Genomic DNA, 104,069 nt, shown 5'->3' with positions numbered 1-104,069 from the left:
GGTGTAGCTCAGTTGGTTAGAGTGCCGGCCTGTCACGCCGGAGGTCGCGGGTTCGAGCCCCGTCACTCGCGCCATTCAAAAAACGAAAATCAAGGAAATGCGCGGGTGTAGCTCAGTTGGTTAGAGTGCCGGCCTGTCACGCCGGAGGTCGCGGGTTCGAGCCCCGTCACTCGCGCCATTCCTCGCTTGGTCATATCCCCAGAGAATCCCCATCCCGCATCTGTCTTCCAGCCATCCGGGCGATCCTCGTCCGGAACATCGATGGCTGCGGGCGGTTGGATCTCCGGACAGCAACGGAGAATCGATCGACCATGGCAGACCGAGACAGTAAATCCACGACCACCGGCGGATCGCTCGACGTGAAGGACGCAGGGCTGGAGCGAATCGGCTCGGACCGAGACCTGAAGCAGGGCGAAGCCGAGGGCAAGGGTCTGGAGCAGCAGCCCGGCGAAGCGCAGACGCCCAGCGACAAACAGGCTCGCTAGTTCCCACGCACAATGCCTTCGAAGGGTCCGGGCGGCGTAGCGTTCGCCGCCGCCGCCCGCGCCGATGCCGGATCGCTACTCGGAGCCTCGCTCGGACGCCTTGATTTCTTCGTCCACCTGCCGCTTCAGCGCCTGCCGCGCGTCCTGCTGGTCCCTGTCGGCTCCCTGGTCTGATCCTCCGCCGGCGCCGAGCTTGCGGCGGACCGCCTCTACCTGCGCGTCGTCTACCGGCATCGTCGTACCGCTGTCGTCCGGCAGGCCTTCTGCCGATTGCCCGATCGAGGCGTCGCGCGAGCGATCGTTGGCGCCGGTGCTGATTTTCTCCTGGCTGGTCATGTGACTTCCTCCTTGTTGCCGCCGCCCAACCGCCAACACAGCCGATTGTGCCAATGCCGCCATCCAGTAGGTGCGTTTCGCGTGAGCTTCCGCTAAAAGATCTGCAGCCGGTCTGTACGCTGGATGTCGTTGCGAGGCCCGCAACGGCTTCTTATCTCCGCTGAGTGCGGGGCGCCGTGCCTGGGCAAGGTTTTCTTGGCGGGGCGCTGACAGGCTTCGCATCGGTCGCGCACCCAGGTCTTCATCACCGGATGCGGTGCGCGTTTCGACGCAGCGGCGGGTTCCAGGGCCGGTCTCTGTGTCTACGTGGCAAGTGTCGCGGTCTGTGTCATTTTGGTGCGGGAGCAGGCTCTGAAAATGTCTTGCGCCCGGGTCACGCCTGCGCTAGTCACGGCTTGTTGCAATGCACGTTCGCTTGCCGCGCATTCGCTTTTGTGCCGCCCGGCACCGCTTGGCAAGCAGGGATCGAATACCATGACAGAACTTCTCAGTTCCTATGTCCCGATCGCGATTTTCATAGGCATTTCCCTCGTGATCGGCTTGGCGCTTCTGATCGCGCCGTTCGCTGTGGCCTACAAGTCGCCGGATCCGGAGAAACTGTCCGCCTATGAGTGCGGCTTCAACGCCTTCGACGATGCGCGTATGAAGTTCGACATTCGCTTTTACCTGGTGTCGATCCTGTTCATCATTTTCGACCTCGAGGTCGCCTTCCTGTTCCCCTGGGCCGTGTCGTTCGGGGAGATCGGCTGGTTCGGCTTCTGGTCCATGATGGTCTTCCTCGGCGTGCTGACCATCGGCTTTATCTATGAATGGAAGAAAGGAGCGCTGGAATGGGAGTAGCAGATCGCACTACGACCCTGGTCGCGCCGCAGTCCAAGGGGATCATCGATCCCGCCACCGGCAAGCCGATCGGCAGCGACGACGCGTTCTTCGGCGAGATCAACAACGAACTCGCCGACAAGGGCTTTCTCGTCACCTCGACCGACGAACTGATCAACTGGGCCCGTACCGGCTCGCTGATGTGGATGACCTTCGGTCTCGCATGCTGCGCCGTCGAGATGATGCAGCTGTCGATGCCGCGTTACGACGTCGAGCGTTTCGGCTTCGCGCCACGCGCCTCGCCGCGCCAGTCCGACGTGATGATCGTCGCCGGCACGCTGACCAACAAGATGGCGCCGGCGCTGCGCAAGGTCTATGACCAGATGCCGGAGCCGCGTTACGTCATCTCCATGGGGTCCTGTGCCAACGGCGGTGGCTATTACCACTATTCCTACTCGGTGGTGCGTGGCTGCGACCGCGTCGTGCCGGTGGACATCTATGTGCCGGGCTGTCCCCCCACGGCAGAAGCACTGCTTTACGGCGTGCTTCTGCTGCAGAAGAAGATCCGTCGCACCGGAACGATCGAGCGCTAAAGGGCAAGGACAGAGTGATGAGTGAAGCCCTGAACGAATTCGCTTCCTACCTGGCCGAAGTGCGGCCGGGTCTGGTCGAATCCGCCACCATCTCCTTCGGCGAACTGACGCTGAAGGTCGAAGCCGACAAGCTGATCCAGCTGCTGACCTTCCTGCGCGACGATGCGGAGGCGGGCTTCATCAACTTCGTCGATATCTGCGGCGTCGACTGGCCGCAGCGCGAGCGTCGCTTCGACGTCGTCTACCACCTCCTGTCGCCGCGCCAGAACATGCGCGTGCGGATCAAGGTCGAGGTCGCCGAAGACGAAGCCGTGCCGTCCGCCTGCGCCGTCTATCCGGGCGCCGACTGGTTCGAGCGCGAAGCCTGGGATCTCTACGGCATCCTGTTCACCGGCCATCCGGATCTGCGCCGCATCCTCACCGACTACGGTTTCGAGGGGCATCCGCTGCGCAAGGATTTCCCGCTGACTGGTTTCGTCGAAGTTCGCTATGACGACAGCGCCAAGCGCGTCGTCTACGAGCCCGTCGAACTTCGCCAGGAATTCCGCAGCTTCGATTTCTTGAGCCCCTGGGAAGGCACCGACTATGTGCTGCCGGGTGACGAGAAGGCCAAGCAGCCGTAAGGCAGTAGGCAGTAGGCAGTAGGCAGTAGCAACAAGGAGCAGTCAGACGACGATCAACTCTTACCGGGACCTGAAGGTGTGGCAACGCGCGATGGATCTTGCGGTGGAGAGTTACGAGCTCTCACGTGACCTTCCTGCGAACGAAACCTACGGGCTTGGTTCGCAGATCAAGCGGGCGGCGGTCTCTGTGCCGGCGAATATTGCGGAAGGTTACGGACGACATTCGACAGGTGCATATGTGCAGCATTTGAAGATAGCTCAAGGCTCTCTGAACGAGTTGGAAACGCATTTGCTCCTGAGCGTACGGCTCGCCCTGATGTTGGAACGACGGGTGGTCAAGTCGATATCGCTAAGCGACGAAGTCGGGAAAATGCTGTGGTCGCTGATCCGCAGTTTGCAGGATGAACGGAATGGTCGCACGAGTGAATAAATGCCCTAATGGCTACTGCCTGATGGCTGTTGCCTCGATGCGCGGAGCGCTAAGATGACAGAACACAACGTCCGCAACTTCAACATCAATTTCGGACCCCAGCATCCGGCCGCGCATGGCGTGCTGCGTCTGGTTCTGGAACTGGACGGCGAAATCGTCGAGCGCGTCGATCCGCATATCGGCCTCCTTCACCGGGGTACCGAAAAGCTGATTGAAGCCAAGACCTATCTTCAGGCGCTGCCCTATTTCGACCGGCTGGATTACGTCGCGCCGATGAACCAGGAGCACGCCTACTGTCTGGCGATCGAAAAGCTGCTCGGCATCGGCGTGCCGATCCGCGGTCAGCTGATCCGCGTCCTCTATTCCGAAATCAGCCGCATCCTGTCGCATCTGCTCAACGTCACGACGCAGGCGATGGACGTCGGCGCGCTGACGCCGCCGCTCTGGGGCTTCGAGGAGCGCGAGAAGCTGATGGTGTTTTATGAGCGCGCCTCGGGCTCGCGCATGCACGCCGCCTATTTCCGTCCCGGCGGCGTCCATCAGGATCTGCCGGTCGAGCTGGTCGAGGATATCGGCAAGTGGTGCGACGCCTTCCCGAAGGCGCTCGACGACATCGATGAGTTGATCACCGACAACCGCATCTTCAAGCAGCGCAATGTCGATATCGGCGTGGTGAAGCTCGAAGACGCCTGGGCCTGGGGCTTCTCCGGCGTCATGGTTCGCGGCTCCGGCGCCAAGTGGGACCTGCGCAAGTCGCAGCCCTACGAGTGCTATGCGGACCTCGATTTCGACATCGCCATCGGCAAGAACGGCGACTGCTACGACCGCTACCTGATCCGTATGATCGAAATGCGCGAATCGGTGAAGATCATGAAGCAGTGCGTCAACCGCCTGCTGTCTGACGCCAAGACCGGCCCGATCTCGTCGGTCGACGGCAAGGTGGTGCCGCCGAAGCGCGGCGAGATGAAGCGGTCGATGGAAGCGCTGATCCACCACTTCAAGCTCTACACCGAAGGCTTCCACGTGCCGGAAGGCGAGGTCTACGCGGCAGTCGAAGCGCCGAAGGGCGAATTCGGCGTCTATCTCGTCGCCGACGGCACCAACAAGCCGTATCGCTGCAAGATCCGCGCTCCGGGCTATGCACATCTGCAGGCGATGGACTTCATCTGCCGCGGCCACCAGCTCGCCGACGTGTCGGCGGTGCTCGGCTCGCTCGACATCGTGTTCGGAGAGGTTGACCGCTGATGCGTCGTCTCGTCCTCAGCGCTGGCCTTGTCGCCGCCGCTCTGCCTGCCGTCGCGCAGTCGCAGACCGGTCCGGTCGACACGGCGTCGCGCGGCGGGGCGGATGCCACCATGGCGGAACTTCTCTCCCGGGAGTATGAAATCAAGTCTGCCGTGCCCAATGGATCGAAGCTGATTGTCTTCATGCAGAAGGGCACGTCGGGCTATGCCTGCGAATTCGTCAATGTCGCGAAGACGCGTTGTGCATCGATCAATTGATAAGGCGTGAGAAAGAATGTCCGTTCGTCGACTAGCCGAAGATCAAGTCCAGCCGGCAGCCTTTGCCTTCTCCACCGACAATGCGGTGTGGGCTGAGGCGACGATCCGCAAATATCCCGAGGGTCGCCAGCAGTCGGCGGTTATCCCGCTGCTGATGCGCGCCCAGGAACAGGACGGCTGGGTTACCCGTGCGGCGATCGAGTTCGTCGCCCAGAAGCTCGACATGCCGTTCATCCGCGTGCTCGAAGTGGCGACCTTCTACACCCAGTTCCAGCTGAAGCCGATCGGCACGCGCGCCCATATCCAGGTCTGCGGCACCACGCCGTGCATGCTGCGCGGCTCGGAAGCGCTGATGGATGTCTGCCGCCGCAAGATCCACCACGATCCGCTGGTCCAGAACGCATCTGGCACGCTGTCCTGGGAAGAAGTCGAATGTCAGGGCGCCTGCGTCAACGCGCCGATGGTGATGATCTTCAAGGATGCCTATGAAGACCTGACGCCGGAGCGTCTGGAAGAAATTATCGACGCGTTCGAGGCAGGCAACGGCGCCGACGTCAGAACCGGCCCGCAGATCGATCGCAACACTTCGGCGCCGGAAGGCGCGCCGGTGACGCTGACCGAAGAGATCAGGCCCGTCCGCACCAACCTCGACGCCCAGCCGGAAGCGCCGGATGCAGCCGTCAGTGTGCCGCCGGCCGATGCGGGCCGTCCCAAGGATACCGCGCCGGAAACCGATGCGTCGCTGAAGACGCCGGCAACCGCTCCGGCCGCCGCCGAGCAGAACGTCAAGGCTGCCGAAGCCCAGCCGCTGTCCGGCACCAAGGCGTCCGATCCGGATCCGAAGACCGTCGGCAGCACTGCCGAAGGCGCACCGGCCGAAGGCAGCGAGATCGCCGGGACGGCAAAGCCGAAGAGAACGCGCAAGAAGACGACGTCCGAAACCGGCGAGTGATCCCGGTCTGGACCGTGCCCGGTCTCGGGCGCCCGATGAATTCGAAGAGCCGGCCCGTTGAGGGCGGCGGACTGGTGGAATAGATCATGTTGAAAGATCAGGATCGCATCTTTACCAACATCTACGGCCTCAAGGACAAGTCGCTGAAGGGCGCGATGAGCCGTGGCCACTGGGATGGCACGAAGCAGATCATCGAGAAGGGTCGTGACTGGATCATCAACGAGATGAAGGCCTCCGGTCTTCGTGGTCGTGGTGGCGCCGGCTTCCCGACCGGTCTCAAGTGGTCGTTCATGCCGAAGGAATCCGACGGCCGTCCGCACTACCTCGTCGTCAATGCCGACGAATCCGAGCCGGGTACCTGCAAGGACCGCGATATCATGCGCCACGATCCGCATACGCTGATCGAGGGCTGCGTCATCGCCGGCTTCGCAATGGGCGCCCACACCGCCTACATCTACGTGCGCGGCGAATACATGCGCGAGCGTGAAGCGCTGCAGGCGGCGATCGACGAGTGCTACGATGCCGGTCTTCTCGGCGGCAACAACAAGTGCGGCTGGGATTTCGACATCTACGTCCACCACGGCGCCGGCGCCTACATCTGCGGCGAAGAGACAGCGCTGCTCGAAAGCCTTGAGGGCAAGAAGGGCCAGCCGCGCCTGAAGCCGCCGTTCCCGGCCAATATGGGTCTCTACGGCTGCCCGACGACCGTCAACAACGTCGAATCGATTGCCGTTGCGCCGACCATCCTGCGCCGCGGCGGCGCCTGGTTCTCGTCGATCGGCCGCGCCAACAATGTCGGCACCAAGCTGTTCATGGTCTCCGGCCACGTCAACAAGCCGTGCACCTTCGAGGAAGCCATGGGCCTGTCGTTCCGCGAGTTGATCGACCGCCACTGCGGTGGTATTCGCGGCGGCTGGGACAATCTCCTGGCAGTCATCCCGGGTGGCGCATCCTGTCCGGTCGTCAAGGGCGAGGACATGGCGGATGCGATCATGGACTTCGACGGCATGCGCGAGGTGAAGTCCTCGTTCGGCACCGGCGGCATGATCGTCATGGACAAGTCGACGGACATCATCAAGGCGATCTGGCGTATCGCGGCCTTCTTCAAGCATGAGAGCTGCGGTCAGTGCACGCCTTGCCGCGAAGGCACCGGCTGGATGATGCGCGTCGTCGAGCGTATGGTGAGGGGCAACGCGCAGAAGCGCGAGATCGACATGCTGTTCCAGGTGACGAAGCAGATCGAAGGGCACACCATCTGCGCTCTGGGCGATGCGGCCGCATGGCCGATCCAGGGCCTGATCCGCAACTTCCGCCCGGAAATCGAAAAGCGCATCGATCAGTACACGGCGAATGCCACCCGCGAAGGCGCGGTGCTGGAGGCAGCGGAGTAAGGCGAATGACCGGCGACGGCGACCAGGGCAAGGATCCGAAAGCGGCTGAAAAGCCATCGCTCGGCTTCACCTTGCCCTTCGCCGACAGTGCGCCGGTCAATCCGATGGAGATGATGGCGGCGGCGACCGCGGCCGGCATGGCCGTGACGGCGCAGTTCGCCAATCTGTTCTTCGGCATGATGCAGGCGGCGATGGAAGCCACTGGCGCCAGGCCGGAAGCCGGTTCGCCGAAGCCGGAAGCGGCCGAGGAGCCCGCGCCGTCCGACGCTCCGGCGTCTCCGGCAGCGCCCGCGCCAAGTGCCGTCGCGAAGGCGAAGCCGGTCAAGGCCAGGTCGGTCGCGGCGAAGCCTGGCAAGCGGCTCGCCGAGCCGAAGACGGCGGCGGTGGCCGAAAAGGCCGGCGAGAAGCGCAAGCCCCGCCGGTCGTCAAAGGCGGCTGACGACCTGAAGAAGATCTCGGGCATCGGCCCGAAGCTGGAAAGCCTGCTGAACGGCATGGACGTCCGGCTCTACCGGGACATCGCGGCCTGGTCGGACAAGGACGTGGAGCATTTCGACCGTGAGCTGGGGCTCGATGGCCGCATTGCGAAAGACAATTGGATCGCGCAGGCAAAGGCACTGCTGCGGTGACGGAATGTGTCGCCAAACCCTCCGCAAGAGGGCAGGGGACTGGAAACAGGACGTAAGTGACGATGGTAAAGCTCAAGGTTGACGGTAAAGAGATCGAGGTTCCGGATCACTTCACGCTGTTGCAGGCGTGTGAGGAAGCCGGCGCCGAAGTGCCGCGCTTCTGTTTCCATGAACGCCTCTCGGTGGCCGGAAACTGCCGCATGTGTCTGATCGAGGTGAAGGGTGGACCGCCGAAGCCGGCTGCCTCCTGCGCCATGGGTGTCCGCGACGTGCGCGGCGGCCCGAATGGTGAGCTGCCGGAAATCTTCACCAACACGCCGATGGTCAAGAAGGCCCGCGAAGGCGTGATGGAATTCCTGCTGATCAACCATCCGCTGGATTGCCCGATCTGCGACCAGGGCGGCGAATGCGACCTGCAGGACCAGGCGATGGCCTTCGGCATGGACGCCTCGCGCTACACCGAGAACAAGCGTGCCGTCGAAGACAAGTATATCGGCCCGCTGGTGAAGACGGTGATGAACCGCTGCATCCACTGCACGCGCTGCGTCCGCTTCACCACGGAAGTCGGCGGCATTTCCGAGCTCGGTCTGATCGGTCGCGGCGAGGATGCCGAGATCACCACCTATCTCGAACACGCCATGACATCCGAGCTGCAGGGCAATGTCATCGACCTCTGCCCCGTCGGTGCGCTCACCTCGCGTCCGTTCGCCTTCACCGCCCGTCCGTGGGAACTCGGTAAGACCGAATCGATCGACGTTATGGATGCCGTCGGCTCGGCGATCCGCGTCGATACCCGTGGCCGCGAAGTCATGCGCATCATGCCGCGCGTCAACGAGCAGGTGAACGAAGAGTGGATCTCCGACAAGACCCGCTTCATCTGGGATGGCCTGAAGAGCCAGCGTCTCGACCGGCCTTACGTGCGCCGTGACGGCCGCCTGCAGCCGGCCACCTGGGCGGAAGCCTTCTCGGCCATCAAGACCGCCGTTGCCTCGACGACCGGCGCCCGCGTCGGCGCCATCGCGGGCGACCTTGCGTCGGTCGAGGAGATGTACGCGCTGAAGGAACTGCTCGGTTCGCTCGGCTCGGAAAACATGGACTGCCGCCAGGACGGTGCCAAGCTCGATCCGTCGCTCGGTCGCGCCAGCTACATCTTCAACCCGACGATCCAGGGTATCGAGGACGCCGACGCGCTGCTGCTCATCGGCGCCAACCCGCGCTTCGAAGCCTCGGTGCTCAACGCCCGCATCCGCAAGCGCTGGCGGCGCGGCAACTTCCCGATCGGCGTGATCGGCGAAGCCGGCGACCTGCGCTACCAGTACAGCTATCTCGGTGCTGGCCCGGAGACGCTGAACGACCTGGTCGGCGGTTCGCATGCCTTCGTCGACACATTGCGCAACGCCAAGAACCCGATGATCATCGTCGGCTCCGGCGCGCTGACCCGCGATGACGGCGATAGCGTCGTTGCCGCAGCCGCCTCGCTGGCGCAGACCGTCGGTGCCATCACCGAGGGCTGGAACGGCTTTGGCGTCCTGCACACAGCCGCATCGCGTGTCGGTGGTCTGGATGTGGGCTTCGTACCGGGTCCGAACGGCGCCAATGCTGCCACCATGCTGCGCTCGATGGACGTGCTGTTCCTGCTCGGCGCCGACGAGATGGAGTTTGCCTCCAAGCACGCACGCTTCACCGTCTACATCGGCAGCCACGGCGATGCCGGGGCGCACCAGGCCGACGTCATCCTGCCAGGCGCCGCCTACACGGAAAAGTCGGGCACCTGGGTCAACCTCGAAGGCCGCGTCCAGATGGGCAACCGTGCCGGTTTCGCACCGGGCGAAGCCCGCGAGGAATGGGCGATCATCCGCGCGCTCTCCGACGTGCTCGGCAAGAAGCTGCCCTATGATTCGCTGTCGCAGCTGCGCCAGAGGCTCTATGCGGCCCATCCGCACTTCAAGGCGCTGGACGAAATCGCTCAAGGCACCGCAGACCAGATTGCAACGCTCTCGAAAAAACCGGTGAGCTTGACCAAGTCCGTGTTTGCGTCGCCGATCAAAGACTTCTATCTGACGAACCCGATCGCACGTGCTTCGGCCGTGATGGCCGAGTGTTCGGCACTGGCCCGCAACAACTTCAAGGCTGCGGCAGAGTAAAGGCTCAGACACATGGACAGCTTCTTCTCGACCTATCTCTGGCCGGCGATCGTCATGATCGGACAGTCCCTGTTGCTGCTCGTCTGCCTGCTGGTCTTCATCGCCTACATCCTGCTCGCCGACCGCAAGATCTGGGCAGCCGTCCAGCTGCGCCGCGGTCCGAACGTCGTCGGTCCCTTCGGCCTGTTCCAGTCGTTCGCCGACCTTTTGAAGTTCGTCTTTAAGGAGCCGATCATCCCGGCCGGCGCCAACAAGGGCGTCTTCCTGCTGGCACCGCTTGTTTCCGTGACCTTGGCGCTCGCCACGTGGGCGGTCATTCCGCTCAACCAGAACTGGGTGATCGCCAACATCAATGTCGGCATCCTCTACGTCTTCGCCATCTCGTCGCTGGAAGTCTACGGCGTCATCATGTCGGGCTGGGCGTCGAACTCGAAATATCCGTTCCTCGGTGCGCTGCGCTCGGCGGCACAGATGGTCTCCTACGAAGTCTCGATCGGTTTCGTCATTGTCACCGTCCTCCTGTGCGTCGGATCGCTGAACCTCACGGACATCGTCAATGCCCAGACGACGGGTATCGGCACGGCCGTCGGCCTGCCGGCCTCGTTCCTCGACTGGCACTGGCTGGTGCTGTTCCCGATGTTCATCATCTTCTTCATTTCGGGTCTGGCCGAAACCAACCGTCCGCCCTTCGACCTTCCGGAAGCCGAATCGGAACTCGTCGCCGGTTATATGGTCGAGTACTCGTCCGCCCCGTACATGATGCTGATGCTTGGCGAATACGCCGCCATCCTGCTCATCTGCTCGCTGACGACGATCCTCTTCCTTGGCGGCTGGCTTCCTCCGGTCGACATCTGGATCCTCAACTGGGTCCCGGGCATCATCTGGTTCATCCTGAAGGCCGGTTTCGTCTTCTTCATGTTCGCCATGGTGAAAGCCTTCGTTCCGCGCTACCGCTATGACCAACTCATGCGTCTCGGCTGGAAGGTGTTCCTGCCGCTGTCGCTCGCCATGGTCATCATCACTGCATTCGTCATCAAGCTGACGGCCGGCGCCTGATCTGGCGCCGCCGCGCGGCTTAACTGGAGAATAACAATGGCAAGTCTGGCACAATCGGTCAGTTCGCTGTTTTTGAAGGAGTTCGTTTCGGCGTTCTTCCTGTCGATGCGCTACTTCTTCAAGCAGAAGGCGACCATCAACTACCCGTTCGAGAAGGGCCCGGTCTCGCCGCGCTTCCGTGGCGAGCATGCGCTGCGCCGCTATCCGAACGGCGAGGAACGCTGCATTGCCTGCAAGTTGTGCGAGGCGATCTGTCCGGCCCAGGCCATCACCATCGAGGCTGGTCCGCGCCGCAATGACGGCACGCGGCGCACGGTGCGTTACGATATCGACATGGTGAAGTGCATCTATTGCGGCTTCTGCCAGGAAGCCTGCCCGGTCGATGCGATCGTCGAGGGACCGAACTTCGAATTCTCCACCGAGACCCGCGAAGAACTGTACTTCGACAAGCAGCGGCTGCTCGACAACGGCGACCGGTGGGAGCGCGAGATCGCGCGCAACATCGCGCAGGACTCGCCGTACCGCTGATGAATGGAACTGCCGGCGCCCGCGCGGGTGCCGGATCTCGGATCAAGTATATGCCTGGCCGGTGAACGACCGCCAGGTTTTGACGGTGAGGGTTCTCGACAAGCCTCGCCGGGGAAGACGAAAAGGCACCACCATGGGTTTGCAGGCTGTTTTCTTCTATTTGTTCGCCTTCGTCGCGGTGGCGTCGGCGTTCATGGTCATCTCGGCCAGGAACCCGGTGCATTCCGTGCTCTTCCTGATCCTGGTGTTCTTCAACGCTGCGGGCCTGTTCCTGCTGACCGGCGCCGAATTCCTGGCGATGATCCTGCTCGTCGTCTACATCGGCGCGGTGGCGGTCCTCTTCCTCTTCGTCGTCATGATGCTCGACATCGACTTCGGCCAGCTGCGCTCCGGCTTCCTCCAATATGCGCCGGTTGGCGCGCTGGTCGGGCTGATCCTTGCGGCTGAACTGATCGTCGTCGTCGGCGGTGCGGTGCTGACGCCGGAAGCTGCCCAGTCGATCACCATGCCGATCCCGTCGCCTGCCGACCGCACCAACACCGCGGCCCTCGGCGACGTGCTCTATACGAACTACGTCTACTTCTTCCAGGTGGCCGGCCTCGTGCTTCTCGTGGCGATGGTCGGCGCGATCGTGCTGACGCTGCGTCACCGGGAGAACATCAAGCGCCAGGATATCTCCAAGCAGGTCGCCCGGACGCCGGCAACGGCCGTCGAAGTGGTCAAGGTCAAGCCGGGCCAGGGTCTCTGAGCGCGCGATCAAGGAACAGCGAAAATGGAAATCGGACTTTCTCACTACCTGACCGTCAGCGCCGTCCTCTTTACGCTCGGCATCTTCGGCATCTTTCTCAACCGGAAGAACGTCATCATCATTCTGATGTCGGTGGAGCTCATCCTGCTCTCGGTCAACCTCAACATGGTGGCGTTCTCGTCCTTCCTGAATGACATCGTCGGCCAGGTCTTCGCGCTGTTCATCCTCACCGTCGCGGCGGCGGAAGCGGCGATCGGTCTGGCAATTCTCGTGGTCTTCTACCGCAACCGCGGCTCCATCGCGGTCGAAGACATCAATATGATGAAGGGCTGATCAGGTCATGATCTACAAGGCTATCGTCTTTCTCCCCCTGATCGGCTTCCTGGTCGCCGGCCTGTTCGGCCGTTCGATCGGCGCCAAGGCATCGGAATACATCACCACCGGTCTGATGATCATCGCCGCCGTGCTGTCCTGGATCGTCTTCTTCAACGTCGCGCTCGCTCACGGCGAGGGACACGAAGTGATCAAGGTGCCGGTGCTGCGCTGGATCCAGTCCGGCGGCCTCGACTTCGAGTGGGCCTTCCGCATCGATACGCTGACGGCGGTGATGTTCGTCGTCGTCAACTCGGTGTCGACGCTCGTCCATCTCTACTCGATCGGCTACATGCACCACGATCCGCATCGGCCGCGCTTCTTCGCCTACCTGTCGCTGTTCACCTTCGCCATGCTGATGCTGGTGACCTCCGACAACCTGGCGCAGATGTTCTTCGGCTGGGAAGGCGTCGGTCTCGCGTCCTACCTGCTGATCGGCTTCTGGTTCAAGAAGCCGTCGGCCTCGGCTGCCGCGATGAAGGCCTTCATCGTCAACCGCGTCGGCGACTTCGGCTTTGTGCTCGGCATCTCCGGCGTCTTCGTGCTGTTCGGCTCGATCAACTTCGAGACCATCTTCGCCACCGCGCCGACCTATCTGCCGGCCGAAGGTGCAGCCGATGCCGGCCAGGCCGTCATCAACCTGTTCGGCATGCAGCTCGACAAGGCGCATGCGCTGACCGGTGTCTGCCTGCTGCTGTTCATGGGTGCCATGGGCAAGTCGGCGCAGTTCCTGCTGCACACCTGGCTTCCGGACGCCATGGAAGGCCCGACCCCGGTCTCGGCGCTCATCCATGCCGCAACCATGGTCACCGCCGGCGTCTTCCTCGTCGCCCGCATGTCGCCGATTTTCGAACTGTCGCCGGATGCGCTGACGGTCGTCACCATCATCGGTGCGATCACCGCCTTCTTCGCCGCGACTGTCGGTCTGGTGCAGAACGACATCAAGCGCGTCATCGCCTATTCGACCTGTTCGCAGCTCGGCTACATGTTCGTGGCGCTCGGCGTCGGTGCCTATGGTGCTGCCGTGTTCCACCTGTTCACCCACGCCTTCTTCAAGGCGCTGCTGTTCTTGGGCGCCGGCTCGGTGATCCACGCCGTCGACGGCGAACAGGACATGCGCTACATGGGCGGCCTCAGGAAGCACATCCCCTACACGTTCTGGGCAATGACCATCGGCACGCTGGCGCTGACCGGCGTCGGCATTCCGGGTACGATGTTCGGTTTTGCCGGCTTCTTCTCCAAGGACGTCATCATCGAATCGGCCTTCGCCTCGCACTCGGCAGTCGGCAGCTTCGCGTTCACGCTGCTGGTCATCGCGGCGCTGTTCACCAGCTTCTACTCCTGGCGCCTGGCGTTCCTCACCTTCTTCGGCAAGCCGCGCGCCTCGTCGGACGTGATGCACCACGTGCATGAATCGCCGCTGGTCATGCTGCTGCCGCTCGCTTTCCTCGCGCTCGGTGCGGTGTTTGCAGGCGTCGTCTTCGAGGGCCACTTCTTCGGCCACGAGTACAACGAGTTCTGGAAGGGTGCTTTGTTCACGCTGCCGGAAAACGAGATCCTGGAGGAGTTCCACCACGTCCCGCTGTGGGTCAAGTGGAGCCCGTTCATCGCCATGGCGCTCGGTTTCGTCACTGCCTGGTACATGTACATCAAGTCGCCCTCGACACCGAAGCGGCTGGCCGATAGCCACCGGGTGCTCTACCAGTTCCTCTTGAACAAGTGGTACTTCGACGAGCTCTACGACTTCCTCTTCGTCCGCTCCGCCAAGGCGCTTGGCCGCTTCCTCTGGAAAAAGGGTGACGTCGCCGTCATCGATGCCTACGGCCCGAACGGCATTGCCGCCCGCGTCGCAGACATTACCCGCGGTGTCGTGCGCCTGCAGTCCGGCTACCTTTATCACTATGCGTTCGCGATGCTGATCGGCATCGCCGCCCTCGTCACCTGGATGATGCTCGGGAGTTCCTTCTGATGACCGATTGGCCCATTCTTTCCACGGTCACCTTCCTGCCGCTGGTCGGTGTTGTGCTCCTCCTGCTGACGCGCGAGGACGGCCCCTTCGGCCGCCGCAACATCCTCAACGTCTCGCTGCTGACGACCGTCTTCACCTTCATCGTCTCGCTGTTCGTCTGGATCGGCTTCGACAATTCGAATCCGGGCTTCCAGATGGTCGAGAAGCACAGCTGGCTCGGCACCGGGATCTCCTATCATCTCGGCGTCGACGGCATCTCGATGCTGTTCGTCATCCTCACCACCTTCCTCATGCCGTTCTGCGTGCTGGCAAGCTGGGAGTCCGTACAGAAGCGCCTGAAGGAATACATGATCGCCTTCCTGCTTCTGGAAGTGGTCATGACCGGCGTCTTCGTGTCGCTCGACATCGTTCTCTTCTACGTGTTCTTCGAGGCGACCCTGATCCCGATGTTCATCATCATCGGCGTCTGGGGCGGCAAGGATCGCGTCTACGCATCCTACAAGTTCTTCCTCTACACGCTGCTCGGCTCGGTTCTGACGATGCTCGCCATCATGGCGATGTACTGGCAGGCCGGCACGACCGACATGGTCGAGCTCTTGAAGTTCGGCTTCCCGGCCGGCATGCAGACATGGCTGTGGCTGGCCTGCTTTGCCGCCTTCGCCGTCAAGATGCCGATGTGGCCAGTGCATACCTGGCTGCCTGATGCCCACGTGCAGGCGCCGACGGCTGGCTCGGTGATCCTGGCCGGCGTCATGCTGAAGCTCGGCGGCTACGGTTTCATCCGCTTCTCGCTCGCCATGTTCCCGCTGGCATCGGATTACTTCGCGCCCTTCGTCTTCACGCTGTCCGTGCTGGCCATCATCTACACCTCGCTGGTGGCAATGATGCAGGAGGACATCAAGAAACTGATCGCCTACTCCTCGGTCGCCCACATGGGTTACGTGACGATGGGCATCTTTGCCGCCAACCAGCAGGGCGTGCAGGGCGCGATCTTCCAGATGCTGTCGCACGGCATCGTCTCCGGCGCGCTGTTCCTCTGCGTCGGCGTCATCTACGATCGCCTGCACACCCGCGAGATCGCCGCCTATGGCGGCCTCGTCAACAACATGCCGAAGTATGCCGTTGCCTTCATGGTCTTCACCATGGCCAATGTCGGCCTGCCGGGCACCTCCGGCTTCGTCGGCGAGTTCCTGACGATCATCGGTATCTTCCGCGTCAACACCTGGGTGGCACTGTTTGCCGCCACCGGCGTCATCCTCTCGGCCTCCTATGCGCTGTGGCTCTACCGCCGCGTTCTCTTCGGTGCGCTGGAGAAGGAAAGCCTCAAGGGTCTGCTCGACCTCACGACCCGCGAGAAGATCATTCTCTACCCGCTGGTGGTGCTGACGATCTTCTTCGGCGTCTATCCGGCTCCGGTCTTCGATGCGACCGCCGCCTCGGTTGACCTGCTGATCAACAACTACTCCGCTGCCCTGCAGGCTGCGCAGAAACTTGCACTCGTAGTGCACTGAACGGGACACGACTGGACATGACTGCTGAAATCCTCCTCGCGAGCCTGCAGATCTCGACGCCCGAGCTGATCCTTGCGATCGGCGCGCTGGCGCTCCTGATGATCGGCGTCTTCTCGGGTGACCGGTCGGCTCCGACGGTCACCGGTCTGGCCGTGGCGATCATGATCGCCGCCGGTCTCTGGCTCGTTCTCGTTCCGACCGCAGGCGAAGCCTGGGGCGGCGCCTTCATCCTCGATCCGTTCTCGCGCTTCATGAAGGTGATTGCGCTGATCGGCTCGATCACCGCTCTGGTGATGACGGTCGGCAATGCCCGCTCCGAGCAGCTCGATCGTTTCGAGTTCCCGGTCCTGCTGGTGCTGGCAACGCTCGGCATGATGCTGCTGATCTCGGCCAACGACCTGATCGCCCTCTACCTCGGCCTCGAGCTGATGTCGCTGGCGCTCTACGTCGTCGCCGCCATCAACCGCGACAGCCTGCGTTCGACCGAAGCCGGCCTGAAATACTTCGTGCTGGGCGCCCTGTCGTCGGGCATGCTGCTCTACGGCATGTCGCTGGTCTACGGCTTCACCGGCAACACCGGCCTCGACAACATTGCAGCCGTGCTGACGGCGGAAACCCGCTCGCTCGGTGTCGTTTTCGGCCTGGTCTTCATCCTCGCCGGTCTGGCGTTCAAGATCTCGGCGGTTCCGTTCCACATGTGGACGCCGGACGTCTACGAAGGCGCGCCGACCCCGGTCACGGCCTTCTTCGCTGCCGGTCCCAAGGTTGCCGCCATGGCGATCTTCGTCCGCGTTGTCACCGAAGCCTTCATGCCGGTGTTCGCTGACTGGCAGCAGGTCGTCGTGTTCATCGCCATCGCCTCGATGCTGCTCGGATCGTTCGCAGCCATCGGCCAGAAGAACATCAAGCGCCTGATGGCCTATTCGTCGATCGGTCACATGGGCTACGCGCTGGTCGGTCTTGCCGCCGGCTCGGAAACCGGTGTCTCCGGTGTCGCGCTCTACATGCTGATCTACATGGTCATGACGCTCGGCACCTTCGCCTGCATCATGTCGATGCGCCGCAAGGACGGCACCTCGGTGGAGAACGTCGAGGATCTCGCCGGTCTCGCATCGACCAAGCCGTTCATGGCGCTTGTGATGACGGCGCTGATGTTCTCGTTGGCCGGCATTCCGCCGCTCGCAGGCTTCTTCGCCAAGTACTTCGTGTTCGTCGCGGCGATCGAAGCCAAGCTCTATGCGCTGGCGATCATCGGTGTGCTGTCCTCCGTCGTCGGCGCCTACTATTACCTGCGCGTCATCAAGCTGATGTGGTTCGACGAAGCCCGCGGCGAGTTCGGCCGCACCTCCGGCGAACTGCGGCTGGTGTTCGGCGCGTCGGGCCTGTTCGTTACGGCCTATGTGCTGTTCGGCGGTCCGCTCGGCACCGCTGCAACGGCAGCGGCGAAGGCCTTCTTCTGATGCGACTGGGGCGAGGGGGGCGCTACTCCCTCGATGCCTTCCGCCACGAGGCGCTGGGCGAGGTGACCTCCACCAACACGGAATGCCTGGCGCGCGTCAGGCAGGGTGACCCGGGCAATCTCTGGGTCACCGGCGACCGCCAGACGGCCGGCCGTGGGCGGCGCGGCCGCGCCTGGACCTCGGAGCCGGGCAACCTCTACGCTTCCCTTCTGTTGATCGATCCGGCTCCGGCCGAGCTTCTGGGCTCGCTGCCTCTCGCGGTGTCGCTTGCCGTTCACGGCGCGATCCGTTCGGTCCTACCGCCGGCTGCCGAGCCGCTGGAGATCAAGTGGCCGAATGACGTGCTGATCGGCCGCAAGAAGACCTGCGGCATCCTGCTGGAATCGGAGGGTTTGCCGGACCTCCGCCGGGCAGTGGTGATCGGCATCGGCATCAACATCCGCCATCGTCCGGACGATGCGCCCTACGGGGTCACCTCGCTCGAGGAGCAGGGCTGCAACATCTCGGCGCATGAATTGTTCTCCCATCTTTACCGGGAGATGGCCGAGATCCTTGATCTTTGGGACGAGGGCCGTGCGGTGGCCGAGATCACCCGCCGCTGGCGCCAGGTCGCCTGCGGGATCGGCCAGCCGATCCGCGTCAATCTACCCGATCGCTCGATCGACGGCCGATTTGCCGGTATCGATGATCGGGGACTTCTGCTACTCGATACCGGACACGGCACGCAAGCGATCGCCGCCGGCGATGTCTTCTATCTTTGAAAGTGAAATGAGTACGTGATGGCCAAACAGGACGAACTGGTATTTCTGCCGCTGGGTGGAGTGGGTGAGATCGGCATGAATCTCGCTCTCTACGGCTATGGCCCGGCTGCAGAGCGCCAGTGGATCATGGTCGATTGCGGCGTGACCTTCCCGGGACCGGATCTGCCGGGCGCCGATCTGGTGCTGCCGGATATCCGCTTTCTCGCCAAGCAGCGGGACCGGTTGAAGGGCATCATCATCACCCATGCCCACGAGGATCACTACGGTGCGCTGAATGACCTGTGGCCGGGTCTGAACGTGCCGGTCTATGCCTCGCCCTTCACCGCCGGCATGCTGGAAGCCAAGCGCGCATACGAAGGCAGCCGGGCACAGATCCCGATCACCATCTTCAAGGCCGGCGACCGCATCAATGTCGGTCCGTTCGAGATCGAGGCAGTCGGCGTCAACCACTCGATCCCCGAGCCGATGTCGCTGGTCATCCGCACGCCGCTCGGCAATGTCGTCCATACCGGTGACTGGAAGATCGATGCCGATCCGTCGCTCGGACCGCTGACCGACGAGCAGCGCTTCCGCGCCGTCGGCGAGGAAGGCGTGCTGGCGATGATGTGCGACAGCACCAACGCCATGCGTGACGGCGTCTCGCCTTCGGAGCAGGAAGTTTCGGAAGGCCTGCGCAAGATCATCAGTCAGGCCGAAGGCCGCGTTGCGGTCACCACCTTCTCGTCGAATGTCGGGCGCATCCGCTCGATTGCCAAGGCGGCGGAAGCTGCCGGTCGCGAAGTCCTGCTGCTCGGCTCGTCGCTGAAGCGCGTCGTCAACGTCGCCCGCGATCTCGGTATCATGGAGGGCGTGCAGCCGTTCATCGCAGAGGACGAATACGGTTACATCCCGCGCGACAAGGTCGTCGTCATCCTCACCGGTAGCCAGGGCGAATCGCGCGCAGCGCTTGCCAAGCTGTCGCGCGACGAGATGCGCCACGTTGCTCTGACCGCCGGCGATACGGTGGTCTTCTCCTCGCGTGCCATTCCCGGCAACGAGAAGGGCATCCTCGAGATCATGAACGGCCTCATCGAGCAGGGCGTCAAGATCGTCACCGATGCGCAGGCTCTGGTGCATGTCTCCGGCCATCCGCGCCGCAACGAACTGCTGCAGATGTATGAGTGGGTGCGTCCCCAGGTGCTGGTTCCGGTGCATGGCGAGGCGGCCCATCTGATGGCGCAGGCCGAGCTTGCCCGCGGCGCTGGCATCAAGACCGTGCCGAAGGTCCGCAACGGCAACATCCTGCGCCTGGCGCCGGGTGACGTCCAGGTCATCGGCGATGCGCCGCACGGTCGCATCTTCAAGGATGGCAGGCTGATCGGCGATCTCGACGAGATGGGCATCTCCGATCGTCGCAAGCTCGCCTTTGTCGGGCATGTGGCGGTCAGCATCCTGCTCGACAGCCGCTATGATTTCCTCGCCGACCCGGACGTCGTGCCGTTCGGCCTGCCGGACTATGACGACGAGGGTGAAGACATGGCCGACACGCTCTATGATGCAGTATTGGGGGCGGTCGAAAGCATTCCGCGCGGTCGTCGCAAGGATCTGGGCGCGCTGCAGGAATCGGTTCGTCGCGCCGTTCGGTCCACGGCCAACGCCACCTGGGGCAAGAAGCCGATCGTCACGGTGTTCGTCAGCAAGGTGTGATGAGGCAGAGTTGAGGACGGATCCGGAGGTTTTGGATCGGTCCTTTTCGCCAATATCCTCTGGCGGCACCGGGCAGCTTTCGTGTCGAGCGAGGAGACAGGCATGCTCGGACGCATCAACCACATTGCCATCGCCGTGCCTGATCTCGGCGCGGCCACCGCCGCCTATCGGGATATTCTCGGCGCGCGCGTCTCGCAGGCGCAGGCACTGCCGGAGCACGGCGTGACTGTCGTCTTCGTCGAACTGCAAAACGCCAAGGTGGAGCTGCTCTCGCCCCTCGGCGATGCTTCTCCCATCGCCGCCTTCCTGGACAAAAACCCGTCCGGCGGCATGCATCACATCTGCTACGAGGTGGAGGATATCCTGGCCGCCCGGGACCAGTTGAAGCATGCCGGCGCGCGCGTGCTGGGCGATGGCGAACCGAAGATCGGCGCGCACGGCAAGCCTGTGCTGTTCCTGCACCCCAAGGACTTCTTCGGCACGCTGATCGAACTTGAGCAAGTCTGACGCCAAGCGTAGTGGGCTTCGGTGGTCGCGAGGGGTCGGCAACGCTGGAGCATCTGCGAGAACTGTGGCTTGACGGCAGGAGAGGCGGCGTCCAAGTGTCGCATATGGTGGCGCGGGCGCGGAAGCAGCGCTAGAGTGGCGCGGTCATCAGGGAGATCTTCCGTTGCAGTTTCTGTCGGGCTTTGCCGTCTACTTCGTCATCTGGTGGATAACGCTGTTTGCCATCCTGCCGATCGGCCTGCGCACGCAGGATGACGAGGAAGAGGTCCTGCTCGGAACGGTAGCGAGCGCTCCCGCGCGGTTCCGCGGCCTGCGCGTCGTCCTGTTGACGACGCTTGCCTCGGCGGCGATCTTCGGCGTCTGGCACGCTGCATCGAGCTGGTACGGCTTCAGCCTCAGCAACCTGCCACGCATCGTCCCTGATTTCGGCCGGACCTGATCACCCCACGGCGACCACGCGGGTGTCTACCTGCGGCGGGAAGATCTTGTGAAGCCCGGAGACACGGCGTGACGCTGAAGACGGCGCGCACAGGCTACCATCGCGGCGCCATTACGCGCCTGGGAAGCCCCGAAAATCTGATTGAGTGACGGGTTTGCGGGGAAGCCCAAAAAAAAACAAGGCATTGAAGCCTTGTTTCAAGTGTCGCGTGATCCTTAACCGTTGCCGGGGCTGCGAGTGAACGCGCCTTAGATCTGATCCTCCCAAGACTTGAACGCGAATGGCAGAAATTTGTTCTTCCTGCCTCTTTTGTGGGCCAAACCTAGCCCAGACTTTGGGCTTTGTCACCCTAAATTTTGGCAGTTTTGCTACACTCCGCAAAAATTTCCCTGAGCGGCCTTCGAAACTGTCATCTGTCATATGGATGGCGCATTTGTGGTGTCCGTCCTCCTGCCGGTCCGCCGGAAGTGATCGGTCGCCCCTTTAGCGACAGGTTCATCGGCTCGCCGCTGCGGGTTCCCATGCGCTTCCGAAACGGCTATGTACCCACGCATATCAGCCATTCGGATGCCGATTCCCAGACCAGGTGACACGGCTCTCAAACACGGAAAACGCGATGCGTCTGTCCCGCTATTTCATGCCGATCCTGAAGGAGAATCCCAAGGAAGCGGAAATCGTCTCCCACCGTCTGATGCTGCGCGCCGGCATGATCCGGCAGCAGAGCCAGGGGATCTATTCCTGGCTGCCGCTCGGCAAGCGCGTGCTCGACAAGGTGAACGCCATCGTCCGTGAGGAGCAGAACCGCGCCGGCGCCGTCGAGCTTCTGATGCCGACCCTGCAGTCGGCCGAGCTGTGGCAGGAAAGCGGTCGCTACGAGGCCTATGGCAAGGAGATGCTGCGCATCAAGGACCGCCAGGAGCGGCCAATGCTGTATGGTCCGACCAACGAGGAGATGATCACCGACATCTTCCGGTCGTCGGTGAAGTCCTACAAGAACCTGCCCCTCAATCTCTACCATATCCAGCTGAAGTTCCGCGACGAGATCCGCCCGCGCTTCGGCACCATGCGCTCGCGGGAATTCCTGATGAAGGATGCCTATTCCTTCGACCTGACGAAGGAAGGCGCCATCCATTCCTACAACAAGATGTTCGTAGCCTACCTGCGCACCTTCGCGCGGCTGGGCGTGCGGGCGATCCCGATGCGCGCCGATACCGGCCCGATCGGCGGCAATCACAGCCACGAATTCATCATCCTCGCCGATACCGGCGAATCGGAAGTGTTTTCGCACAGGAGCTTCATCGAGTTCGACATCCCCGGCGAAGACACGGATTTCGATGACGTTGCCGGCCTGCAGGCGGTCTTCGACAAGTGGACGTCGGTCTACGCCGCCACCTCCGAGATGCACGACGAAGCCGCGTTCGACGCCATTCCGTCGGCCGATCGCCTTTCGGCGCGCGGCATCGAGGTTGGCCACATCTTCTACTTCGGCACCAAATATTCCGAGCCGATGGGCGCCAAGGTGCAGGGACCGGACGGCAAGGAGCACCTTGTCCACATGGGATCCTACGGCATCGGCCCGACACGCCTTGTTCCCGCCATCATCGAAGCCTCGCATGACGAGAACGGAATCATCTGGCCGGCCTCGGTTGCGCCCTTCGATGCGATGGTCATCACCATGAAGGCCGGCGACGAAGCCTGCGACCGCGTTTGCGACAGCCTCTATGCCGGCCTCGTCAAGGCAGGCATGGACGTCCTCTACGACGACACTGACGATCGCGCCGGTACCAAGTTCGCAACCGCCGACCTGATTGGCGTGCCGGTGCAGCTGATCGTCGGTCCGCGCTCGGCAGCGACGGGCGAGGTCGAGGTCAAGGATCGCAAGACCGGCGCCCGCGAGACGATGACCGTCGAAGCGGCATTGAACCGTCTGACCGCCTGACCCGCGAAGACGGTTCGGCGAGGCGTAAGCACAGGAGACGAGATGGCCAAGAGCGTGACGGAAACGGCAGACCAGACACCCGGCACGGTTCCAGCCGCCGGTGCCTTCTCGGCGTTCGAACGCATGGTCGCCTGGCGCTACCTGCGCTCGCGCCGCAAGGAGACCTTCATCTCCGTCATCGCCGGCTTCTCGTTCGTCGGCATCATGCTAGGCGTTGCCACACTCATCATCGTCATGGCGGTGATGAACGGTTTCCGCACGGAGCTGATCTCGCGCATCCTCGGCATCAACGGCCACATGATCGTCCAGCCGGTCGACCAACCGCTGACCGATTACGCACAGCTTGCCCAGAAGTTCTCGGCCGTGCCCGGCGTCACCATGGCGCTGCCGCTGGTCGAGGGCCAGACGCTCGCTTCGGGCAAGCAGGGTGCCGGATCCGGCGCCCTGGTGCGCGGCATCCGCACCGAGGACATCGAGAAGCTGAAGGAAGTCTCCGGCAACATCCGTTCCGGCGATCTGACTGGCTTTGCCACCGGCGACGGCGTGCTGGTCGGCTCCAGGCTTGCCGCCTCGCTCGGCATCGGCGCCGGCGATCAGATCACGCTCGTCTCGCCGGAAGGCGACGTCACGCCGATGGGCGTCACGCCGCGGGTGAAATCCTACCGCGTCTCGGGCGTCTTCGAGATCGGCATGTCGGAATACGACGCGTCGATCATTTACATGCCGCTCGCGGAATCGCAGATCTACTTCAACGCCGATGGCCTTGTGCAGTCGATCGAGCTGTTCCTCTCTGATCCGGATGCCATCGACGAGATGCGGCCGAAGATCGAGGAAGCCGCCGGCCGGCAGATCTTCATCAGTGACTGGCGCCAGCGCAACCAGACCTTCTTCTCCGCCTTGCAGGTGGAGCGCAACGTGATGTTCATGATCCTGACGCTGATCGTGCTCGTCGCAGCACTCAACATCATCTCCGGCCTCATCATGCTGGTGAAGGACAAGGGCAGCGACATCGCCATCCTGCGCACCATGGGCGCTTCGTCGCGCGCCATCATGCGGATATTCTTCATGACGGGGGCGGCGATCGGCATCTTTGGCACCGTCGCCGGCGTTCTGCTCGGCGTCGTCGTCTGCCTCAACATCGAATCCATCCGGCAGTTCTTCTCCTGGGTTTCGGGCACCATCCTGTTTGATCCCGAACTCTACTTCCTCAGCCAGCTGCCGGCCGAGATGAGCGTCGGCGAAACGGTATCGGTGGTGCTCATGGCGCTGACGCTTTCCTTCATTGCGACCATTTTCCCCGCCTGGCGGGCCTCCCGGCTCGATCCGGTGCAGGCGCTGCGTTACGAATAGGATCCCTTGTCGCCAATGCCCCGCAAAACCGTTCTGAAGCTCGCCGGCGTCGATCGCATCTACGGCCAGGGCGATACGACGCTCGCCATCCTGAAGGGTGCCGATTTCGAGCTGCATGCCGGCGAGATCGTCGCACTGGTGGCGCCGTCGGGCACCGGCAAGTCGACGCTCCTGCATCTGGCGGGCCTGCTCGAACACCCGGATGCCGGCGAGATCTTCATCAACGGCGAAAGCTGCGGCAACCTGCCGGATGACCGGCGCACCGCCATCCGCCGCGGCGATATCGGCTTCGTCTACCAGTTCCACCACCTGCTGCCGGAATTCACGGCGCTAGAAAACATCATGATGCCGCAGCTGATCGGCGGCCTGCCGAAGAAGGAAGCGGCTGAGCGTGCCGCCCAGCTCCTCGACTACATGCGCATCGGCCACCGCGCCGAACACCGCCCGGCCGAATTGTCGGGCGGCGAGCAGCAGCGCGTCGCGATCGCCCGTGCGGTGGCCAATGCGCCCCTGGTGCTTCTCGCCGACGAGCCGACGGGCAATCTCGATCCGGAAACCGCTTCTTACGTCTTCGAGGCACTGGAGGCGCTGGTGCGCCAGTCGGGTCTGGCGGCGCTGATCGCCACCCACAACCACGAACTCGCCGGCCGAATGGACCGCCGCGTCACCATCGAAGGCGGCCGCATCGTCGATTTCTGACGGTTTATCCGGCTGCCTGGCACTGCGGAGCGGGTGCGGGTCGTTTCAGCCGGCCCCGTTCTTCATCTTTTTGAACCGGAGCTTACCAGCTGCCGGAAAGGGTGTTGCCGATCAGCGGCACGCTGCGCATTGCACCGGCATCGTCGCTGACCGACAGCGATGCCTGCATCTGCTTCGGAGACTTGCGAAACCACTGACTGGCGATCGAGGCGAGGTCGCCGGTGAGGCCGTGCCTCTGCCAGTCGGCGAACCGCCGTGCCATGGCCTCCGGTTCCGACTGGTAGAAGAAGTCGCCCGACTGGCCGAGTGCGTTGATCGACGGCGCCATCGCCGAGAGCGGCCGCTGGAACATCCGCGCCGCGACAGACACCGTCTTCACGCTCTGCGGGAAAGCCGGCGCCATGAAATCGATCGCAAAGCCGTCGGCCTCCACCCAGCAGTGAAAGTTATCTCCGGCTCCGGTCACGTAACCGTCCTCGCGGTGGTCGGCAAACAGCATCACGGCGCCATCCAGATTGTAGGCGGCAAGCCCGCCCTTGGGCACGGCCTGCAGCTTGAAGTGATGCTTGAGGATGAATGCACCGAAGCTGGCAAAATACATAGACGCAGTGGCCGGATCGGCATTCTGCGCGACGAGCAGGCTGTTGATGACCTTGTAGATCCGGTGATAGTCGCTCTGCTTGATCAACATTGGTGTTCGCCTGCGCTGCTGATGGTTTTCGGCTTTCAGTAGGCAAGGCGGCCGGCGATGTAAACGCCAAGGCTGGCCTCGGTCGCCCGTCGCGTCCGGCGGCAAGGATACTGCGAGCCTTGGGCACACCGGTTGTATGGCATGCCACTCCCACTGGCCTCCAACTCACACTCCGTCATCCTCGGCCTGTCCCCAGGATCCGCAACCGCAGTTCGGGGACAGTCCAACGTCGTCATGGCAAAGATCGGCGGCGTCGAAGATAGTGCGAACCAACAGCAGATCCTCGGAAAAGCTGGAGGATGACGGCCGACGTGCCCGGTCGATTACCGCCCGTTAAGCAAAGTTGTTCCGCCTTCGTTCTTGCTCTTGACGCCGGTACAAAAAGAGAACAAAATGCAAACATTACGGAACAGGAGATTGATCATGACTGACCTCATCCGCGATGTTGCAGCCTTCGCCTCGATCATGACATTCGTCGCCAGCATCGGCATTCTCGTCCTCGCCTTCTGAAGCCTCAACCGCTCCTCCTGATCAGCCGACCCCGGCGGCGGCATGGCGCATCGACGCGACATGGTTTTCGGTTGATCGTCGAAGCTTCAGCTGGACTTCAAGGCGCTGCCGCCGGACAATGCGCCGATTCAGCAAGGCACGGCGGCGACATGGCAGATACGATCGATATGAAGCGGGTGGACACGCAGGCGCAAACGACGCCGCAGTTCGTCCATCTGCGGGTGCACTCGGCCTTTTCGCTCCTCGAGGGCGCCCTGCCGCTGAAGAAGATTCTCGCCAAGGCAACCGCCGACGCACAGCCGGCGATCGCCATTACCGACACGAACAACCTCTTCGTCGCGCTGGAGTTTTCGGAAAAGGCGGTCGGCGAGGGAATACAACCGATCATCGGCTGCCAGATGGCAATCGACATGCAGGACCAGGGCGATGAAAAGCGCGGCGGCAATGGCGGTCTCGCAAAGCTTCCCTCGCTGGTGCTGCTGGCCGCAAACCCGGTCGGCTACGAGCGGCTCGTGGATCTCGTCAGCCGGGCCTATCTCGGCGGCGAGGGCAGCCACATGGCGGTGCACATTGCCTTGTCGTGGCTGGAGGAGGAGGGCGCCGATGGCATCATCGCGCTCACCGGTTTCGCCTCCGGGCCGATCGATCCGCTGTTGAAGGAAGGTCACCGGGCGCAGGCAGAACAGCGGCTGGTGAGGCTGAAGCGGATCTTCGGCGATCGCCTCTATGTCGAGCTGCAGCGCCAGAACGGCTATGACCGCCGCCACGAGCGCAAGCTGATCGAGCTTGCCTATGCACATGATCTGCCAATCGTCGCCACCAACGAGGCCTTCTTCCCGTCGAAGTCCGATTACGACGCCCATGATGCGCTGATGGCGGTCGCCCACAACGCCATCGTTTCCGATGACAGCCGCTTCCGTCTGACGCCCGATCACTACCTGAAGAGCCGCGAGGAGATGGCACGGCTGTTTGCCGACTTGCCGGAGGCGCTCGAAAACACCGTCGAGATCGCCCGGCGCTGCTCCTTCGTCCTGAAGACCCGCAAGCCGATCCTGCCGCGCTTCACTGGTGCAACCGACGACGCGGAAGAGGCGGAACGGGCAGAATCGGCCGAATTGCGGCGGCAGTCGGTCGACGGGCTCGAGGCGCGGCTGGAAGCGCTCGGAATGGCCAGCGGCTATACGGTCGAGGATTATCGCGAGCGGCTGGATTTCGAGCTGTCGGTCATCGAGCGGATGAAGTTCCCGGGCTACTTCCTCATCGTTGCCGACTTCATCAAATGGGCAAAGCAGCACGACATCCCGGTCGGTCCCGGGCGCGGTTCGGGTGCCGGTTCGCTGGTCGCCTATGCGCTGACCATCACCGACGTCGACCCGCTGCGCTTCTCGCTTCTGTTCGAGCGCTTCCTCAACCCGGAACGCGTCTCGATGCCCGACTTCGACATCGACTTCTGCCAGGATCGCCGCGAGGAGGTGATCCGCTACGTGCAGCAGAAATACGGTCGCGAACAGGTGGCACAGATCATCACCTTCGGTTCGCTGCAGGCGCGCGCCGCGCTGCGCGACGTCGGCCGGGTGCTGGAAATGCCCTACGGCCAGGTCGACAAGATCTGCAAGCTGGTGCCCAACAATCCCGCCAACCCGACGCCGCTGTCGAAGGCGATCGAGGAGGAGCCGAAGCTTCAGGAAGAGGCCGACCGGGAGCCGGTCGTCGCGCGGCTTCTCGATATCGCCCAGAAGATCGAGGGCCTTTACCGGCATGCCTCGACGCATGCGGCCGGCATCGTGATCGGCGATCGGCCGCTCTCAAAGCTGGTGCCGATGTACCGCGATCCGCGCTCCGACATGCCCGTCACCCAATTCAACATGAAGTGGGTAGAGCAGGCCGGCCTGGTCAAATTCGACTTCCTCGGACTGAAGACGCTGACGGTGTTGAAGACGGCGGTGGATTTCGTCGCCAAGCGCGGCATCCATGTGGATCTCGCCAAGATTCCGCTCGACGACCAGAAAACCTACGAGATGCTGTCGCGCGGCGAAACGGTCGGCGTCTTCCAGGTGGAAAGTGCGGGCATGCGCAAAGCGCTCATCGGCATGCGGCCCGACTGCATCGAGGACATCATCGCGCTGGTTGCCCTCTATCGCCCGGGCCCGATGGAAAACATCCCCACCTACAACGCCCGCAAGCACGGCGAGGAGGAGATTGAATCCGTCCATCCGACTATCGACTACCTGTTGAAGGAGACGCAGGGCGTCATCGTCTACCAGGAGCAGGTGATGCAGATCGCCCAGGTCCTGTCCGGCTATTCGCTTGGCGAAGCCGATCTTCTGCGCCGCGCCATGGGCAAGAAGATCAAGGCTGAGATGGACCAGCAGAGCGAGCGCTTCATCGATGGCGCCGTGAAGAACGGCGTCTCCAAGCCGCAGGCGAAGAACATTTTCGAACTGCTCGCCAAATTCGCCAATTATGGCTTCAACAAGTCCCACGCGGCCGCCTACGCCATCGTCTCCTACCAGACGGCCTATATGAAGGCGCATTACCCGGTCGAGTTCCTCGCCGCGTCGATGACCTACGATATGGCCAACACCGAAAAGCTGAACGATTTCCGCCAGGATGCCGGGCGGCTCGGGATCAAGGTCGTACCGCCGTCGATCCAGACTTCGTTCCGCATGTTCGAGACGGGCGACAACTGCATCTACTATTCGCTGGCGGCTCTGAAAGGGGTCGGCGAGTCGGCGGTCGAGCACATCGTTGCGGTGCGTGGCGAGCAGCCCTTCGCAAGCCTTGAGGATTTCTGCCTGCGTATCGACCCGAAGCAGGTCAACCGGCGGGTGCTCGAAAGCCTGATCAATGCCGGCGCTTTCGACGGGTTCGGTCGCAACCGGGCGGAACTGATCGGCGGGCTGGACCGCATCATCGGCTATGCGCAGCGCGCCGCCGAAGGCAAGACCAGCGGCCAGAGCGACATGTTCGGCTCCTCGTCGGCCGCCGGACCTGAAAAGCTCATCCTGCCGGCCTTCGATCCGTGGATGGCCTCCGACATGCTGATGCGCGAATACCAGGTGCTCGGCTTCTACCTCTCGGCCCATCCGCTCGACACCTACAAGGACGTGCTCGCCAAGATGCGGGTGCAGAATTTTGCCGAGTTCTCGGCAGCCGTGAAAGCCGGCGCCAATGCCGGGCGTCTTGCCGGCACCGTCACCGGCAAGCAGGAGCGCAAGACGCGCACCGGCAACAAGATGGGCATCGTGATGTTTTCCGATGCCACCGGCCAGTTCGAGGCGGTGCTGTTTTCCGAGGCGCTGAACCAGTACCGCGACCTGCTGGAACCCGGCAAGTCGCTGGTCATCACCGTGCAGGCGGACGAGCGGCCGGAAGGCATCGGCCTGCGCATCCAGACCGTCCAGTCGCTGGAGGAGAAATCGGTGCAGATGCAGAAGGCGCTGCGCGTCTTCGTCCGCGATTCCGGGCCGATGCGCACGGTCGCCAAGCATCTGAACGCCCGCGGTGACGGGCTTGTCTCGTTCGTCGTCATCAAGGATGACGGCCGGCGGGAGATCGAGGTGGAGCTGACGGAGAAGTACCGCATTTCGCCGGAAATCGCCGCCGCCCTACGCGCGGCGCCCGGCGTGCTGGACGTGGAACTGGTCTAGCCAGATCTGGCGCGACGCGGGGGTTCTCGGATCGTGAATTCCGCGTTCCCTCAAACACTTGCGGCGGGCGCCGGAATCAAGATGCCAGACCGCTGACAAAGGACATCAAGCCGCGGCAGCTTACTTGGTGGCGAAGGATTTGCCTTCTCCACCAGCGGCTTGGCGGAGCGATCGGAATCAAATCCTGAGGGGCATGAGCGGCAAGGTGGATGTCAGCCTTTGGCGCCGCCGTGGGTGACGGTGATGAAGTCGGTTCCCTTGCCGGTCTCGCTCTCGGTGCCGGCATCGGTGATCGTCAGCGAGCTGCCGGTGGAGATCATTGCCGAGATCCGCCGACGCAGGTCGTCGGACATCGAGATCCGGTCTAGGACGCCCTTGAGGCTACTCTCGCCTGCAGTCTCACCGGATGTGATGCCGAGGCGCCGGGCGGTTGCGGCCGGCAGAGCGTTGGCAAGCGTCAGCCCCTGCCAGCTGGCCTTGCCGCGGCCGCGATCGATGGCGGTCAGGCTAAAAAAATGCGTGCCGAGCGCGATCTCCGGCCGGGCAATGTCGACAGGCTCGGAGATCAGCGGCGTAAACCCCTGGCGCACCATCAGCTGGCCCTTCGGCGGCGTTGGGCGGTCGGCGCTCGCATAGATCGCCTTGAGGAAGGCGGCGCTCAGAATGCCGCCCCTGGGCGACAGATCCTTCCACCGCTTGAACGCCTCGACGGCGCTGCGGGTCGCCGATCCGGCAACGCCGTCCCGCGTGCCGGCGTCGAAGCCGAGCCCGGTCAGCAGCGCCTGTACGTCGGCAATCGTCTCCCGGTCGGTCCGGCGGGTGATGAGGATGCGCAGCGGTTCCGGCTCGTCGGCGCGCGCCTCGTCGCTGTCGCTCAAGATGTTCAGCGGCGCCCGCGGCATGTTCATCGCCACTTCGATCTGTTCGATGGAGCTGTGCGCGGAGGAGGGGCGAAGCGGCACGTCGGACAGCAGGTCGCCGGCCGGGCGCTGCGCCGGCGGCGAGAACAGGAGCGGATGGTCGATGGCAACGGGTGCGACGGCCGCATCGCTGATGATCACGTGAACGCCGGGGCCGGTCATCTGGTACAGCGATTTTGCGAATGCGGCAGGCAAGCGCACGCAGCCGTGAGAGGCCGGATAGTTCGGCACGCTGTTGGATTCGTGCAGCGCAATGCCCGACCAGGTCAGCCGCTGCATGTAGGGCATCGGCGCATCTGAGTAGATGTTGGACCTGTGGAACTTGCGCTTCTCCAGCACCGAGAAGATGCCGGTCGGAGTCTCGTGGCCTTGCTTGCCGGTCGAAACCTTGGAGGTCGCAACCACCCTGCCGCCGTCATAGACGGAAAGCGACTGGCTGTCCTTCGACACGATGATCTGCAGGCTGCGCGGATCGTCGGCTGCGGCAACCGAAGTCGCGCAGCTTGCGACGAGGGCAGCCAGGATTGCGGCGCGCTTCAACATGGGGACCTCTTACGCAGAACCAAGGTCCGAAGGATACGCCTCGAAATTTAAGGAAGGTTTAGACGCCGGGCGAACGGCTCTCGCACGCTGTGGAAAAGCGGATCACGGTTGCTTGATGCGCCGCCCGGTGCCGAACGTGTAGCCGGTCTCCACGGCGCCGGTGCCGAACTTGTGGCGCAACCGGTCCATCGCGGCTTCCGCCGCCGCCCGTCGGCTCGCCTGGGCATCGACGAGATCCGGCGGATCGGCCCGGGCCATGTCGGTGAGATCGGTGACGCCGATGCCGATCAGCCGGAACCGCGTGCCGTCGGTCTCCCGCTCCAGGAGGCTCAGACCGGTACGAAAGATGCGGTCGGCAAGCAGCGTTGGGTCTTCCAGCCGCCGGTTGCGGGTACGGCTCTTGAAGTCGCTGGTCTTCAGCTTCAGAACGACGGTCTGACCGGCGATCCCCTGTTTCTTCAGCCGCGCGGACACCTTCTCGGAAAGCCTGCGCAGAATCGGCACCAGTTCCTCGTGGCGGGAGATGTCGTCGAAGAAGGTGGTCTCGGCCGAGACGCTCTTTGCCGCATCGTTCAGATGCACCACGCGCTCGTCGATGCCGCGCGACAGGCGGAAGAGGCGCTGTCCCATGCTGCCGTAGCGGCGCATCAGGTCGCCTTCCTCCATTCGCTGCAATTGGCCGATCGTGCGGATGCCATCCGCCTCCAGCGTCGCGGCAAAGGCCTTGCCGACGCCCCAGATAGTGGTAACGGGGCGCGGCGCCAGGAACTCGAGCGCTTCCGCCTCGCCGATTACCGAGAAGCCGCGCGGCTTCTGCAGGTCGGACGCCACCTTGGCGAGAAACTTGCAGTAGGAGAGGCCGACAGAGATGCTGATGCCGATCTCGCTCTCCACCCGACGGGCAAGTCTGGCGAGAATTCGGGCCGGAGGATCCTGATGCAGGCGTTCGGTGCCCGAGAGGTCGAGGAAGGCTTCGTCAATGGACAGTGGCTGGACGAGCGGCGTCAGCTCCTGGAAAAGCGTGCGGATCTGACGCCCGACGGTCACGTATTTTTCCATGTTGGGGCTGATGACGACAGCGTCGGGACAGGCCTCCAGCGCCTTGAACATCGGCATCGCCGAACGCACGCCGCTGATGCGGGCGATGTAGCAGGCTGTCGAGACGACGCCGCGCTTGCCCCCGCCGATGATCACTGGTCTGTCGGCAAGTTCAGGATTGTCACGCTTCTCGACGGAGGCATAGAAGGCGTCGCAGTCGATATGGGCAATGGCAAGGTCGTAGAGCGAGGGATGGTAGACGAGGCGGGGACTGCCGCACTTGGTGCAACGTCGCCGGCCCTCCGCCTGCCCGGTCAGGCAGTCGCGACAGAAGCCCGGATCGGTTGCGAAGGAGCGGGTCATCTCGGGAACAAAGGTTGAACGATCCCGACCATAGGCCGGATGTTTCGGCGCGGCAAGCGCTCCGAACCGATGGCCGGCAGATTGACGGCCGGATCAGGCGGTGTTGGCGAAATGTCGACGCAGGGCCGTCAGGGCCGCTTGCCAGTCCTTCACCTGAACCACGTGCGGAGCGGGTTTCGGCGCATGACGGTGCATTTCGGATGCCGGCATCAGATGCACGAGCAGGCATTCCGGAACGCTGTCGGCGACGGACACGTGGTTGTGCGCCATGTCGTCGATGAAGGCGAGTGGCAGCGGGCGGTTGCCGTGCATCTGGCTGACGACCGGCCCCTTCGCACTTTCGGTCGCCAGCAGCGGGAACGGCAGGCCGAGCCTGTCGAGCAGGCGGCGGCGCATCTCGGTATAGCGCGGCGGCATGGCGGTCAGGAACACCACATCGGCCTCGGCACCGATCTCCGTCAGTGCCGACACGGCGTCGCCGAAGGGTGTCTGCCAGGTCTCCTGGGCGGCAAAGAAGTCGAGGATCAACTGGCTGACGGCAGCGTCGGCCAGCGGCATCTCGTCGGCAGCCGAGACGATGTTGCCGTGCAGCCTGTAGGATCGCGGCACCAGCCGGTGCCCGAGGCTGCCGAGAAACCCCTGGAACGGCGTCAGGAATTCCAGCACCACGTCATCGACGTCACAGACCGCCAGGGGCCGGTCGCTCAGCCGCAAGTGTTCGAGGTCGACGATCTCGCCCATCAGTATTGGCCCGAATCCAGCCCCGGGCCGGAGAAATGCTGCCAGGCGCTGACCACGGCCTCCGGTTTCCAGTCGCTCGCCTCGCAGAAGGCAAGCAACGTCGGCTCGTGGGCCATGACGAAATCGATCATGCCGGCCAGAAAACCGGGATCGTCCATGGCGGCGCGCATCTGCCCCGGCTGGACGCCCGACAGCGTCAGGAATCGGCTGAGCATCTCCGGCTCGTTCGCCAGCCACTGAAGAATGGCGCCGGCCGTCTCTTCGGGCGAGGGGAGGCGCTGCGATTTGCCGGTGTCAGGACGCATGAACGAACAAGTTACCTTTTCTTCAACCAAATGACTTTAGTCTACCGTTTCCAATGATGGAATCGGCCGCCCGCGAGCTTATATCTCGACAAGCTGCTTGTAAGGCTGGATTTAAGGATACGCAAATGCCCAAGCGGGTGATGATTGTCGAAGACAACGAGCTCAACATGAAGCTCTTCCGCGATCTGATCGAAGCTTCGGGCTATACCACCATCCAGACCCGCAATGGCATGGAAGCGCTGGACCTTGCCCGCAAGTATCGCCCCGACCTGATCCTCATGGATATCCAGTTGCCGGAAGTGTCCGGGCTGGAAGTGACGAAGTGGCTGAAAGAGGATGACGAACTGCATGTCATCCCGGTCGTCGCCGTTACCGCGTTTGCCATGAAAGGTGACGAGGAACGCATCCGGCAGGGCGGCTGCGAGGCCTATGTCTCAAAGCCCATCTCGGTGCCCAAGTTTCTCGAAACCATCAAGACCTATCTCGGCGATGCCTGAGGGAGCGTGACGGATGACTGCGCGGATCCTCGTCGTCGATGATATCCCGGCCAATGTGAAGCTGCTCGAAGCGCGTCTTCTGGCGGAGTATTTCGACGTTCTGACGGCCGAAGACGGATTCAAGGCGCTCGAGATCGTCGCCAAGACGCCTGTCGACATCATCCTGCTCGACGTGATGATGCCGGGCATGGACGGTTTCGAAGTCTGCGAACGGCTGAAGGGCAATCCCGCGACCTCGCATATCCCGGTGGTCATGGTGACGGCGCTCGATCAGCCCGCCGATCGGGTTCGCGGCCTGAAGGCCGGTGCCGACGACTTCCTGACCAAGCCGGTCAACGACCTGCAGCTGATCTCCCGCGTCAAGAGCCTGGTGCGCCTGAAGACGCTCAGCGACGAATTGCGCATCCGCGCCGAGACCGCCCTGCAGATTGGCATCGACGACGTGACCAAGCTTGATCATCTGGACGCGCCGGGGCAGGTGCTGCTTGTAGACGGGCGGGCAAGCTCGCAGGAGCGGATCATCAAGGCACTGAAGCCGGTGGCCGAAGTCACCGCGATGTCGGATCCGCAGGCGGCCGTCTTCGAGGCGGCGGAGAACCCGTTCGACCTCGTGATCGTCAACGGCAGTGGCGATGACTACGACCCGCTGCGCCTGTGCTCGCAGCTGCGCATGCTTGAACGGACCCGTTTCCTGCCGCTGCTGCTGGTGACGGAACTCGGCGAAGAGGACGTCATCATTCGGGCGCTGGACCTCGGCGTCAACGACTACATCGTCCGGCCGCTCGATCCGAACGAGCTGGTGGCCCGCACGCTGACCCAGATGAAGCGCAAGCGCTACAACGACCTGCTGCGCACCAGTGTCCGCCAGTCGATCGAACTGGCGGTCACCGACGGCCTGACGGGCCTTCACAACCGGCGCTACCTCGACAACCATCTGAAGACGCTGTTCAACCGGGCGGCCGCCCGTGGCCGTCCGCTGTCCGTCTGCATCACCGATATCGACCGGTTCAAGCTGGTGAACGACACCTACGGTCACGATGTCGGCGACGAGGTGCTGAAGGAGTTCGCCCGCCGCATCCGCTCGACCGTGCGGGGCGCGGATCTCGCCTGCCGATACGGCGGTGAGGAGTTCGTCGTTGTCATGCCTGACACCGATGCGGATGCAGCAGCGGCCATCGCTGAGCGCTTGCGCGGAATGATCGAATCCATCTCCTTCGAGCTTAATGCCGGTACGGTCAATCTGAAGGTTACTGCGTCTCTCGGGCTGGCAACCAACGTAACCGGCATCGAAACGCCGGAGCAGTTGCTCAAGCAGGCAGACCGCGCACTTTATGAGGCCAAAGGCAGCGGCCGTAATCGTGTTGTCGCAGCAGCGGCGTAATATCGACCTGAAGCAAACACTCGGAACCTGTCTACAGCCTTGTATGGAAGGCAGGAAGAAAAGCCTGTCAGCCTGCCGGCACCGCACGAAGTGTTGATAACCGATGCTTGAACTTTGCAGCAACCGTCCCGTTTTTAACCATGTTGCATGAGATTTGCGCAGCCCGTTAAGAATAGGTTGATTTTTCTGCCGATCTACGCGAGTTTACTACAGCGGAATAAGTTCCTCAGGGAACAGTCATACCCCATGATGCTCAGGTCCGCCGCATCTCCTGGGTCGTGGGGTTGGCTGGCCGGCATGCATATCACGCGGTTCCTCGTGCCGCTTTGCATGTCGGCCGGCCCCCGCCATCACCGATCTCCCGACTTTGAAATAATCGAGACAGGACCTTCGAGGCGTCCAGCACCGGCCGGGGAGGGATTGGCCTGTCATGTCCCGTGACCTGGGGCAGACGCAACCTCATCCGATAGCAGGACCGGAAACGCAAAAGGCGCGGGACCTTGCGGTACCGCGCCATTTTGAATGGGATCGACGATCAGAGTTACTTGATCTTCGTTTCCTTGAAGTCGACGTGCTTCTTAGCGATCGGGTCGTACTTGGTCTTCGTCATCTTGTCCGTCATCGTACGGCTGTTCTTCGTCGTGACGTAAAAGAAACCAGTATCGGCCGTCGACAGCAGCTTGATCTTGATGGTCGTAGCTTTCGCCATGGTCTTCCTGCCTCTAATAAAAATCGGGCCGCGGATGCCTGAGCGCAATCCACGGCGAAATCTGGCGCGAAACTACAAATCGCGCCCGGAAAGTCAAGTCCGTTCTCGGCGGAAAAGCCCGCGGAAGAGGGATATCAGCACATAAAGGGCGAAGAAGCCTGCCAATGCCCAGGCAAACCCGTCATTGCCCGAGACATCGATGGATACGCCGATCGCCTGCGGACCGGCAACCGTGCCCACTGCGTAGCAGAAGACGAAGGCGGCATTGGCGGCGGCGAGATCCGAGCCGGTGAGTCGCGATCCGAGATGCGCAAGGCCGACCGTGTACAGGCCGGACACACAGCCACCCCAGACGAGCAGGAGGCCGGCCATGAGCCACCAGTTGCCGATGAGCGACGGCAGCGCGAGTGCTCCCACCAGGCCAGCCAGAGCCATCAGGAACAGCATCGGGCGGCGATCCTTGAGGCGGTCGGATATCATTCCGAACGGGATCTGGAAGACCATGTTGCCGATGCCCATTACCGTCAGCAGCAAAGCCGCATCCGATTCCGTCAGGCCGGAGCGATTGGCATAGATCGGGAACAGCGACAGGCCGCCGGCTTCAACGGCGCCGAATACGAACACCGCGGCCGTGGCGGTCGGCACGAGGAGGACGTAGCGCAGGAAATGCTGCTGCGGCCGGTCGCTCAGCACCGGGCTCTCGTTGCGCGCGATGTAGATGGGGATGAAGGCGACGAGGATTGCCGCAGCCCCGATCAGGAAGGGCAGGATGCCTTCGCTGCCGATCGCCGAAAACAGCAACGGTCCGATCGCGAAGCCGATGGCAAGCACGGTCGCGTAGATCCCAAGCACCAGCCCGCGCCTTCGGGGGGGCGCCGCTTCATTGATCCAGAATTCCGACAGGATGAACAGCGTCGTCACGGCGCCATGGAAGGCGACCCGCAGCGGGAACCACATCCAGAAGTCGGCGGCATAGTAGAAGCCGAGCGCGCTGATGGCGGAGATGACCACCGCCCACAGCATGGTCCTCGCAACGCCGAACTCATGGGCGAGCTTGGTGGTGACGGGAGCCGCCGCCATCGCCGCGATGCCGGCCATCGCCGAGTTGAGGCCGATCAGCGTCGACGAGATGCCGCGCTTCTCCAGGATGATGCTGAGCAGCGGCAGCCCGAGACCGATGGCGATGCCGACGGCACTGATGGCGGAGATTGCAGCCACCAGCGACGGCCAGTGGATTTCTTCCCGGTGGCCGCTATCGCTGCCCGCCGTATTGGCCATCTGCCGTTCCTTAGAAAGTGCATCCATCGTTACAGCCGACTGCGCAAGAATTGACCGTCGCGGTTCGTATAAACCACCAATGGGCTTCCAAACGGCAAAGCACCGTCCAACTCAAGTGAAATTTTCAAGTCACCGGCTACGGCGCTGACAATGGCTGGCATTTTGACGGACTCCAGGTCGTTGATGTCGACCCAGCGGAGCTCGTTCAATTCCTCGCTCTCCCGCAACAGGCCGGGATCGATGCGAGCTTCGTCGATGAATGTGGCGAAGAACCGGTTGTCGAAGCGCCGAATGGCGCCGGGTGGCGTGACGGCGCGGGCGACATACCTCAGGCTGGAGAGATCCGGCGCCCAGCCGCGCGGCGTCTGACAGCCGTTCAGCCGGCCACCGGTTTCCTCTTCGAGCTCGCGAGCAGCCGCAAGCGCAAGCGCCCTTGCGCCGCCAGACGTCATCCTTGGCGCGCCGCTCAGCATCAGCTTGTCGATGACCTCGGGCCGCAGGTCTTCTTGAAAGGGCAGCGCGTGGTCGCGAGGATCCCGCCGCCCGCCCGGGAAGACGAACAGGTCAGGCATGAAGGCGTGCCCGCTGCCGCGTTTGCCGACGAGGAGGCGTGGGGTGCCAGCCCGACGATCGATCAGGATGATCGATGCCGAGGCGCGTGGCCTCAGCGAGTGCCGCGGACGCTCCGCGTTATCCTGCTCCCCAGCGTTGCCGGCGGCCGCCAGGCCGTCGCCGGGGCTCATTCCAGCGGGCCGCCGCGACCAGGATCGAAACTCTCGTCCTGCTTGCCGAAGCCGTGCATCCGCAGGGCCCATTGCAGGCTGATCACGGCGCCCTTGACCGGCTGCATCGACAGGAGCGCCATGGCGATGGTGATCGGCGTCCAGATCGCCAGATGGACCCACATCGACAGCGGCCAGATCATGTCGGTCATCATGAAGCCGCTGACCGTCACATGGCCGATGACGAAGATGACGAGGTAGGGCGGCAGGTCGTCGGCGCGGTGGTGGTGGATGTCCTCGCCGCAGACGGCGCAGGCATCGACAGGCTTCAGGAAGCCGCGGAAAAGCCGGCCGCTGCCGCAGTTCGGACATTTGCAGCGAAAGCCACGGAGTATCGAGCGGCCAAGCGGTCGCTCGGGCCGACCGGCGTCACCGTAGTGCAGACCGTCCACCGGCTCATGCGCATGATCGCTTGCGGCTGTCATCGTCGAAAATCTCCTACCGCCCGCGGCGGGGCGGTCGCGTACCTGGTTTGTGCGTCGTCCGGCGTTCCCGTCGTCCCGCCTTGTGGAAGGACCGCGTCGCTGGCGACATCTTGCGCCCTTCGCTCAGCATCTCGAAGCGCAGCGCGCCTGCAAGCGGGATGGCCTCGACAAGCTTCACGTCGACCGAGTCACCGATCTGGTAGCCGAGGCTGGTCCGCTCGCCGACCAGCGCCTGACGGCTCTCGTCGTAGTGGAAGTAATCCGTTCCGAGCGTAGATATGGGCACGAAGCCGTCGGCGCCATAGGTGGGCAGCGCGACAAAAAGTCCCGACTTGGTGACCCCTGAAATGCGTCCCTCGAACTGCTGGCCGACCCGCTCTGCCAGATGGTGGGCGATCAACCGGTTGATGGTATCGCGCTCGGCCGCCATCGCACGGCGTTCGAAGGTCGAGATTTCCGCCGCGATATCCTCGAGCTGCGCCTCTTCCTCCGGCGTGATGGCGCCTTCCCCGAGCGCCAGCGAACCGACGAGCGCGCGGTGCACGATCAGGTCGGCATAGCGGCGAATCGGCGAGGTGAAATGCGCGTATTTCATCAGGTTGAGGCCGAAGTGACCAATATTGTCCGGGCTGTAGACGGCCTGGCTCTGAGAGCGCAGCACCATCTCGTTGACCATCACCTGATGTGCCGTGTTCTCAGCCTTGGCGAGGATGCCGTTGAACGAGTTGGCGCGCATTTCGCCGCCCTTGGCCATCGGAATGCCGAGCGACGCCAGAAACTCGCGCAGCGTCTCCTGCTTGGCGAGCGACGGCGCATCATGAATGCGGTAGACCAGCGGCTGCTTCTTCTTCTCCAGCGTCTCGGCAGCGCAGACGTTGGCCTGGATCATCATCTCCTCGATCAGCTTGTGGGCATCGAGCCGCTCGGGAATGACGACGCTGTCGACGGTGCCATCTTCCTTCAGCTTGATCTTGCGCTCCGGCATATCCAGCTCCAGCGGCTGGCGCCGGTCGCGGCCGCGTTTCATCACACCATAGGCATGCCACAGCGGCTTCAGGATAGGTTCGAGCAGCGGCCCGCTCTTGTCGTCGGGCTTGCCGTCGATCGCCGCCTGCGCCTGCTGATACGAGAGCTTCGCGGCACTCTTCATCATCACGCGATGGAAGGTGTGGCTCGCCTTGCGGCCTTCCTTGGAGAACACCATGCGCACGGCAAGCGCCGGACGGTCTTCGCCTTCCCGCAGGGAGCAGAGATCGTTGGAGATCCGCTCGGGCAGCATCGGCACCACGCGGTCCGGGAAATAGACGGAATTGCCGCGCTTCAGCGCTTCGCGGTCGAGCGGCGAGCCGGTGCGCACGTACCAGGAGACGTCGGCGATGGCGACGGTGACGATAACGCCATCGGGATTGTCTGGGCTCGGGTCGAGCTCGGCATAGACGGCGTCGTCATGATCCTTGGCGTCGGCCGGATCGATGGTCACCAGCGGCACATTGCGCCAGTCTTCGCGCTTCGACAGGCTGGCAGGCTTGGCGGCATCCGCCTCATTGAGAACCGCCTGCGGGAAGATGTGCGGAATGCCGTGCGAGTAGATGGCGATCATCGAGATCGCCTTTTCCGTGGCGACGGAGCCGACGACGGTCAGCACCTTGGCGCGGGTCAGGCCAAACCGGTCTCCGCGCAGCACGTCGGCTTCGATCAGGTCGCCGTCCTTGGCATCGCCGAGGTCAGCGGCGGAAATCTGCATTTCCTCGCCGCGGCGATCGATCGGCATCAGCCGTGCACCACCCTCCGGCATCATGCGGATGACGCCCAATGCAGCGTTGCGGTGCTTGTCGATGACCTTGACGACGCGCGCCGTATAGGCGGGGCCGGCGCGATCCTTGCTGGGGAAGATCTTTGCCAGGACGCGGTCGCCGAGACCGGCGGTCGGCGTCTTGCCCTTGCCGCGATCGCCGGAGGACTGGCGGATGAGCACGGCCGGCGCGACCCCTGCGTCCTCCAGCCATTCCGCCGGCCGGGCGATGAGGTCGCCGTCCTTGTCGCGGGTGGTGATGTCGAGCACCGTCATTGGCGGCAGGGCACCGCGTCGCGTCAGCGACTTGCGGCCCTTCTGCAGCAATCCTTCCGCTTCGAGATCCCGCAGCACGTCCTTCAGCTCTACCCGGGCGTCGCCCTTCAGGCCGAACGCCTTCGCGATTTCCCGCTTGGACGCACGATCAGGGTTGTCGGAAATGAACTCGAGAAGGATTTCGCGAGGCGGGACGACGCCATGCACGATCGCCGGACGGTCCGTCTGTGCCGGTTTCCCGGCACGCACCGATAGAGTTGGGCCGCCGGCCTTGATACGCTTGCCTTCCCGCGGTTCTCTCGTCACGTGCCTGTCTTCTTCGCCTTCGGTGCCGCCTTGGCCGTGGGCTTGGCGGCGGTTTTCGTCTTAGCCGCGCTTTTTGTCGCGGCTGCCTTGGTTGCGGTCTTGGCGGCGCCGGTTGCAGCCTTCGCGGGTGCCTTCTTTGCCTTGGTCTTCGCCGCCGGCATCTTGCCCGCCTTCTCGGCGATGAGCGCCAGGGCATCCTCGGCCGTCACCGACTGCGGATCCTTGCCCTTCGGCAGCGTGGCATTGACCTTGCCCCAGTTGACGTAAGGCCCGTACTTGCCTTCGCGCACGACGATCGGACCGCCGTCAGGATGGTCACCGAGTTCCTTCAAGGCAACCGCCGCGTTTCGGCCGCGTCCGGGACCCTTGCTCTGCTTGTCGGCAAGCACCGTCACCGCCCGGTTGAGGCCGATGGAAAAGACGTCCTCGATACTTTCGAGATTGGCATAGGTTCCATCGTGCAGCACGAACGGTCCGTAACGTCCGAGGCCTGCGGAGATCATCTTGCCGCTTTCGGGATGCTTGCCGATGTCGCGCGGCAGACCGATCAGGGCGAGCGCCTTCTCGTGGTCGATATCCTCCGGCTTCCAGCCCTTCGGCAGTGACGAGCGCTTGGCTTCCTTGCCGTCGCCACGCTGGATGTAGGGGCCGAAGCGTCCCGAGCGAAGGGTCAGTTCCTCGCCCGTGTGCGGGTCTGCGCCGAGCGCCTTGGGCTCAGAGAGCGCCGAAGCTTCAGCTTCTGATCCGTCCGACGACAGCTGGCGCGTGAAGTTGCACTCCGGGTAGTTGGAGCAGCCGACGAAGGCGCCGTACTTGCCGAGCTTCAGCGACAGGTTGCCGGTGCCGCAGACCTGGCAGATCCGCGGATCGCTTCCGTCGTCGCGCTTCGGGAAGACCAGCGGTGCCAGCGCCTCGTTCAGTGCATCCAGCACATTGGTGACGCGCAGTTCCTTCGTCTCGTCGATCTGGCCGAAGAAATCCTTCCAGAAATCGCGCAGCACCTGCTTCCAGTCGAGTTCGCCGGCAGAGATCTTGTCGAGCTTTTCCTCAAGGTCGGCCGTGAAGTCATATTCGACATACTTGGTGAAGAAGCTTTCGAGAAACGCCGTCACCAGCCGGCCTTTTGCCTGTGGCGTGAGCTTGCGCTTGTCGATCGTCACATATTCGCGGTCGCTCAGCGTCTTCAGCGTCGCGGCATAGGTGGAGGGACGGCCGATGCCGAGCTCTTCCATCTTCTTGATCAGCGACGCTTCCGAATAGCGCGGCGGCGGTTCGGTGAAATGCTGGCTGGAGTTCACCTTGCTCTTGGCAAGCTTTTCCCGCGCGTTGATCTCCGGCAGGCGACCATCCTCGTCATCCTCCGCGGCCTCGCCTTCTTCCCGCTGGTCTACATAGGCGGCGAGGAAGCCGTCGAAACGGACGACGGAGCCGACGGCGCGCAGACCGGCACGCTCCGTGCCGTTGGATGCCTCGATATCGACCGTTGTGCGTTCCATCTCCGCCGATGCCATCTGGCTGGCGATGCCGCGCTTCCAGATTAGTTCATACAGGCGCAGCTGGTCGCCTTCGAGGAAGCGTCGCACCTGGTCGGGCGAGCGATTGAAGTCGGTCGGACGGATGGCTTCGTGAGCTTCCTGGGCGTTCTTGGCCTTGGTCGAATAGAAGCGCGGCTTCTCCGGGCAGTAGCGGGCGCCGAACTGCTCGCCGATTGCGACGCGGGCAGCATCGATGGCTTCCGGCGCCATCTGCACACCGTCGGTACGCATATAGGTAATGAGACCGACGGTCTCGCCGCCGAGCTCGATGCCTTCATAGAGCTTCTGCGCCACCTGCATGGTGCGCGAGGCGGAGAAGCCGAGATTGGAGGAAGCCGCCTGCTGCAGCGTCGAGGTCGTGAAAGGCGGGCCGGGATTGCGCTTGACCGGCTTGGCCTCGACGGTCTCGACCGTGTAGCTCGCGCCTTCGAGAAGCGCCTTCAGCCGTCCGGCATCCTCGCCGTTCTTCACGCCGCGTGCCTGAAGCCGCTTTCCGTCGGCTGCAACCAGCCGGGCTTCGAACTCGTCGCCGCGCGGCGTCTTCAGAAGCGCCGAGAGGTTCCAGTATTCCTCGGCAACGAAGCGCTCGATCTCGGACTCGCGGTCGCAGACGAGGCGCAGAGCCACCGACTGCACGCGGCCGGCGGAACGGGCACCCGGCAGCTTGCGCCACAGGACCGGCGACAGGTTGAAGCCGACGAGGTAATCCAGCGCCCGGCGGGCGAGATAGGCGTCGACCAGCGGCGTATCGATGTCACGCGGATTGGCCATGGCATCGAGCACGGCCTTCTTGGTGATCGCATTGAAGACGACGCGCTTGACCGGCTTGTCGCCGATGACCTTCTTCTTCTTCAGGAGGTCCAGCACATGCCAGGAGATCGCTTCACCCTCGCGATCCGGGTCGGTTGCCAGGAACAGGCCGTCGGAATTCTTCACCGCATCGGCGATGTCCTTCATCCGCTTGGCCGACGCGGTATCGACCTCCCACGTCATTTCGAAGTCCTGGTCGGGCAGTACCGAGCCGTCCTTGGCAGGCAGGTCCCGGACGTGACCAAAGGAGGCGAGAACCTTGTAGCCAGGGCCAAGATACTTGTTAATGGTCTTGGCCTTGGCCGGAGATTCGACGACGACAACGTTCATATTGGTTCTCTGGGGCGTGCGAGAGGCTTCAGGCTCAGGTGCCTGTGCTCAAAATCTGACCTCTCGACATGGATGGGCTTTCGCTCGCGGTCAAGAGGTAACGCCCATTTTTAGCCAGGCACCACCTGATGCAACCAAAAGCAGTAATCGCGTTAGTTGCAATCTGGGATAAATAGTGCCAGGTTGAGATGACGGCGATGAACTGCGCCTTTAGCGCGAGTTTCAGTTGGGGCGGATGGTGGCAATGGGCACTCAGCGGGGCGAAACCGGATCTGTCGGCGACACGGCGGCAAACATTGCCTACATCCTGCAGATGCTTGGCCAACTGCGCCAGGTCGCGTTTCAGGAGCGCGCCGACATGCTCTGCTACCTGATCGAGATGGCCTATGTGGAGGCCGGCGACCTGCAGGCGGGTCGCCGCAGTCTGTCAATCGATCATCGAGAGCGACACTAGGCCGCCCGGATGCCGGTGCAGCCGACCGGCGAGATCCAGCTCCAGAAGCACAAGATAGACCGTCGAAGCGGGTAGTTCGGTATGCCGGATGACATCGTCGATCTCGACAGGGGTCGGTCCGAGCGCATCGAGGATGCGGGTGCGGGCGCTCTGTTCCGGCGGCAGCATCGAGAAGGGCGGCCGGTCGTCGCCGGGTTCCTCGATCACCGGCGGACCGTGCGCATCGAGCTCCGAGATCGGCGCCAGCGCCTCGATGACGTCGGCGGACCCGGTGGTGACGATCGCGCCCTGCTTCAGCAGTCCGTTCGTGCCATGGCAGCGCGGATCGAGCGGTGAGCCGGGAACGGCGAAGACGAGACGACCGAAATCCGCCGCCATGCGCGCGGTGATCAGCGAGCCGGACCGGTCGGCGGCTTCCACAACGACAACGCCGAGCGAGATCCCGGCGATCAGTCGGTTGCGGCGGGGGAAATCTCTAGCCCGCGGCTCCCAGCCGAGTGGCATCTCGCTGACCGCCAATCCAGATCCATCGGTGATCTGCCGCAGCAAGTCGATGTTCTCGGGCGGGTAGGGCTGGTCGAGCCCGCCGGCCAGCACGGCGATCGTTCCGGTGTCGAGACTGGCGCGGTGGGCTGCCGTGTCGATGCCGCGCGCCAGGCCGGAGGTCACGACATAGCCTGCCTGTCCGCAGTCTCGTGCCATCATCGCTGCGAACTTGGCGCCGCTGATCGACGCATTGCGGGAGCCGACCACGCCGACCGATGGGTGTTGAGAGATGGAGAAGTCGCCTTTCATCGCCAGCAGCGGCGGTGCACCATCGGTCTGGCGGAGCGCAGGCGGGTAGTCGTCCTCACCGATGCCGACGAGCCGGGCGCCGAGCCGGTCAGCCAGACCAAGTTCCCGTTCGGCATCCTCGACGGACGCGACGCGAATGGCGCGGGCAGCACCCCCACGCCGCGACAGTTCCGGAAGAGCTGCTATCGCCGCTTCGGCTGAACCGAAGTGGTTGATGAGGTCGCGAAAGGTCGAGGGTCCGACATTGTCGCTCCGGATCAGGCGGAGCCAGGCGATCCTCTGTTTGTCCGTCAGCGCAATCCCCTTCCGCCGTGCGCCGCCGGAGGACATGCAGCCTTATCCCTTCTGGCCGATCCTGGTTTCCGTGCCGTTGATCAACCGCTCGATGTTCGCTTTGTGCTTCCAGTAGGTGATGACGGTCATCACCGCCATGATGACTGCAATTTTATGGTCGCCTACGATCCACAATGCAACCGGAATTACCAGCGTCGCCACGAGCGCGGATAGGGATGAGTAGCGGCTGAGCTTGGCAATCGACAGCCAGACAAAGGCAAACACGAGCACCATCGCCGGCGCCACGCCAAGCAGGGTGCCGATATAGGTTGCGACGCCCTTGCCGCCCTTGAAGCCGATCCACACCGGAAACAGGTGGCCGATGAATGCGGCAAAGCCGGCAAGGATCGCCGCATCCGGCCCCCAAAGCGCGCCGGCGAGAAGTGCTGCGGCTGTCGCCTTGAAGGCATCGAGCAGCAGCGTCGCCGCCGCCAGTTTCTTGTTGCCGGTGCGAAGGACGTTGGTCGCTCCGATATTGCCCGAGCCGATCGACCGGACGTCGCCCAACCCGGCCGCCCTGGTCAGGATGAGGCCGAACGGAATGGAGCCGAGCAGGTAACCGAGTGCGAGCGCTGCAAGCGCGATGGGAAGCGTGATCTGCCAGTCGAAGAGTTCGCTCATCTCAGTCGTTCCTCAAAGGTTGTGGACGAGACGCCCCGACACATAGGTCGAGACCGCGCGGCCGCTGAAACGGGCATCTTCGAATGGCGTGTTCTTCGAGCGCGAGACGATCGTATCCTCGGAGACAAGCCAGGGTTCATCAAGGTCGATGAGCGTGATGTCGGCATTGGCGCCGGGCGCCAGCGTGCCGGCGTCGAGTCCGAAGATCTGTGCCGGACGGGTCGACATGGCATGGATCAGCCGCATCAGCGGCACGCGGTCGGCGTGGTGCAGGCGAAGGGCGGCGGCCAGCATGGTTTCGAGGCCGATCGCGCCGTCGGCGGCATCCGCGAACGGCAGGCGCTTGGTGTCGACGTCCTGCGGATCATGCGAAGAGACGATGATGTCGATCGTGCCGGCAGCCAGCGCATCCACCATTGCCTGCCGGTCATCCTCGGTGCGCAGCGGCGGCGACAGCTTGAAGAAGCTGCGATATTCGCCGATGTCATTCTCGTTGAGCGACAGGTGATTGATCGAGACGGCGCAGGTTGCCTTGGCGCCGCGCGATCGGGCGAGCCGCACGGCTTCAGCGGATTCCGGTACCGAGATCTTTGCCGCATGATAGTCCGCGCCGGTCAGGCCGGCGATGCGCAGGTCGCGCTCGAGCGGGATCAGTTCGGCTTCGCGCGGCGCGCCCGACAGTCCGAGCCAGCTGGCGAACAGTCCTTCATTCATCACGCCGTTGACGCCGAGATAGGGATCGCGCGCCTCGAGCGACACGACGGCGCCGAATTCGCGGGCATAGGTCATTGCCCGGCGCAGCATCTGGGTGTCGGCAAGGCAATGACGACCATTGGTAAAGGCGACCGCTCCGGCTGCGGCCAGCATGCCGATCTCCGTCATCTCGGTGCCTTCGAGGCCACGCGTCAGGGCCGCGGCCGGGTAGACGTTGACGACTGCCTTGTCGCGCGCCTTGTTGCGGACGTATTCGATGAGCGCGATATCATCCAGAACCGGATTGGTATCCGGCATCATGATGAAGCTGGTCACACCGCCGGCTGCCGCTGCCAGGCTGGCGGATTCGATTGTCTCACGGTGCTCCGCACCGGGCTCCCCGACATAGACGCGGGCATCGACGAGGCCGGGGACGGCCACCAGTCCACGGCAATCCCGGATCGTCGCGCCGTCGGGCGCGCCCTGGTTCTGAGCATCGCGGCCTGCGGCAAGGATGCGGCCGTCTTCGCCAACGACGATGGTGCCGGTTTCGTCAAGGCTACGCGACGGGTCGAGGATGCGGACATTGTTCAAGACGAGCGGCTTGCTCATGCGCCGTATTCCTCTGTTCTCGGACCCTGGTTCTGCGAGACCAGCAGCGTCTCCATCACCGCCATGCGCACGGCGACACCCATTTCCACCTGGCTTTCGATGACGCTCTGCGGTCCGTCGGCAACCTCTGAGGCGATTTCCACGCCGCGGTTCATCGGCCCCGGATGCATGACGAGCGCGTCATCCTTGGCCGCCTTCAGCTTTTCGGCGTCCAGCCCGTAGAAGTGGAAATACTCGCGCACTGATGGGACGAAGGAGCCGGACATGCGCTCGCGCTGCAGGCGCAGCATCATCACGACATCGGCGTCCTTCAGACCTTCTTCCATGGAATGGAAGACTTCGACGCCCATCTGCGCAATGCCGGCGGGCAGCAGGGTCGATGGCGCCACGACCCGCACCCGCGCGCCCATGGCGTTCAGCAGGAGGATGTTGGAGCGGGCGACCCGCGAGTGCAGCACGTCGCCGCAGATGGCGACGATGATGCGCGACAGCTTGCCCTTGGCGCGGCGGATTGTGAGTGCGTCGAGCAGCGCCTGCGTCGGATGCTCGTGCTGTCCGTCGCCGGCATTGACCACGGAGCAGGCGACCTTCTGCGCCAGTAGCGCGGCGGCACCGGCGCTCGAATGCCGAACCACAAGCACGTCCGGGCGCATGGCGTTCAGCGTCATTGCGGTGTCGATGAGCGTTTCGCCCTTCTTGACCGACGAGTTGCCGACCGACATGTTCATGACGTCGGCACCGAGGCGCTTGCCCGCCAGTTCGAAAGAGGATTGGGTTCGGGTGGAGGCTTCGAAAAACAGATTGATCTGGGTCAGACCGCGCAGCGTCGAGGTTTTCTTTTCTCTCTGCCGGCTGATCTTGACCGCCTCGTCGGCCTTGTCGAGAAGGATCGTGATGTCCTGCTCGGTCAGGCCCTTGATCCCGAGGAGATGGCGGTGGGGAAACAAGGCCACGTAGACGTCCTCCGCTGATGTCACGCGGTCTATAAAGACAGGCGGGCCAGGGGGCAAGCGGATGCATCCGTTGAGAAACTGAGATCCCCATGCATTTTCCAGAGATATCGATTAGAAACGCTCCATGAATCAGATCACGCGGACCGATGACACCTTCAACGAGCTGAACCAGCCCAGCCTCTGGTCCGGCATCAATGCCTATCGAACCGATCCTCTGATGGTGGATCTGACCGCCGGCCTTCATCGGTCTGTCCGAGAGGAGTTCGACGCACTGGGCCGCTACGTGACCTCTCCGGAAGCGCAGGAACTGGCGCGGATGGCAAACGAGAGCCCGCCCAAGCTGAAGACCCACGGTCAGCGCGGCGAACGGCTGGATACGGTTGAATTCCATCCTGCCTGGCACGCGCTGATGCGCCGGTCGATGGCCAGCGGCCTCCACTCGTCCATCTGGGAAAATGCGCCCGAATCCCGCAACGCCCAGCACCGTGCCCGGGCGGCACGCTTCTATCTTTCCGCCCAGCTGGAATGCGGCCACCTTTGCCCGCTGACGATGACCAGCGCCTCGGTTGCGGCAATGATGGCTTCACCGCGCGTCCACAAGGAGTGGGTGCCACGGATCCTGTCGCGCAAGTACGACAGCGCCAATCGCCCTGCCTTGCAGAAGAGCGCCATCACCATCGGCATGGGCATGACGGAAAAGCAGGGCGGCACGGATGTGCGGGCGAACCGTTCCACCGCCGAACGGGTAGGAGAGGGCGTCTACCGGCTGTCCGGCCACAAGTGGTTCATGTCCGCACCGATGAGCGACGCCTTCATCATGCTGGCCCAGGCGAACGAGGGGATCGGCTGCTTCCTGGTGCCGCGGCTGCTGGAGGACGGGACCGCCAACGGGCTGCAGTTCCAGCGGCTGAAGGACAAGCTCGGCAACCGCTCGAACGCCTCGGCGGAAGTCGAGTTCGCCGATGCTTTCGGTTACCTGCTGGGCGATGCCGGTGCCGGCGTTCGCACCATTCTCGACATGGTGACGCTGACGCGCCTCGACTGCGCGCTCGCCTCGGCCGGCATCATGCGGGCCTCGCTGGCCGAAGCCGTGCATCATTGCCGCGGCCGCAGCGTGTTCGGCAAGAACCTCATCGACCAGCCGCTGATGACCCGCGTGCTCGCCGACATGGCGCTCGACGTGGCTGCGGCGACGGCGCTGTCCTATCGTCTGGCGGAAGCCTTCGACAAGGCGGGAAGCAATCCCTCTGATGCAGCCTATGCAAGGGTGATGACGCCGGTCATCAAATACTGGGTGTGCAAGATCGCCCCGGCACTGATCTACGAGGCGATGGAGTGCCTGGGTGGCAATGGCTACGTCGAGGAGCGGCCGCTCGCCCGACACTACCGCGAGGCGCCGGTCAACGCCATCTGGGAAGGCTCCGGCAACGTCATGGCGCTAGACGTGCTGCGTGTCCTCAGCCGCGGTCGCGACCTGTTCGATTCGGTGCTTTCGGCACTCGAGCGCGATCTCGGACCGAGCGGCCGCAAGACCACCGACGTACTGCGTGCCGCCATGGCGCTTGCCGAGCGGGACGAGGGGGCGGCAAGGCTTCTGGTCGAGCAGCTGGCGCTCGCTGCGGGCGCTGCCGAGCTCTTCCGGCTGGGTGCTGGCAAGATCGCCGACGCGTTTCTGGAGACACGTCTCGCCGGCGGCTGGCGGACGACCTACGGCATGCTCGATTCGCGCTTCGATGCCGCTTACGTGGTCGATCTCCTCTACCCGGCCGCTACCTGAAACGACTCGAAATGCCGGTGGATCAAGGGTTCTCCACACGCGAACGTGCGCGCGTTAACCATGTCTCCGGCTTTGCGTTGCGCTTTATGCCTCAAGCTCTAGGTTGCTCGTTTACCACCTGTTAACCAACAAAGAGCGTGCCAGTCCGTGGGCGGAAACCGTTTCCTCAGTTATGCATTGCTGCTTGTGTTGCTGGTATTCTTCGCGGTGTTGCCCCTCGATATCGCGTTCCCGGCCACGGTTCTGAGCATGATGGCTCTGGTCCGTTGGAGTGTGCTGCCGGCCGAAGAGACGGCCATGAATGGAGGAGCCGCATGAAGTGGTTTCTGATCCTCTGGGCGGGTCCCGTGCTGCTGCTCGGCAGTTGGTACTGGCTCTCCTACAACGACATCAGCTTCGGCTTTTTCATGCTGACACGGCAGACGCATGATCTCGTCTTCGAGATCTATGGCGGCATCCTTGGGGTCGAACCGGAAATCCTGCCGCCGCTGGTGGCACGCGCCGTCGCCTTCGACAGCCTGATCGTGATGTCGATCGTCGCCTTCCGCAAGCGTCGGCAGATCATCGCCTGGTGGAGCGGCCGCTACGGGGTGTCCGCTCCCGTTGCCAGGGAAGAAAGCCTGTCGAGCGCGCCCTGAAGGATGAAGCTGGCGGCAGCCGAATCGATTCGCTCGGCGCGCTTGGCGCGCGACACGTCCATCTCCAGCAGCGCCCGCTGCGCTGCCACAGTCGAAAGCCGCTCGTCCCAGAAGACGAAGGGAATGTCGGTTCGCTCGGCCATTGTCCGAACAAAGGCACGGGTTGACTGGACGCGGGGGCCGGAGGAGCCGTCCATGTTGATCGGTAGGCCGATGACGAAGGCGGCAACCTTCTCCCTGGCGGCGAAAGCCAGAAGAACCTCGGCATCCTTGGCGAATTTCACCCGCTTGATCACCGGCCGCGGCGAAGCAAAGCGGCGGCCGAGGTCCGACATCGCAAGACCGATCGTCTTGGTGCCGAGATCGAGACCGGCGATCGCCTGGCTGGGCAGAAGCAGGCCGGCCAGTTCCTCGATTGTCGCAACCGCCATTCTCAACAGCCTCCTACCGGCGAAATTCGTCGCCGTTACTTACTTTTATCCGAACGACGCCTATGTGCTTACGCAACTTCAATCTGCCCGGACCGCTTGACGCGGCCTGCCAGAGGAAGCACATCCGCTTGCCATTTCACCTGCTCGGCGCGCGCCTGAGCCATCACATCATCCCTCAACGAAAACAAGGAGATTTTCCGTGAAGATCACTTGGCTTGGCCACTCCGCATTCAGGATCGAGACCGCAGATGCGAAGATCCTCATCGATCCCTTCTTCTCCGGCAATCCGTCGTTTGCCGACCAGGACCGCAAGGCGGTGGCCGACGGCATTACCCACATCTTGCTGACGCACGGCCACGGCGACCATGTTGGCGACACGATCACGCTGGCGCAGGAAACCGGTGCCGTGGTGCTTGCCAATGCCGACCTCGCTGCCTGGCTTGGCTCCAAGGGCGTCAACCGGCTGGAAATGGGCAATACCGGCGGTACGATCAGCTTCGGCAGCTTCACCGCCACCTTCACCCAGGCGCAGCATTCCTCGGCGCAGATCACCGAGGATGGCGTGTCGCACGCGCTCGGCAACGCCAACGGCCTGATGCTGCACTTCGACGGCGAACCTTCGCTGCTGCACATGGGCGACACCGACATCTTTACCGACATGGGCCTGATCAACGAACTGCACCAGCCGGATATCGGCATCGTGCCGATCGGCGACCGGTTCACCATGGGCGGCGCGGTTGCCGCCGTCGCCTGCCAGCGGTTCTTCGATTTCAAGCACGCGATCCCGTGCCACTACGGCTCGTTCCCGGTCGTCGACCAGACGCCGGACAAGTTCGTCAAGGGCATGGAAGGCCTGAAGACCCACGTCGAGGCGCCGAAGGTGGGCACGACGCTGACGTTCTGATCCGCCCCGCTCCAACCTTCTCCGTCGGCAGCAGGAACCATCCACTGCCGGCGGATGTGCTGGGCAATTCCGTTGCAGCGGCCAAACCCGTTGCGAAGGGCGGGCATGGTCAGTATAGCGAGAGAGAATTTCCATTCCGGAGAGAGAGCATGTCCGTCGACCTAGCCACCGTGAAGCGTGTTGCACGCTTGTCCCGCATTGCCGTAACCGAAGAGGAAGCGCAGCGTATGATGGGCGAATTGAACGGTATCCTCGGCTTCGTCGAGCAGCTCTCGGAAGTCGATGTTTCCGGCGTAGAGCCAATGACCTCCGTCACGCCCATGCAGATGCGTAAGCGGCAGGACGTGGTGACCGACGGCGACAAGGCAGACGACATCGTCGCCAACGCGCCGGGTACCGACCAGAACTTCTTCCTCGTGCCGAAGGTCGTCGAGTAAGCGCTGCACGCTTCTCCGACCTGCCACGCCTTTAGACGAGCTCAAAGATCATGACCGAACTGACCAGCCTGACCATTGCCGAAGCCCGCGACAAGCTGAAGTCGCGCGAGATCACCGCCACCGAACTGACGGAAAGCTACCTGTCGGCCATCGACGCCGCCAACGGCGCACTGAACACCTATGTGGCAGTGACCGGTGACCGCGCGCGCGACATGGCCAAGGCCTCCGACGCGCGTCTTGCCGACGGCAAGGCCGGAGCCCTGGAAGGCATCCCGCTCGGCGTCAAGGACCTGTTCGCCACCCGCGACGTGCATACCCAGGCCTGCAGCCACATCCTCGACGGCTTCACCCCGAAGTACGAATCGACGGTTACCCAGAACCTCTGGGACGCTGGCGCCGTGATGCTCGGCAAGCTGAACATGGACGAATTCGCCATGGGCTCGTCCAACGAAAGCTCCTATTACGGACCGGCGGTCAACCCGTGGAAGGCCGAGGGTTCTGACGAGAAGCTCGTACCCGGTGGCTCCTCTGGCGGTTCGGCGGCAGCCGTTGCCGCGCGCCTCTGCGCCGGTGCCACGGCCACCGATACCGGTGGCTCGATCCGCCAGCCGGCCGCCTTCACCGGCACCGTCGGCATCAAGCCGACCTATGGACGCTGCTCGCGCTGGGGCATTGTCGCCTACGCGTCGTCGCTCGATCAGGCAGGCCCGATCGCCCGCGACGTACGCGATGCCGCCATCCTCCTGAAGTCGATGGCAAGCGTCGATGCCAAGGACACAACGTCCGTCGACCTGCCGGTGCCGGATTACGAAGCCTCGCTCGGGCAGTCGCTGAAGGGCATGCGCATCGGCATTCCGAAGGAATACCGCATCGACGGCATGCCGGAAGAAATCGAGACGTTGTGGGCCGATGGCATCGCCTGGCTGAAGGATGCCGGTGCCGAGATCGTCGACATCTCGCTGCCGCATACGAAGTACGCGCTGCCGGCCTACTACATCGTCGCCCCGGCGGAAGCCTCGTCGAACCTTGCCCGCTATGACGGCGTCCGCTACGGACTGCGCGTCGATGGCAAGGACATCGTCGACATGTACGAGAAGACCCGTGCGAACGGCTTCGGCAAGGAAGTCCAGCGGCGCATCATGGTCGGCACCTATGTTCTCTCCGCCGGCTATTACGATGCCTATTATCTGAAGGCGCAGAAGGTTCGCACGCTGATCAAGCGCGACTTCGAGGATGCCTTCCACGCCGGCGTCGATGCGATCCTCGCGCCGATCACGCCATCTTCGGCATTTGCCATCGGCGACAAGGAACTGGCGGCCGATCCGGTCAAGATGTACCTGCAGGACGTCTTCACCATCACCGTCAACATGGCCGGTCTTCCCGGTCTGTCGGTGCCGGCCGGTCTCGACAGCAAGGGTCTGCCGCTCGGCCTCCAACTGATCGGCAAGCCGTTCGAAGAGGAAACGCTGTTCAAGACCGCGCATGTCATCGAACAGGCAGCCGGCAAGTTCACCCCCAAGGCTTGGTGGTAGCAGCCTCATTCACATCTCCGGCGGCCACTGGAAGGCGGTCGCTGGATGTCGTGATCAGGACGGCTGATGCCACACTACTTAGGTCTCAACGTCTTCTGGCGGATATTTCTTCCGCTGATGGACGACTGTCAGGACATCAAGTTCCGTCGCTGAAGCCAATCGGTAGACGATGGTGTAGGAGAGGCCCGGCACAGCGAACTCGCGCGTTTCCTCCACCATCCCCTCCCGTCCGAGAAGTGGAAAGCTCGCAAGCGTTTCCGTGATTTGTCGGATGCGTGAAAGGATCCGGTCTGCGGCTCTTTCGTCGGTCAGCCCAATGTAGCGGTGGATGGATTCCAGGTCTGCTAAAGCCTGTGGCGTGAACTTAACGTTCAAATCCAAACCGCTCCCACACCTCGGATGCAGGAATCATTGTTCCGCGCTCATCCGACTGCCGGAGGGCTCTCAGTATCTTGGCTTTCTTCCACGCTAGATAGTCGCCATCAGCCTGCGAGGCTTCTGCGGGGTCTGCCTTGTCCACCGACTGCATGTTGCTTTCTAGCTTTGACATGGCTGTACTGTAGTGCGTTTCGTATCTCCAGTGAAGTCCCCTCCGCGACGGTCCGGCGTACCGGGTCCCCTGACAAAATCTTGATCCACCGCCTAGCGTCGAAGTTCCACTTGGAAAACCGGCATCCCGGTGGTTCAATCGCACATCCAATTCCGGGGCGCTCATGCCGACCATCCGCAATGCTCGCGAAGGCGAGGCTGACCTGTTGACCGAGATCGGCCTGCGCGCCTGGGCGCAGGCGATGGGGCCGATCGGCGGCAGCGAGGATCTGCGCGTCAACGCCTTGGACGCGTTTTCCTATTTTACCCGTTACTCGTGGGTCACCATCACCGTCATCGAGGAGAATGGCGTCGCCGCCGGCTGGGCTGCCCGCGAGGGTCTCGATGAGACGGTCACCGATTTCTGGATCGACCCCAGCTTCCAGCGGCGTGGATTGGGCACTACGCTGTTGCGGGAAATCGAACGGCAGATCCTCGATCAGGGTCTGGATATTGTCAGGCTGCAGACGCACGCACAGAATTCCGACGCCGTCTCCTTCTTCGAAAAGAACGGCTATGCGATCAACTGGCTGTCGATCTCCTATTCGCCGAAACTCGATCAGGACGTTCAGTCGGTCGGGCTCTCCCGTTGGCTTGTCGCGGTGCCAGGCGGTGACTACGGCCGCGAGTTCTGACCGGCCCGCCGCCGCTGCAAAGCTTGCGTGAGCCGACCATTTGTTCTACCTGACGAACACGTAAACAGACTGCATGAAGAGCCATCCAGATGACCCTAGTCGACGTCCGCACCCCTGATCCGAAACGCTTCATCGCCGGTGCCACCGGTGACTGGGAGGTGATCATCGGCATGGAGGTGCATGCCCAGGTCCTGTCGAAGTCCAAGCTCTTCTCCGGCGCTTCCACCGAATTCGGCAAGCCGCCGAACTCCAATGTATCGCTCGTTGACGCCGCTATGCCCGGAATGCTGCCGGTGATCAACGAGGAGTGCGTCAGACAGGCGGTGCGCACCGGGCTCGGCCTCAAGGCGCAGATCAACAATCGCTCGCTCTTCGACCGCAAGAACTACTTCTATCCCGACTTGCCGCAGGGCTATCAGATCTCGCAGTTCAAGGACCCGATCGTCGGCGAAGGCAAGCTGGTGATCTCGCTCGGCCCCGACCGCCAGGGCAACTTCGAAGACATCGAGATCGGCATCGAACGGCTGCACCTGGAGCAGGACGCCGGCAAGTCGATGCACGACCAGCATCCGACGATGTCCTATGTCGACCTCAACCGCTCCGGCGTGGCGCTGATGGAGATCGTCTCCAAGCCCGACATGCGCTCGTCTGACGAAGCCAAGGCCTACATGACCAAGCTGCGGTCGATCGTCCGCTATCTCGGCACCTGCGATGGCAACATGGATGAAGGCTCGATGCGCGCCGACGTCAACGTCTCCGTGCGCAAGCCCGGCGGCGAGTTCGGCACGCGCTGCGAAATCAAGAACGTCAACTCGATCCGCTTCATCGGCCAGGCCATCGAATACGAAGCCCGTCGGCAGATCGCCATTATCGAGGATGGTGGCGTCATCGACCAGGAAACTCGTCTGTTCGATCCGAACAAGGGAGAGACCCGCTCGATGCGCTCCAAGGAAGATGCGCACGACTACCGGTATTTCCCCGATCCGGACCTGCTGCCGCTTGAATTCGACGACGCGTTCGTCGAGGCGCTGAAGGTCGATCTTCCGGAACTTCCCGACGACAAGAAGGCCCGCTTCGTGCGCGAGCTTGGTCTTTCCGTCTATGACGCGTCGGTGCTGGTTTCTGAAAAGGCGATCGCCGACTATTTCGAGGCCGTCGCTGCCGGCCGCGATGGCAAGATCGCCGCGAACTGGGTCATCAACGACCTGCTGGGCGCCTTGAACAAAGCCGGCAAAGGCATTGAAGAGACTCCCGTTTCACCCGCTCAGCTCGGCGGCATCATCGATCTCATCAAGGCCGAGACAATCTCCGGCAAGATCGCCAAGGATCTGTTCGAGATCGTCTTCACCGAAGGTGGCGATCCCGCTGAGATCGTCGAGACGCGGGGCATGAAGCAGGTGACCGACACCGGCGCCATCGAAAAGGCGGTCGACGAGATCATCGCCGCCAACCCGGATCAGGTCGCCAAGGTTCTGGCCAAGCCTACTCTCGCCGGCTGGTTCGTCGGTCAGGTGATGAAGTCGACGGGCGGCAAGGCAAACCCGCAGGCGGTGCAGGCGCTGGTCAAGGCCAAGCTCGGCATCGAGGATTGATCTTCGCATCCGGCCTTGGCCGGCCGGATGCCGTCCAGCCACTGCGGCAGCGATCTGGAGAAAGTCATGGTGTTTTTCGTGCGTACTGCGGGCGAACAGGATGGCGAAGCCATCCGTACGCTGCTGATCGAAACCTGGCATGCGACCTATGACACCCTCTACGGCGAGACGAAGGTCAACGATCTGATCGCCGCACTGCATACGCCTGATGCCATCAGAGCGAGGATCGGCAAGCGCGATGGGGAATTCCTCGTCGCCGATGACGGCCGCAACCTCGGCGGCGTCGCCTATGCCGACATGTCGTCGCTGATGACCAAGACCGCCGTGCTGCACCAACTTTACGTTCGGCCGTCCTGCCAGGGGCAGGGCGTCGGTCGCGACCTGTTTGCCGAACTGGAGACCTGTTTCCCGGATGCCGAGATCATGCGGCTTGAAGTCGAACCGAAGAACACACGGGCCGTGTCGTTCTACAGCCGGTTGGGTTTCGTCGAGGTCGACCGGACGCAAAATTGCGCCACCACCGACAGCGGTATCGAGGCGGTGATCATGGAAAAGCCGCTGGAGCAGTAGCCGGGAGGATGGCGATGAGCGTCGAGGGATTGGTGATACGGCGGGCAGGCGAGGGCGACCTGCGGCAACTCGTGGCGCTGTTTGCCGAGGATGCCATCGGCTCGCATGGCGATACGACCGATGAAGACGCCTTCGAGGACTATCTGCGTGCCTTTCACGTCATCGACCAGTCGCCGAACGAGCAACTGTTCGTCGCGGAACTGGACGGAGACATCGTCGCCACCTACCAGATGACACTGCTTCGCACGCTGCGAGGCCGGGGAGCCGTCGATGCCCAGGTAGAGGCCGTTCATACAAGATCCGACATGCGTGGCCGTGGCGTCGGCGCACAGTTGATGCAGCATGCAGAGGCCGAAGCCCGCCGCCGCGGCTGCCGTCTGCTGCAGTTGACCTCCAATGCGGCACGCGTCGATGCTCATCGGTTCTATGACCGCGCCGGCTTTGGACGCACGCATCTCGGCTTCAAGATGAAGCTCAAATAGTCATGGGCGGGCCTGCGAGTGCTGGACAAGGCCGGCCCGAGATTGCATAAGCGGGGCAAGGAAACATTCCTTGTCTGTCGCGAGGACGTTGGAAAAAAATGAAGAATCTGCTGCTTCAAATCTTCACCTGGTGGAACGGCCAGACGCTCGGCACCCGCTTCTTCACATGGCGCAAGGGCACGCGCGTCGGTGAGGACGAGTTCGGCAACGTGTATTTCGAAGGCCCGATGAGCTCTTATGGCCTGCCGCGCCGATGGGTGATCTACAAGGGCTACGCGGAAGCCTCCGCCATTCCCGCAGGCTGGCACGGCTGGATGCACCACCGCACCGACGTTCCGCCGTCGAAGGAAACCTATGTCGAGCGCGAGTGGCAGAAGTCGCATCGCCCCAACATGACCGGCACGCCGCAGGCCTATCGTCCGAAGGGTTCGCTGGAGGCGACGGGTGAGCGTCCGCGGGTCACCGGCGACTATGACGCCTGGACCCCCGGCGGCTGATGTCGCCTCCGCGTTGAGGCCACATTTGCGGCCTAACGCGTCTGGTCCCGGCACATGGTCGGGACTGGCTCTTGCTCACGGTGAATTGGCTGATGCGACACTCTTCCCTACGCTCGCTCGTCTACGGGCTCTCGCTCCTTGCGACGGTGGTGCCGTTCGTCGAAGAGGCAGAGGCTGCGCGGCTGGAGAATCCGGTCGCGGAGTTTTCCGGCATCGACAAGATCACCGGCCGCATCACCAAGTTCGACGTCTATGTCAACGAAACCGTCCAGTACGGCGCGCTTCAGGTGACGCCAAAGGTCTGCTTCTCGCGTGACGACACCGAAGCGCAGAAGGTTGACGGCTTCATCGAGGTTGACGAGATCACGCTCGATCGGAAGATCCGCCGCATCTTTACCGGATGGATGTTTGCCGACAGCCCGGGTCTCAACGCTGTCGAGCACCCGATCTATGACGTCTGGCTGACGGGCTGCAAGCAGCAGTCCGACGTTCCCCCGCCGGCATCGGCGGGCAAATAGCCGACCGTTCAGTCTTCGCCTGAAAAGGGCAGGTGTGGCGATTCGATCGCCGCGCGCAGCAGCTTCAGATAATCGTCCTTGGCCACATCCACGGCGCCGAACGTCTTCAGGTGTTCGGTGGTAAACTGCGTGTCGAGCAGCCGGAACGCGCGCGCGTTCAGCCGTTCCACCAGGTGTACGAGGCAGATCTTGGAAGCATTGGTGCGCCTGGAGAACATGCTCTCGCCGAAGAAGGCCGCACCCAGCGACACCCCGTAAAGTCCACCGACGAGTTCGTCGCCTTCGAAGGCCTCGACGCTGTGAGCGTGCCCCATGCGGTGCAGGTCGGTATAGAGCTGGCGGATGGTGGAATTGATCCAGGTACTGGGACGGTCGTCCGCTTCAGCCGCACAGCCGGCCATGACGGCCTCGAAGGCGGTATTGACCCGGATATCGAGAGAGGACTGCTTCATCGCCTTGCGCAAGCTGCGCGAGACGTGGAAGGCGTCGAGGGGCAGGATGCCCCTGACTTCAGGTTCGACCCAGAATATCTCCGGATCGTCGGCCGAATCGGCCATCGGGAACAGCCCTATGGAATAGGCGCGCAGCAGAACATCCGGCGTAATGGCGGGATAGTATCTGCCGCGCCGCCCAGCCATTGCTATCCTTCGACCTTGTCACCGGCCAGATACTTTTCCAGCCAATGGATGTCGTAGTCGCCGTTGGCGATGTCCTGGTTGGAGACCAGATCCTGGAACAGCGGCAGCGTCGTCTTGATGCCGTCGACGACGAACTCGTCGAGGACGCGGCGCAACCGCATCATGCACTCGACGCGGGTGCGTCCATGCACGATCAGCTTGCCGATTAGGCTGTCGTAGTAAGGCGGGATCTTGTAGCCGGCATAGGCGCCCGAATCGACGCGTACGCCAAGGCCACCCGGCGCGTGGAAGTGCGTGATCGTGCCCGGCGAAGGGACGAAGGTCCGCGGATCCTCGGCATTGATCCGGCATTCGATCGCGTGGCCGGAAAAGACGATGTCTTCCTGCTGGACCGACAGGCCGGCACCAGATGCGACTCGGATCTGCTCGTGCACGAGGTCGATGCCGGTGATCGCTTCGGTGATCGGATGCTCCACCTGAAGGCGGGTGTTCATTTCGATGAAATAGAACTCGCCGTTCTCGTAGAGGAACTCGACGGTTCCGGCGCCGCGATACTTCATCTTCTTCATTGCGTCAGCGCAGATCTGGCCGATCTTCATCCGCTGCTCGACGTTGAGGGCAGGGGAGTTTGCCTCTTCCCAGACCTTCTGGTGACGGCGCTGCAGCGAGCAGTCGCGTTCGCCGAGATGGATGGCATTGCCTTCGCCGTCGCCGACGACCTGCACTTCGATGTGCCGCGGCTTGCCGAGGTACTTTTCCATGTAGACGGCGTCGTTGCCGAAGGCTGCGAGTGCCTCGGAACGTGCCGTCGAGACGGCCTCATCGAGGTCTGCTTCGGTCTTCGCCACCTTCATGCCGCGACCGCCGCCGCCGGCCGTCGCCTTGATCAGGACCGGGAAACCGATCTGCCGCGCGATCTCCTGCGCGTTCTCCGGCAGCACTTCACCGTCCGAACCCGGAACGACCGGGATGCCAAGCTCGACCGCCGTCTTCTTGGCGGTGATCTTGTCGCCCATCAGACGGATGTGTTCCGCCGTCGGGCCGATGAAGGTGATGCCGTGCGCATCGAGAATATCGGCGAACTTGGCGTTCTCCGACAGGAAGCCATAACCCGGATGCACAGCATCGGCGCCGGTGATTTCGCAAGCGGCAACGATCTGGTGGATGTTGAGGTAGCTGTCGCGCGAAGGCGGCGGCCCGATGCAGACGCTTTCGTCGGCCAGCCGCACATGCATGGCGTCGGCGTCAGCCGTCGAATGAACGGCAACAGTGGCGATACCGAGCTCCTTGCAGGCGCGCAGCACCCGCAGGGCGATTTCGCCGCGATTGGCGATGAGGATCTTGGAGATCATGGGCAAAGCCTTACTCGATCACAACGAGCGGCTCGCCATACTCAACCGGCTGACCGTCTTCGACGATGATTTCCGTCACCTTGCCGGAGCGCGGTGCCGGGATCTGGTTCATGGTCTTCATCGCTTCGATGATGAGCAGCGTCTGGCCTTCCTTGACCGTGGCGCCGACTTCGATGAAGGGACGCGCGCCCGGAGCCGGCGACAGGTAGGCAGTGCCGACCATCGGTGCGGCAAGCGCGTTGCTGCGGTCCTTCTTGGCTTCAACGGCCGGGGCTGCAGGAGCCGCTGCCGCCGCCGGCGCAGCATACGTCATCGCCTGCGGTGCGGCCTGGACGTATTGCGGAGCCGTGATGGTACGGGAGACGCGGATGCGGACATCGTCCTGTTCGACCTCGATCTCGGTCAGGTCGGTATCATTGAGGATGTTCGCCAGATCGCGGATCAACCCCTTGTCGATACCGGTTTTGTTCTCAGACATGGTCAACCTATCTGTTCTGTTGTTCTTAGCTGGTTATGTCGTGCAGCGCGTGTAGCGCAAGGACGTAGCCCTTGGGACCCAATCCGCAGATCATGCCCTTGGCGGCCGGCGCAATCATCGACTTGTGCCGGAATTCTTCGCGCGCATGAATGTTGGAAATATGGACTTCCACCACGGGCACGGCGATGGCGCGGATCGCGTCGTGCAGGGCGATCGACGTATGGCCATAGGCGCCCGGATTGATAATCACGCCCTTGGCGCGCTCACCGGCCTCCTGCAGCCGGTCGACGAGCACGCCCTCGTGGTTGCTCTGGAAGCATTCGACAGTAAACCCCAGGCTTTCGCCCGTCTCGATGCAGTCGTTCTCGATGTCCTTGAGGGTCTTGCCGCCGTAGATGCCCGGCTCTCGCTTGCCAAGCAGATTGAGGTTAGGCCCGTTGAGGACAAAGATGGTCTTGCTCATGGATTACCCGTCAGAAAAATCAGGGCCACCTATAGACCGGCACAGCCTCAAGGAAAAGCCCCCGGCTGTGAAAGCCGTGCATAACCGGGGGATGTGCAAGAACAGGAGGGCAGTCCGTCAGCAGGTCGCCTTGCCGCAGACGCGCATGTTGGCGATCTTTTCTGCCAGTTGCTGTTTTCCGACTGCGCCGAACAGAGCCTCTTCGCCGACGACGTAGAAGGGCGTACCGGTAACGCCGAGCGCATTGGCGATTTCATAGGTTGCGCGAACCTGCGGCTCGTTGGGGTTCTTCTCCATCGAAGCGCGGATGGCAGCTGCCGAGATCCCCAGGCCGGTGGCGACCTCGATCGCCGTGTCTTCCGTCGCGCGTGTCTGGCCGCCCAGCAGGCCCCGGTGAAACTCCGGGTACTTTTCGGGCGCGATCAGCCTGACCGCATTGGCCACCCGGTGAGCCGCCATCGAATCCGGCCCGAGAATGGGGAATTCCTTCAGCACGAAACGGACGTTCTTGTCGGCCGCCAGAACGGTCTCCATGTCGGACAGCGCGTGCTTGCAGTAGCCGCAGTTGTAGTCAAAGAACTCGACGATGGTGACATCGCCCTTCGGATTGCCGAGCGTGATATCGCTTGCCGACGAGAAGATCGCGTCCTTGTTCGAGGCGATACCGGTCGACGACTGGGCGACGCGCATCTGCTGCTGCTTCTTCTCCAGCGCGTCCTGAACCTCCAGCATGATCTCCGGGTTCTCGATCAGGTATTCCCGCACGAACGCACCGATTTCCTTCTTCTGCTGGTCATCGAGTGCCGCGGCGCTGCCAGCGAAGGGCAGGCAGGAGATGCCGGTCATCAGTACGGCGGCAACGATCTTGGTGACGGGCGTCATGTCTTTCCTCATCGATTGGTTGATGCGGCTCTCGGACCCGGTCCGGGCGCATGCTTCGATAGCTGATTTGGTTTGCACCATAGAGGGTAAATGCGCCGCGCTCAAACTCACGTCTGCGTTTCGGCCCGTCTGTCGCGCCCGGTCGTTTCGTCGCCCGGCGAGCCATTGGACGAAGATGTCGGGGCAAATGAAGACGGCCGCATTTCTGCGGCCGTCGACAGGTAGATCAGATCGAAGGCTTCTCAGAGAAAGCCGCGGCGCTGCCACCAACCGGCTTTCTTCGGCTTGCCGGCATCGGCGGTGTCATCTGCGGCAGGCGCATTCGACTTCACGACTGGCTCCGAGGAGCTGATATTGGAGGCGCGATTGGTCCGCACCTTCTTGTCTTCGGCCGTGTCCTCGGCATCGCCTTCTCGCGCAGATGCTGCGGCTTCCGGCTGCGCCTCAACCTCTGCCGGGATCTCCGGCTCGGCAGCAGCGGCGCTGACCGGTTCGGCAGGCTCTGCAGCAGCCTCTTCCGGCGTTGCGACCGGAGCCTCAGCTTCCGCGGAAGGGGTTGCCTGCGGCTCGATGGCCGGGGTCTCGATCGTCTCGGCAGCCACTTCCTCGGCGTCAACCGTGCTTGCCTTGGCCTTGCGGGTCCGGCGCGGCCTTGCAGGCTTTGCATCCGAAGCGACTTCGGCAGCTTCCGGCGGACGTTCCGCTACGGTCTCGGCAGCAGCCGATTCCGCGGCAACCACCGCATCGGTGCCTTCCGCTTCGTCTGCGGACACGGCTGCGTTGCCATCGCCTTCATCCGAGCCGTTTGCCTCGTCTTCCTGGCGGTTGCGGCGACCGCCGCGCTTGCCGCGACGGCGGCGCTTGCGGCGCTGGCTGTCGTCACCGTCCGCTCCGGCATCCTCGGCACGGGCTTCGTCCGTCTCGCCGGCGTCGTCATCTTCGCCACCGTCGCTGTCGTCCTCGTCGTCCGACAGCTCGGCTGCATCATTCTGCGGCTGGTCGCCGTTGCGTTCGCCACGGTTGCGACGACGGCGGCGACGCTTGCGCTTCTTGCCGTTCTGGTCGTCTTCGCCGCTGCGCGCTTCCTGCGGCGCCGGAGCGCTGCCGGAGATCTCCTCTTCGATCTCTTCCTCGTCGGCCTCGATCACCAGATCGTCGTCATCCTCTTCGACCGGGATGGCGGCGAACTGCATCAGGCTTTCGATCTTGACCGGGTTCTCGACAGGCTCGCCGCGATCGATGGCGAAATGGGCGGAGCCGATCGTCGCGTCCGATTCGATGTAGATCGCCACGCCGAAGCGGTTCTCGTAGTCGACAACGCTGCCGCGCTTCTGGTTGAGCAGGTAGAGAGCGATATCCGGCGTCGTGCGCACGGTGATGTCGTGGGTGGTGTTCTTGAGGAGGTGCTCCTCGATGCCGCGCAGCACATGGAGCGCGACCGACGACTGCGACCGGACGTGGCCGGTGCCGCCGCAATGCGAGCAGATCTGCGTCGTCGACTCAAGAACGCTGGCGCGGATGCGCTGACGCGACATCTCCAGCAGGCCGAAATGCGAGATCCGGCCGACCTGGATGCGGGCGCGGTCGTTCTTCAGGCAATCCTTGAGCTTCTTTTCGACGGCGCGGTTGTTGCGCTTCTCTTCCATGTCGATGAAGTCGATGACGATCAGGCCGGCAAGGTCGCGCAGGCGCAGCTGGCGTGCGACTTCCTCTGCAGCTTCCAGATTGGTCTGGAGTGCGGTGTCCTCGATCGAATGCTCGCGCGTCGAGCGGCCGGAGTTGACGTCGACGGCAACCAGCGCTTCGGTCTGGTTGATGATCAGGTAGCCGCCGGACTTCAGCGTTACCTGCGGCTGCAGCATGCGGTCGAGCTGCGCCTCGATGCCTGACCGTGCGAAGATCGGATGCATGTCGCGGTATGGCTGAACCACCCGTGCGTGGCTCGGCATCAGCATCTTCATGAAGTCTTTCGCTTCACGATAGCCTTCTTCGCCGGACACGATGACTTCGGAAATGTCCTTGTTGTAGAGGTCGCGGATCGAACGCTTGATCAGCGAACCTTCTTCGTAGACCAGGCACGGCGCGATGGAATTCAGCGTCAGCGTGCGGACGTTTTCCCACAGGCGCATCAGGTATTCGAAGTCGCGCTTGATTTCGACGCGCGTGCGGTTGGCACCGGCGGTGCGCAGGATGACGCCCATGCCCTGCGGAACTTCAAGCTCGCGGGCGATTTCCTTCAGACGCTTGCGGTCCGTCGGCTGGGTGATCTTGCGGGAAATGCCACCGCCACGCGCGGTGTTCGGCATCAGCACCGAATAGCGGCCGGCAAGCGACAGATAGGTGGTGAGCGCTGCGCCCTTGTTGCCGCGTTCTTCCTTGGCGACCTGGACCAGCAGGATCTGCCGGCGCTTGATCACTTCCTGGATGCGGTATTGCTTGCGGGGCTTGCGGTAGACGCGATCCGGAACCTCTTCCATGGCGTCTTCGGCGCCGACGGACTCGATTTCTTCCTTCTCGTGATGGTCGTCATCGTCATCATCGTCGTCGCGGCTGCGACGGTCGACGACTTCCTCGGAGATGGAGTCGGTTTCGACCATGGCCGCCATGGTATCCGGCGTGCTGTCGTCGTCGGCATCGGTTGCCTGAACGGCGGGCGTCTCGCCAGCCTGTTCGGCGCCGGCTTCGGAGGCCTCAGCGGCGGCATCGTCGCCAGCCGGCTCTGCAACCTTCTTGCGGGCGCGGCTGCGGCGCGGCTTTGCCTTGGGCTTGTCTTCGGCGACAGCCTCGACCTCGGCGCCAGCAGCCTGTTCAGGCTGATCGGCCGCGGTCTCGTCGGCTGCGACGGTCTCTTCGCTTCCAAGGGCTGCCTCAACCTGGGCCACGACCTTGGCATTCGGACGTTCGACCTTGGGAGGATCGCCGGCCGGCTCCGAATCGAAGTCCGCATGGCGACGCTGGTCTTCGGCTTCCGCCTGCATCAGCGCCTGCCGATCCGCGAGCGGGATCTGGTAGTAGTCGGGGTGGATTTCAGCGAAGGCCAGGAAGCCGTGACGGTTGCCGCCGTAATCGACAAACGCCGCCTGCAGCGAGGGTTCGACGCGGGTCACCTTCGCCAGGTAGATATTGCCGCGTATCTGTTTCTTGTGTTCCGACTCGAAGTCGAATTCTTCAATCCGGTTGCCCCGGACGACTACAACGCGCGTCTCCTCTTCGTGAGACGCGTCGATAAGCATTTTGTCTGCCATTGAATATCTGCTCCTCGGCGCGGGATCGCATACGCCGAGAGGTCTGCCATGAAGACAGGCTTATCGTGGTTCGCGTCCGGTGCGCCGGATAAGAAAGATCCCGTTGGAGTGTTTGATGGCTGCACCGGCCGGACGCCGAAAGGAGCCTTGGGCCCGCTCAGCGTTTCCGTAATATGCAATCCGTGCCGCAACATCAAAGACCAGACGAGAAAGACGATACAATAGACCCTGACAGGGGCCCGATGAATTTGCTCCCGATGAGCGTGGATGGCGAGCCATCCGGTACTGTCCCGGCCACCGCCGGATCGGATAGTGTTTCGAGCCAAGTGTAGAGACGGCGGATGTCTGCGGTCCGCGGCGCCAGAACTGAAACGCTGGCAGCCTATCGACAGACTATCCCGTCGACACTTAAACCCTCATAACCCTTGTATGTTTTATCCATAACAATAGCAAGCGGAAAGCCGGTTCTGCCTTATTGTGGATCAATTTCGCGGCCTTAACCCGCAAAACCCGGCGGGCGGCCGGGCGAGCCATTCGGCACGGCGGCATTTGCTCCCGATTCTGCCAATGGTGTAGAACGAGAATCAGACGTGTCGGCGGCGCGACACAGAACGGATTGCGGGGGCATGCGACAGACGAACGACCGTAGGGTGAGCGGTGACGGGTTCTCGCCGACCGCCAAGTCTAGGCGGCTTGGTTCGGTTCATGCGTGTGGGCCCTCTGGCGCCAGCGTACTCTTCATTGCTGCCTGGCTGGCGATCCTCCTGCTCGGAGCGACCGTGGTGCCTGCCGCGGAGACCCGCGGCGATGCGCTCCTTGCTTTCGGCGCGCGGATCGCCGGCGATGATGCGCGCAGCCGCGTCGTCATCGACTTCGATGGCAAGCCGTCCTTCTCCGTCCACTATCTTGCGGCGCCCGAGCGCATCGTCATCGACCTGCCGTCAACGGCTTTCGGCTTTCCCGCCGACGATCTGGCGCCGCGCGGCCTGTTCCAGGATATTCGTTATGGGGCGATGGACGAGGGCAGCGCGCGGATCGTCTTTACGCCGAACAGACCGGTAAAGCTGGTCAATGCCGAAGTGCAGAAGAACGAGGGACATGGCTTCCGTCTCGTTTTGGATGCCGAGATGTCCACCGCCGAAGCAGTGGCCGAACTCGTGAAGACGCAGAGCTGGACCTCGGCAGAGCCCACGTCCGATCCGACGGCGGGTGTCGGCGCCTCCGCCGCCTCTCCTGATCCGGCAACCGATGCGGTGTTCACCATCGCCGTCGATGCCGGCCACGGAGGGATCGATACGGGGACGGTGGGCGGCAAGTCGGGCACACCGGAAAAGGAGATCACGCTCGCCTTCGCCCGGGATCTTGCCGACCGGTTGAACCGCGAGCCTGGGGTGAGGGCGTTCCTCACCCGCAAGAACGATACCTTCCTGTCGCTCTCCCAACGGGTGACGCTGGCGCGCCAGGGGGCGGCCGACCTGTTCATTTCCCTGCATGCCGACCAGTTGGGGCAGAAGGGCATACGCGGCGCGACCGTCTACACACTGTCGGACACTGCTTCCGACCGCATGGCCGCAGCGCTTGCGGCGCGCGAGAACCTGTCCGACCAGCTGGCCGGCTACGCCATCGAGAACGGTCCACCCGAAATCGCCGACATCCTTCTTGATCTTGCCAGGCGCGAGACGCAGGCGTTCTCGATCTCGCTCGCCCGCCGTCTCGTGAATTCCTTCAATGGGCAGATCGAGCTGATCAACAATCCGCACCGCTCGGCAGGCTTCCAGGTGCTGCGGGCGCCGGATATTCCTTCGATCCTGCTCGAACTCGGCTTCCTCAGCAACGAGGAGGACGAAAAGCTGCTGCTGGAGCCCGGCTGGCGGAGCAAGGTTGCCGACCTCATCGCCAAGGCCGTCACCGCCTATCGCCAGCAGACCGTCGTTGGTGGCGGCTGAGGCGAGCGTGACCTGAAAACGACAGCGGGCGGAGAAAGCCGCTGCGATGCGGCATATACAGGAACTTACCCTGGGTTTGTTGGGTCAGGGGCCCTATTTTACTCACATTCAAGGGTTTACTCGAACGACAGCAGACAGCGGCCGACTCACGGGCCGCGACTGGGCCGGCCGAGCCGCCGGACATGTGCCGGACTTGCACTTGTCGGATCGCCCGTGCAAAAGCCCTAAAAACATGAGATGGTGCGCCTGAGATGCGCCGGACACGACGAAACGGTAGCTTCGAATGATCAGATTGCTTGGATACTTCTTCGGACTGGCCTGCGTTGCCTTCTTCGCAGTTGCCGCCGTCGTCGCTGTTTATCTCGCCAGCGTATCCAGAGACCTGCCGAACTACGAGGTTCTGGCGTCCTACGAGCCTCCGGTCGCGACCCGCGTGCACGCCGGAAACGGTGCGCTGATGGCGGAATATGCGCGCGAAAAGCGGTTGTTCCTGCCGATCCAGGCCATTCCCGACCGCGTCAAGGCAGCGTTCATCGCCGCCGAAGACCAGAACTTCTACACGCATCCTGGCATCGACTTCTGGGGCCTGACGCGTGCCGTCGTCAACAACGTCCAGAACATCGGTTCCGGCCGGCGCCCGGAAGGCGCTTCGACAATCACCCAGCAGGTGGCGAAGAACTTCCTTCTGTCGTCCGACCAGACGATCGACCGCAAGGTCAAGGAAGCGATCCTCTCCTTCCGCATCGAGCAGACCTATTCCAAGGACAAGATCCTCGAGCTCTATCTCAACGAGATCTTCTTCGGCTTCAACGCCTATGGCATTGCCGGCGCGGCACTCACCTATTTCGACAAGTCGGTGACCGAACTGACGATCGCCGAAGCCGCCTTCCTCGGTGGGCTGCCGAAGGGGCCGGCCAACTATAACCCGTTCCGCCATGAAGAGGCGGCCCTTACCCGCCGCAACTATGTCATCACCCGCATGGCCGAAGACGGCTACATCACCGCCAGCGATGCCGAGGAGGCGAAGAAGCAGCCGCTCGGCGTGAATATCCGCCGCGGTGGGTCGTCGCTCTTCGCATCGGAATATTTCTCCGAGGAAGTGCGCCGCCAGATTATCGAGAAATACGGCGACAAGGCGCTCTATGGCGGTGGCCTGTCGGTTCGCACCTCGCTCGATCCCGATCTTCAGGTCATGGCGCGCGCCTCGCTGCAGAAGGGCCTCGAGGAGTATGATCAGCGTCGCGGCTTCCACGGCGCTCTCGGCAAGGTATCGGTCGAAGGCGACTGGGGTCCGGAGCTTGCCAAGTTGCCGACCCTTCGGGACGTGCCGGAGTGGAAGCTCGCGGTCGTCCTGACTGTCTCGGCAAAGAGTGTCGATATCGGGCTGCAGCCTTCAACGGTCGGCGGCAAGGTCGAGGAAACCCGGACGCGCGGCCAGATCTCGGCCGAGGACATGAAGTGGGCCTACCGCGACGCCAAGGGAGAGCGCAAGACCGCAAGGTCGCCGGAAGGCGTGCTCCATCCGGGTGACGTCGTCTACGTCCAGCCGGTCGACGGCAAGGATGGCAGCTACAGCCTGCGCCAGCCGCCGAAGGTGCAGGGCGGCATGGTCGTCATGGACCCGCACACCGGCCGCGTGCTGGCGATGGTCGGCGGCTTCTCCTTTGGTCAGTCGGAATTCAATCGGGCGACCCAGGCGATGCGACAGCCCGGCTCCTCCTTCAAGCCCTTCGTCTATGCGGCAGCACTCGACAACGGCTATACCCCGGCCTCCGTCATTCTTGACGCGCCGATCGAGATGGTGTCGGGCGGCCAGGTCTGGCGGCCGGAAAACTATGGCGGCGATTCTGCCGGACCCTCGACGCTGCGCCTCGGCATTGAAAAGTCGCGCAACCAGATGACCGTCCGCCTGGCGCAGGACATGGGCATGGAGGTTGTCGCGGAATATGCCAACCGCTTCGGCATCTACGACAAGATGCCGCCGCTGCTGGCGATGTCGCTGGGCTCCGGCGAAACCACGGTGCTGCGAATGGTATCGGCCTATTCGGTCATCGCCAATGGTGGCCAGCAGATCAAGCCGACGCTGATCGACCGCATCCAGGACCGCTACGGCAAGACCATCTTCCGTCATGAGGAACGCACCTGCGAAGGCTGCAACTTCAACAGCTGGGCCGGCCAGGACGAGCCGACGCTGGTCGATAACCGCGAGCGGGTTCTCGATCCGATGACCGCCTACCAGATCACCTCGATGATGGAAGGTGTCGTGACCCGCGGCACCGCCGCCGGCAAGATCCCCGTCAAGGACCGTCCGGTGGCCGGCAAGACCGGCACCACCAATGACGAGAAGGATGCCTGGTTCGTCGGCTTCACGCCGGATCTGGTGGCTGGCCTCTATGTCGGCTTCGATACGCCTGCGCCGCTCGGCCGGGCGGGCACCGGCAGCGGTCTTGCGGCGCCGATCTTCGGTGATTTTCTCGCCAAGGCTGCGAAGATGTCGCCGCCGACCAAGTTTCAGGTGCCGGCCGGCATGCAGTTCATCTCGGTCAACCGCAAGACCGGCATGGCCGCCTACGAGGGCGAGCCGGATACCATCGTCGAGGCATTCAAGCCCGGCACCGGCCCGGCCGACACGCTGGCCGTCATCGGCATGGACAGCCAGTTGCCGCCTCAGGAAATCCTCAAGACCTCGCCGCAGACGCAGCAGGCAGTGACCTCCGGCTCCGGTGGCCTCTTCTAGCGATACGATCCGCCCGGCCGGCTGGCGACAGCCTGTCGGGCTTTACATCGCCTGAGCCTGCCACTATGCACGGCGCGATCTTCCCTAAAGGACCGTAATCACACGATGCGCAACGAAACCCTGAATATTATCGATGAAATCAAGCAGGCCATAACCCTGCTGAGGAGGCATCTTTGACTGGGATCAGGCGGTAAGACGACTGGACTGGTTGAACAACAAGGCCGAAGATCCGACCCTTTGGAACGATGCGGCCGAAGCCCAGAAGCTGATGCGCGAGCGCCAGCAACTCGACGATTCCATCAGCGGCGTGAAGGCGCTTGAGCAGCAGCTCAAGGATAACGTCGAGCTGATCGAGCTTGGCGAGGAAGAGGGCGACGACGGCATCGTGCGCGATGCCGAGGACGCCTTGAAGGCGTTGAAGGCGGAGGCCAACCGTCGACAGGTGGAAGCCATGCTGTCCGGCGAAGCCGACGGCAATGACAGCTACGTCGAAGTCCATTCCGGTGCCGGCGGTACCGAGAGCCAGGACTGGGCCAACATGCTGCTGCGCATGTATACCCGCTGGGCGGAACGCGCCGGCTTCAAGGTCGAGCTTCTGGAAGTGCATGACGGCGACGAAGCCGGCATCAAGTCGGCGACGATCCTCGTCAAGGGCCACAATGCCTATGGCTGGCTGAAGACCGAATCCGGCGTGCACCGCCTCGTGCGGATCTCGCCCTACGACAGCAATGCGCGCCGTCACACCTCGTTTTCGTCCATCTGGGTCTACCCGGTGGTCGACGATTCGATCCAGATCGACATCAACGAAAGCGATTGCCGCATCGACACCTACCGGTCGTCCGGCGCCGGCGGACAGCACGTCAACACCACCGACTCGGCCGTGCGTATCACGCATATTCCGAGCGGCATCGCGGTGTCGTGCCAGCAGGAGCGGTCACAGCACAAGAACAAGGCGAAGGCCTGGGAAATGCTGCGCGCCCGTCTTTACGAGGTCGAGCTGAAAAAGCGCGAGGAGGCGGCAAACGCCGAAGCCGCGTCGAAGACCGATATCGGCTGGGGTCACCAGATCCGTTCCTACGTGCTGCAGCCCTACCAGCTGGTGAAGGACCTGCGCACCGGCGTCGAGAGCACGGCGCCTGGCGATGTGCTGGATGGCGAACTGAACGAGTTCATGGAAGCAGCGCTAGCCCATCGCATCAGCGGCGGTGCCGGCGAGGTTGCCGACATCGACTGAGCCTGAGGCTCCATCCAGTGACTGAGCCTGAGGCTCCATGCAGTTCTGAAAGCGGCCCGTCTTCCTCTCGAAGGCGGGCCGCTCTGCTTCGATCAGTAGGAAAACTGTTCGGCAATGATCCGTTCGGACCAGGAGTGATCGGGATCCGACAGGATGCGTGCCGTGCGCACCGTCGATTCGGCGATCCGCACCGACAGCACGCTCTTGACCTCGGTGTTGTCGGCAACCGCGTTGACCGGCCGTTTGTCCGGCTCGAGGATATCCAGTTCGACGCACACCTTGTTGGACAACAGCGCGCCGCGCCAGCGACGCGGTCGGAAGGCGCTCACCGGCGTCATCGCCAGGAGCGGCGCCTCGAGCGGCAGGATCGGCCCATGTGCCGAGAGATTGTAGGCCGTCGATCCGACCGGCGTGGCAATCATCAGGCCGTCGCAGATCAGTTCTTCCAGCCGCACATGCCCGTCGATCGTCACGCGCAGCTTGGCGGCCTGATAAGATTGCCGGAAGAGATAGACCTCGTTGATCGCCAGTGCCACGGAAGATGAGCCATCGGCATTGCGCGTGGTCATCTCCAGCGGATGGAACTGGTTCTCGATGGCATCGGCGATGCGCTCCTGCAGACCGTCGATCGAAAAATCGTTCATCAGGAAGCCGACGGAGCCGCAGTTCATGCCGTAGATGCGTTTGCCGCTGTTGATGGTCTGATGCAGCGTCTGCAGCATGAACCCGTCGCCACCCAGCGCGATGATCACATCCGCATCCTCGATCGCCACATTTCCGTAGATCCGCGCGAGTTCGTCGAGCGCGCTCAGCGCTTCCGGGGCCGGTGAGGCGAGGAAAGAAAGACGCAAGTTGTTCAATGACATCGGCAACCCCTTCGGCTGATGCCTTGGTACAGGAAAAGCCGGTTGCGCGACAAGCCTTGCCGAACCGAACGCCGGCCGGTGCCTCGCCTGGCGATCTGCCGTATCTGACATGACCGACTGCAGTTTTCGCTTTACAGGCGGAGAGAATATGCTAACTCCCGCATCAAGATGCCCTTGTAGCTCAGTTGGTAGAGCACCTGATTTGTAATCAGGGGGTCCCGGGTTCGAACCCTGGCGGGGGCACCATTTTTCCAGCACTCACCGTTCCTTTGTGCCGCGTATGCGGCGTGATGCCTGTTGCTCACATCCATTCGGTCAGCGCCGCGGCAAGCGCGACGTAGCGGATGGTCTTGCCGATGCCGACGAACAGCACGAAGACGGCCAGCGGCTCCCTCATCACGCCGGCGGCAACGGTTACGGCGTCGCCGAAGATAGGCAGCCAGCTGAGCAGCAGCGACCACTTTCCATAGCGGCGGTACCATTCCTGTGCTTTCGCGAGCTTGTCCGGGCGGACAGGAAACCAGCGCTTGTGCTTGAACGATTCGACACCGCGGCCGAGGAACCAGTTGACGACGGCGCCGAGCGTGTTGCCGAGACCCGCGACTGCCACCAGCCCGACAACAGAGTAGTCGCCGCTGAGAATGAGGCCTGCCAGCAGTGCTTCGGACTGCGCGGGGAAGATGGTGGCGGCAATGAAGGCTGCCGTGAACAGAGCAAGGTAAGCTGCCATCGCCGGATGATCCCATGTCGGCCGAACCGCGCAAGGAATGTCGGGCTGCCAGTGTCAGGCGCTCACATTAGCCACGGGCTCCGGTCTCGACAAGATATGTCGGCCTTGTCCGTCGGTTGCTTGGGCGAACAAGACACTGCGGAGCAGGCGAGGCGAGATCGCCGCAGGCTCGCGGCGAACGCGGCCCCTGGACGGCCGCGTTCGCCGATTCGGCAGGATCAGCGCGACGCCGACAGGCGAAGCAGCCGACAGAGGCTGACGAGCGCCGGATCGTAGCTGCCGGAGCCGACGGAGTTGCAGCGACGCAGAACCTCGCGACGCTCACCGGCCGTCATGCCGTTGAAGGCCCGTCGCTGTTCCGGCGTCAGGGAGCCGCCGGTGCTGCCGGAGCCGGTAGAACCCGTGCTGCTCCCATTCACGCCGCCGCCGCTAAAGCCGCCGCCGCTGGTGCCGCCTGAGCCGCTACCTCCTGAACCGCCACCGCCCGGGCCGTTGCCCTGGCTGCTGGTGCCACCGACGCCAACGCCGACACCGACGTCCACTCCGCTGCCGCCTCCGATGCCGGCACCAAGGCCGGCACTGACACCCCGGTCGCCGCCGATCGACGCACCGACACCGGCGCCGATGCCGTTGGCGCCGCCGACGGAGGCGCCGAGCCCGGCATTGACGCCGCTTGCACCGCCGACCGAAGCGCCGAGCCCGGCGCTGACGCCGCTCGAACCGCCCGCGGATGCGCCGGCGCCGGCATTCACCCCGCCGGCGCCGCCAACGGAGACGTCAGCACCGACGCCGAGACCACCCTCACCACCGAGGCCGACGCTGGCGTTGATGCCGTTTTCGCCGCCAAGCCCGGCACTGATGCTCTGGGCGAATGCAGGCTGACCGATGGGCACCATGAGACAGGTACCGACCAGCAATGCTATAGACAGTCTGGGCATGGGATCCTCCATTCGATGCACGTGATGCGCGAATCAGAATGACGAGCCTGCGCCGAGGTTCCTTGCCTGCTGGCCAACATCACCAATATTTGTTAGTAGGGGCTAATAATCGCAGAAGATGTATCAATGTGATACATGCTCCGGCGTTTGGAGTGCGGCCGAAGCTCGTAGCCGTAGACTAGCAGCTGCGGCGACGAGGGCTGGCCGGTCATTGCGCGAACGCCGCCGCAAAAGGTCGCGAGGCGCATCCATGCGGACCGTGCGGACCGAATCTCGTTTCGATGAATGAAAACCTCGCGCCGTGCGTCACCGCGTTTCAGGTACACAGGTTGATGTTGCCGCTGTTGAGGAACCTTACGCTGCTGTAGGCGTTCTGGACGGAATGGCAAAAAGAGGGGGCCATGCCTTACAGAATATTGGTGGTCGAAGACCAGCTGCTGATCGCTCTGCATATTGAAGAAGCTGTGCTCGCCCTCGGCCACGAGGTTGCGGGCATTGCCGCGAATCGTGCCGACGCGCTCGGCTTCGAGAAGCACTGCGATATCGCATTCGTCGACGTCCAGCTTCAGGACGGTCCGACCGGTCCGGATGTCGGCCGCGCACTCGCTGCCAACGGCGTAACGGTGATCTTCATGACCGCAAATCCGGAAGCGCTCGCAAGCGGCGTTCCGGGCACGCTCGGCGTGATCTCGAAGCCACTCTTCGATCTGGAACTGATCAGCGCCATACAATACGCGACCGAACTGCGCGCCGGCCATCCGGCGGTGGCACCCGAACGTTTGCGGCAGTTTCATCCGCATCACGCCTGAGCGGGTGCCAGCGCCCTGGCCTTGAAGGCCGCAGCTTTTAGTCGGCGTTCTTCGCAAGGTGGTGCCGCGCAGCGTAGAGAGCGATCGCTGCGGCGTTGGAGACGTTCAGCGACTTGATAGCGCCCGGCATGTCGAGGCGGGCAAGCGACGTCACCGTCTCACGCGTCTTCTGACGCAGACCCTTGCCTTCCGATCCGAGAACCAGCGCCACCTTGGCGGCATCGAACGTGCCTTCGAGAGGGGCAGGGCCTTCCGAATCCAACCCGATCGTCTGGAAGCCGAGACGGTGAAGCTCACCCAGCGCATCGGCAAGGTTGGTCACCTGGATATAGGGGATGAGCTCGAGCGCGCCTGAGGCCGATTTGGCGAGCACGCCTGATTCTGTCGGGCTATGGCGTTGCGTGGTGATCACCGCGCCGGCTCCGAAGGCGACCGCCGAGCGCATGATGGCGCCGACATTGTGCGGGTCGGTCACCTGGTCGAGAACCAGCAGAAGCGGGCTTTCCTTCAGCCCCTCCAGCCGACGCACGGGCAAGGGCCGGGTTTCCAGCATGACGCCCTGGTGGATGGCATCCGGGCCGAGCACCTTGTCGATGTCCTGCGGTGAAACCATGTCCACCGGGAACTTCAAGGCGCCCGCTTCGCCGATATCCAGCCGCGCAAGCGCGTTCTGTGTCACCGAAAGCTTGATGAGCTTGCGCTGCGGGTTGTCGATGGCAGCCCGCACCGTGTGCAGCCCGTAGAGGAACACCTGCTCCGGGGCCAGCTTCGGCGGTGTCCACTCGCCACCGCTCCTGCGCCGCTTCTCCTGCGGTGTAGGGATGTCACCCCTCTCGCGCTTGGCGTCGCGCACCTGGCGGCGCAGCGTCGCGTAATGCGTATCGCGGGCGGATTTATCGTTCTGGTCGTCCTTGGTCATGCGGCCTTATAGCGGGCGTCGAGCGTCCGGCATAGTCCCGACGCGGGTCGGCGGCGGCTTGCAGGGCGGATTTCACTTTCCTCAATTTTTCGCGGCAAGTCGTGTTGACAGCAGCGGAACTCGCCGTCATATACGCCGCCGTGACTGCAGCGAACGACGCGGTTCACAAGCTTGGTCTTCGGTCCAGACGGAATACTGGAGGGATGCCCGAGTGGTTAAAGGGGACGGACTGTAAATCCGTTGGCTCAGCCTACGTTGGTTCAAATCCAACTCCCTCCACCATTCCGTCACGACCGAACCACGCCCGCGGGTATAGCTCAATGGTAGAGCAGCAGCCTTCCAAGCTGAATACGCGGGTTCGATTCCCGCTACCCGCTCCAACAGATCCCCGGCCGCCCGGCTTTCGCCGCAGCAGCAACACCTTCTTTCACGCCCCCTCTTGTTCCCGCGGCCGCCGTAATTATGTCTTGCGCATCGTTGGGGAAAGCCTTAAACGGCGACACCAAATCCGCTCGCGCGGATCCATCATCTTTTTGATCACAGGAAGCATCAATGGCAAAGAGCAAGTTTGAGCGCAACAAGCCTCACGTCAACATCGGCACGATCGGTCACGTTGACCACGGCAAGACGTCGTTGACGGCAGCGATCACGAAGTACTTCGGTGAATTCAAGGCGTATGACCAGATCGACGCTGCACCGGAAGAAAAGGCGCGCGGCATCACGATCTCGACGGCTCACGTCGAATACGAGACGCCTGCCCGTCACTATGCGCACGTCGACTGCCCCGGCCACGCCGACTACGTCAAGAACATGATCACCGGTGCAGCGCAGATGGACGGCGCGATCCTGGTGTGCTCGGCCGCCGACGGCCCGATGCCGCAGACCCGCGAGCACATCCTGCTTGCCCGTCAGGTTGGCGTTCCGGCGATCGTCGTGTTCCTCAACAAGGTCGACCAGGTCGACGACGCCGAACTCCTCGAGCTCGTCGAGCTGGAAGTGCGCGAGCTTCTGTCGTCCTACGACTTCCCGGGCGACGACATTCCGATCGTCAAGGGTTCGGCTCTGGCCGCTCTTGAAGATTCGGACAAGAAGATCGGCGAAGACGCGATCCGCGAGCTGATGGCTCAGGTCGACGCCTACATCCCGACGCCTGAGCGTCCGATCAACCTGCCGTTCCTGATGCCGATCGAAGACGTGTTCTCGATCTCGGGTCGTGGCACGGTCGTGACCGGCCGCGTCGAGCGTGGCATCGTCAAGGTTGGCGAAGAAGTCGAGATCGTCGGCATCCGCGCCACCTCCAAGACGACGGTGACCGGCGTTGAAATGTTCCGCAAGCTGCTCGACCAGGGCCAGGCCGGCGACAACATCGGCGCACTGGTTCGCGGTGTGAACCGTGACGGCGTCGAGCGTGGCCAGATCCTGTGCAAGCCGGGCTCGGTCAAGCCGCACAAGAAGTTCAATGCCGAAGCCTACATCCTGACGAAGGAAGAAGGCGGCCGTCATACGCCGTTCTTCACCAACTACCGTCCGCAGTTCTACTTCCGCACGACGGACGTGACGGGTATCGTCACGCTTCCGGAAGGCACGGAAATGGTCATGCCGGGCGATAACGTCACGGTTGTCGTCGAGCTGATCGTTCCGATCGCCATGGAAGAAAAGCTGCGCTTCGCTATCCGCGAAGGCGGCCGTACCGTCGGCGCCGGCATCGTCGCCTCGATCATCGAGTAATCTGGTTCCCGCAAGGGATCCCGAAGAACGCCCTGCCGGAAACGGCGGGGCGTTTTTTTTTGTGTCAGGCTGGTAAGCCTGATCTGCATGCCGACGACAGGCGCTCATGTGTGGGCAGGGATGTGACGGGAAAGGTTTTGGCGTGGAGACTTCCGTAGCCCGGCGACGGTGGGACGCGACCGCCGCGATCATGCTGATTCTCCCGGCGATTCTTTTTACCGGTATGCCGGTGCATGCCGCATGTCCCGACCGGCCGGCCTGTCGCGGATGCGGTTGCAAGGGCGGCCCCGGTTACCGCGGGCCGGGTGGACGCTGCGTCGGCTTCTCGTCGCTCGACAAGATCTGCGGGCGCCCGCCGGAGACCCGCTGCACCTTCGAGAACGCGCCGGGGACCGGCGCCAACCGCGACTGCGCGACAGGTTCCAGACGGGCGAGGGGAGGAGGTTGATCTCCTCCACAGACAAGTGGGCGCCGACCGAGAGAAAGTGAAGCGAACCGGATAAACCCACTTGCCAATAGGTCATTCGCGTTTTAAAGCAGCGCCATGCTTGCGAAGGGCAACTTTCGAAAGACACCTAGGGGTATAGCTCAGTTGGTAGAGCGGCGGTCTCCAAAACCGCAGGTCGTCGGTTCAAGCCCGGCTGCCCCTGCCAGTCCTCCGCGGCGACGGGAATGGTCTCGTTGATTGGTGGGAGGAAGGACGGCCGAACCCAATTCGGCAAATTGTGCCAAACATTGCTTTTCCTCTTGTGAAAGGGGAATGCGGTGTTTATGTAGGGTGAAAACAGACACGCGGTGCGTGGGGCTGAACTATTTCAGCTTTACGTGCCGTAGTTGCGTGGGCAGATATGGCATCCAAAACCAATCCATTTACGTTTCTGCAGCAGGTGCGCGCTGAGACGTCGAAAGTTACCTGGCCTTCTCGTCGCGAGACGATGATCTCCACGGCTATGGTGCTGGTGATGGTGATTTTCGCTGCGTTGTTCTTCTTTGCCGCGGACCAGCTGATCGGCTGGCTGATCGGCCTCGTGCTGAATTTCAGCATTTGATTTTGTGGAGATGAAGATGGCGGCACGTTGGTACATCGTCCACGCATATTCGAATTTCGAGAAGAAGGTTGCCGAGGACATCGAGCACAAGGCTCGACAGAAGGGCCTCGACCACCTGTTCGAAAAGATCCTTGTGCCGACCGAGAAGGTCGTCGAAGTGCGCCGCGGCCGCAAGGTCGATACCGAGCGCAAGTTCTTCCCGGGTTACGTGCTGGTGCGCGCCAACCTGACGGATGAGGCCTACCACCTCATCAAGAATACGCCGAAGGTCACGGGCTTCCTCGGTTCCGACAACAAGCCGGTTCCGATCCCTGATTTCGAAGCTGATCGCATCCTCGGTCAGGTCCAGGAGGGCGTCGAGCGTCCGAAGTCGTCCATCTCGTTCGAGATCGGCGAGCAGGTTCGGGTCTCGGATGGTCCCTTCGCTTCGTTCAACGGCACCGTTCAGGATGTCGACGAAGAGCGGTCGCGCCTCAAGGTCGAGGTGTCGATCTTCGGCCGCGCGACCCCGGTCGAACTCGAATACGGTCAGGTCGAAAAGGTCTGATCCATCGGTTGCCTCAGGCATCCGATCCCGCGTGGGAGGATGGCGTTCGTTAGCCGCGCGCCCTCTCCGAACCACGCAACCGCAGCCGCCGGATGAAACCGGCAAGACGGGCCGGGTAACCGGTCGCAACGAAAGGCAGAGAAATGGCTAAAAAAGTAGCAGGCCAGCTCAAGCTTCAGGTCAAGGCAGGATCGGCAAACCCGTCCCCGCCGATCGGCCCGGCGCTTGGTCAGCGTGGCATCAACATCATGGAATTCTGCAAGGCGTTCAATGCCGCCACGCAGGAAATGGAAAAGGGTATGCCGATCCCGGTCGTCATCACCTATTACCAGGACAAGTCCTTCACCTTCGCAATGAAGCAGCCGCCGGTTACCTACTGGCTGAAGAAGGAAGCAAAGATCACCTCCGGTTCGAAGACCCCGGGCAAGGGTGCTAAGGTGGGTACCATCACCAAGGCTCAGGTCCGTGCGATCGCCGAAGGTAAGATGAAGGATCTGAACGCCGCCGACGTCGAAGGCGCAATGCTGATGGTCGAGGGCTCTGCCCGCTCCATGGGCCTGGAAGTGGTGGCTTAATCATGGTCAAGATTGCAAAGCGCGTCCAGAAGTCCCGCGAAGGCATCGATCCGACCAAGCTGATTGCTCTCACCGACGCAATCTCGCTCGTCAAGGAACGCGCCACCGCGAAGTTCGACGAAACCGTTGAAATCGCCATGAACCTCGGCGTCGACCCGCGTCACGCCGACCAGATGGTCCGTGGCGTCGTCAATCTGCCGAACGGCACCGGCCGCGACGTTCGCGTCGCCGTCTTCGCACGTGGCGCCAAGGCTGACGAAGCCAAGGCTGCCGGTGCAGACATCGTCGGCGCCGAAGACCTGGTCGAGATCGTCCAGGGCGGCAAGATCGACTTCGACCGTTGCATCGCAACGCCGGACATGATGCCGCTCGTCGGCCGTCTCGGCAAGGTGCTCGGCCCGCGTGGCATGATGCCGAACCCGAAGGTGGGTACGGTCACCATGGACGTTGCCGGTGCGGTCAAGGCATCCAAGGGCGGTGCTGTCGAATTCCGCGTCGAGAAGGCTGGTATCATCCATGCCGGTATCGGCAAGGCTTCGTTCGACGCCAAGGCTCTGGAAGAAAACATCAAGGCATTCGCCGATGCGGTCGTCAAGGCCAAGCCGGCTGGCGCCAAGGGCAACTACGTCAAGCGCGTCGCGCTGTCCTCGACCATGGGTCCGGGCGTGCGCATCGAGCCGTCGACGGTCATCGCCTGATCAGTTTCCGGAGCCTTCGGGTTCCGGTTGAAAAGAATTTCCGGGCCTTCGGGTCCGGAAAGCCGGAGAAATCCGGAATTCCTGTCCGAGATTGTGGGTGGTTAAGTCCTTAATCGCTTTGCCTGCATGAGACGGGTAAGACCAGAATTGTCCAGGGTGCCGCAAGGCGCTGCTGAAGGTTCCGGTTCGAACCTGGTGTGCCTTGTGCCTTAAGCCGTTGCGGCTCAAGTGCGGGGGGACAGGATCCTCGAGCGCCGCTCGGGTATCTTGATGACAAGATCCCTTGGGGCAGAAGGCAACCCGGCAGGGTCCGATTTCGGTCGGTCCTGTCAACTGGAGACAGACAGTGGAAAGAGCGGAAAAACGCGAATTCGTCACGGAGCTGAACGAAGTCTTCAAGGCTTCTGGTTCGGTTGTCGTGGCCCACTATGCTGGCGTCACAGTCGCTCAGATGAACGATTTTCGTTCGAAGATGCGCGCTGCTGGCGGTAGCGTCAAAGTCGCGAAGAACCGCCTGGCCAAAATCGCTCTTCAGGGCACGGAGTCGGAAGGGATGATCGATCTCTTCCAGGGTCAGACGCTTATCGCATATAGCCAAGACCCGATCACGGCTCCCAAGGTCCTCATGGACTTCGCCAAGACCAACGACAAGCTCGTTGTTCTGGGTGGTTCCATGGGCGCAACAACCCTTTCCGCCGATGCAGTCAAGTCGCTCGCGACCCTGCCGTCGCTGGACGAACTGCGTGCAAAGCTGCTGGGCATGATCCAGACGCCGGCCACGCGCATCGCAGGGGTTGTTCAGGCACCGGCAGCTCAGCTGGCCCGCGTGTTTGCAGCCTACGCCAAGAAGGACGAAGCCGCTTAAGGCGGTTTTTCACGCTGTACCGAATTAAACCAGTTCGAACTGAACAAAAGGAATATGACTATGGCTGATCTCGCAAAGATCGTTGACGACCTCTCCTCGCTGACCGTTCTGGAAGCTGCTGAGCTTTCCAAGCTGCTCGAAGAGAAGTGGGGCGTTTCGGCTGCCGCTCCGGTAGCTGTTGCTGCTGCTGGCGGCGCTGGCGCTGCTGCTCCGGCTGAAGAAGAAAAGACCGAGTTCGACGTCATCCTCACGGATGCCGGCGCGAACAAGATCAACGTCATCAAGGAAGTCCGCGCCATCACCGGTCTCGGCCTCAAGGAAGCCAAGGACCTCGTCGAAGGCGCTCCGAAGGCTGTCAAGGAAGCCGTTTCCAAGGGCGAAGCTGCCGACCTCAAGAAGAAGCTTGAAGACGCTGGCGCCAAGGTTGACGTCAAGTAATATCGGAATGCGATGGGGGAGGGCACAAATGCCCTCTCCCGTTGTTCTATTCCTGCGAACTGATTACCCAAAAGCCCTTGAAACGGCTTTTGGGTAATGGGTTCTTCAAGAGGATGGTTTCTCCTTTGGCCCCCCGGCAATCCGGCCGGCGGCTCGAGCGTAGGAACGAGATTGAACCACCCATTGATCGACGGGGGCGACTGGCCAGCGTATCCCGTCCGTTGCAGGCCCGGATGCAATTTTTGAAGGAGCGACGATGGCTCAGACCCTTTCGTTCAACGGTCGCAGGCGCGTACGCAAGTTTTTCGGAAAGATCCCCGAAGTTACCGAGATGCCGAACCTCATCGAGGTTCAGAAGGCATCTTACGATCAGTTCCTGATGGTTGAGGAGCCAGAAGGCGGCCGCCCCGACGAGGGGCTTAACGCCGTTTTCCGGTCCGTGTTCCCGATCACCGACTTCTCCGGCGCTTCGATGCTGGAATTCGTGTCCTACGAATTCGAGCCGCCGAAGTTCGACGTCGAGGAATGCCGTCAGCGCGACCTGACCTATGCGGCACCGCTCAAGGTGACGCTGCGCCTCATCGTGTTCGATATCGACGAGGATACGGGCGCCAAGTCCATCAAGGACATCAAGGAACAGTCCGTCTACATGGGCGACATGCCGCTGATGACCGATAACGGGACGTTCATCGTGAACGGCACCGAACGCGTTATCGTGTCGCAGATGCACCGTTCGCCGGGCGTGTTCTTCGACCACGACAAGGGCAAGAGCCACTCGTCCGGCAAGCTGCTGTTTGCTGCCCGCGTCATTCCCTATCGCGGTTCCTGGCTGGACATCGAGTTCGACGCCAAGGACATCGTCTACGCGCGTATCGACCGTCGCCGCAAGATCCCTGCGACCTCGCTGCTGATGGCGCTCGGCATGGACGGCGAAGAAATCCTGTCGACGTTCTACACCAAGTCGATCTACCAGCGCGACGGCCAGGGCTGGCGTATTCCCTTCCAGCCGGAAACGCTGAAGGGTGCAAAGACGCTGTCCGACATGATCGACGCCGATACCGGCGAAGTGGTCGTCGAATCCGGCAAGAAGCTCACCCCGCGCCTGCTCCGCCAGCTGACCGACAAGGGCCTGAAGGCCCTGCGCGCCAGCGATGAGGATCTGGTCGGCAACTTCGTCGCCGAGGATATCGTCAACCCGGAAACTGGCGAAGTCTACCTGGAAGCCGGCGAAGAACTGGAAATGGCGCTGGACGCCAAGTCCGGCGAACGCAAGGGCAACCTCGTCGAATTGATGAAGCTGGGTTTCGACGAGATCCCGATTCTCGACATCGACCACATCAATGTCGGCGCCTATATCCGCAACACGCTTGTTGCCGATAAGAACGAGAGCCGTCAGGAGGCCCTGTTCGACATCTACCGTGTCATGCGTCCCGGTGAGCCGCCGACCATGGAATCGGCAGAAGCGATGTTCAATTCGCTGTTCTTCGACGCCGAACGCTACGACCTGTCGGCCGTCGGTCGCGTCAAGATGAACATGCGCCTCGACGTCGATGCGCCGGACACCATGCGCGTTCTGCGCAAGGAGGACATCCTGGCCGTCGTCCGGATGCTCGTCGAACTGCGCGACGGCAAGGGCGAGATCGACGATATCGACAACCTCGGAAACCGTCGCGTCCGTTCGGTCGGCGAGCTGATGGAAAATCAGTACCGTCTCGGCCTGCTGCGCATGGAGCGCGCCATCAAGGAGCGCATGTCGTCGATCGAGATCGACACCGTCATGCCGCAGGACCTGATCAACGCCAAGCCGGCAGCCGCCGCGGTGCGTGAATTCTTCGGCTCATCGCAGCTGTCGCAGTTCATGGACCAGGTGAACCCGCTATCGGAAATCACCCACAAGCGCCGTCTTTCGGCACTTGGCCCGGGTGGTCTGACGCGCGAACGCGCCGGCTTCGAAGTCCGCGACGTTCATCCGACGCATTACGGCCGTATCTGCCCGATTGAAACGCCGGAAGGCCCGAACATCGGTCTGATCAACTCGCTTGCCACCTTCGCCCGGGTCAACAAGTACGGCTTTATCGAAAGCCCGTACCGCAAGATCATCGACGGCAAGGTCACCAACGAAGTGCTCTACCTCTCCGCCATGGAAGAGGCGAAGTACTACGTTGCCCAGGCCAACGCCGAGCTGGACGCCGAAGGCCAGTTCACCGAAGAGTTCGTGGTTTGCCGTCATGCCGGCGAAGTCATGCTGTCGCCGCGCGATACCATCAACCTGATGGACGTCTCGCCGAAGCAGCTGGTTTCGGTCGCAGCCGCGCTGATCCCGTTCCTCGAGAACGACGACGCCAACCGCGCTCTCATGGGCTCGAACATGCAGCGTCAGGCCGTGCCTCTGGTACGCGCTGAAGCGCCGTTCGTCGGAACCGGCATGGAGCCGGTGGTTGCCCGTGACTCGGGTGCCGCCATCGCTGCACGCCGCAGCGGCGTTGTCGACCAGGTCGACGCGACGCGTATCGTTCTGCGCGCCACGGAAGATCTCGATGCCGGCAAGTCGGGCGTCGACATCTACCGCCTGCAGAAGTTCCAGCGTTCGAACCAGAACACCTGCGTCAACCAGCGTCCGCTGGTGGCAGTGGGCGATATCATCTCCAAGGGTGACATCATTGCCGACGGTCCTTCGACGGATCTCGGTGACTTGGCGCTCGGCCGCAACGCGCTCGTCGCGTTCATGCCGTGGAACGGCTACAACTACGAAGACTCGATCCTGCTCTCCGAGCGCATCGTGTCGGACGACGTGTTCACCTCCATCCACATCGAAGAATTCGAAGTGATGGCGCGTGACACCAAGCTTGGTCCGGAAGAAATCACCCGCGACATTCCGAACGTTTCGGAAGAAGCGCTGAGGAACCTCGACGAAGCGGGCATCGTCTACATCGGCGCCGAAGTTCAGCCGGGTGACATTCTCGTCGGCAAGATCACCCCGAAGGGCGAAAGCCCGATGACGCCGGAAGAAAAGCTCCTGCGCGCCATCTTCGGTGAAAAGGCTTCGGACGTCCGCGACACGTCGATGCGCATGCCTCCGGGCACGTTCGGCACCGTCGTCGAAGTCCGCGTCTTCAACCGTCACGGCGTCGAAAAGGACGAACGTGCGATGGCGATCGAGCGTGAAGAGATCGAACGCCTGGCCAAGGACCGCGACGACGAACAGGCGATCCTCGATCGGAACGTGTACGGCCGTCTTCTGGACATGCTGCGCGGTCAGGTTTCGGTTGCCGGTCCGAAGGGCTTCAAGAAGGGCGTCGAGCTCGCCAACGCTGTCGTGTCGGAGTATCCGCGCTCCCAGTGGTGGATGTTCGCCGTCGAGGACGAGAAGGTCCAGGGCGAGATCGAAGCTCTGCGTGGCCAGTACGACGAATCCAAGTCGCGCCTTGAACAGCGCTTCATGGACAAGGTCGAAAAGGTTCAGCGCGGCGACGAAATGCCTCCGGGCGTCATGAAGATGGTCAAGGTCTTCGTCGCTGTGAAGCGCAAGATCCAGCCGGGCGACAAGATGGCCGGCCGTCACGGCAACAAGGGCGTCGTGTCGCGCATCGTACCGGTCGAGGACATGCCGTTCCTCGAAGACGGCACGCATGTCGACATCGTTCTGAACCCGCTCGGCGTGCCTTCGCGCATGAACGTCGGACAGATCCTCGAAACCCATCTGGCCTGGGCTTGCGCCGGCATGGGTCGTCGGATCGGCGAGATGCTGGAGGAGTACAAGCGCTCCAGCGACATCGCCGAGCTGAAGCAGGAACTGACCGAGATCTACGCGTCGGAATCGCATAACGAAGTGGCGAGCTTCGACGACGAGTCGCTCGTGCGTCTGGCTGAAGAGGCAAAGCGTGGCGTGTCCATCGCGACGCCGGTCTTCGACGGAGCGCATGAGCCGGACGTTGCGGCGATGCTGACGAAGGCGGGTCTTGATCCGTCGGGTCAGTCGGTTCTGTACGATGGTCGTACCGGTGAAGCCTTCGACCGCAAGGTCACCGTCGGCTATATGTACATGATCAAGCTGAACCACCTTGTCGACGACAAGATCCACGCTCGTTCGATCGGTCCTTACTCGCTCGTCACCCAGCAGCCGCTCGGTGGTAAGGCGCAGTTCGGCGGTCAGCGCTTCGGGGAAATGGAAGTCTGGGCTCTGGAAGCCTACGGCGCCGCCTACACCCTGCAGGAAATGCTGACGGTGAAGTCGGACGACGTGGCCGGTCGTACCAAGGTCTACGAAGCCATTGTCCGCGGCGACGACACCTTCGAGGCCGGCATTCCGGAGAGCTTCAACGTTCTCGTCAAGGAAATGCGCTCGCTGGGTCTGTCGGTCGAGCTGGAGAATTCCAAGCTCGACGCCGTCGACGGTTCGGGACAGCTTCCCGACGCGGCAGAATAAGAAACGAGAGGCGCGCGCCCCACGGCGCGCGCCGTCCCCGCCTGTGGCCTCAGGGTTGCACGGCAGGGGAATTTCGCCGCATTTCGCGGCTAAGACCGTTTTAGGCGGCGGACCAGCCCTCCGGGTCATCGGGCAGGTTACGCACGCAAGCTGAGGGCTCAAGGCCCCACAAGGAGATAGGCATGAACCAAGAGGTCATGAATCTTTTCAACCCGCAGGTCCCTGCGCAACACTTCGACTCGATCCGGATATCGATCGCGTCTCCTGAGAAGATTCTCTCCTGGTCCTACGGCGAAATCAAAAAGCCGGAGACCATCAACTACCGTACGTTCAAGCCGGAACGCGACGGCCTGTTCTGCGCGCGCATCTTTGGCCCGATCAAGGACTACGAGTGCCTGTGCGGCAAGTACAAGCGCATGAAGTACAAGGGCATCATCTGCGAAAAGTGCGGCGTCGAAGTCACGCTGTCGCGCGTTCGCCGCGAGCGCATGGGCCATATCGAGCTCGCCGCTCCGGTTGCCCACATCTGGTTCCTGAAGTCGCTTCCCTCGCGTATCTCGACGCTGCTCGACATGACGCTGAAGGATGTCGAACGCGTTCTCTACTTCGAAAACTACATCGTCACGGAACCGGGCCTCACCGCGCTTAAGGAAAACCAGCTGCTCTCCGAAGAGGAGTACATGCTGGCGATCGACGAGTACGGCGAAGACCAGTTCACCGCGATGATCGGTGCTGAAGCCATCTACGAGATGCTGGCTTCGATGAACCTGGAAAAGCTCGCCGGCGACCTGCGCTCGGATCTGGCCGACACCACGTCGGATCTGAAGCAGAAGAAGCTGATGAAGCGTCTGAAGATCGTCGAGAACTTCATCGAATCCGGCAACAAGCCAGAATGGATGATCATGAAGGTCGTTCCTGTCATCCCGCCGGACCTGCGCCCGCTTGTTCCGCTGGACGGCGGCCGCTTTGCGACGTCCGACCTCAACGACCTCTACCGTCGCGTGATCAACCGTAACAACCGTCTGAAGCGTCTGATCGAACTGCGCGCTCCGGGCATCATCATCCGCAACGAAAAGCGCATGCTGCAGGAATCTGTGGACGCGCTGTTCGACAACGGCCGCCGTGGCCGCGTCATCACCGGCGCCAACAAGCGTCCGCTGAAGTCGCTGTCCGACATGCTGAAGGGCAAGCAGGGCCGCTTCCGTCAGAACCTGCTCGGCAAGCGCGTCGACTATTCCGGTCGTTCGGTCATCGTGACCGGTCCGGAACTGAAGCTGCACCAGTGCGGCCTGCCGAAGAAGATGGCGCTCGAACTGTTCAAGCCGTTCATCTACGCCCGCCTCGACGCCAAGGGTTACTCCTCGACCGTCAAGCAGGCCAAGAAGCTGGTCGAGAAGGAAAAGCCGGAAGTCTGGGATATCCTCGATGAGGTCATCCGCGAACATCCGGTTCTGCTGAACCGCGCACCGACGCTGCACCGCCTGGGCATCCAGGCCTTCGAACCGATCCTGGTCGAAGGCAAGGCCATCCAGCTGCACCCGCTCGTCTGCACGGCTTTCAACGCCGACTTCGACGGCGACCAGATGGCTGTCCACGTCCCGCTTTCGCTGGAAGCCCAGCTTGAAGCCCGCGTGCTGATGATGTCGACGAACAACATCCTGCATCCGGCAAACGGTGCGCCGATCATCGTTCCGTCGCAGGACATGGTTCTCGGCCTGTACTACCTGTCGATCATGAACGAGAACGAGCCGGGCCAGGGCATGGTCTTCTCCGACATGGGCGAACTGCACCATGCGCTGGAGAACAAGGTCGTTACCCTGCATGCCAAGATCCGCGGCCGCTTCAAGACGGTCGACGAGGACGGCAAGCCGGTGTCCAAGATCCATGACACGACGCCCGGCCGGATGATCATCGGCGAGCTTCTGCCGAAGAACTTCAAGGTTCCGTTCGAGACCTGCAACCAGGAAATGACCAAGAAGAACATCTCCAAGATGATCGACACGGTCTACCGTCACTGCGGTCAGAAGGACACGGTGATCTTCTGCGACCGGATCATGCAGCTGGGCTTCACCCACGCCTGCAAGGCCGGCATCTCGTTCGGCAAGGACGACATGATCATCCCGGAAACCAAGGCGAAGATCGTCGGGGACACCGAAACGCTGGTCAAGGAATACGAGCAGCAGTACAACGACGGCCTGATCACTCAGGGCGAGAAGTACAACAAGGTCGTCGACGCCTGGGGCAAGGCAACCGAAAAGGTCGCCGAGGACATGATGGCCCGCATTAAGGCCGTTGAGTTCGACCCGGAGACGGGTCGCCAGAAGCAGATGAATGCCATCTACATGATGTCACACTCCGGTGCGCGTGGTTCTCCGAACCAGATGCGTCAGCTGGGCGGCATGCGCGGCCTGATGGCCAAGCCGTCGGGTGAAATCATCGAGACGCCGATCATCTCGAACTTCAAGGAAGGTCTGACCGTTAACGAGTACTTCAACTCGACCCACGGCGCCCGTAAGGGCCTTGCAGACACCGCTCTGAAGACCGCCAACTCCGGCTACCTGACGCGTCGTCTGGTCGACGTGGCACAGGACTGCATCGTCAACCTCGTCGACTGCGGCACTGAAAAGGGCCTCACGATGACGGCGATCGTCGATGCTGGCCAGGTCGTGGCTTCCATCGGCGCACGCGTTTTGGGCCGTACGGCGCTTGACGATATCGATCATCCGGTCACGGGTGAGCGGATCGTTGATGCCGGCCGGATGATCCTCGAGCCGGACGTCATCGAGATCGAAAAGGCGGGCATCCAGTCCATCCGCATCCGTTCGGCTCTGACCTGCGAAGTTCAGACCGGCGTCTGCTCGGTGTGCTATGGTCGCGACCTTGCACGCGGTACCCCGGTCAACATGGGCGAAGCCGTCGGTGTCATCGCGGCTCAGTCGATCGGTGAGCCGGGTACCCAGCTCACCATGCGTACCTTCCACTTGGGCGGTACCGCAAACGTGGTCGACCAGTCGTTCCTGGAAGCCTCCTACGAGGGCACGATCCAGATCAAGAACCGTAACCTGCTGCGGAACTCCGAAGGCAACCTGATTGCCATGGGCCGCAACCTGGCGGTGACGATCCTGGACGAACGTGGCGTGGAACGGTCCTCGCAGCGTGTTGCCTACGGTTCGAAGGTGTTCGTTGACGACAACGACACGGTCAAGCGTGGCCAGCGTCTGGCAGAGTGGGACCCCTACACCCGCCCGATGCTGACGGAAGTCGCCGGTGTGGTTTCGTTCGAAGACGTGGTCGACTCGATCTCGGTTTCGGAATCCACCGACGAATCCACCGGCATCACCAAGCGTCAGGTCATCGACTGGCGTTCGACGCCGCGCGGTACAGACCTGAAGCCGGCGGTCGTCGTCAAGGACGCCAGCGGCAACATCCTGAAGCTCGCTCGCGGTGGCGATGCGCGTTACATGCTGTCCGTCGACGCCATCCTGTCGGTCGAGCCGGGTCAGAAGGTCAGCCAGGGCGACGTCCTTGCGCGTGTTCCGATGGAAAGCGCCAAGACCAAGGACATCACCGGTGGTCTGCCGCGTGTTGCCGAACTGTTCGAAGCTCGTCGTCCGAAGGACCACGCCATCATCGCTGAGATCGATGGTACGATTCGCCTCGGCCGCGACTACAAGAACAAGCGTCGCGTCATGATCGAACCCGCCGAAGACGGTGTGGAAGCTGTCGAATACCTGATCCCTAAGGGCAAGCCCTTCCACCTTCAGGACGGCGACTACATCGAAAAGGGCGACTACATCCTCGACGGCAATCCTGCGCCGCACGACATCCTGGCGATCAAGGGCGTGGAAGCACTCGCTTCCTACCTGGTCAACGAAATCCAGGAAGTCTACCGACTGCAGGGCGTCGTGATCAACGACAAGCACATCGAGGTGATCGTTCGCCAGATGCTGCAGAAGGTCGAGATCACCGACTCGGGCGACAGCCAGTACATCGTTGGCGACAACGTGGACCGGATCGAGCTCGACGATGCCAACGACCGCCTGGTCGAGGAAGGCAAGAAGCCGGCTTACGGTGATCCGGTTCTGCTCGGCATCACCAAGGCTTCGCTGCAGACGCCGTCGTTCATCTCGGCTGCATCCTTCCAGGAGACCACAAAGGTTCTCACGGAAGCTGCAATCGCCGGCAAGACCGACACGCTGCAGGGCCTGAAGGAAAACGTCATCGTCGGCCGCCTGATCCCGGCCGGTACCGGTGGTACCATGACGCAGATCCGCCGCATCGCCACTTCGCGCGACGAGATGATCCTCGACGAGCGGAAGAAGGGTTCGGGCGCAGGTTCCGCCACGCCGATGCTGCAGGACATGGCTGGCGAGAAAACGCCGGCAGAATAAGACGGAACGGCTGCGCACTGCAGCAGCCGTCACCGCCCTGCGAAAAGCAAAACGCCCGGAGCGATCCGGGCGTTTTCTGTTTCTACTCATGTCTACAGGTTTCGAGCGTCATGGTGCGCCGAGCCGCAGCCTCCGTGGTTTCCGATGTTGCCCTCACGTCCTCAGTGTTGCCCTGCGGCTCCCGAGCGCGGATCTGCATCAGCTACCGTCGAGTCCGGGTGAGAGCGGCGAGGGGAGGCGTGACAGGCAGGAGAGGCGCCGAGCCGCCTCAACCCAGGAGCCGGATTACCCTCAGCCGAAGCGGACGATCGATACTTCGCCCTCAAGTGCGCCCTGGTAAGCGGCTGCATAGGGTTCGTCGACCGGTTCCTCGGTCATGACGCCGATCTGGTCGAGGTCCGCTTCAAGGAAGCCTTCCTCGGAGAGAGCGTTCAGCGCATCACGCACCGCGGTGTCATCATCGGGCGCGCGCAGCAGGATGTGGAGCTCGACGCCTTCGCTGTCCTTGGTCAGGTAGCCTTTGCCGATGATGATGAAGATCATCGGCTGATCCAGGTTGTTGTCGTTGTCGGGGTCGGTGATCATGGCGATGGATTCCGGTTCGAGAAGCAGGGCCGACTCAGGCGGCGACGGTTGGCGGGATATTTAGCGGCTTGCCAGGCAATGCCCAGTGGTTAATGATTGCCTGCAGGAAATTCAAGCATTCGGGTGCCGGTCCCTGTCCCGAAAGGCCCGGAAGACAGGCGCTTCGGGGACTAATTTCGTTTCGGGCCTTGACGCGAGGGGCTCGAAACAGTAAACGCCCGGCATCGGATGCGATGTGAGGCTACTCCGTTCGGAACGTCTAGTTCCTGACTTTGCCTCAAACAAGCTTCCAAAGCGCACGTTGAAGACAAGAATGCTGCACGCATGACGCAGGTGATGCGTCCTCTGCTTTAGGTGGTCCATCCGGAATTCGGGTAGGCCACGTTTTGCGTATGTTGATATGTGTGTCGAGGCCGGAGACGGCGAAACACTGGCCCGAAAGGGTTCTGAGACAAGATTTTACAAGGGATGGGTATATGCCTACCGTAAACCAGCTGATCCGCAAGCCGCGCCAGGCACAGGTAAAGCGCAACAAGGTGCCTGCTCTGCAGGAGAACCCGCAGAAGCGCGGTGTTTGCACCCGCGTCTACACGACGACCCCGAAGAAGCCGAACTCGGCTCTGCGTAAGGTTGCCAAGATTCGCCTGACCAACGGCTTCGAAGTCATCGGTTACATCCCGGGTGAAGGCCACAACCTTCAGGAACACTCCGTCGTGATGATCCGCGGCGGCCGCGTCAAGGACTTGCCGGGTGTGCGTTATCACATCATCCGCGGCGTCCTCGATACCCAGGGTGTCAAGAACCGCAAGCAGCGCCGCTCCAAGTACGGTGCCAAGCGTCCGAAGTAATCCACCAGATCCGGCGCCGCGCGAGGTCCTCCGCGTGATAAGGCGCCTCTACACTTTTTGAAGAGACGGAACGTATGTCCAGACGTCACAAGGCTGAAAAGCGCGAAATCAACCCGGATCCGAAGTTCGGTGACCTGATCGTCACGAAGTTCATGAACGCCATCATGCTGCACGGCAAGAAGTCGGTTGCGGAAAGCATCGTATACGGCGCGTTCGACGCCGTTCAGGGCAAAGCCAAGGGCGAGCCCCTGCCGATCTTCCACCAGGCGCTCGAGAATGTTGCTCCCCACGTCGAAGTGCGTTCGCGCCGCGTCGGTGGTGCGACCTACCAGGTTCCGGTCGATGTCCGCCCAGAGCGCCGCCAGGCACTCGCCATCCGCTGGCTGATCGCCGCTGCGCGCAAGCGCAACGAGACCACCATGGTCGATCGCCTGTCGGGCGAACTGATGGACGCCGCAAACAACCGCGGCAGCGCTGTGAAGAAGCGCGAAGACACACACAAGATGGCAGACGCGAACCGCGCGTTCTCGCATTACCGCTGGTAATCGTCATCCGATCGACTTTCGAAAGGCAGTCCTATGGCTCGCGAATATAAAATCGAAGACTACCGTAATTTCGGTATCATGGCGCACATCGACGCCGGCAAGACGACGACCACCGAGCGTATTCTTTACTACACCGGCAAGTCGCACAAGATCGGCGAAGTCCACGACGGCGCCGCGACCATGGACTGGATGGAGCAGGAGCAGGAACGTGGTATCACCATCACGTCCGCTGCCACCACGACCTACTGGAAGGGTCGCGACGGCACCATGCGTCGCTTCAACATCATCGACACCCCCGGCCACGTCGACTTCACCATTGAAGTCGAGCGTTCGCTGCGCGTTCTCGACGGTGCCATCGCGCTTCTCGACGCCAACGCCGGCGTAGAGCCGCAGACGGAAACCGTCTGGCGCCAGGCTGAGAAGTACAATGTCCCGCGGATGATCTTCTGCAACAAGATGGACAAGACCGGCGCTGACTTCTATCGCTCGGTCGAGATGATCAAGACCCGCCTGGGTGCCATCGCTGTCGTCATGCAGCTGCCGATTGGCGCCGAGACCGAGTTCAAGGGCGTCGTCGACCTGATCGAGATGAATGCCCTGGTCTGGCGCGACGAGTCGCTCGGCGCTGCCTGGGATGTCGTCGAGATCCCGGATGACCTGAAGGAAAAGGCTGCCGAGTATCGCGAAAAGATGATCGAACAGATCGTCGAAGTCGACGAGCAGGCAATGGAAGACTACCTGAACGGCATCATGCCGGACAACGACAAGATCCGCGCCCTGGTTCGCCGCGGCACGATCGACGTCAAGTTCCACCCGATGTTCTGCGGCACTGCCTTCAAGAACAAGGGCGTTCAGCCGCTCCTCGACGCCGTTGTCGAATACCTGCCGTCGCCGCTCGACATTCCGGCGATCAAGGGCATCGACGTCAAGACGGAAGCCGAGATCGAGCGTCACGCTGACGACAGCGAACCGCTGTCGATGCTGGCCTTCAAGATCATGAACGACCCCTTCGTCGGTTCGCTCACCTTCTGCCGCATCTATTCGGGCAAGCTCGAAAAGGGCGCATCCGTCATGAACACGGTCAAGGACAAGCGCGAGCGCGTCGGCCGTATGCTGCAGATGCACTCCAACAGCCGTGAAGACATCGAAGAAGCCTTCGCCGGCGACATCGTTGCTCTCGCAGGCCTCAAGGAATCGACGACGGGCGATACGCTCTGCGATCCGCTGAAGCCGGTTATCCTGGAACGCATGGAATTCCCCGAGCCGGTCATCCAGATCGCCATCGAGCCGAAGTCCAAGGGCGACCAGGAAAAGATGGGCCTCGCGCTCAACCGCCTGGCTGCAGAAGATCCGTCGTTCCGCGTCAAGACCGACCAGGAATCCGGCCAGACGATCATTGCCGGCATGGGCGAACTTCACCTCGACATCATCGTCGACCGCATGCGTCGCGAGTTCAAGGTTGAAGCCACCGTCGGTGCTCCGCAGGTTGCCTACCGCGAAACCATCACGCGTCAGCACGAAGAAGACTACACGCACAAGAAGCAGTCCGGTGGTACCGGCCAGTTCGCGCGCGTGAAGATCGTCTTCGAACCGAACCCGGATGGCGAAGAGTTCAAGTTCGAGTCGAAGATCGTCGGTGGTGCTGTTCCGAAGGAATACATCCCGGGCGTTCAGAAGGGCATCGAAAGCGTTCTGTCGTCGGGCCCGCTGGCTGGCTTCCCGATGCTGGGCGTCAAGGCGACCCTCATCGACGGTGCCTTCCACGATGTCGACTCGTCGGTTCTCGCCTTCGAAATCGCCTCGCGTGCCTGCTTCCGTGAAGCAGCCAAGAAGGCTGGCGCACAGCTGCTCGAGCCGATGATGAAGGTGGAAGTCGTCACTCCGGAAGATTACGTCGGCGATGTCATCGGCGACCTGAACTCCCGTCGTGGCCAGATCCAGGGCCAGGAAAGCCGTGGCATCGCCGTGGTGATCAACGCTCACGTCCCGCTGGCGAACATGTTCAAGTACGTCGACAACCTGCGCTCGATGAGCCAGGGCCGCGCGCAGTATTCGATGGTCTTCGATCACTACGCACCGGTTCCGTCGAACGTCGCGCAGGAAATTCAGGCGAAGTACTCCGGTCAGAAGTGACCGGAGCCACTTAAGACAGATGAACTAGGAATTGCTCCGCTTCGTGCGGGAAAGAAGATTGGAGAGCCTGAAATGGCAAAGAGCAAGTTTGAGCGCAACAAGCCTCACGTCAACATCGGCACGATCGGTCACGTTGACCACGGCAAGACGTCGTTGACGGCAGCGATCACGAAGTACTTCGGTGAATTCAAGGCGTATGACCAGATCGACGCTGCACCGGAAGAAAAGGCGCGCGGCATCACGATCTCGACGGCTCACGTCGAATACGAGACGCCTGCCCGTCACTATGCGCACGTCGACTGCCCCGGCCACGCCGACTACGTCAAGAACATGATCACCGGTGCAGCGCAGATGGACGGCGCGATCCTGGTGTGCTCGGCCGCCGACGGCCCGATGCCGCAGACCCGCGAGCACATCCTGCTTGCCCGTCAGGTTGGCGTTCCGGCGATCGTCGTGTTCCTCAACAAGGTCGACCAGGTCGACGACGCCGAACTCCTCGAGCTCGTCGAGCTGGAAGTGCGCGAGCTTCTGTCGTCCTACGACTTCCCGGGCGACGACATTCCGATCGTCAAGGGTTCGGCTCTGGCCGCTCTTGAAGATTCGGACAAGAAGATCGGCGAAGACGCGATCCGCGAGCTGATGGCTCAGGTCGACGCCTACATCCCGACGCCTGAGCGTCCGATCAACCTGCCGTTCCTGATGCCGATCGAAGACGTGTTCTCGATCTCGGGTCGTGGCACGGTCGTGACCGGCCGCGTCGAGCGTGGCATCGTCAAGGTTGGCGAAGAAGTCGAGATCGTCGGCATCCGCGCCACCTCCAAGACGACGGTGACCGGCGTTGAAATGTTCCGCAAGCTGCTCGACCAGGGCCAGGCCGGCGACAACATCGGCGCACTGGTTCGCGGTGTGAACCGTGACGGCGTCGAGCGTGGCCAGATCCTGTGCAAGCCGGGCTCGGTCAAGCCGCACAAGAAGTTCAATGCCGAAGCCTACATCCTGACGAAGGAAGAAGGCGGCCGTCATACGCCGTTCTTCACCAACTACCGTCCGCAGTTCTACTTCCGCACGACGGACGTGACGGGTATCGTCACGCTTCCGGAAGGCACGGAAATGGTCATGCCGGGCGATAACGTCACGGTTGTCGTCGAGCTGATCGTTCCGATCGCCATGGAAGAAAAGCTGCGCTTCGCTATCCGCGAAGGCGGCCGTACCGTCGGCGCCGGCATCGTCGCCTCGATCATCGAGTAATCTGGCATCGGGGAGGGCGGCTTCCGCTGCCCACCCCGACGTGCTCGATGGCACAAGAAATTTCCAGCAGGTGCCGTCTGGCCCTTGCTTATGACACGAAAATGTAGCAAATGGCGCGCGAGCGCGATTTGCTGCCTGCTTCGCTTTTGTGGTGCAGGCTGAACAATCCAAAAGGTGGGCCTCAGGCCCGAAGAATGGATGGGAACGCCGTCAAGGTGTTCCCCTCGATCTTTGAAACCGGTGGTCCGCCTTTAGAGAGAACAACCCCCAATGCCGTGATGTTGGCATCGGGTTAAAGACAACAAGGATAACGTCGAATGAACGGCCAAAATATCCGCATTCGCCTGAAGGCGTTCGATCACCGGATTCTCGATGCTTCTACGCGTGAGATCGTGTCGACGGCGAAGCGCACCGGAGCTAGCGTCCGGGGCCCCGTTCCGCTTCCGACTCGAATCGAGAAGTTTACGGTAAACCGGTCCCCTCACATCGATAAGAAGAGCCGCGAGCAGTTCGAAATGCGCACGCACAAGCGTTTGCTCGACATCGTGGATCCCACCCCGCAGACGGTAGACGCGCTGATGAAGCTCGATCTGGCCGCCGGCGTCGACGTGGAAATCAAGCTCTGAGGCGCCTGTCTCGGGCTGAGTGAGAAGGATTGAACCGATGCGTTCAGGTGTAATTGCACAAAAGGTGGGAATGACCCGCGTCTACAACGACGCCGGCGAGCATGTACCGGTCACGGTACTGCGCGTCGAAAACTGCCAGGTCGTCGCACACCGTACGGAAGAAAAGAACGGCTACACGGCTGTTCAGCTTGGCGCAGGCCAGGCAAAGGTCAAGAATACGAGCAAGGCAATGCGCGGCCACTTCGCCGTCGCTGAAGTCGAGCCGAAGGCGAAGGTCGTGGAGTTCCGCGTCGATGCCGACAACCTCGTTGATGTCGGTTCCGCGCTGACCCCGAGCCACTTTACCGCTGGTCAGCTGGTCGACGTGACCGGTACCAGCATCGGTAAGGGTTTCGCCGGCGCCATGAAGCGCCACAACTTCGGTGGTCTTCGCGCCACGCACGGCGTGTCCGTCTCGCACCGTTCGCACGGTTCGACGGGTTCCAACCAGGACCCGGGTAAGGTCTGGAAGGGCAAGCGCATGGCTGGTCACATGGGCCAGACGCGCGTTACCACCCAGAACCTCGAAGTCGTCTCGACCGACGAAGACCGTGGTCTCATCCTCGTCAAGGGAGCTGTTCCCGGATCGAAGGGTGCCTGGATCATCGTCCGCGACGCCGTCAAGTCGGCCGCGAAGTAAGGGAGCCAAGCACATGGAATTCAACGTCAAGACCCTCGAGGGTAAAGACGCCGGCCAGGTTTCCCTGTCGGACGAGATCTTCGGCCTCGACCCCCGCCAGGACATCCTGGCACGCATGGTTCGTTGGCAGCTTGCCAAGAAGCAGCAGGGCACGCACAAGACCAAGACCCGCGCCGAAGTATCGCGCACGGGTGCCAAGATGTACAAGCAGAAGGGTACGGGCCGCGCTCGTCACCATTCGGCGCGCGCTCCGCAGTTCCGCGGCGGCGGCAAGGCCCACGGCCCGGTCGTTCGCAGCCACGAGCATGATCTTCCCAAGAAGGTTCGCGCTCTTGCCCTGCGTCACGCTTTGTCTGCCAAGCTGAAGGCTGAAGACCTGATCATCGTCGATCAGCTCACCGCTGCTGAAGCAAAGACCAAGGCGCTTGCCGGCACGTTCGCCTCGCTCGGCCTGACCAACGTTCTGGTCATCGGCGGTTCGGAGATCGATGCGAACTTCAAGCTCGCTGCTCAGAACATCCCGAACGTCGACGTTCTGCCGGTTCAGGGCATCAATGTTTACGACATCCTGCGTCGCGGTAAGCTCGTGCTGTCCAAGGCTGCGGTTGAAGCTCTAGAGGAGCGTTTCAAGTGACCGATCTTCGCCACTACGATGTGATCGTATCTCCTTCGATCACCGAAAAGTCGACGCTGGTCTCCGAACAGAACCAGGTCGTCTTCAACGTCGCCAAGGACGCTTCCAAGCCGGAAATCAAGGCTGCCGTGGAAGCTCTCTTCGGCGTCAAGGTCAAGGCCGTCAATACGCTGGTCCGCAAGGGCAAGGTAAAGCGTTTCCGCGGCTTCATCGGCAAGCAGAAGGACGTCAAGAAGGCGATCGTCACGCTTGCCGAAGGTCAGTCCATCGACGTGTCGACGGGCGTCTGAGGTAGGGAACAAGAACAATGGCACTGAAAAGCTACAACCCGACGACCCCGAGCCAGCGTCAGCTGGTCATCGTCGACCGTTCGGGCCTGCACAAGGGCAAGCCGGTCAAGGCGCTGACGCAAGGCCTCTCCAAGAGCGGCGGCCGTAACAACCTCGGTCGCATCACCGCCCGCTTCATCGGTGGTGGTCACAAGCGCACCTACCGTCTGGTCGATTTCAAGCGTCGCAAGTTTGAAGTCGAGGGCACGGTAGAGCGTCTGGAATACGACCCCAACCGTTCCGCCTTCATCGCCCTCATCAGCTATGCTGATGGCGAGCAGGCCTACATCATCGCTCCGCAGCGCCTTGCTGCCGGCGACAAGGTTATCGCCTCCGACAAGGCCGTCGACGTCAAGCCCGGCAACACCATGCCGCTGCAGTACATCCCGGTCGGCTCGATCGTTCACAACGTCGAAATGAAGCCCGGCAAGGGTGGTCAGATCGCACGTTCGGCTGGCACCTATGTGCAGCTGGTCGGTCGTGACGCAGGCATGGCGATCCTTCGCCTGAACTCCGGCGAACAGCGCCTCGTGCACGGCTCCTGCCTTGCTTCGATCGGTGCGGTCTCGAACCCGGATCACGGCAACACCAACGACGGCAAGGCTGGTCGCACCCGCTGGCGCGGCAAGACCCCGCATAACCGCGGTGTCGTCATGAACCCGGTCGACCACCCCCACGGTGGTGGTGAAGGCCGTACATCCGGTGGTCGCCACCCGGTTTCCCCCTGGGGCAAGCCGACCAAGGGCAAGCGGACTCGTTCGAACAAGTCTACGGACAAGTTCATCATGCGCTCGCGCCACCTGAAGAAGAAGTAAGAGAGGTAGTCAGAAATGGCTCGTTCAGTATGGAAAGGCCCGTTCGTTGACGGCTATCTTCTCAAGAAGGCTGAGAAGGTTCGTGAAGGCGGCCGCAGCGAAGTGATCAAGATCTGGAGCCGTCGCTCCACGATCCTGCCGCAGTTCGTCGGTCTCACTTTCGGCGTCTACAACGGCAGCAAGCATGTTCCGGTCAGCGTCAACGAGGACATGGTCGGCCACAAGTTTGGCGAATTCTCTCCGACCCGGACCTACTACGGTCACGGCGCGGACAAGAAGGCTAAGAGGAAGTAATCATGGCGAAGGCAAAGACCGAACGCCGGCTGAAGGACAACGAAGCGCAGGCAGTCGCCCGCACGCTTCGCGTCAGCCCGCAGAAGCTGAACCTGGTTGCCGCCATGATCCGCGGCAAGAAGGTTGAACGCGCCCTGGCAGAACTGGAGTTCTCCCGCAAGCGCATCGCAGGCACGGTGAAGAAGACCCTCGAGTCCGCTATCGCCAACGCCGAGAACAACCACGACCTCGACGTTGACACGCTGATCGTCGCGGAAGCCTATGTCGGCAAGTCCATCACCATGAAGCGTTTCCACGCTCGTGGCCGTGGCCGTGCTTCCCGCATCGAAAAGCCCTTCGCGCACCTCACGATCGTCGTGCGCGAAGTCGAGGAAAAAGGGGAGGCCGCATAATGGGTCAGAAAATCAATCCAATCGGTTTCCGCCTCGGCATTAACCGTACCTGGGACAGCCGTTGGTTCGCCGACAATGCCGAATACGGCCAGCTGCTCCACGAAGACCTGAAGATCCGCGCCTATCTGATGTCCGAGCTGAAGCAGGCCGGCATCGCCAAGGTGGTCATCGAGCGTCCGCACAAGAAGTGCCGCGTCACGATCCACTCGGCTCGCCCGGGTCTGATCATCGGCAAGAAGGGCGCCGACATCGAGAAGCTTCGCAAGAAGATCGCTTCGATGACCTCGTCCGAAACGCACCTCAACATCGTTGAAGTGCGCAAGCCGGAAGTTGATGCCACGCTGGTCGCTCAGTCGATCGCCCAGCAGCTGGAACGCCGCGTTGCGTTCCGTCGTGCCATGAAGCGTGCCGTTCAGTCGGCCATGCGTCTTGGCGCCGAAGGCATCAAGATCACCTGCGCAGGCCGTCTCGGTGGCGCCGAAATCGCTCGTACCGAATGGTACCGCGAAGGTCGGGTTCCGCTTCACACGCTGCGTGCCGACATCGACTACGGTACGGCTGAAGCCGAAACCGCATTCGGTATCTGCGGCATCAAGGTCTGGATCTTCAAGGGTGAAATCCTTGAACACGATCCGATGGCTTCTGAACGCCGCGCTCTCGAAGGTGACGCTCAGGGACCCGCTAGCCGCGGCGACCGCGGCGATCGTGGCGACCGTCGCCGCGAAAACGCTTGATCAGCGCTGGCGAAAGATAAGCTCGGAGAAGTAAGAAAATGTTGCAGCCAAAGCGTACCAAGTACCGCAAGCAGTTCAAGGGCCGCATCAAGGGCGTAGCCAAGGGTGGCTTCGACCTGGCATTCGGTGAATTCGGCCTCAAGGCTCTCGAACCCAACCGCGTCAATGCACGCGAGATCGAAGCGGCCCGCCGCGCGATCACGCGTTACATGAAGCGCGCTGGTCGCGTGTGGATCCGTGTGTTCCCTGACGTTCCGGTCACGGCAAAGCCGACCGAAGTCCGTATGGGTAAGGGCAAGGGTTCCGTTGAATACTGGGCTTGCAAGGTCAAGCCTGGTCGTATGATGTTCGAGATCGACGGCGTGTCCGAGGACATTGCCCGCGAGGCGCTCCGTCTCGGTTCCGCCAAGCTCTCGGTCAAGACGCGCTTCGTTCAGCGCATCGCAGAGTAAGGGGTGAGGCACATGAAAGCCGAAGACGTACGCGGCCTCACGGCCGATCAGCTCAAGGACAAGCTTGCGGAGCTCAAGAAGGAGCAGTTCAACCTGCGCTTCCAGAAGGCCACCGGTCAGCTTGAAAAGTCCTCGCGCATCAACGAAGTCCGCAAGGACATCGCTCGCGTGAAAACCATTGCCCGCCAGAAGGCGGCAGAAGCAAAGGCCTAAGGGAAAAACAATATGCCGAAGCGCATTCTGCAGGGCGTCGTGGTCAGCGACAAGAACGACAAGACGGTAGTGGTTCGGGTTGAGCGTCGTTTCGCTCACCCGCTGCTCCAGAAGACGGTTCGTCGTTCCAAGAAGTACAAGGCCCACGACGAGAACAATCAGTACAAGACCGGTGACTTCGTTTCCATTCAGGAATGCGCACCGATCTCGAAGGATAAGACCTGGACGGTTATCGCCGCCCAGGCTTAATACGCAGGTTATTGCGTTCGGGCCTTGTGTTCGGCGCAGAAATCTGTATGAAGCAGCGCATTGGCGCAGAACGCCCGGTCACGGGCGTTCTTTTGCTTTGCAGCGCAGGGAAGGTCCGATCTCGGAAACCACCTTGGCAAGACCCCACCCGCGCGAACAATGAAAATATGTCCATGAGCCGGAAAAGGGGGCTTTGCGCCCAACCGTTCCGGTCTTTACGAAAAGGCGACCTGACATGATTCAGATGCAAACAAACCTCGACGTTGCCGATAATTCCGGCGCGCGTCGTGTCATGTGCATCAAGGTGCTGGGCGGCTCCAAGCGCAAGTACGCTTCCATCGGCGACATCATCGTCGTTTCGATCAAGGAAGCGATCCCGCGCGGCCGCGTCAAGAAGGGCGACGTTATGAAGGCTGTCGTCGTTCGCACCGCCAAGGACATCCGCCGTCCCGACGGCAGCGTCATCCGCTTCGACAATAACGCAGCGGTCCTCATCGACAATAAGAAAGAGCCGATCGGCACCCGTATCTTCGGACCGGTTCCGCGCGAACTTCGCGCCAAGAACCATATGAAGATCATTTCGCTGGCTCCGGAAGTACTCTAAGGGAGCGGTAGCCATGCAGAAGATTCGCAAGGGCGACAACGTCGTCGTACTCACCGGCAAGGACAAGGGCCGTACCGGTGAAGTCATTCAAGTGATGCCGAAGGAAGATCGCGCCGTTGTTCGCGGTCTCAATATGGTCAAGCGCCACCAGCGCCAGACCCAGAGCCAGGAAGCCGGCATCATCAACAAAGAAGCTTCGATCCACCTGTCGAACATCGCGATCGTCGCGAAAGACGGCAAGGCGACCCGCGTTGGGTTCTCCGTAGTGGATGGCAAGAAGGTCCGTGTGGCCAAGCGTACGGGAGATGTCATCGATGGCTGAGGCAAAGTACGAACCGCGTCTGAAGGCTGAATTCAACGCGCGTATCCGTGCGGCGATGCAGGAGCAGTTCTCCTACGCCAACGAGATGCAGATCCCGAAGATCGACAAGATCGTCATCAACATGGGTGTTGGTGAAGCGACTGCCGATTCGAAGAAGCCCACCGTGGCGGCAGCTGACCTGGCGGCAATCGCTGGCCAGAAGCCGGTCATCACCCACGCTCGCAACTCCATCGCCGGCTTCAAGGTCCGCGAAGGAATGCCGATCGGTGCCAAGGTGACGCTCCGCGGCGCCCGCATGTATGAATTCCTGGATCGCCTGATCAACATCGCGCTTCCGCGCGTTCGCGACTTTCGCGGCCTGAATCCGAAGAGCTTTGACGGCCGTGGCAACTTCGCCATGGGCATCAAGGAGCACATTGTGTTCCCGGAGATCAACTACGACAAGGTTGATCAGATGTGGGGCATGGACATCATCGTTTGCACGACGGCAAACACGGACGACGAAGCACGGGCTCTTCTGAAAGAGTTCAACTTCCCGTTCCGTCAGTAACCGTAACGACGAGCGTAGAGAAGGAACTCGATATGGCGAAGACAAGCGCAGTCGAAAAGAACAAGCGCCGCCGCAAGACGGTTGCCAATCAGGCTGCGAAGCGCGCAGCGCTGAAGGCCACCATCATGAACCAGGAGCTCGCAATCGAAGAGCGTTTTCAGGCTACCCTGAAGCTCGCTTCGATGTCGCGCGACGGTTCCAAGACACGTATCCGTAACCGCTGCGAAGTGACGGGGCGTCCGCGCGCCTTCTATCGCAAGCTCAAGATGTCCCGTATCGCGCTGCGCGAACTGGGCAACCTGGGCAAGGTGCCCGGCATCGTGAAGTCCAGCTGGTAAGGAGACGGTTTCCATGACCATGACTGATCCTCTGGGCGATATGCTCACCCGCATCCGCAACGGCGCTGCCCGCCGCAAGTCGACCGTGTCCACGCCTGCTTCCAAGCTGCGCGTTCGCGTTCTCGACGTGCTGCAGTCGGAAGGCTACATCCGCGGTTACACCCAGGTCGACTACGGCAACGGCAAGTCCGAGATCGAAATCGAACTGAAATACTACGAAGGCGCTTCGGTCATCCGTGAGATCGGCCGCGTGTCCAAGCCGGGCCGCCGGGTCTATGTCTCGGTAAAGTCCATTCCGCAGGTCGCGAACGGCCTCGGCATCACCATCCTTTCGACTCCGAAGGGTGTGATGGCCGATCACCAGGCTCGCGAACAGAACGTTGGTGGCGAGGTTCTTTGCTCGGTCTTCTAAGACCGGGCAAGGATCTCCAGAACGAACAGACAGGATTGAAACATGTCTCGTATCGGTAAAAAGCCCGTTCAGGTCCCTGCAGGAATTACGGCTGCCGTTGACGGCCAGACGGTAACTGCAAAGGGCCCGAAGGGCGAACTCGTCTTCGTCGCCAATGACGAAGTGAAGCTTGCCTTGGAAGACAATGCTGTGTCGGTAACCCCGGCGTCCAACAGCAAGGATGCTCGTTCGAAGTGGGGC

At 62.3% G+C, this 104,069-nt stretch carries 101 protein-coding genes, 5 tRNA genes and 2 pseudogenes (1 of these 108 running past the window's edge); 79 read left to right on the top strand and 29 right to left on the bottom strand.

All coding sequences use genetic code 11. The features are described from left to right. The first annotated feature begins 101 nt into the window (after nt 1-101). A tRNA-Asp gene (locus tag ACR65N_RS01675) sits at nt 102-178 on the top strand. A gap of 133 nt (nt 179-311) precedes the next feature. Beyond that, complete coding sequence (locus tag ACR65N_RS01670; RefSeq protein WP_440455479.1) at nt 312-485, top strand: hypothetical protein; 174 nt, start codon at nt 312-314, stop codon at nt 483-485. Between the two features lie 75 nt (nt 486-560). On the opposite strand, the gene ACR65N_RS01665 is transcribed toward ACR65N_RS01670, so the two are convergent. Then, entirely contained in the window at nt 561-821 is a 261-nt protein-coding gene (locus tag ACR65N_RS01665; protein ID WP_440455478.1) for a hypothetical protein, read from the bottom strand. A gap of 474 nt (nt 822-1,295) precedes the next feature. Here ACR65N_RS01665 and ACR65N_RS01660 point away from each other — a divergent pair, with 474 nt between their 5' ends. From ACR65N_RS01660 to ACR65N_RS01545, 24 genes and pseudogenes are all read left to right on the top strand, one after another. Beyond that, entirely contained in the window at nt 1,296-1,661 is a 366-nt protein-coding gene (locus tag ACR65N_RS01660) for an NADH-quinone oxidoreductase subunit A (protein ID WP_430305117.1), read from the top strand. Beyond that, nucleotides 1,652-2,233, top strand: coding sequence for a NuoB/complex I 20 kDa subunit family protein (locus tag ACR65N_RS01655; protein WP_430305116.1), 582 nt, complete (start codon nt 1,652-1,654; stop codon nt 2,231-2,233). The genes ACR65N_RS01660 and ACR65N_RS01655 overlap by 10 nt, the downstream gene beginning before the upstream one ends. Nucleotides 2,234-2,250: 17 nt before the next feature. Beyond that, complete coding sequence (locus ACR65N_RS01650; protein WP_430305115.1) at nt 2,251-2,856, top strand: NADH-quinone oxidoreductase subunit C; 606 nt, start codon at nt 2,251-2,253, stop codon at nt 2,854-2,856. Nucleotides 2,857-2,908: 52 nt separating this feature from the next. Continuing rightward, on the top strand, nt 2,909-3,286 hold the full coding sequence (locus ACR65N_RS01645; RefSeq protein ID WP_440456098.1) for a four helix bundle protein: 378 nt from the start codon (nt 2,909-2,911) through the stop codon (nt 3,284-3,286). A gap of 54 nt (nt 3,287-3,340) precedes the next feature. Next, nucleotides 3,341-4,531 (top strand): NADH-quinone oxidoreductase subunit D, encoded by a 1,191-nt coding sequence (locus ACR65N_RS01640; RefSeq protein ID WP_440455477.1) that lies wholly within the window; start codon nt 3,341-3,343, stop codon nt 4,529-4,531. Then, nucleotides 4,531-4,788, top strand: coding sequence for a hypothetical protein (locus tag ACR65N_RS01635; RefSeq protein ID WP_430305111.1), 258 nt, complete (start codon nt 4,531-4,533; stop codon nt 4,786-4,788). Before ACR65N_RS01640 ends, ACR65N_RS01635 begins: the two co-directional genes overlap by 1 nt. A gap of 16 nt (nt 4,789-4,804) precedes the next feature. Next, nucleotides 4,805-5,713, top strand: a pseudogene (gene nuoE, locus ACR65N_RS01630) (NADH-quinone oxidoreductase subunit NuoE); the annotation flags it as partial. Between the two features lie 113 nt (nt 5,714-5,826). After that, nucleotides 5,827-7,131 (top strand): NADH-quinone oxidoreductase subunit NuoF, encoded by a 1,305-nt coding sequence (gene nuoF, locus ACR65N_RS01625; protein WP_430305110.1) that lies wholly within the window; start codon nt 5,827-5,829, stop codon nt 7,129-7,131. Between the two features lie 5 nt (nt 7,132-7,136). Beyond that, a complete protein-coding gene (locus tag ACR65N_RS01620) occupies nt 7,137-7,760 on the top strand; it encodes a helix-hairpin-helix domain-containing protein (protein ID WP_440455475.1) in 624 nt (207 codons plus the stop codon). A 62-nt stretch (nt 7,761-7,822) separates the two neighbouring features. Further along, nucleotides 7,823-9,904 carry an NADH-quinone oxidoreductase subunit NuoG gene (gene nuoG / locus ACR65N_RS01615; RefSeq protein ID WP_440455474.1) on the top strand — a complete coding sequence of 694 codons (2,082 nt, stop codon included), beginning with the start codon at nt 7,823-7,825 and terminating at the stop codon, nt 9,902-9,904. Nucleotides 9,905-9,916: 12 nt separating this feature from the next. Continuing rightward, a complete protein-coding gene (gene nuoH / locus ACR65N_RS01610) occupies nt 9,917-10,960 on the top strand; it encodes an NADH-quinone oxidoreductase subunit NuoH (RefSeq protein WP_440455473.1) in 1,044 nt (347 codons plus the stop codon). Nucleotides 10,961-10,996: 36 nt separating this feature from the next. Beyond that, nucleotides 10,997-11,488: an NADH-quinone oxidoreductase subunit NuoI gene (nuoI, locus tag ACR65N_RS01605; RefSeq protein ID WP_430305105.1), complete on the top strand. Its 492-nt coding sequence runs from the start codon at nt 10,997-10,999 to the stop codon at nt 11,486-11,488. 133 nt (nt 11,489-11,621) lie between these two features. After that, the gene (locus tag ACR65N_RS01600) at nt 11,622-12,236 is read left to right on the top strand and encodes an NADH-quinone oxidoreductase subunit J (protein WP_440455472.1); all 615 of its coding nucleotides are present in this window, start codon (nt 11,622-11,624) and stop codon (nt 12,234-12,236) included. 24 nt (nt 12,237-12,260) lie between these two features. Then, complete coding sequence (nuoK, locus tag ACR65N_RS01595; protein ID WP_430305102.1) at nt 12,261-12,569, top strand: NADH-quinone oxidoreductase subunit NuoK; 309 nt, start codon at nt 12,261-12,263, stop codon at nt 12,567-12,569. A 7-nt stretch (nt 12,570-12,576) separates the two neighbouring features. After that, on the top strand, nt 12,577-14,577 hold the full coding sequence (nuoL, locus tag ACR65N_RS01590; RefSeq protein WP_440455471.1) for an NADH-quinone oxidoreductase subunit L: 2,001 nt from the start codon (nt 12,577-12,579) through the stop codon (nt 14,575-14,577). Beyond that, nucleotides 14,577-16,088, top strand: a complete 1,512-nt coding sequence (locus ACR65N_RS01585) for an NADH-quinone oxidoreductase subunit M (RefSeq protein ID WP_430305099.1) — start codon at nt 14,577-14,579, stop codon at nt 16,086-16,088. Before nuoL ends, ACR65N_RS01585 begins: the two co-directional genes overlap by 1 nt. Before the next feature lie 17 nt (nt 16,089-16,105). Further along, nucleotides 16,106-17,548: an NADH-quinone oxidoreductase subunit NuoN gene (nuoN, locus tag ACR65N_RS01580; protein WP_440455470.1), complete on the top strand. Its 1,443-nt coding sequence runs from the start codon at nt 16,106-16,108 to the stop codon at nt 17,546-17,548. Then, on the top strand, nt 17,548-18,309 hold the full coding sequence (locus ACR65N_RS01575; protein WP_440455469.1) for a biotin--[acetyl-CoA-carboxylase] ligase: 762 nt from the start codon (nt 17,548-17,550) through the stop codon (nt 18,307-18,309). Before nuoN ends, ACR65N_RS01575 begins: the two co-directional genes overlap by 1 nt. An 18-nt stretch (nt 18,310-18,327) precedes the next feature. Then, nucleotides 18,328-19,995: a ribonuclease J gene (locus tag ACR65N_RS01570; protein WP_440455468.1), complete on the top strand. Its 1,668-nt coding sequence runs from the start codon at nt 18,328-18,330 to the stop codon at nt 19,993-19,995. 102 nt (nt 19,996-20,097) lie between these two features. Continuing rightward, nucleotides 20,098-20,502, top strand: a complete 405-nt coding sequence (gene mce, locus ACR65N_RS01565) for a methylmalonyl-CoA epimerase (protein WP_440455467.1) — start codon at nt 20,098-20,100, stop codon at nt 20,500-20,502. 163 nt (nt 20,503-20,665) lie between these two features. Beyond that, on the top strand, nt 20,666-20,941 hold the full coding sequence (locus tag ACR65N_RS01560; protein WP_440455466.1) for a DUF1467 family protein: 276 nt from the start codon (nt 20,666-20,668) through the stop codon (nt 20,939-20,941). 616 nt (nt 20,942-21,557) lie between these two features. After that, nucleotides 21,558-22,880 (top strand): proline--tRNA ligase, encoded by a 1,323-nt coding sequence (proS, locus tag ACR65N_RS01555; RefSeq protein ID WP_430305091.1) that lies wholly within the window; start codon nt 21,558-21,560, stop codon nt 22,878-22,880. Between the two features lie 42 nt (nt 22,881-22,922). Next, on the top strand, nt 22,923-24,230 hold the full coding sequence (locus ACR65N_RS01550; protein ID WP_440455465.1) for a lipoprotein-releasing ABC transporter permease subunit: 1,308 nt from the start codon (nt 22,923-22,925) through the stop codon (nt 24,228-24,230). 15 nt (nt 24,231-24,245) lie between these two features. Then, complete coding sequence (locus ACR65N_RS01545) at nt 24,246-24,929, top strand: ABC transporter ATP-binding protein (RefSeq protein WP_440455464.1); 684 nt, start codon at nt 24,246-24,248, stop codon at nt 24,927-24,929. A gap of 82 nt (nt 24,930-25,011) precedes the next feature. On the opposite strand, the gene ACR65N_RS01540 is transcribed toward ACR65N_RS01545, so the two are convergent. After that, on the bottom strand, nt 25,012-25,620 hold the full coding sequence (locus ACR65N_RS01540; RefSeq protein WP_440455463.1) for a DUF2026 family protein: 609 nt from the start codon (nt 25,618-25,620) through the stop codon (nt 25,012-25,014). Between the two features lie 659 nt (nt 25,621-26,279). Between ACR65N_RS01540 and dnaE the strand changes: the two genes are divergently transcribed. Continuing rightward, a complete protein-coding gene (gene dnaE, locus ACR65N_RS01535; RefSeq protein ID WP_440455462.1) occupies nt 26,280-29,780 on the top strand; it encodes a DNA polymerase III subunit alpha in 3,501 nt (1,166 codons plus the stop codon). A 212-nt stretch (nt 29,781-29,992) separates the two neighbouring features. On the opposite strand, the gene ACR65N_RS01530 is transcribed toward dnaE, so the two are convergent. The 4 genes from ACR65N_RS01530 to ACR65N_RS01515 form a co-directional block, all read right to left on the bottom strand. Then, nucleotides 29,993-31,243, bottom strand: coding sequence for a L,D-transpeptidase family protein (locus tag ACR65N_RS01530; protein WP_440455461.1), 1,251 nt, complete (start codon nt 31,241-31,243; stop codon nt 29,993-29,995). 102 nt (nt 31,244-31,345) lie between these two features. Continuing rightward, nucleotides 31,346-32,644, bottom strand: a complete 1,299-nt coding sequence (locus tag ACR65N_RS01525; protein WP_440455460.1) for a DNA polymerase IV — start codon at nt 32,642-32,644, stop codon at nt 31,346-31,348. A gap of 93 nt (nt 32,645-32,737) precedes the next feature. After that, nucleotides 32,738-33,385 (bottom strand): hypothetical protein, encoded by a 648-nt coding sequence (locus ACR65N_RS01520; protein WP_440455459.1) that lies wholly within the window; start codon nt 33,383-33,385, stop codon nt 32,738-32,740. Then, a complete protein-coding gene (locus tag ACR65N_RS01515) occupies nt 33,385-33,690 on the bottom strand; it encodes a DUF3572 domain-containing protein (RefSeq protein ID WP_430305082.1) in 306 nt (101 codons plus the stop codon). The genes ACR65N_RS01520 and ACR65N_RS01515 overlap by 1 nt, the downstream gene beginning before the upstream one ends. A 125-nt stretch (nt 33,691-33,815) precedes the next feature. Here ACR65N_RS01515 and ACR65N_RS01510 point away from each other — a divergent pair, with 125 nt between their 5' ends. Next, on the top strand, nt 33,816-34,187 hold the full coding sequence (locus ACR65N_RS01510; protein WP_430305081.1) for a response regulator: 372 nt from the start codon (nt 33,816-33,818) through the stop codon (nt 34,185-34,187). Nucleotides 34,188-34,200: 13 nt separating this feature from the next. Beyond that, a complete protein-coding gene (locus ACR65N_RS01505; protein WP_440455458.1) occupies nt 34,201-35,568 on the top strand; it encodes a PleD family two-component system response regulator in 1,368 nt (455 codons plus the stop codon). A gap of 541 nt (nt 35,569-36,109) precedes the next feature. Here ACR65N_RS01505 and rpmG read toward each other — a convergent pair. The 6 genes from rpmG to topA all read right to left on the bottom strand — a co-directional run bounded on the left by rpmG (nt 36,110) and on the right by topA (nt 43,811). Beyond that, complete coding sequence (gene rpmG, locus ACR65N_RS01500; RefSeq protein WP_116405487.1) at nt 36,110-36,277, bottom strand: 50S ribosomal protein L33; 168 nt, start codon at nt 36,275-36,277, stop codon at nt 36,110-36,112. A gap of 93 nt (nt 36,278-36,370) precedes the next feature. After that, a complete protein-coding gene (locus tag ACR65N_RS01495; protein WP_440455457.1) occupies nt 36,371-37,555 on the bottom strand; it encodes an MFS transporter in 1,185 nt (394 codons plus the stop codon). 29 nt (nt 37,556-37,584) lie between these two features. Beyond that, a complete protein-coding gene (locus ACR65N_RS01490; RefSeq protein ID WP_440455456.1) occupies nt 37,585-38,298 on the bottom strand; it encodes an NUDIX hydrolase in 714 nt (237 codons plus the stop codon). After that, nucleotides 38,295-38,762, bottom strand: a complete 468-nt coding sequence (locus ACR65N_RS01485) for a DUF983 domain-containing protein (protein ID WP_440455455.1) — start codon at nt 38,760-38,762, stop codon at nt 38,295-38,297. The genes ACR65N_RS01490 and ACR65N_RS01485 overlap by 4 nt, the downstream gene beginning before the upstream one ends. A gap of 13 nt (nt 38,763-38,775) precedes the next feature. Then, a complete protein-coding gene (rnr, locus tag ACR65N_RS01480; protein WP_440455454.1) occupies nt 38,776-41,136 on the bottom strand; it encodes a ribonuclease R in 2,361 nt (786 codons plus the stop codon). Continuing rightward, on the bottom strand, nt 41,133-43,811 hold the full coding sequence (gene topA / locus ACR65N_RS01475; protein ID WP_440455453.1) for a type I DNA topoisomerase: 2,679 nt from the start codon (nt 43,809-43,811) through the stop codon (nt 41,133-41,135). Before topA ends, rnr begins: the two co-directional genes overlap by 4 nt. Nucleotides 43,812-44,055: 244 nt before the next feature. On the opposite strand from topA, the gene ACR65N_RS01470 reads away from it, so the two are divergent. Beyond that, nucleotides 44,056-44,265 carry a hypothetical protein gene (locus ACR65N_RS01470; protein ID WP_430305074.1) on the top strand — a complete coding sequence of 70 codons (210 nt, stop codon included), beginning with the start codon at nt 44,056-44,058 and terminating at the stop codon, nt 44,263-44,265. On the opposite strand, the gene dprA is transcribed toward ACR65N_RS01470, so the two are convergent. From dprA to ACR65N_RS01450, 4 genes are read right to left on the bottom strand one after another with little or no spacing between them, the layout of a single operon-like run. Next, the gene (gene dprA / locus ACR65N_RS01465) at nt 44,239-45,390 is read right to left on the bottom strand and encodes a DNA-processing protein DprA (protein ID WP_440455452.1); all 1,152 of its coding nucleotides are present in this window, start codon (nt 45,388-45,390) and stop codon (nt 44,239-44,241) included. The two genes, ACR65N_RS01470 and dprA, sit on opposite strands and share 27 nt — an antisense overlap. A 6-nt stretch (nt 45,391-45,396) precedes the next feature. Next, entirely contained in the window at nt 45,397-46,014 is a 618-nt protein-coding gene (plsY, locus tag ACR65N_RS01460; protein ID WP_440455451.1) for a glycerol-3-phosphate 1-O-acyltransferase PlsY, read from the bottom strand. 12 nt (nt 46,015-46,026) lie between these two features. Continuing rightward, nucleotides 46,027-47,319: a dihydroorotase gene (locus tag ACR65N_RS01455; protein ID WP_440455450.1), complete on the bottom strand. Its 1,293-nt coding sequence runs from the start codon at nt 47,317-47,319 to the stop codon at nt 46,027-46,029. Continuing rightward, on the bottom strand, nt 47,316-48,272 hold the full coding sequence (locus ACR65N_RS01450; protein WP_430305068.1) for an aspartate carbamoyltransferase catalytic subunit: 957 nt from the start codon (nt 48,270-48,272) through the stop codon (nt 47,316-47,318). The genes ACR65N_RS01455 and ACR65N_RS01450 overlap by 4 nt, the downstream gene beginning before the upstream one ends. 124 nt (nt 48,273-48,396) lie before the next feature. Between ACR65N_RS01450 and ACR65N_RS01445 the strand changes: the two genes are divergently transcribed. Both ACR65N_RS01445 and ACR65N_RS01440 read left to right on the top strand, forming a co-directional pair. Next, the gene (locus ACR65N_RS01445; RefSeq protein WP_440455449.1) at nt 48,397-50,049 is read left to right on the top strand and encodes an acyl-CoA dehydrogenase family protein; all 1,653 of its coding nucleotides are present in this window, start codon (nt 48,397-48,399) and stop codon (nt 50,047-50,049) included. A gap of 314 nt (nt 50,050-50,363) precedes the next feature. Continuing rightward, a complete protein-coding gene (locus tag ACR65N_RS01440; RefSeq protein WP_430305065.1) occupies nt 50,364-50,687 on the top strand; it encodes a DUF6105 family protein in 324 nt (107 codons plus the stop codon). On the opposite strand, the gene ruvX is transcribed toward ACR65N_RS01440, so the two are convergent. Next, a complete protein-coding gene (gene ruvX, locus ACR65N_RS01435; protein WP_430305064.1) occupies nt 50,633-51,118 on the bottom strand; it encodes a Holliday junction resolvase RuvX in 486 nt (161 codons plus the stop codon). The genes ACR65N_RS01440 and ruvX overlap by 55 nt on opposite strands. 199 nt (nt 51,119-51,317) lie before the next feature. On the opposite strand from ruvX, the gene ACR65N_RS01430 reads away from it, so the two are divergent. The 3 genes from ACR65N_RS01430 (at nt 51,318) to gatA (ending at nt 53,991) form a co-directional block, all read left to right on the top strand. After that, on the top strand, nt 51,318-52,022 hold the full coding sequence (locus ACR65N_RS01430; protein WP_440455448.1) for a metal-dependent hydrolase: 705 nt from the start codon (nt 51,318-51,320) through the stop codon (nt 52,020-52,022). A gap of 149 nt (nt 52,023-52,171) precedes the next feature. Further along, nucleotides 52,172-52,459, top strand: a complete 288-nt coding sequence (gene gatC, locus ACR65N_RS01425; RefSeq protein ID WP_430305061.1) for an Asp-tRNA(Asn)/Glu-tRNA(Gln) amidotransferase subunit GatC — start codon at nt 52,172-52,174, stop codon at nt 52,457-52,459. 50 nt (nt 52,460-52,509) lie between these two features. Continuing rightward, nucleotides 52,510-53,991, top strand: coding sequence for an Asp-tRNA(Asn)/Glu-tRNA(Gln) amidotransferase subunit GatA (gatA, locus tag ACR65N_RS01420; protein WP_440455447.1), 1,482 nt, complete (start codon nt 52,510-52,512; stop codon nt 53,989-53,991). Nucleotides 53,992-54,069: 78 nt separating this feature from the next. Here gatA and ACR65N_RS01415 read toward each other — a convergent pair whose 3' ends face one another. Beyond that, entirely contained in the window at nt 54,070-54,366 is a 297-nt protein-coding gene (locus tag ACR65N_RS01415) for a type II toxin-antitoxin system RelE/ParE family toxin (protein WP_440455446.1), read from the bottom strand. 338 nt (nt 54,367-54,704) lie between these two features. Between ACR65N_RS01415 and ACR65N_RS01410 the strand changes: the two genes are divergently transcribed. The 6 genes from ACR65N_RS01410 (at nt 54,705) to ACR65N_RS01385 (ending at nt 58,873) form a co-directional block, all read left to right on the top strand. Beyond that, entirely contained in the window at nt 54,705-55,214 is a 510-nt protein-coding gene (locus ACR65N_RS01410; RefSeq protein ID WP_440455445.1) for a GNAT family N-acetyltransferase, read from the top strand. An 89-nt stretch (nt 55,215-55,303) separates the two neighbouring features. After that, nucleotides 55,304-56,806, top strand: a complete 1,503-nt coding sequence (gene gatB / locus ACR65N_RS01405) for an Asp-tRNA(Asn)/Glu-tRNA(Gln) amidotransferase subunit GatB (protein ID WP_440455444.1) — start codon at nt 55,304-55,306, stop codon at nt 56,804-56,806. Between the two features lie 69 nt (nt 56,807-56,875). Beyond that, the gene (locus ACR65N_RS01400; protein ID WP_440456097.1) at nt 56,876-57,376 is read left to right on the top strand and encodes a GNAT family N-acetyltransferase; all 501 of its coding nucleotides are present in this window, start codon (nt 56,876-56,878) and stop codon (nt 57,374-57,376) included. Between the two features lie 8 nt (nt 57,377-57,384). Continuing rightward, nucleotides 57,385-57,858: a GNAT family N-acetyltransferase gene (locus ACR65N_RS01395; RefSeq protein ID WP_440455443.1), complete on the top strand. Its 474-nt coding sequence runs from the start codon at nt 57,385-57,387 to the stop codon at nt 57,856-57,858. Between the two features lie 98 nt (nt 57,859-57,956). Beyond that, entirely contained in the window at nt 57,957-58,355 is a 399-nt protein-coding gene (locus tag ACR65N_RS01390) for an NADH:ubiquinone oxidoreductase subunit NDUFA12 (protein ID WP_430305052.1), read from the top strand. A gap of 92 nt (nt 58,356-58,447) precedes the next feature. Further along, complete coding sequence (locus ACR65N_RS01385; protein WP_430305051.1) at nt 58,448-58,873, top strand: DUF2155 domain-containing protein; 426 nt, start codon at nt 58,448-58,450, stop codon at nt 58,871-58,873. 8 nt (nt 58,874-58,881) lie between these two features. On the opposite strand, the gene aat is transcribed toward ACR65N_RS01385, so the two are convergent. The 6 genes from aat to ACR65N_RS01355 form a co-directional block, all read right to left on the bottom strand. Then, on the bottom strand, nt 58,882-59,511 hold the full coding sequence (gene aat, locus ACR65N_RS01380) for a leucyl/phenylalanyl-tRNA--protein transferase (RefSeq protein ID WP_440455442.1): 630 nt from the start codon (nt 59,509-59,511) through the stop codon (nt 58,882-58,884). Between the two features lie 2 nt (nt 59,512-59,513). Next, entirely contained in the window at nt 59,514-60,863 is a 1,350-nt protein-coding gene (gene accC / locus ACR65N_RS01375) for an acetyl-CoA carboxylase biotin carboxylase subunit (RefSeq protein ID WP_430305049.1), read from the bottom strand. 10 nt (nt 60,864-60,873) lie between these two features. Further along, nucleotides 60,874-61,341 carry an acetyl-CoA carboxylase biotin carboxyl carrier protein gene (accB, locus tag ACR65N_RS01370; protein WP_440455441.1) on the bottom strand — a complete coding sequence of 156 codons (468 nt, stop codon included), beginning with the start codon at nt 61,339-61,341 and terminating at the stop codon, nt 60,874-60,876. 25 nt (nt 61,342-61,366) lie between these two features. After that, nucleotides 61,367-61,804: a type II 3-dehydroquinate dehydratase gene (gene aroQ / locus ACR65N_RS01365; RefSeq protein ID WP_440455440.1), complete on the bottom strand. Its 438-nt coding sequence runs from the start codon at nt 61,802-61,804 to the stop codon at nt 61,367-61,369. A 117-nt stretch (nt 61,805-61,921) separates the two neighbouring features. Continuing rightward, complete coding sequence (locus ACR65N_RS01360) at nt 61,922-62,686, bottom strand: DsbA family protein (RefSeq protein WP_440455439.1); 765 nt, start codon at nt 62,684-62,686, stop codon at nt 61,922-61,924. 242 nt (nt 62,687-62,928) lie between these two features. Then, nucleotides 62,929-65,931 carry an Rne/Rng family ribonuclease gene (locus tag ACR65N_RS01355; RefSeq protein WP_440455438.1) on the bottom strand — a complete coding sequence of 1,001 codons (3,003 nt, stop codon included), beginning with the start codon at nt 65,929-65,931 and terminating at the stop codon, nt 62,929-62,931. 626 nt (nt 65,932-66,557) lie between these two features. Here ACR65N_RS01355 and ACR65N_RS01350 point away from each other — a divergent pair. The 3 genes from ACR65N_RS01350 to prfB all read left to right on the top strand — a co-directional run bounded on the left by ACR65N_RS01350 (nt 66,558) and on the right by prfB (nt 71,848). Next, on the top strand, nt 66,558-67,877 hold the full coding sequence (locus ACR65N_RS01350; RefSeq protein ID WP_440455437.1) for an N-acetylmuramoyl-L-alanine amidase: 1,320 nt from the start codon (nt 66,558-66,560) through the stop codon (nt 67,875-67,877). Nucleotides 67,878-68,160: 283 nt separating this feature from the next. Continuing rightward, nucleotides 68,161-70,614 (top strand): penicillin-binding protein 1A, encoded by a 2,454-nt coding sequence (locus ACR65N_RS01345; protein ID WP_440455436.1) that lies wholly within the window; start codon nt 68,161-68,163, stop codon nt 70,612-70,614. Nucleotides 70,615-70,719: 105 nt separating this feature from the next. Further along, nucleotides 70,720-71,848 (top strand): peptide chain release factor 2 gene (gene prfB / locus ACR65N_RS01340; RefSeq protein ID WP_430305041.1). Its coding sequence is split into 2 segments (ribosomal slippage): nt 70,720-70,788 and nt 70,790-71,848, totalling 1,128 coding nucleotides; the frame shifts between segments, so codons are not numbered across the junction. Nucleotides 71,849-71,940: 92 nt separating this feature from the next. On the opposite strand, the gene ACR65N_RS01335 is transcribed toward prfB, so the two are convergent. Beyond that, entirely contained in the window at nt 71,941-72,714 is a 774-nt protein-coding gene (locus tag ACR65N_RS01335; RefSeq protein ID WP_440455435.1) for an NAD kinase, read from the bottom strand. Nucleotides 72,715-72,884: 170 nt separating this feature from the next. On the opposite strand from ACR65N_RS01335, the gene ACR65N_RS01330 reads away from it, so the two are divergent. Then, nucleotides 72,885-72,960: transfer RNA gene (locus ACR65N_RS01330), tRNA-Thr, on the top strand. Nucleotides 72,961-73,015: 55 nt separating this feature from the next. On the opposite strand, the gene ACR65N_RS01325 is transcribed toward ACR65N_RS01330, so the two are convergent. Beyond that, nucleotides 73,016-73,444: a YqaA family protein gene (locus tag ACR65N_RS01325; protein ID WP_440455434.1), complete on the bottom strand. Its 429-nt coding sequence runs from the start codon at nt 73,442-73,444 to the stop codon at nt 73,016-73,018. 218 nt (nt 73,445-73,662) lie between these two features. Continuing rightward, nucleotides 73,663-74,382: a hypothetical protein gene (locus ACR65N_RS01320; protein ID WP_440455433.1), complete on the bottom strand. Its 720-nt coding sequence runs from the start codon at nt 74,380-74,382 to the stop codon at nt 73,663-73,665. 392 nt (nt 74,383-74,774) lie between these two features. Between ACR65N_RS01320 and ACR65N_RS01315 the strand changes: the two are divergent. After that, nucleotides 74,775-75,191 (top strand): annotated as a pseudogene (locus tag ACR65N_RS01315) (response regulator); the annotation flags it as partial. A gap of 37 nt (nt 75,192-75,228) precedes the next feature. Here ACR65N_RS01315 and rlmB read toward each other — a convergent pair. Further along, a complete protein-coding gene (gene rlmB, locus ACR65N_RS01310; protein WP_430305037.1) occupies nt 75,229-76,110 on the bottom strand; it encodes a 23S rRNA (guanosine(2251)-2'-O)-methyltransferase RlmB in 882 nt (293 codons plus the stop codon). A 197-nt stretch (nt 76,111-76,307) separates the two neighbouring features. Between rlmB and ACR65N_RS01305 the strand changes: the two genes are divergently transcribed. The 12 genes from ACR65N_RS01305 to rpoC all read left to right on the top strand — a co-directional run bounded on the left by ACR65N_RS01305 (nt 76,308) and on the right by rpoC (nt 90,827). Next, a tRNA-Tyr gene (locus ACR65N_RS01305) sits at nt 76,308-76,392 on the top strand. Nucleotides 76,393-76,416: 24 nt separating this feature from the next. Continuing rightward, nucleotides 76,417-76,490 (top strand) — tRNA-Gly (locus ACR65N_RS01300). A gap of 172 nt (nt 76,491-76,662) precedes the next feature. Then, nucleotides 76,663-77,838: an elongation factor Tu gene (tuf, locus tag ACR65N_RS01295; protein ID WP_440455431.1), complete on the top strand. Its 1,176-nt coding sequence runs from the start codon at nt 76,663-76,665 to the stop codon at nt 77,836-77,838. A gap of 577 nt (nt 77,839-78,415) precedes the next feature. Then, a tRNA-Trp gene (locus tag ACR65N_RS01290) sits at nt 78,416-78,491 on the top strand. Nucleotides 78,492-78,686: 195 nt separating this feature from the next. Next, the gene (gene secE / locus ACR65N_RS01285; protein WP_252755587.1) at nt 78,687-78,887 is read left to right on the top strand and encodes a preprotein translocase subunit SecE; all 201 of its coding nucleotides are present in this window, start codon (nt 78,687-78,689) and stop codon (nt 78,885-78,887) included. A 16-nt stretch (nt 78,888-78,903) separates the two neighbouring features. Next, nucleotides 78,904-79,434, top strand: a complete 531-nt coding sequence (nusG, locus tag ACR65N_RS01280) for a transcription termination/antitermination protein NusG (protein WP_430308100.1) — start codon at nt 78,904-78,906, stop codon at nt 79,432-79,434. Nucleotides 79,435-79,577: 143 nt separating this feature from the next. Next, nucleotides 79,578-80,009, top strand: a complete 432-nt coding sequence (rplK, locus tag ACR65N_RS01275) for a 50S ribosomal protein L11 (RefSeq protein WP_145303266.1) — start codon at nt 79,578-79,580, stop codon at nt 80,007-80,009. A 2-nt stretch (nt 80,010-80,011) separates the two neighbouring features. After that, nucleotides 80,012-80,707, top strand: a complete 696-nt coding sequence (rplA, locus tag ACR65N_RS01270) for a 50S ribosomal protein L1 (RefSeq protein WP_430308099.1) — start codon at nt 80,012-80,014, stop codon at nt 80,705-80,707. A gap of 346 nt (nt 80,708-81,053) precedes the next feature. Further along, on the top strand, nt 81,054-81,572 hold the full coding sequence (rplJ, locus tag ACR65N_RS01265) for a 50S ribosomal protein L10 (protein WP_430308098.1): 519 nt from the start codon (nt 81,054-81,056) through the stop codon (nt 81,570-81,572). A 60-nt stretch (nt 81,573-81,632) separates the two neighbouring features. After that, a complete protein-coding gene (gene rplL, locus ACR65N_RS01260) occupies nt 81,633-82,010 on the top strand; it encodes a 50S ribosomal protein L7/L12 (RefSeq protein ID WP_430308097.1) in 378 nt (125 codons plus the stop codon). 256 nt (nt 82,011-82,266) lie between these two features. Beyond that, nucleotides 82,267-86,436 (top strand): DNA-directed RNA polymerase subunit beta, encoded by a 4,170-nt coding sequence (gene rpoB, locus ACR65N_RS01255; protein ID WP_430308095.1) that lies wholly within the window; start codon nt 82,267-82,269, stop codon nt 86,434-86,436. A gap of 182 nt (nt 86,437-86,618) precedes the next feature. After that, nucleotides 86,619-90,827 (top strand): DNA-directed RNA polymerase subunit beta', encoded by a 4,209-nt coding sequence (gene rpoC, locus ACR65N_RS01250; protein ID WP_440455432.1) that lies wholly within the window; start codon nt 86,619-86,621, stop codon nt 90,825-90,827. Nucleotides 90,828-91,118: 291 nt separating this feature from the next. On the opposite strand, the gene ACR65N_RS01245 is transcribed toward rpoC, so the two are convergent. Then, a complete protein-coding gene (locus tag ACR65N_RS01245) occupies nt 91,119-91,412 on the bottom strand; it encodes a transcriptional regulator (RefSeq protein WP_430308093.1) in 294 nt (97 codons plus the stop codon). Nucleotides 91,413-91,888: 476 nt separating this feature from the next. Between ACR65N_RS01245 and rpsL the strand changes: the two genes are divergently transcribed. From rpsL to rplF, 21 genes are all read left to right on the top strand, one after another. Continuing rightward, complete coding sequence (rpsL, locus tag ACR65N_RS01240; protein ID WP_003507760.1) at nt 91,889-92,260, top strand: 30S ribosomal protein S12; 372 nt, start codon at nt 91,889-91,891, stop codon at nt 92,258-92,260. Nucleotides 92,261-92,334: 74 nt separating this feature from the next. Next, complete coding sequence (gene rpsG, locus ACR65N_RS01235; RefSeq protein ID WP_430308092.1) at nt 92,335-92,805, top strand: 30S ribosomal protein S7; 471 nt, start codon at nt 92,335-92,337, stop codon at nt 92,803-92,805. A gap of 33 nt (nt 92,806-92,838) precedes the next feature. Then, nucleotides 92,839-94,938 (top strand): elongation factor G, encoded by a 2,100-nt coding sequence (fusA, locus tag ACR65N_RS01230; RefSeq protein WP_430308091.1) that lies wholly within the window; start codon nt 92,839-92,841, stop codon nt 94,936-94,938. A 72-nt stretch (nt 94,939-95,010) separates the two neighbouring features. Further along, nucleotides 95,011-96,186, top strand: a complete 1,176-nt coding sequence (gene tuf, locus ACR65N_RS01225) for an elongation factor Tu (RefSeq protein WP_440455431.1) — start codon at nt 95,011-95,013, stop codon at nt 96,184-96,186. 317 nt (nt 96,187-96,503) lie between these two features. Further along, complete coding sequence (gene rpsJ / locus ACR65N_RS01220; protein WP_003547547.1) at nt 96,504-96,812, top strand: 30S ribosomal protein S10; 309 nt, start codon at nt 96,504-96,506, stop codon at nt 96,810-96,812. A gap of 37 nt (nt 96,813-96,849) precedes the next feature. After that, nucleotides 96,850-97,491: a 50S ribosomal protein L3 gene (rplC, locus tag ACR65N_RS01215; protein ID WP_430307959.1), complete on the top strand. Its 642-nt coding sequence runs from the start codon at nt 96,850-96,852 to the stop codon at nt 97,489-97,491. Between the two features lie 13 nt (nt 97,492-97,504). Then, nucleotides 97,505-98,125: a 50S ribosomal protein L4 gene (gene rplD / locus ACR65N_RS01210; protein ID WP_430307960.1), complete on the top strand. Its 621-nt coding sequence runs from the start codon at nt 97,505-97,507 to the stop codon at nt 98,123-98,125. Then, nucleotides 98,122-98,415, top strand: a complete 294-nt coding sequence (locus tag ACR65N_RS01205) for a 50S ribosomal protein L23 (RefSeq protein ID WP_430307961.1) — start codon at nt 98,122-98,124, stop codon at nt 98,413-98,415. Before rplD ends, ACR65N_RS01205 begins: the two co-directional genes overlap by 4 nt. A gap of 17 nt (nt 98,416-98,432) precedes the next feature. Further along, nucleotides 98,433-99,269 carry a 50S ribosomal protein L2 gene (gene rplB / locus ACR65N_RS01200; RefSeq protein WP_430307962.1) on the top strand — a complete coding sequence of 279 codons (837 nt, stop codon included), beginning with the start codon at nt 98,433-98,435 and terminating at the stop codon, nt 99,267-99,269. 15 nt (nt 99,270-99,284) lie between these two features. Next, nucleotides 99,285-99,563, top strand: a complete 279-nt coding sequence (gene rpsS, locus ACR65N_RS01195) for a 30S ribosomal protein S19 (protein WP_028735901.1) — start codon at nt 99,285-99,287, stop codon at nt 99,561-99,563. A 2-nt stretch (nt 99,564-99,565) separates the two neighbouring features. After that, nucleotides 99,566-99,955 (top strand): 50S ribosomal protein L22, encoded by a 390-nt coding sequence (rplV, locus tag ACR65N_RS01190; protein ID WP_062457763.1) that lies wholly within the window; start codon nt 99,566-99,568, stop codon nt 99,953-99,955. Beyond that, nucleotides 99,955-100,689: a 30S ribosomal protein S3 gene (gene rpsC, locus ACR65N_RS01185; RefSeq protein ID WP_430307963.1), complete on the top strand. Its 735-nt coding sequence runs from the start codon at nt 99,955-99,957 to the stop codon at nt 100,687-100,689. Before rplV ends, rpsC begins: the two co-directional genes overlap by 1 nt. 38 nt (nt 100,690-100,727) lie before the next feature. Beyond that, the gene (gene rplP, locus ACR65N_RS01180) at nt 100,728-101,141 is read left to right on the top strand and encodes a 50S ribosomal protein L16 (RefSeq protein ID WP_165220144.1); all 414 of its coding nucleotides are present in this window, start codon (nt 100,728-100,730) and stop codon (nt 101,139-101,141) included. A 12-nt stretch (nt 101,142-101,153) separates the two neighbouring features. Continuing rightward, nucleotides 101,154-101,354, top strand: a complete 201-nt coding sequence (rpmC, locus tag ACR65N_RS01175; protein ID WP_046792688.1) for a 50S ribosomal protein L29 — start codon at nt 101,154-101,156, stop codon at nt 101,352-101,354. 12 nt (nt 101,355-101,366) lie between these two features. Next, nucleotides 101,367-101,603, top strand: a complete 237-nt coding sequence (rpsQ, locus tag ACR65N_RS01170) for a 30S ribosomal protein S17 (RefSeq protein WP_430307964.1) — start codon at nt 101,367-101,369, stop codon at nt 101,601-101,603. 235 nt (nt 101,604-101,838) lie between these two features. Beyond that, the gene (gene rplN, locus ACR65N_RS01165; RefSeq protein ID WP_007770138.1) at nt 101,839-102,207 is read left to right on the top strand and encodes a 50S ribosomal protein L14; all 369 of its coding nucleotides are present in this window, start codon (nt 101,839-101,841) and stop codon (nt 102,205-102,207) included. A 13-nt stretch (nt 102,208-102,220) separates the two neighbouring features. After that, nucleotides 102,221-102,529, top strand: coding sequence for a 50S ribosomal protein L24 (gene rplX / locus ACR65N_RS01160; protein WP_430307965.1), 309 nt, complete (start codon nt 102,221-102,223; stop codon nt 102,527-102,529). Then, on the top strand, nt 102,522-103,079 hold the full coding sequence (gene rplE, locus ACR65N_RS01155) for a 50S ribosomal protein L5 (RefSeq protein ID WP_430307966.1): 558 nt from the start codon (nt 102,522-102,524) through the stop codon (nt 103,077-103,079). Before rplX ends, rplE begins: the two co-directional genes overlap by 8 nt. Nucleotides 103,080-103,111: 32 nt before the next feature. Next, on the top strand, nt 103,112-103,417 hold the full coding sequence (gene rpsN / locus ACR65N_RS01150) for a 30S ribosomal protein S14 (protein ID WP_430307967.1): 306 nt from the start codon (nt 103,112-103,114) through the stop codon (nt 103,415-103,417). Between the two features lie 13 nt (nt 103,418-103,430). Beyond that, the gene (gene rpsH / locus ACR65N_RS01145; RefSeq protein ID WP_430307968.1) at nt 103,431-103,829 is read left to right on the top strand and encodes a 30S ribosomal protein S8; all 399 of its coding nucleotides are present in this window, start codon (nt 103,431-103,433) and stop codon (nt 103,827-103,829) included. A gap of 42 nt (nt 103,830-103,871) precedes the next feature. Then, nucleotides 103,872-104,069: the beginning of a 50S ribosomal protein L6 gene (gene rplF, locus ACR65N_RS01140; protein WP_430307969.1), read on the top strand. 336 nt of this gene lie beyond the right edge of the window; 198 of the gene's 534 nt are visible here — the first part of the coding sequence; its start codon is at nt 103,872-103,874; its stop codon lies beyond the right edge, outside the window.

The sequence above is a fragment of the Rhizobium sp. SAFR-030 genome (assembly GCF_059415005.1).
This window is presented reverse-complemented; position numbering and strand designations above follow the sequence as displayed.

What these genes read in the sequence shown, in the direction of transcription:
- ACR65N_RS01670 (WP_440455479.1), top strand. Translation starts at nt 312, where the DNA reads ATGGCAGACCGAGACAGTAAATCCACGACCACCGGCGGATCGCTCGAC.
- ACR65N_RS01665 (WP_440455478.1), bottom strand. Translation starts at nt 821, where the DNA reads ATGACCAGCCAGGAGAAAATCAGCACCGGCGCCAACGATCGCTCGCGC.
- ACR65N_RS01660 (WP_430305117.1), top strand. Translation starts at nt 1,296, where the DNA reads ATGACAGAACTTCTCAGTTCCTATGTCCCGATCGCGATTTTCATAGGC.
- ACR65N_RS01655 (WP_430305116.1), top strand. Translation starts at nt 1,652, where the DNA reads ATGGGAGTAGCAGATCGCACTACGACCCTGGTCGCGCCGCAGTCCAAG.
- ACR65N_RS01650 (WP_430305115.1), top strand. Translation starts at nt 2,251, where the DNA reads ATGAGTGAAGCCCTGAACGAATTCGCTTCCTACCTGGCCGAAGTGCGG.
- ACR65N_RS01640 (WP_440455477.1), top strand. Translation starts at nt 3,341, where the DNA reads ATGACAGAACACAACGTCCGCAACTTCAACATCAATTTCGGACCCCAG.
- ACR65N_RS01635 (WP_430305111.1), top strand. Translation starts at nt 4,531, where the DNA reads ATGCGTCGTCTCGTCCTCAGCGCTGGCCTTGTCGCCGCCGCTCTGCCT.
- nuoF (WP_430305110.1), top strand. Translation starts at nt 5,827, where the DNA reads ATGTTGAAAGATCAGGATCGCATCTTTACCAACATCTACGGCCTCAAG.
- ACR65N_RS01620 (WP_440455475.1), top strand. Translation starts at nt 7,137, where the DNA reads ATGACCGGCGACGGCGACCAGGGCAAGGATCCGAAAGCGGCTGAAAAG.
- nuoG (WP_440455474.1), top strand. Translation starts at nt 7,823, where the DNA reads ATGGTAAAGCTCAAGGTTGACGGTAAAGAGATCGAGGTTCCGGATCAC.
- nuoH (WP_440455473.1), top strand. Translation starts at nt 9,917, where the DNA reads ATGGACAGCTTCTTCTCGACCTATCTCTGGCCGGCGATCGTCATGATC.
- nuoI (WP_430305105.1), top strand. Translation starts at nt 10,997, where the DNA reads ATGGCAAGTCTGGCACAATCGGTCAGTTCGCTGTTTTTGAAGGAGTTC.
- ACR65N_RS01600 (WP_440455472.1), top strand. Translation starts at nt 11,622, where the DNA reads ATGGGTTTGCAGGCTGTTTTCTTCTATTTGTTCGCCTTCGTCGCGGTG.
- nuoK (WP_430305102.1), top strand. Translation starts at nt 12,261, where the DNA reads ATGGAAATCGGACTTTCTCACTACCTGACCGTCAGCGCCGTCCTCTTT.
- nuoL (WP_440455471.1), top strand. Translation starts at nt 12,577, where the DNA reads ATGATCTACAAGGCTATCGTCTTTCTCCCCCTGATCGGCTTCCTGGTC.
- ACR65N_RS01585 (WP_430305099.1), top strand. Translation starts at nt 14,577, where the DNA reads ATGACCGATTGGCCCATTCTTTCCACGGTCACCTTCCTGCCGCTGGTC.
- nuoN (WP_440455470.1), top strand. Translation starts at nt 16,106, where the DNA reads ATGACTGCTGAAATCCTCCTCGCGAGCCTGCAGATCTCGACGCCCGAG.
- ACR65N_RS01575 (WP_440455469.1), top strand. Translation starts at nt 17,548, where the DNA reads ATGCGACTGGGGCGAGGGGGGCGCTACTCCCTCGATGCCTTCCGCCAC.
- ACR65N_RS01570 (WP_440455468.1), top strand. Translation starts at nt 18,328, where the DNA reads ATGGCCAAACAGGACGAACTGGTATTTCTGCCGCTGGGTGGAGTGGGT.
- mce (WP_440455467.1), top strand. Translation starts at nt 20,098, where the DNA reads ATGCTCGGACGCATCAACCACATTGCCATCGCCGTGCCTGATCTCGGC.
- proS (WP_430305091.1), top strand. Translation starts at nt 21,558, where the DNA reads ATGCGTCTGTCCCGCTATTTCATGCCGATCCTGAAGGAGAATCCCAAG.
- ACR65N_RS01550 (WP_440455465.1), top strand. Translation starts at nt 22,923, where the DNA reads ATGGCCAAGAGCGTGACGGAAACGGCAGACCAGACACCCGGCACGGTT.
- ACR65N_RS01545 (WP_440455464.1), top strand. Translation starts at nt 24,246, where the DNA reads ATGCCCCGCAAAACCGTTCTGAAGCTCGCCGGCGTCGATCGCATCTAC.
- ACR65N_RS01540 (WP_440455463.1), bottom strand. Translation starts at nt 25,620, where the DNA reads ATGTTGATCAAGCAGAGCGACTATCACCGGATCTACAAGGTCATCAAC.
- dnaE (WP_440455462.1), top strand. Translation starts at nt 26,280, where the DNA reads ATGGCAGATACGATCGATATGAAGCGGGTGGACACGCAGGCGCAAACG.
- ACR65N_RS01530 (WP_440455461.1), bottom strand. Translation starts at nt 31,243, where the DNA reads ATGTTGAAGCGCGCCGCAATCCTGGCTGCCCTCGTCGCAAGCTGCGCG.
- ACR65N_RS01525 (WP_440455460.1), bottom strand. Translation starts at nt 32,644, where the DNA reads ATGACCCGCTCCTTCGCAACCGATCCGGGCTTCTGTCGCGACTGCCTG.
- ACR65N_RS01520 (WP_440455459.1), bottom strand. Translation starts at nt 33,385, where the DNA reads ATGGGCGAGATCGTCGACCTCGAACACTTGCGGCTGAGCGACCGGCCC.
- ACR65N_RS01515 (WP_430305082.1), bottom strand. Translation starts at nt 33,690, where the DNA reads ATGCGTCCTGACACCGGCAAATCGCAGCGCCTCCCCTCGCCCGAAGAG.
- ACR65N_RS01510 (WP_430305081.1), top strand. Translation starts at nt 33,816, where the DNA reads ATGCCCAAGCGGGTGATGATTGTCGAAGACAACGAGCTCAACATGAAG.
- ACR65N_RS01505 (WP_440455458.1), top strand. Translation starts at nt 34,201, where the DNA reads ATGACTGCGCGGATCCTCGTCGTCGATGATATCCCGGCCAATGTGAAG.
- rpmG (WP_116405487.1), bottom strand. Translation starts at nt 36,277, where the DNA reads ATGGCGAAAGCTACGACCATCAAGATCAAGCTGCTGTCGACGGCCGAT.
- ACR65N_RS01495 (WP_440455457.1), bottom strand. Translation starts at nt 37,555, where the DNA reads ATGGCCAATACGGCGGGCAGCGATAGCGGCCACCGGGAAGAAATCCAC.
- ACR65N_RS01490 (WP_440455456.1), bottom strand. Translation starts at nt 38,298, where the DNA reads ATGAGCCCCGGCGACGGCCTGGCGGCCGCCGGCAACGCTGGGGAGCAG.
- ACR65N_RS01485 (WP_440455455.1), bottom strand. Translation starts at nt 38,762, where the DNA reads ATGACAGCCGCAAGCGATCATGCGCATGAGCCGGTGGACGGTCTGCAC.
- topA (WP_440455453.1), bottom strand. Translation starts at nt 43,811, where the DNA reads ATGAACGTTGTCGTCGTCGAATCTCCGGCCAAGGCCAAGACCATTAAC.
- ACR65N_RS01470 (WP_430305074.1), top strand. Translation starts at nt 44,056, where the DNA reads ATGGGCACTCAGCGGGGCGAAACCGGATCTGTCGGCGACACGGCGGCA.
- dprA (WP_440455452.1), bottom strand. Translation starts at nt 45,390, where the DNA reads ATGTCCTCCGGCGGCGCACGGCGGAAGGGGATTGCGCTGACGGACAAA.
- plsY (WP_440455451.1), bottom strand. Translation starts at nt 46,014, where the DNA reads ATGAGCGAACTCTTCGACTGGCAGATCACGCTTCCCATCGCGCTTGCA.
- ACR65N_RS01455 (WP_440455450.1), bottom strand. Translation starts at nt 47,319, where the DNA reads ATGAGCAAGCCGCTCGTCTTGAACAATGTCCGCATCCTCGACCCGTCG.
- ACR65N_RS01445 (WP_440455449.1), top strand. Translation starts at nt 48,397, where the DNA reads ATGAATCAGATCACGCGGACCGATGACACCTTCAACGAGCTGAACCAG.
- ACR65N_RS01440 (WP_430305065.1), top strand. Translation starts at nt 50,364, where the DNA reads ATGAAGTGGTTTCTGATCCTCTGGGCGGGTCCCGTGCTGCTGCTCGGC.
- ruvX (WP_430305064.1), bottom strand. Translation starts at nt 51,118, where the DNA reads ATGGCGGTTGCGACAATCGAGGAACTGGCCGGCCTGCTTCTGCCCAGC.
- gatC (WP_430305061.1), top strand. Translation starts at nt 52,172, where the DNA reads ATGTCCGTCGACCTAGCCACCGTGAAGCGTGTTGCACGCTTGTCCCGC.
- gatA (WP_440455447.1), top strand. Translation starts at nt 52,510, where the DNA reads ATGACCGAACTGACCAGCCTGACCATTGCCGAAGCCCGCGACAAGCTG.
- ACR65N_RS01410 (WP_440455445.1), top strand. Translation starts at nt 54,705, where the DNA reads ATGCCGACCATCCGCAATGCTCGCGAAGGCGAGGCTGACCTGTTGACC.
- gatB (WP_440455444.1), top strand. Translation starts at nt 55,304, where the DNA reads ATGACCCTAGTCGACGTCCGCACCCCTGATCCGAAACGCTTCATCGCC.
- ACR65N_RS01395 (WP_440455443.1), top strand. Translation starts at nt 57,385, where the DNA reads ATGGCGATGAGCGTCGAGGGATTGGTGATACGGCGGGCAGGCGAGGGC.
- ACR65N_RS01390 (WP_430305052.1), top strand. Translation starts at nt 57,957, where the DNA reads ATGAAGAATCTGCTGCTTCAAATCTTCACCTGGTGGAACGGCCAGACG.
- ACR65N_RS01385 (WP_430305051.1), top strand. Translation starts at nt 58,448, where the DNA reads ATGCGACACTCTTCCCTACGCTCGCTCGTCTACGGGCTCTCGCTCCTT.
- aat (WP_440455442.1), bottom strand. Translation starts at nt 59,511, where the DNA reads ATGGCTGGGCGGCGCGGCAGATACTATCCCGCCATTACGCCGGATGTT.
- accC (WP_430305049.1), bottom strand. Translation starts at nt 60,863, where the DNA reads ATGATCTCCAAGATCCTCATCGCCAATCGCGGCGAAATCGCCCTGCGG.
- accB (WP_440455441.1), bottom strand. Translation starts at nt 61,341, where the DNA reads ATGTCTGAGAACAAAACCGGTATCGACAAGGGGTTGATCCGCGATCTG.
- aroQ (WP_440455440.1), bottom strand. Translation starts at nt 61,804, where the DNA reads ATGAGCAAGACCATCTTTGTCCTCAACGGGCCTAACCTCAATCTGCTT.
- ACR65N_RS01360 (WP_440455439.1), bottom strand. Translation starts at nt 62,686, where the DNA reads ATGACGCCCGTCACCAAGATCGTTGCCGCCGTACTGATGACCGGCATC.
- ACR65N_RS01355 (WP_440455438.1), bottom strand. Translation starts at nt 65,931, where the DNA reads ATGGCAGACAAAATGCTTATCGACGCGTCTCACGAAGAGGAGACGCGC.
- ACR65N_RS01350 (WP_440455437.1), top strand. Translation starts at nt 66,558, where the DNA reads ATGCGACAGACGAACGACCGTAGGGTGAGCGGTGACGGGTTCTCGCCG.
- ACR65N_RS01345 (WP_440455436.1), top strand. Translation starts at nt 68,161, where the DNA reads ATGATCAGATTGCTTGGATACTTCTTCGGACTGGCCTGCGTTGCCTTC.
- ACR65N_RS01335 (WP_440455435.1), bottom strand. Translation starts at nt 72,714, where the DNA reads ATGTCATTGAACAACTTGCGTCTTTCTTTCCTCGCCTCACCGGCCCCG.
- ACR65N_RS01325 (WP_440455434.1), bottom strand. Translation starts at nt 73,444, where the DNA reads ATGGCAGCTTACCTTGCTCTGTTCACGGCAGCCTTCATTGCCGCCACC.
- ACR65N_RS01320 (WP_440455433.1), bottom strand. Translation starts at nt 74,382, where the DNA reads ATGCCCAGACTGTCTATAGCATTGCTGGTCGGTACCTGTCTCATGGTG.
- rlmB (WP_430305037.1), bottom strand. Translation starts at nt 76,110, where the DNA reads ATGACCAAGGACGACCAGAACGATAAATCCGCCCGCGATACGCATTAC.
- tuf (WP_440455431.1), top strand. Translation starts at nt 76,663, where the DNA reads ATGGCAAAGAGCAAGTTTGAGCGCAACAAGCCTCACGTCAACATCGGC.
- secE (WP_252755587.1), top strand. Translation starts at nt 78,687, where the DNA reads ATGGCATCCAAAACCAATCCATTTACGTTTCTGCAGCAGGTGCGCGCT.
- nusG (WP_430308100.1), top strand. Translation starts at nt 78,904, where the DNA reads ATGGCGGCACGTTGGTACATCGTCCACGCATATTCGAATTTCGAGAAG.
- rplK (WP_145303266.1), top strand. Translation starts at nt 79,578, where the DNA reads ATGGCTAAAAAAGTAGCAGGCCAGCTCAAGCTTCAGGTCAAGGCAGGA.
- rplA (WP_430308099.1), top strand. Translation starts at nt 80,012, where the DNA reads ATGGTCAAGATTGCAAAGCGCGTCCAGAAGTCCCGCGAAGGCATCGAT.
- rplL (WP_430308097.1), top strand. Translation starts at nt 81,633, where the DNA reads ATGGCTGATCTCGCAAAGATCGTTGACGACCTCTCCTCGCTGACCGTT.
- rpoB (WP_430308095.1), top strand. Translation starts at nt 82,267, where the DNA reads ATGGCTCAGACCCTTTCGTTCAACGGTCGCAGGCGCGTACGCAAGTTT.
- rpoC (WP_440455432.1), top strand. Translation starts at nt 86,619, where the DNA reads ATGAACCAAGAGGTCATGAATCTTTTCAACCCGCAGGTCCCTGCGCAA.
- ACR65N_RS01245 (WP_430308093.1), bottom strand. Translation starts at nt 91,412, where the DNA reads ATGATCACCGACCCCGACAACGACAACAACCTGGATCAGCCGATGATC.
- rpsL (WP_003507760.1), top strand. Translation starts at nt 91,889, where the DNA reads ATGCCTACCGTAAACCAGCTGATCCGCAAGCCGCGCCAGGCACAGGTA.
- rpsG (WP_430308092.1), top strand. Translation starts at nt 92,335, where the DNA reads ATGTCCAGACGTCACAAGGCTGAAAAGCGCGAAATCAACCCGGATCCG.
- fusA (WP_430308091.1), top strand. Translation starts at nt 92,839, where the DNA reads ATGGCTCGCGAATATAAAATCGAAGACTACCGTAATTTCGGTATCATG.
- tuf (WP_440455431.1), top strand. Translation starts at nt 95,011, where the DNA reads ATGGCAAAGAGCAAGTTTGAGCGCAACAAGCCTCACGTCAACATCGGC.
- rpsJ (WP_003547547.1), top strand. Translation starts at nt 96,504, where the DNA reads ATGAACGGCCAAAATATCCGCATTCGCCTGAAGGCGTTCGATCACCGG.
- rplC (WP_430307959.1), top strand. Translation starts at nt 96,850, where the DNA reads ATGCGTTCAGGTGTAATTGCACAAAAGGTGGGAATGACCCGCGTCTAC.
- rplD (WP_430307960.1), top strand. Translation starts at nt 97,505, where the DNA reads ATGGAATTCAACGTCAAGACCCTCGAGGGTAAAGACGCCGGCCAGGTT.
- rplB (WP_430307962.1), top strand. Translation starts at nt 98,433, where the DNA reads ATGGCACTGAAAAGCTACAACCCGACGACCCCGAGCCAGCGTCAGCTG.
- rpsS (WP_028735901.1), top strand. Translation starts at nt 99,285, where the DNA reads ATGGCTCGTTCAGTATGGAAAGGCCCGTTCGTTGACGGCTATCTTCTC.
- rplV (WP_062457763.1), top strand. Translation starts at nt 99,566, where the DNA reads ATGGCGAAGGCAAAGACCGAACGCCGGCTGAAGGACAACGAAGCGCAG.
- rpsC (WP_430307963.1), top strand. Translation starts at nt 99,955, where the DNA reads ATGGGTCAGAAAATCAATCCAATCGGTTTCCGCCTCGGCATTAACCGT.
- rplP (WP_165220144.1), top strand. Translation starts at nt 100,728, where the DNA reads ATGTTGCAGCCAAAGCGTACCAAGTACCGCAAGCAGTTCAAGGGCCGC.
- rpmC (WP_046792688.1), top strand. Translation starts at nt 101,154, where the DNA reads ATGAAAGCCGAAGACGTACGCGGCCTCACGGCCGATCAGCTCAAGGAC.
- rpsQ (WP_430307964.1), top strand. Translation starts at nt 101,367, where the DNA reads ATGCCGAAGCGCATTCTGCAGGGCGTCGTGGTCAGCGACAAGAACGAC.
- rplN (WP_007770138.1), top strand. Translation starts at nt 101,839, where the DNA reads ATGATTCAGATGCAAACAAACCTCGACGTTGCCGATAATTCCGGCGCG.
- rplX (WP_430307965.1), top strand. Translation starts at nt 102,221, where the DNA reads ATGCAGAAGATTCGCAAGGGCGACAACGTCGTCGTACTCACCGGCAAG.
- rplE (WP_430307966.1), top strand. Translation starts at nt 102,522, where the DNA reads ATGGCTGAGGCAAAGTACGAACCGCGTCTGAAGGCTGAATTCAACGCG.
- rpsN (WP_430307967.1), top strand. Translation starts at nt 103,112, where the DNA reads ATGGCGAAGACAAGCGCAGTCGAAAAGAACAAGCGCCGCCGCAAGACG.
- rpsH (WP_430307968.1), top strand. Translation starts at nt 103,431, where the DNA reads ATGACCATGACTGATCCTCTGGGCGATATGCTCACCCGCATCCGCAAC.